The sequence below is a fragment of the Lactobacillus sp. YT155 genome, assembly GCF_030504545.1.
GTDB lineage: Bacteria > Bacillota > Bacilli > Lactobacillales > Lactobacillaceae > BQUT01.
The window spans coordinates 1-115,343 of sequence record NZ_JAUKWP010000002.1 but is presented as its reverse complement, the minus strand read 5'-3'; the positions used below and the strand labels follow the sequence as shown (position 1 = coordinate 115,343).

The 115,343-nt window shown below is 34.6% G+C and carries 124 protein-coding genes, 3 tRNA genes and 1 other RNA gene (1 of these 128 running past the window's edge); 102 read left to right on the top strand and 26 right to left on the bottom strand.

The annotated features are described in order from the left end of the window. Positions 1–1,207, top strand: the 3' portion of a protein-coding gene (gene dltD / locus Q2T76_RS03415) for a D-alanyl-lipoteichoic acid biosynthesis protein DltD (protein ID WP_302084116.1). It extends 56 nt beyond the left edge of the window; 1,207 of the gene's 1,263 nt are visible here — the last part of the coding sequence; its start codon lies off the left edge, out of view; it ends in the stop codon at positions 1,205–1,207. Positions 1,208–1,234: 27 nt separating this feature from the next. Here dltD and Q2T76_RS03410 read toward each other — a convergent pair whose 3' ends face one another. From Q2T76_RS03410 to Q2T76_RS03400, 3 genes are read right to left on the bottom strand one after another with little or no spacing between them, the layout of a single operon-like run. Beyond that, positions 1,235–1,885: a TetR/AcrR family transcriptional regulator gene (locus tag Q2T76_RS03410; RefSeq protein WP_302084115.1), complete on the bottom strand. Its 651-nt coding sequence runs from the start codon at positions 1,883–1,885 to the stop codon at positions 1,235–1,237. 8 nt (positions 1,886–1,893) lie between these two features. Then, a complete protein-coding gene (locus Q2T76_RS03405; RefSeq protein ID WP_302084114.1) occupies positions 1,894–3,042 on the bottom strand; it encodes an ABC transporter permease in 1,149 nt (382 codons plus the stop codon). Then, positions 3,039–3,767 (bottom strand): ABC transporter ATP-binding protein, encoded by a 729-nt coding sequence (locus Q2T76_RS03400; protein WP_302084113.1) that lies wholly within the window; start codon positions 3,765–3,767, stop codon positions 3,039–3,041. Before Q2T76_RS03400 ends, Q2T76_RS03405 begins: the two co-directional genes overlap by 4 nt. Before the next feature lie 177 nt (positions 3,768–3,944). On the opposite strand from Q2T76_RS03400, the gene Q2T76_RS03395 reads away from it, so the two are divergent. Continuing rightward, positions 3,945–4,505, top strand: a complete 561-nt coding sequence (locus Q2T76_RS03395; RefSeq protein ID WP_302084112.1) for a PhzF family phenazine biosynthesis protein — start codon at positions 3,945–3,947, stop codon at positions 4,503–4,505. A 38-nt stretch (positions 4,506–4,543) separates the two neighbouring features. Here Q2T76_RS03395 and Q2T76_RS03390 read toward each other — a convergent pair whose 3' ends face one another. Further along, positions 4,544–4,888 (bottom strand): helix-turn-helix domain-containing protein, encoded by a 345-nt coding sequence (locus tag Q2T76_RS03390; RefSeq protein WP_302084111.1) that lies wholly within the window; start codon positions 4,886–4,888, stop codon positions 4,544–4,546. Positions 4,889–5,022: 134 nt separating this feature from the next. On the opposite strand from Q2T76_RS03390, the gene Q2T76_RS03385 reads away from it, so the two are divergent. From Q2T76_RS03385 to Q2T76_RS03365, 5 genes are all read left to right on the top strand, one after another. Then, positions 5,023–10,173 carry an InlB B-repeat-containing protein gene (locus tag Q2T76_RS03385; protein WP_302084110.1) on the top strand — a complete coding sequence of 1,717 codons (5,151 nt, stop codon included), beginning with the start codon at positions 5,023–5,025 and terminating at the stop codon, positions 10,171–10,173. Between the two features lie 74 nt (positions 10,174–10,247). Next, positions 10,248–10,643: a type II toxin-antitoxin system HicB family antitoxin gene (locus tag Q2T76_RS03380; RefSeq protein ID WP_302084109.1), complete on the top strand. Its 396-nt coding sequence runs from the start codon at positions 10,248–10,250 to the stop codon at positions 10,641–10,643. A 198-nt stretch (positions 10,644–10,841) separates the two neighbouring features. Then, positions 10,842–11,393, top strand: coding sequence for a Pycsar system effector family protein (locus Q2T76_RS03375; protein WP_302084108.1), 552 nt, complete (start codon positions 10,842–10,844; stop codon positions 11,391–11,393). Between the two features lie 10 nt (positions 11,394–11,403). Then, positions 11,404–12,132, top strand: a complete 729-nt coding sequence (locus tag Q2T76_RS03370) for a hypothetical protein (RefSeq protein WP_302084107.1) — start codon at positions 11,404–11,406, stop codon at positions 12,130–12,132. A gap of 101 nt (positions 12,133–12,233) precedes the next feature. Further along, on the top strand, positions 12,234–13,925 hold the full coding sequence (locus Q2T76_RS03365) for a hypothetical protein (protein ID WP_302084106.1): 1,692 nt from the start codon (positions 12,234–12,236) through the stop codon (positions 13,923–13,925). Between the two features lie 48 nt (positions 13,926–13,973). Here Q2T76_RS03365 and Q2T76_RS03360 read toward each other — a convergent pair. Further along, a tRNA-Arg gene (locus tag Q2T76_RS03360) sits at positions 13,974–14,045 on the bottom strand. Between the two features lie 203 nt (positions 14,046–14,248). Between Q2T76_RS03360 and Q2T76_RS03355 the strand changes: the two genes are divergently transcribed. From Q2T76_RS03355 to adhP, 14 genes are all read left to right on the top strand, one after another. Then, positions 14,249–15,283 (top strand): sugar-binding transcriptional regulator, encoded by a 1,035-nt coding sequence (locus tag Q2T76_RS03355; protein ID WP_302084105.1) that lies wholly within the window; start codon positions 14,249–14,251, stop codon positions 15,281–15,283. A gap of 32 nt (positions 15,284–15,315) precedes the next feature. Then, positions 15,316–16,332 (top strand): type I glyceraldehyde-3-phosphate dehydrogenase, encoded by a 1,017-nt coding sequence (gap, locus tag Q2T76_RS03350; RefSeq protein WP_302084104.1) that lies wholly within the window; start codon positions 15,316–15,318, stop codon positions 16,330–16,332. 109 nt (positions 16,333–16,441) lie between these two features. Continuing rightward, positions 16,442–17,653, top strand: coding sequence for a phosphoglycerate kinase (pgk, locus tag Q2T76_RS03345; protein WP_302084103.1), 1,212 nt, complete (start codon positions 16,442–16,444; stop codon positions 17,651–17,653). 14 nt (positions 17,654–17,667) lie between these two features. Continuing rightward, positions 17,668–18,423, top strand: a complete 756-nt coding sequence (gene tpiA, locus Q2T76_RS03340) for a triose-phosphate isomerase (protein WP_302084102.1) — start codon at positions 17,668–17,670, stop codon at positions 18,421–18,423. Positions 18,424–18,449: 26 nt separating this feature from the next. Beyond that, positions 18,450–19,745, top strand: coding sequence for a phosphopyruvate hydratase (gene eno / locus Q2T76_RS03335; RefSeq protein ID WP_302084101.1), 1,296 nt, complete (start codon positions 18,450–18,452; stop codon positions 19,743–19,745). 629 nt (positions 19,746–20,374) lie between these two features. Further along, entirely contained in the window at positions 20,375–20,611 is a 237-nt protein-coding gene (gene secG, locus Q2T76_RS03330) for a preprotein translocase subunit SecG (RefSeq protein ID WP_302084100.1), read from the top strand. Between the two features lie 60 nt (positions 20,612–20,671). Continuing rightward, positions 20,672–21,430, top strand: coding sequence for a carboxylesterase (locus tag Q2T76_RS03325; RefSeq protein ID WP_302084099.1), 759 nt, complete (start codon positions 20,672–20,674; stop codon positions 21,428–21,430). A gap of 10 nt (positions 21,431–21,440) precedes the next feature. Further along, positions 21,441–23,714 carry a ribonuclease R gene (rnr, locus tag Q2T76_RS03320; protein ID WP_302084098.1) on the top strand — a complete coding sequence of 758 codons (2,274 nt, stop codon included), beginning with the start codon at positions 21,441–21,443 and terminating at the stop codon, positions 23,712–23,714. 15 nt (positions 23,715–23,729) lie between these two features. Beyond that, complete coding sequence (gene smpB, locus Q2T76_RS03315) at positions 23,730–24,203, top strand: SsrA-binding protein SmpB (protein WP_302084097.1); 474 nt, start codon at positions 23,730–23,732, stop codon at positions 24,201–24,203. Between the two features lie 70 nt (positions 24,204–24,273). Beyond that, the gene (locus Q2T76_RS03310) at positions 24,274–24,786 is read left to right on the top strand and encodes a TetR/AcrR family transcriptional regulator (RefSeq protein WP_302084096.1); all 513 of its coding nucleotides are present in this window, start codon (positions 24,274–24,276) and stop codon (positions 24,784–24,786) included. A 36-nt stretch (positions 24,787–24,822) separates the two neighbouring features. Next, positions 24,823–25,401: a GNAT family N-acetyltransferase gene (locus tag Q2T76_RS03305; protein ID WP_302084095.1), complete on the top strand. Its 579-nt coding sequence runs from the start codon at positions 24,823–24,825 to the stop codon at positions 25,399–25,401. A 12-nt stretch (positions 25,402–25,413) separates the two neighbouring features. Beyond that, complete coding sequence (locus Q2T76_RS03300) at positions 25,414–26,673, top strand: methionine gamma-lyase family protein (protein ID WP_302084094.1); 1,260 nt, start codon at positions 25,414–25,416, stop codon at positions 26,671–26,673. Positions 26,674–26,817: 144 nt separating this feature from the next. Beyond that, a complete protein-coding gene (gene glnA / locus Q2T76_RS03295; protein ID WP_302084093.1) occupies positions 26,818–28,158 on the top strand; it encodes a type I glutamate--ammonia ligase in 1,341 nt (446 codons plus the stop codon). Positions 28,159–28,323: 165 nt separating this feature from the next. Continuing rightward, positions 28,324–29,337, top strand: coding sequence for an alcohol dehydrogenase AdhP (gene adhP / locus Q2T76_RS03290; RefSeq protein WP_302084092.1), 1,014 nt, complete (start codon positions 28,324–28,326; stop codon positions 29,335–29,337). 21 nt (positions 29,338–29,358) lie between these two features. Here adhP and Q2T76_RS03285 read toward each other — a convergent pair whose 3' ends face one another. Both Q2T76_RS03285 and Q2T76_RS03280 read right to left on the bottom strand, forming a co-directional pair. Then, complete coding sequence (locus Q2T76_RS03285) at positions 29,359–29,883, bottom strand: hypothetical protein (RefSeq protein ID WP_302084091.1); 525 nt, start codon at positions 29,881–29,883, stop codon at positions 29,359–29,361. A gap of 15 nt (positions 29,884–29,898) precedes the next feature. After that, positions 29,899–30,768 (bottom strand): Cof-type HAD-IIB family hydrolase, encoded by an 870-nt coding sequence (locus tag Q2T76_RS03280; protein ID WP_302084090.1) that lies wholly within the window; start codon positions 30,766–30,768, stop codon positions 29,899–29,901. Positions 30,769–30,843: 75 nt separating this feature from the next. On the opposite strand from Q2T76_RS03280, the gene Q2T76_RS03275 reads away from it, so the two are divergent. From Q2T76_RS03275 to Q2T76_RS03260, 4 genes are read left to right on the top strand one after another with little or no spacing between them, the layout of a single operon-like run. Beyond that, a complete protein-coding gene (locus Q2T76_RS03275; RefSeq protein WP_302084089.1) occupies positions 30,844–31,521 on the top strand; it encodes a uracil-DNA glycosylase in 678 nt (225 codons plus the stop codon). 13 nt (positions 31,522–31,534) lie between these two features. Continuing rightward, positions 31,535–32,506 carry a phosphate acetyltransferase gene (pta, locus tag Q2T76_RS03270; protein ID WP_302084088.1) on the top strand — a complete coding sequence of 324 codons (972 nt, stop codon included), beginning with the start codon at positions 31,535–31,537 and terminating at the stop codon, positions 32,504–32,506. A gap of 9 nt (positions 32,507–32,515) precedes the next feature. Then, on the top strand, positions 32,516–32,977 hold the full coding sequence (gene tsaE / locus Q2T76_RS03265) for a tRNA (adenosine(37)-N6)-threonylcarbamoyltransferase complex ATPase subunit type 1 TsaE (RefSeq protein ID WP_367881609.1): 462 nt from the start codon (positions 32,516–32,518) through the stop codon (positions 32,975–32,977). Next, positions 32,970–33,422 (top strand): GNAT family N-acetyltransferase, encoded by a 453-nt coding sequence (locus Q2T76_RS03260; protein WP_302084087.1) that lies wholly within the window; start codon positions 32,970–32,972, stop codon positions 33,420–33,422. The genes tsaE and Q2T76_RS03260 overlap by 8 nt, the downstream gene beginning before the upstream one ends. Here the strand turns inward: Q2T76_RS03260 and Q2T76_RS03255 are convergent. Together Q2T76_RS03255 and Q2T76_RS03250 are read right to left on the bottom strand one after the other, a co-directional pair. Next, on the bottom strand, positions 33,419–33,952 hold the full coding sequence (locus Q2T76_RS03255; RefSeq protein ID WP_302084086.1) for a 3'-5' exonuclease: 534 nt from the start codon (positions 33,950–33,952) through the stop codon (positions 33,419–33,421). The two genes, Q2T76_RS03260 and Q2T76_RS03255, sit on opposite strands and share 4 nt — an antisense overlap. Positions 33,953–33,964: 12 nt before the next feature. Beyond that, positions 33,965–35,146 (bottom strand): MalY/PatB family protein, encoded by a 1,182-nt coding sequence (locus Q2T76_RS03250; RefSeq protein WP_302084085.1) that lies wholly within the window; start codon positions 35,144–35,146, stop codon positions 33,965–33,967. Positions 35,147–35,281: 135 nt separating this feature from the next. On the opposite strand from Q2T76_RS03250, the gene murB reads away from it, so the two are divergent. The 22 genes from murB (at position 35,282) to ssrA (ending at position 56,180) form a co-directional block, all read left to right on the top strand. Beyond that, the gene (murB, locus tag Q2T76_RS03245) at positions 35,282–36,175 is read left to right on the top strand and encodes a UDP-N-acetylmuramate dehydrogenase (protein WP_302084084.1); all 894 of its coding nucleotides are present in this window, start codon (positions 35,282–35,284) and stop codon (positions 36,173–36,175) included. Positions 36,176–36,200: 25 nt separating this feature from the next. Beyond that, a complete protein-coding gene (locus tag Q2T76_RS03240) occupies positions 36,201–38,261 on the top strand; it encodes a sodium:proton antiporter (protein WP_302084083.1) in 2,061 nt (686 codons plus the stop codon). 2 nt (positions 38,262–38,263) lie between these two features. Then, positions 38,264–39,343, top strand: a complete 1,080-nt coding sequence (locus tag Q2T76_RS03235; RefSeq protein WP_302084082.1) for an ABC transporter ATP-binding protein — start codon at positions 38,264–38,266, stop codon at positions 39,341–39,343. Positions 39,344–39,346: 3 nt separating this feature from the next. Continuing rightward, a complete protein-coding gene (locus Q2T76_RS03230) occupies positions 39,347–40,162 on the top strand; it encodes an ABC transporter permease (RefSeq protein ID WP_302084081.1) in 816 nt (271 codons plus the stop codon). Next, positions 40,155–40,958, top strand: coding sequence for an ABC transporter permease (locus tag Q2T76_RS03225; RefSeq protein WP_302084080.1), 804 nt, complete (start codon positions 40,155–40,157; stop codon positions 40,956–40,958). Before Q2T76_RS03230 ends, Q2T76_RS03225 begins: the two co-directional genes overlap by 8 nt. Further along, complete coding sequence (locus Q2T76_RS03220) at positions 40,958–42,028, top strand: PotD/PotF family extracellular solute-binding protein (protein WP_302084079.1); 1,071 nt, start codon at positions 40,958–40,960, stop codon at positions 42,026–42,028. The genes Q2T76_RS03225 and Q2T76_RS03220 overlap by 1 nt, the downstream gene beginning before the upstream one ends. 52 nt (positions 42,029–42,080) lie before the next feature. After that, complete coding sequence (gene cdaA / locus Q2T76_RS03215; protein ID WP_302084078.1) at positions 42,081–42,920, top strand: diadenylate cyclase CdaA; 840 nt, start codon at positions 42,081–42,083, stop codon at positions 42,918–42,920. Further along, positions 42,920–43,984, top strand: a complete 1,065-nt coding sequence (locus Q2T76_RS03210; protein ID WP_302084077.1) for a YbbR-like domain-containing protein — start codon at positions 42,920–42,922, stop codon at positions 43,982–43,984. Before cdaA ends, Q2T76_RS03210 begins: the two co-directional genes overlap by 1 nt. A 5-nt stretch (positions 43,985–43,989) precedes the next feature. After that, a complete protein-coding gene (glmM, locus tag Q2T76_RS03205) occupies positions 43,990–45,339 on the top strand; it encodes a phosphoglucosamine mutase (RefSeq protein ID WP_302084076.1) in 1,350 nt (449 codons plus the stop codon). Between the two features lie 182 nt (positions 45,340–45,521). Then, complete coding sequence (gene glmS, locus Q2T76_RS03200; RefSeq protein WP_302084075.1) at positions 45,522–47,327, top strand: glutamine--fructose-6-phosphate transaminase (isomerizing); 1,806 nt, start codon at positions 45,522–45,524, stop codon at positions 47,325–47,327. Positions 47,328–47,380: 53 nt separating this feature from the next. After that, on the top strand, positions 47,381–47,890 hold the full coding sequence (locus Q2T76_RS03195; RefSeq protein ID WP_302084074.1) for a VanZ family protein: 510 nt from the start codon (positions 47,381–47,383) through the stop codon (positions 47,888–47,890). 72 nt (positions 47,891–47,962) lie between these two features. Then, on the top strand, positions 47,963–48,694 hold the full coding sequence (locus Q2T76_RS03190; protein ID WP_302084073.1) for a YebC/PmpR family DNA-binding transcriptional regulator: 732 nt from the start codon (positions 47,963–47,965) through the stop codon (positions 48,692–48,694). Between the two features lie 125 nt (positions 48,695–48,819). Beyond that, positions 48,820–49,941 (top strand): UDP-galactopyranose mutase, encoded by a 1,122-nt coding sequence (glf, locus tag Q2T76_RS03185; RefSeq protein ID WP_302084072.1) that lies wholly within the window; start codon positions 48,820–48,822, stop codon positions 49,939–49,941. 64 nt (positions 49,942–50,005) lie between these two features. Then, positions 50,006–50,944, top strand: a complete 939-nt coding sequence (gene comGA, locus Q2T76_RS03180; RefSeq protein WP_302084071.1) for a competence type IV pilus ATPase ComGA — start codon at positions 50,006–50,008, stop codon at positions 50,942–50,944. 31 nt (positions 50,945–50,975) lie between these two features. Further along, positions 50,976–51,920 carry a type II secretion system F family protein gene (locus Q2T76_RS03175; protein ID WP_302084070.1) on the top strand — a complete coding sequence of 315 codons (945 nt, stop codon included), beginning with the start codon at positions 50,976–50,978 and terminating at the stop codon, positions 51,918–51,920. A gap of 3 nt (positions 51,921–51,923) precedes the next feature. Further along, positions 51,924–52,229, top strand: coding sequence for a competence type IV pilus major pilin ComGC (gene comGC / locus Q2T76_RS03170; protein WP_302084069.1), 306 nt, complete (start codon positions 51,924–51,926; stop codon positions 52,227–52,229). Next, a complete protein-coding gene (locus Q2T76_RS03165) occupies positions 52,183–52,635 on the top strand; it encodes a hypothetical protein (protein ID WP_302084068.1) in 453 nt (150 codons plus the stop codon). The genes comGC and Q2T76_RS03165 overlap by 47 nt, the downstream gene beginning before the upstream one ends. Continuing rightward, positions 52,625–52,906 (top strand): hypothetical protein, encoded by a 282-nt coding sequence (locus tag Q2T76_RS03160; RefSeq protein WP_302084067.1) that lies wholly within the window; start codon positions 52,625–52,627, stop codon positions 52,904–52,906. The genes Q2T76_RS03165 and Q2T76_RS03160 overlap by 11 nt, the downstream gene beginning before the upstream one ends. Next, on the top strand, positions 52,893–53,327 hold the full coding sequence (locus Q2T76_RS03155) for a ComGF family competence protein (protein WP_302084066.1): 435 nt from the start codon (positions 52,893–52,895) through the stop codon (positions 53,325–53,327). Before Q2T76_RS03160 ends, Q2T76_RS03155 begins: the two co-directional genes overlap by 14 nt. A 210-nt stretch (positions 53,328–53,537) precedes the next feature. Further along, complete coding sequence (locus tag Q2T76_RS03150) at positions 53,538–54,551, top strand: class I SAM-dependent methyltransferase (RefSeq protein ID WP_302084065.1); 1,014 nt, start codon at positions 53,538–53,540, stop codon at positions 54,549–54,551. Between the two features lie 11 nt (positions 54,552–54,562). Then, positions 54,563–55,750 carry an acetate/propionate family kinase gene (locus Q2T76_RS03145; RefSeq protein ID WP_302084064.1) on the top strand — a complete coding sequence of 396 codons (1,188 nt, stop codon included), beginning with the start codon at positions 54,563–54,565 and terminating at the stop codon, positions 55,748–55,750. A gap of 67 nt (positions 55,751–55,817) precedes the next feature. After that, positions 55,818–56,180: a transfer-messenger RNA gene (ssrA, locus tag Q2T76_RS03140) on the top strand. A 37-nt stretch (positions 56,181–56,217) separates the two neighbouring features. Here ssrA and Q2T76_RS03135 read toward each other — a convergent pair. Beyond that, positions 56,218–56,634, bottom strand: a complete 417-nt coding sequence (locus Q2T76_RS03135) for a GNAT family N-acetyltransferase (protein WP_302084062.1) — start codon at positions 56,632–56,634, stop codon at positions 56,218–56,220. Positions 56,635–56,652: 18 nt separating this feature from the next. Continuing rightward, positions 56,653–57,432, bottom strand: coding sequence for an alpha/beta fold hydrolase (locus Q2T76_RS03130; RefSeq protein WP_302084060.1), 780 nt, complete (start codon positions 57,430–57,432; stop codon positions 56,653–56,655). A gap of 135 nt (positions 57,433–57,567) precedes the next feature. Between Q2T76_RS03130 and Q2T76_RS03125 the strand changes: the two genes are divergently transcribed. Further along, positions 57,568–58,638 (top strand): S66 peptidase family protein, encoded by a 1,071-nt coding sequence (locus Q2T76_RS03125; RefSeq protein WP_302084058.1) that lies wholly within the window; start codon positions 57,568–57,570, stop codon positions 58,636–58,638. A 33-nt stretch (positions 58,639–58,671) separates the two neighbouring features. Here Q2T76_RS03125 and Q2T76_RS03120 read toward each other — a convergent pair whose 3' ends face one another. Beyond that, positions 58,672–59,223 carry an NADPH-dependent FMN reductase gene (locus tag Q2T76_RS03120; protein ID WP_302084056.1) on the bottom strand — a complete coding sequence of 184 codons (552 nt, stop codon included), beginning with the start codon at positions 59,221–59,223 and terminating at the stop codon, positions 58,672–58,674. Between the two features lie 357 nt (positions 59,224–59,580). Here Q2T76_RS03120 and nhaC point away from each other — a divergent pair, with 357 nt between their 5' ends. Together nhaC and Q2T76_RS03110 are read left to right on the top strand one after the other, a co-directional pair. Further along, positions 59,581–60,954: a Na+/H+ antiporter NhaC gene (nhaC, locus tag Q2T76_RS03115; RefSeq protein WP_302084054.1), complete on the top strand. Its 1,374-nt coding sequence runs from the start codon at positions 59,581–59,583 to the stop codon at positions 60,952–60,954. Beyond that, positions 60,954–61,943, top strand: coding sequence for a zinc-binding alcohol dehydrogenase family protein (locus tag Q2T76_RS03110; protein WP_302084052.1), 990 nt, complete (start codon positions 60,954–60,956; stop codon positions 61,941–61,943). Before nhaC ends, Q2T76_RS03110 begins: the two co-directional genes overlap by 1 nt. A gap of 21 nt (positions 61,944–61,964) precedes the next feature. Here Q2T76_RS03110 and Q2T76_RS03105 read toward each other — a convergent pair whose 3' ends face one another. Further along, positions 61,965–62,750, bottom strand: a complete 786-nt coding sequence (locus Q2T76_RS03105; RefSeq protein WP_302084050.1) for a Cof-type HAD-IIB family hydrolase — start codon at positions 62,748–62,750, stop codon at positions 61,965–61,967. Positions 62,751–62,844: 94 nt separating this feature from the next. Between Q2T76_RS03105 and Q2T76_RS03100 the strand changes: the two genes are divergently transcribed. Continuing rightward, entirely contained in the window at positions 62,845–63,573 is a 729-nt protein-coding gene (locus Q2T76_RS03100) for a response regulator transcription factor (RefSeq protein WP_302084048.1), read from the top strand. 6 nt (positions 63,574–63,579) lie between these two features. Further along, positions 63,580–65,025, top strand: coding sequence for a HAMP domain-containing sensor histidine kinase (locus Q2T76_RS03095; RefSeq protein WP_302084046.1), 1,446 nt, complete (start codon positions 63,580–63,582; stop codon positions 65,023–65,025). A 12-nt stretch (positions 65,026–65,037) separates the two neighbouring features. Here Q2T76_RS03095 and Q2T76_RS03090 read toward each other — a convergent pair whose 3' ends face one another. Beyond that, complete coding sequence (locus Q2T76_RS03090) at positions 65,038–67,182, bottom strand: LTA synthase family protein (protein ID WP_302084044.1); 2,145 nt, start codon at positions 67,180–67,182, stop codon at positions 65,038–65,040. 85 nt (positions 67,183–67,267) lie between these two features. On the opposite strand from Q2T76_RS03090, the gene Q2T76_RS03085 reads away from it, so the two are divergent. The 9 genes from Q2T76_RS03085 to Q2T76_RS03045 all read left to right on the top strand — a co-directional run bounded on the left by Q2T76_RS03085 (position 67,268) and on the right by Q2T76_RS03045 (position 75,099). After that, positions 67,268–67,885 carry a VanZ family protein gene (locus Q2T76_RS03085; RefSeq protein ID WP_302084042.1) on the top strand — a complete coding sequence of 206 codons (618 nt, stop codon included), beginning with the start codon at positions 67,268–67,270 and terminating at the stop codon, positions 67,883–67,885. 63 nt (positions 67,886–67,948) lie between these two features. Then, complete coding sequence (locus Q2T76_RS03080) at positions 67,949–69,289, top strand: glucose-6-phosphate isomerase (RefSeq protein WP_302084040.1); 1,341 nt, start codon at positions 67,949–67,951, stop codon at positions 69,287–69,289. 106 nt (positions 69,290–69,395) lie between these two features. Next, complete coding sequence (locus tag Q2T76_RS03075) at positions 69,396–71,063, top strand: Hsp70 family protein (protein WP_302084038.1); 1,668 nt, start codon at positions 69,396–69,398, stop codon at positions 71,061–71,063. Between the two features lie 9 nt (positions 71,064–71,072). Continuing rightward, positions 71,073–72,461, top strand: a complete 1,389-nt coding sequence (locus tag Q2T76_RS03070) for a hypothetical protein (RefSeq protein ID WP_302084036.1) — start codon at positions 71,073–71,075, stop codon at positions 72,459–72,461. A gap of 70 nt (positions 72,462–72,531) precedes the next feature. Continuing rightward, positions 72,532–72,711, top strand: a complete 180-nt coding sequence (locus Q2T76_RS03065) for a nuclear transport factor 2 family protein (RefSeq protein ID WP_302084034.1) — start codon at positions 72,532–72,534, stop codon at positions 72,709–72,711. A 208-nt stretch (positions 72,712–72,919) separates the two neighbouring features. After that, positions 72,920–73,651: a DNA/RNA non-specific endonuclease gene (locus tag Q2T76_RS03060; RefSeq protein ID WP_302084031.1), complete on the top strand. Its 732-nt coding sequence runs from the start codon at positions 72,920–72,922 to the stop codon at positions 73,649–73,651. Between the two features lie 62 nt (positions 73,652–73,713). Continuing rightward, complete coding sequence (locus Q2T76_RS03055) at positions 73,714–73,842, top strand: hypothetical protein (protein WP_302084029.1); 129 nt, start codon at positions 73,714–73,716, stop codon at positions 73,840–73,842. Between the two features lie 155 nt (positions 73,843–73,997). Continuing rightward, a complete protein-coding gene (locus Q2T76_RS03050) occupies positions 73,998–74,204 on the top strand; it encodes a cold-shock protein (RefSeq protein ID WP_302084027.1) in 207 nt (68 codons plus the stop codon). Between the two features lie 160 nt (positions 74,205–74,364). Next, entirely contained in the window at positions 74,365–75,099 is a 735-nt protein-coding gene (locus Q2T76_RS03045) for a bifunctional 2-polyprenyl-6-hydroxyphenol methylase/3-demethylubiquinol 3-O-methyltransferase UbiG (protein ID WP_302084025.1), read from the top strand. 29 nt (positions 75,100–75,128) lie between these two features. Here Q2T76_RS03045 and Q2T76_RS03040 read toward each other — a convergent pair whose 3' ends face one another. Then, entirely contained in the window at positions 75,129–75,317 is a 189-nt protein-coding gene (locus Q2T76_RS03040; RefSeq protein WP_302084023.1) for a PspC domain-containing protein, read from the bottom strand. A gap of 75 nt (positions 75,318–75,392) precedes the next feature. Next, positions 75,393–75,761: a MerR family transcriptional regulator gene (locus tag Q2T76_RS03035; RefSeq protein WP_302084021.1), complete on the bottom strand. Its 369-nt coding sequence runs from the start codon at positions 75,759–75,761 to the stop codon at positions 75,393–75,395. 137 nt (positions 75,762–75,898) lie between these two features. Between Q2T76_RS03035 and Q2T76_RS03030 the strand changes: the two genes are divergently transcribed. The 9 genes from Q2T76_RS03030 to Q2T76_RS02990 all read left to right on the top strand — a co-directional run bounded on the left by Q2T76_RS03030 (position 75,899) and on the right by Q2T76_RS02990 (position 80,885). Continuing rightward, on the top strand, positions 75,899–76,282 hold the full coding sequence (locus Q2T76_RS03030) for a carboxymuconolactone decarboxylase family protein (RefSeq protein WP_302084254.1): 384 nt from the start codon (positions 75,899–75,901) through the stop codon (positions 76,280–76,282). Positions 76,283–76,592: 310 nt separating this feature from the next. Then, positions 76,593–77,147, top strand: a complete 555-nt coding sequence (locus Q2T76_RS03025) for an ankyrin repeat domain-containing protein (RefSeq protein ID WP_302084019.1) — start codon at positions 76,593–76,595, stop codon at positions 77,145–77,147. A 59-nt stretch (positions 77,148–77,206) separates the two neighbouring features. Further along, complete coding sequence (locus Q2T76_RS03020; protein WP_302084017.1) at positions 77,207–77,650, top strand: hypothetical protein; 444 nt, start codon at positions 77,207–77,209, stop codon at positions 77,648–77,650. Between the two features lie 71 nt (positions 77,651–77,721). Further along, positions 77,722–78,117 carry a hypothetical protein gene (locus Q2T76_RS03015; protein ID WP_302084015.1) on the top strand — a complete coding sequence of 132 codons (396 nt, stop codon included), beginning with the start codon at positions 77,722–77,724 and terminating at the stop codon, positions 78,115–78,117. A gap of 34 nt (positions 78,118–78,151) precedes the next feature. Beyond that, on the top strand, positions 78,152–78,637 hold the full coding sequence (locus Q2T76_RS03010) for a hypothetical protein (RefSeq protein ID WP_302084013.1): 486 nt from the start codon (positions 78,152–78,154) through the stop codon (positions 78,635–78,637). Positions 78,638–78,730: 93 nt separating this feature from the next. Next, a complete protein-coding gene (locus Q2T76_RS03005) occupies positions 78,731–79,144 on the top strand; it encodes a hypothetical protein (protein ID WP_302084012.1) in 414 nt (137 codons plus the stop codon). Between the two features lie 109 nt (positions 79,145–79,253). Further along, positions 79,254–79,820 carry a hypothetical protein gene (locus Q2T76_RS03000; protein ID WP_302084010.1) on the top strand — a complete coding sequence of 189 codons (567 nt, stop codon included), beginning with the start codon at positions 79,254–79,256 and terminating at the stop codon, positions 79,818–79,820. 186 nt (positions 79,821–80,006) lie between these two features. Further along, positions 80,007–80,333, top strand: coding sequence for a hypothetical protein (locus Q2T76_RS02995; RefSeq protein WP_302084008.1), 327 nt, complete (start codon positions 80,007–80,009; stop codon positions 80,331–80,333). Between the two features lie 165 nt (positions 80,334–80,498). After that, a complete protein-coding gene (locus Q2T76_RS02990) occupies positions 80,499–80,885 on the top strand; it encodes a hypothetical protein (RefSeq protein WP_302084006.1) in 387 nt (128 codons plus the stop codon). Between the two features lie 95 nt (positions 80,886–80,980). On the opposite strand, the gene Q2T76_RS02985 is transcribed toward Q2T76_RS02990, so the two are convergent. Further along, positions 80,981–81,051, bottom strand: a tRNA-Gln gene (locus Q2T76_RS02985). 179 nt (positions 81,052–81,230) lie between these two features. On the opposite strand from Q2T76_RS02985, the gene Q2T76_RS02980 reads away from it, so the two are divergent. Continuing rightward, entirely contained in the window at positions 81,231–82,655 is a 1,425-nt protein-coding gene (locus Q2T76_RS02980) for a C69 family dipeptidase (RefSeq protein WP_302084004.1), read from the top strand. A 12-nt stretch (positions 82,656–82,667) separates the two neighbouring features. Then, positions 82,668–84,182 carry a glutamate/gamma-aminobutyrate family transporter YjeM gene (gene yjeM, locus Q2T76_RS02975; protein ID WP_302084003.1) on the top strand — a complete coding sequence of 505 codons (1,515 nt, stop codon included), beginning with the start codon at positions 82,668–82,670 and terminating at the stop codon, positions 84,180–84,182. A gap of 34 nt (positions 84,183–84,216) precedes the next feature. Here the strand turns inward: yjeM and glyA are convergent, their stop codons facing one another. The 4 genes from glyA to Q2T76_RS02955 form a co-directional block, all read right to left on the bottom strand. Further along, positions 84,217–85,428 carry a serine hydroxymethyltransferase gene (glyA, locus tag Q2T76_RS02970; RefSeq protein WP_302084000.1) on the bottom strand — a complete coding sequence of 404 codons (1,212 nt, stop codon included), beginning with the start codon at positions 85,426–85,428 and terminating at the stop codon, positions 84,217–84,219. 49 nt (positions 85,429–85,477) lie between these two features. After that, positions 85,478–85,861, bottom strand: coding sequence for a VOC family protein (locus Q2T76_RS02965; RefSeq protein WP_302083998.1), 384 nt, complete (start codon positions 85,859–85,861; stop codon positions 85,478–85,480). A gap of 34 nt (positions 85,862–85,895) precedes the next feature. Then, a complete protein-coding gene (locus Q2T76_RS02960; protein WP_302083996.1) occupies positions 85,896–86,531 on the bottom strand; it encodes a DUF1307 domain-containing protein in 636 nt (211 codons plus the stop codon). An 88-nt stretch (positions 86,532–86,619) separates the two neighbouring features. Continuing rightward, positions 86,620–87,078 carry a DUF1307 domain-containing protein gene (locus Q2T76_RS02955; RefSeq protein ID WP_302083995.1) on the bottom strand — a complete coding sequence of 153 codons (459 nt, stop codon included), beginning with the start codon at positions 87,076–87,078 and terminating at the stop codon, positions 86,620–86,622. A gap of 214 nt (positions 87,079–87,292) precedes the next feature. On the opposite strand from Q2T76_RS02955, the gene Q2T76_RS02950 reads away from it, so the two are divergent. After that, positions 87,293–87,691, top strand: coding sequence for a DUF805 domain-containing protein (locus Q2T76_RS02950; RefSeq protein WP_302083993.1), 399 nt, complete (start codon positions 87,293–87,295; stop codon positions 87,689–87,691). Positions 87,692–87,740: 49 nt separating this feature from the next. On the opposite strand, the gene Q2T76_RS02945 is transcribed toward Q2T76_RS02950, so the two are convergent. After that, positions 87,741–87,813, bottom strand: a tRNA-Glu gene (locus tag Q2T76_RS02945). A gap of 222 nt (positions 87,814–88,035) precedes the next feature. Next, a complete protein-coding gene (locus Q2T76_RS02940; protein WP_302083991.1) occupies positions 88,036–88,353 on the bottom strand; it encodes a hypothetical protein in 318 nt (105 codons plus the stop codon). A 99-nt stretch (positions 88,354–88,452) separates the two neighbouring features. Between Q2T76_RS02940 and ndk the strand changes: the two genes are divergently transcribed. After that, positions 88,453–88,866: a nucleoside-diphosphate kinase gene (ndk, locus tag Q2T76_RS02935; RefSeq protein ID WP_302083989.1), complete on the top strand. Its 414-nt coding sequence runs from the start codon at positions 88,453–88,455 to the stop codon at positions 88,864–88,866. Positions 88,867–88,897: 31 nt separating this feature from the next. Here the strand turns inward: ndk and Q2T76_RS02930 are convergent, their stop codons facing one another. After that, positions 88,898–89,524 (bottom strand): CPBP family intramembrane glutamic endopeptidase, encoded by a 627-nt coding sequence (locus Q2T76_RS02930; protein WP_302083987.1) that lies wholly within the window; start codon positions 89,522–89,524, stop codon positions 88,898–88,900. 55 nt (positions 89,525–89,579) lie between these two features. Here Q2T76_RS02930 and Q2T76_RS02925 point away from each other — a divergent pair, with 55 nt between their 5' ends. Both Q2T76_RS02925 and Q2T76_RS02920 read left to right on the top strand, forming a co-directional pair. Continuing rightward, the gene (locus Q2T76_RS02925) at positions 89,580–90,551 is read left to right on the top strand and encodes a serine hydrolase (protein WP_302083985.1); all 972 of its coding nucleotides are present in this window, start codon (positions 89,580–89,582) and stop codon (positions 90,549–90,551) included. Next, a complete protein-coding gene (locus Q2T76_RS02920; protein WP_302083983.1) occupies positions 90,548–91,315 on the top strand; it encodes a M15 family metallopeptidase in 768 nt (255 codons plus the stop codon). The genes Q2T76_RS02925 and Q2T76_RS02920 overlap by 4 nt, the downstream gene beginning before the upstream one ends. Positions 91,316–91,342: 27 nt before the next feature. On the opposite strand, the gene Q2T76_RS02915 is transcribed toward Q2T76_RS02920, so the two are convergent. Beyond that, a complete protein-coding gene (locus Q2T76_RS02915) occupies positions 91,343–92,680 on the bottom strand; it encodes a Mur ligase family protein (protein ID WP_302083981.1) in 1,338 nt (445 codons plus the stop codon). A 129-nt stretch (positions 92,681–92,809) separates the two neighbouring features. On the opposite strand from Q2T76_RS02915, the gene Q2T76_RS02910 reads away from it, so the two are divergent. From Q2T76_RS02910 to Q2T76_RS02790, 25 genes are all read left to right on the top strand, one after another. Continuing rightward, positions 92,810–93,388 carry a thymidine kinase gene (locus Q2T76_RS02910; protein WP_302083979.1) on the top strand — a complete coding sequence of 193 codons (579 nt, stop codon included), beginning with the start codon at positions 92,810–92,812 and terminating at the stop codon, positions 93,386–93,388. Between the two features lie 15 nt (positions 93,389–93,403). Next, positions 93,404–94,501 (top strand): peptide chain release factor 1, encoded by a 1,098-nt coding sequence (gene prfA, locus Q2T76_RS02905; RefSeq protein ID WP_302083978.1) that lies wholly within the window; start codon positions 93,404–93,406, stop codon positions 94,499–94,501. Continuing rightward, positions 94,479–95,324: a peptide chain release factor N(5)-glutamine methyltransferase gene (prmC, locus tag Q2T76_RS02900; protein ID WP_302083976.1), complete on the top strand. Its 846-nt coding sequence runs from the start codon at positions 94,479–94,481 to the stop codon at positions 95,322–95,324. Before prfA ends, prmC begins: the two co-directional genes overlap by 23 nt. Position 95,325: 1 nt before the next feature. Further along, positions 95,326–96,348 (top strand): L-threonylcarbamoyladenylate synthase, encoded by a 1,023-nt coding sequence (locus Q2T76_RS02895; protein ID WP_302083974.1) that lies wholly within the window; start codon positions 95,326–95,328, stop codon positions 96,346–96,348. Next, positions 96,348–96,977 (top strand): uracil phosphoribosyltransferase, encoded by a 630-nt coding sequence (upp, locus tag Q2T76_RS02890; protein ID WP_302083972.1) that lies wholly within the window; start codon positions 96,348–96,350, stop codon positions 96,975–96,977. The genes Q2T76_RS02895 and upp overlap by 1 nt, the downstream gene beginning before the upstream one ends. A gap of 165 nt (positions 96,978–97,142) precedes the next feature. Next, positions 97,143–97,853: a F0F1 ATP synthase subunit A gene (gene atpB / locus Q2T76_RS02885; RefSeq protein WP_302083970.1), complete on the top strand. Its 711-nt coding sequence runs from the start codon at positions 97,143–97,145 to the stop codon at positions 97,851–97,853. 24 nt (positions 97,854–97,877) lie between these two features. Continuing rightward, positions 97,878–98,090 carry a F0F1 ATP synthase subunit C gene (gene atpE, locus Q2T76_RS02880; RefSeq protein ID WP_302083968.1) on the top strand — a complete coding sequence of 71 codons (213 nt, stop codon included), beginning with the start codon at positions 97,878–97,880 and terminating at the stop codon, positions 98,088–98,090. 38 nt (positions 98,091–98,128) lie between these two features. Further along, a complete protein-coding gene (gene atpF / locus Q2T76_RS02875; protein ID WP_302083965.1) occupies positions 98,129–98,647 on the top strand; it encodes a F0F1 ATP synthase subunit B in 519 nt (172 codons plus the stop codon). Continuing rightward, positions 98,634–99,179: an ATP synthase F1 subunit delta gene (gene atpH, locus Q2T76_RS02870; protein ID WP_302083963.1), complete on the top strand. Its 546-nt coding sequence runs from the start codon at positions 98,634–98,636 to the stop codon at positions 99,177–99,179. Before atpF ends, atpH begins: the two co-directional genes overlap by 14 nt. A gap of 18 nt (positions 99,180–99,197) precedes the next feature. Then, on the top strand, positions 99,198–100,715 hold the full coding sequence (atpA, locus tag Q2T76_RS02865; protein ID WP_302083961.1) for a F0F1 ATP synthase subunit alpha: 1,518 nt from the start codon (positions 99,198–99,200) through the stop codon (positions 100,713–100,715). Between the two features lie 18 nt (positions 100,716–100,733). After that, positions 100,734–101,660 carry a F0F1 ATP synthase subunit gamma gene (locus Q2T76_RS02860; RefSeq protein WP_302083958.1) on the top strand — a complete coding sequence of 309 codons (927 nt, stop codon included), beginning with the start codon at positions 100,734–100,736 and terminating at the stop codon, positions 101,658–101,660. Positions 101,661–101,677: 17 nt separating this feature from the next. Continuing rightward, positions 101,678–103,123, top strand: a complete 1,446-nt coding sequence (gene atpD, locus Q2T76_RS02855) for a F0F1 ATP synthase subunit beta (protein ID WP_302083956.1) — start codon at positions 101,678–101,680, stop codon at positions 103,121–103,123. Between the two features lie 11 nt (positions 103,124–103,134). Next, positions 103,135–103,569: a F0F1 ATP synthase subunit epsilon gene (locus tag Q2T76_RS02850; protein ID WP_302083954.1), complete on the top strand. Its 435-nt coding sequence runs from the start codon at positions 103,135–103,137 to the stop codon at positions 103,567–103,569. 109 nt (positions 103,570–103,678) lie between these two features. After that, positions 103,679–103,909, top strand: a complete 231-nt coding sequence (locus tag Q2T76_RS02845) for a DUF1146 family protein (protein ID WP_302083952.1) — start codon at positions 103,679–103,681, stop codon at positions 103,907–103,909. A 13-nt stretch (positions 103,910–103,922) separates the two neighbouring features. Beyond that, positions 103,923–105,248: a UDP-N-acetylglucosamine 1-carboxyvinyltransferase gene (gene murA, locus Q2T76_RS02840; RefSeq protein ID WP_302083951.1), complete on the top strand. Its 1,326-nt coding sequence runs from the start codon at positions 103,923–103,925 to the stop codon at positions 105,246–105,248. A gap of 16 nt (positions 105,249–105,264) precedes the next feature. Further along, the gene (locus Q2T76_RS02835; protein WP_302083949.1) at positions 105,265–105,606 is read left to right on the top strand and encodes a DUF2200 family protein; all 342 of its coding nucleotides are present in this window, start codon (positions 105,265–105,267) and stop codon (positions 105,604–105,606) included. A gap of 63 nt (positions 105,607–105,669) precedes the next feature. Beyond that, entirely contained in the window at positions 105,670–106,650 is a 981-nt protein-coding gene (locus tag Q2T76_RS02830) for a rod shape-determining protein (protein WP_302083947.1), read from the top strand. Between the two features lies 1 nt (position 106,651). Beyond that, complete coding sequence (gene yidD / locus Q2T76_RS02825; protein WP_302083945.1) at positions 106,652–106,903, top strand: membrane protein insertion efficiency factor YidD; 252 nt, start codon at positions 106,652–106,654, stop codon at positions 106,901–106,903. Between the two features lie 12 nt (positions 106,904–106,915). Beyond that, entirely contained in the window at positions 106,916–107,134 is a 219-nt protein-coding gene (locus tag Q2T76_RS02820) for a DUF2969 family protein (protein ID WP_302083943.1), read from the top strand. Positions 107,135–107,147: 13 nt separating this feature from the next. Next, positions 107,148–108,359 (top strand): FtsW/RodA/SpoVE family cell cycle protein, encoded by a 1,212-nt coding sequence (locus Q2T76_RS02815; protein ID WP_302083941.1) that lies wholly within the window; start codon positions 107,148–107,150, stop codon positions 108,357–108,359. 188 nt (positions 108,360–108,547) lie between these two features. After that, positions 108,548–108,832, top strand: coding sequence for a glycine cleavage system protein H (locus Q2T76_RS02810; RefSeq protein ID WP_302083939.1), 285 nt, complete (start codon positions 108,548–108,550; stop codon positions 108,830–108,832). 126 nt (positions 108,833–108,958) lie between these two features. After that, a complete protein-coding gene (locus Q2T76_RS02805) occupies positions 108,959–109,810 on the top strand; it encodes a helix-turn-helix domain-containing protein (RefSeq protein ID WP_302083937.1) in 852 nt (283 codons plus the stop codon). Between the two features lie 87 nt (positions 109,811–109,897). Next, positions 109,898–110,368: a DUF1307 domain-containing protein gene (locus tag Q2T76_RS02800; protein WP_302083935.1), complete on the top strand. Its 471-nt coding sequence runs from the start codon at positions 109,898–109,900 to the stop codon at positions 110,366–110,368. Positions 110,369–110,607: 239 nt separating this feature from the next. Continuing rightward, positions 110,608–113,058 (top strand): MucBP domain-containing protein, encoded by a 2,451-nt coding sequence (locus tag Q2T76_RS02795; protein ID WP_302083933.1) that lies wholly within the window; start codon positions 110,608–110,610, stop codon positions 113,056–113,058. 58 nt (positions 113,059–113,116) lie between these two features. After that, the gene (locus tag Q2T76_RS02790; protein WP_302083931.1) at positions 113,117–113,575 is read left to right on the top strand and encodes a DUF1307 domain-containing protein; all 459 of its coding nucleotides are present in this window, start codon (positions 113,117–113,119) and stop codon (positions 113,573–113,575) included. Positions 113,576–113,602: 27 nt separating this feature from the next. Here Q2T76_RS02790 and Q2T76_RS02785 read toward each other — a convergent pair whose 3' ends face one another. Then, the gene (locus Q2T76_RS02785; RefSeq protein ID WP_302083929.1) at positions 113,603–113,935 is read right to left on the bottom strand and encodes a helix-turn-helix domain-containing protein; all 333 of its coding nucleotides are present in this window, start codon (positions 113,933–113,935) and stop codon (positions 113,603–113,605) included. Between the two features lie 242 nt (positions 113,936–114,177). On the opposite strand from Q2T76_RS02785, the gene Q2T76_RS02780 reads away from it, so the two are divergent. Next, on the top strand, positions 114,178–115,343 hold a 1,166-nt coding region (locus Q2T76_RS02780), incomplete at its 3' end, for a hypothetical protein (protein ID WP_302083928.1).

Sequence of the window (115,343 nt, the reverse complement as noted above, 5' to 3'; positions counted from 1 at the left end):
CGCAATTATTTTCGTAACTCCATTTCAATTTCATTTCGGTAACTTAGATAAGGATGCATCAGCAATGTCCTCCGATATTATTCGTGGGGATGCTATTAAGAATGCTGCCATGAAAAAGAAGAAATTTGTGCCATTTTTTGGATCATCCGAACTAAATCGGTTTGATGCTTTTCATCCGTCAGTTCTAGCCCAGAAGTACGATCGTAGTTATCGTCCTTTCTTGTTAGGGGCGCCAGGGACGCAATCAATTTCTCAAGCTATGATGGTCACTTCAATGCAGTCAGCAATTAAGAATAAAAAAGCTGTCTTCATTATTTCACCACAGTGGTTTGTCAAAAAAGGAATTAAGCCCGATTATTTCAATGCTTACTTCTCTGAGTTACAAACACTAGATTGGGTTTTGTCATTGAAGAAAATTTCAAAGACTGATAAATACCTTGCCAATCGATTGTTGAGTTTTAAAGCTGTGCAAAGTAACTCGAATTTAGTCGAAGCTTTGAATCGAGTTGCTCATAAACAACAACTGACTAAGAAACAAAGACAAACTTTGAGTTTTAGACATCAAGAATTGCAGCGAGAAGATCAAATTTTTAGTGGTTTAGGTTCGATTACTCAACAACCAAAAATTGATGCGGCAAAGAAAGACTTGCCTGATAAATACGATATGTATGAGATGTCTCAGTTGGCTGAGGACTTGGGTGAGGCTAACACTAACAATAATGAATTTAAAATCGACAATAAGTTTTTTGATAAGAAGTTAAGAAAACGTCTACCGAAGTTCCGTAATTTCCAACATGGTTTAGATTATCGATATTCACCGGAATATGCCGATTTTCAGGTGGTATTAAATCAATTTGCTAAAGAAAAAGTTGATGTCTTATTCATCATTCCACCAGTCAATCAACGTTGGCAAGCATATACTGGTTTACCACCACGAATGCTTCGTGATTTTGACAAGCGAATTACTTATCAATTGAGAAGCCAAGGGTTTAATAATATCGCCGACTTTTCTGATCAAGGTTCAACTGATTATTTCATGGCCGATACGATTCATTTAGGTTGGTATGGATGGCTTCAAGCCGATCAATATATCAATAAGTTCTTGAGTTCCAAGGAACGAAATGAACCCACCTATACAATCAATGACGAATTCCTAACCAATGCCTGGACCCATGGTACGGGTAAATGGAGTGGGTTACCACAATAAAAAAACACATCGCTATGGATGTGTTTTTTATTTTTTTATCGCTTGATAAATATTTGTTTCAATGACAGATAAATCATGATCAGTTGCTTGTTCATTTTCTGGTTGCAAGAGTTTGTAATTTTGTATGAAAAGAAAGGCTATCTGACCGGCAACCAATCTCATAATATCAAATATCTGCAAGTCTTCTCTAACTTCATTTGTACTGAAGAAAAACTTTTTAAAAATAGTTTGTAGGTCATTGGCGCGACTCATAAATAAAGTGACAATCTTATTTTTAATTTCTTCATTAGTCATTAACTCTGAAATCAAAATCAAGGCTGCTTCTTTATTGCTGACAAGGAAGTCATATCTATTTCTAACGATGAAATGAATTCTTTTTTCAATCGAGTCCTCGGCAGAATTTAATTGAGTGGTGAAATCTTCAATATAGTTGGGAATGATATTCTCAATCACTGGAGCTAAAATATATTTCAATAATTCATCTTTATTGGCAAAATATTTAAAAATAGTTGCTTCACTCATTCCCGATTTTTGAGCGATTTGTTTAGTTGAAGTTCCGTTAAAACCTTGTGTTGAGAAAAGATCTAAACTTGCTTCAACAACTTTCTTTTTTCCGTTAGGAATTGGTTCATTTTGCAGCCAATCACGATAATCTTCAAAAATTTGTTTTCCAGCCATAGTTACCTCTATACTTTACGATATCTTTTTAAACCAACAATGTTCAAGTAAGTTAAGACTACTAAGAATCCTAGTAATACTAACAAATCAACAGCAATCGCCGAGAAGTTTACGCCACTCAAGACGATTCCTGAAAGGGCATCACCAGCGTATTTCAATGGAAGAATGTAAGAAATGTATTGAATCCAATCAGCCATCGTATCTAAAGGAATGATTCCTGAGAAGAAGACTTGAGGAATGATAATTAATGGAATGAACTGCATCATTTGGAATTCTGATTTGGCAAAAGTGGACATGAGAATTCCAAAGGCTAGGGCGACCATTGCCAGAAGTACGTTAACTAAGATCATTAATAAAATACTTCCGGTTACTTGAACATCTAACGCCCAAACAGTGTACAACACGATAATTAAGGTCTGGATAACTGCTAGAAGACCGTAGCTAATCATGTAACCATAAACGATGTCAGAACGTTTTACAGGAGTTGATAACAAACGATCCAGCGTTCCGGTTGTTCTTTCTTTTAATAATGCCATTCCCGAGATTAGAAAGACAAAGAAGAAAACGAAAAATCCCATCAAGATAGGTAACATTTTATCAAAGAAATTGGTATCACTGTCACCATATAAATACTTGTTATGAATTTTAGGAGCTTTTTGTGCTTGATTCTTATTGTCGCTAGGGCGATTCATTTGAGCTTGAGCAGCTGGTGGTAGACTAGCTTGTATTTTAGTGAGGGTATCTTTTAATTGGGTAACGGTATCTTTTAAATTGTTAATATTTGTCGTTACCATAGCCGATTGTAGGGCCATTTTTGTGGCTGATGTTTTGCTGGCATCGGTGTTGGCGTATGTAACGTAATAGTTGTTATCTTTGAAGTTGATAATAGCATCGACCTTGCGGTCTTTGATTGCTTTATCAGCTTTTTTCTTTGTATCGTATTTTTTGACTGATACATGCTTAGTGTCATCTAGTTGTTGGGCAATTTTGGAATCGACAGAAACTGTAGCAACATTCAAGTTGACTGTAGAATTTGCTGTGAAGACGATTTTCATCAAAGTTAAAACCAAAATTGGGGCAACAAACATTAAAGCAAGTGTTCGTTTATCTCGAAGTAATTCGATTAAAACTCGTTTAGCAATAGCAACAATTCTCATTGGTTTTCCTCCTCAGCTTTCAAAAAGACATCTTCAATCGTATTAACCTTATAAGTGGTCTTCAAATTATTTGGCTCGTCAAAGGCAATGATTTTTCCATTTAATAAAAGAGCTACATCATCAACTAGTTCAGCTTCATCCATTACGTGAGTTGTAATGAGAATGGATTTTCCTTGGTCACGCAAATTCTTTAGTTCTTTCCAAATTTGTCTTCGCAAAGCTGGATCAATTCCAACGGTTGGCTCGTCTAAGATTAATAATTCACTTTGACCTAAAAGTGCGATTGCTAGTGATAGTCGACGTTGCATACCGCCAGAATAATCCGCAACCCGCTTGTCTAAGTCTTCAAAAAGGCCGACAACTTTTGCCTCATGATCAATTTCTTCTTTTGTTTGACTAGCACTAAGGCCTTTCATATCAGCATAGAACTTGAGATTTTCTCTAGCTGAAAGAGAATCATATAAGGCATCGGTTTGAGCCATGTAACCAATTCGTGAAAGTAATTGCCGATTAGGCATCGTTTGGTCGAAGACAGTAGCTTGACCACCATCAGCAACTTCCATTCCCAAAAGAGTTTTGATAATAGTGGTTTTACCAGCACCAGAAGGACCAATTAAACCGACAATGGAACCTGTATTGACTACAAGGTCGATATCATCTAGAACTGTGTCGTTACCGAATTTTTTAACGACATGACTAAGTTTGATAACACTATTTTCTGTCATTGTTATTCTCCGTTATAATTTTTGGTAAGTGAGTATTTACTCACTTATTGGAATCAGTGTAATTCCAAGTTGAAAATTTGTCAACAAAAAGTGAGAAAGGCGAACCATTTAAATTGCTTTTTTAATTATTAATTACTAACATAGACACCACTATAACTATGTTAAGAGGTGCTTACTTTGAGAGAATTTCATTATGAATTGATCGATGTATTTACCAAAGAACCATTTGGTGGCAATCAATTGGCGGTCTTTGAAGATGCAGCAGGATTGACGGATGTAGAAATGCAAAAAATCACTCGAGAACTAAATTTGTCAGAAGCAGTCTTTGTCACTAAAATAACTGACCAGCGAGCAACGATTCGCATTTTCACACCAAGTCGTGAAGTTCCGATAGCTGGTCACCCAACAATTGGGACCGGCTATATTTTTGCTTTCAGTTCAGAAACTATCGACACTCAAGCAACCATTCATAGTCGAATGTTTGGCCCAACAATGGGTATTTCTGAAGATCCAGCCACAGGTGCTGCTAGCGGTCCCTTGGGTGCGTATTTAACTCGTTATAAATTAGTTGCTCCGCAGAGTTCTGGTGAATATCAGATCCTAAGTGAACAAGGGATGGAAATTAACCGACCAAGTCAAATAACTATTAATGTAAAATACAACGACGAGAAAATAAGTTTCGTTAGTATTGCAGGCCCATCGGCAGATGTGGGAAGAGGAGTAATTTTACTGGATTGAAAAAAACACGAATATTTTCGTGTTTTTTTATTTAGCTATTATTTTAATTCCTTCGATACTTCAATTAGTTGGAGTATTTGTTTACTCAAGTTATTAGCGGTTTTAGTGTCTAATTCAGAAAGCAAAGAAATTAAATTTTCAGTATAAAAGCCTTTTTCAAAATCTGAAGTATCAAGCGATAGGAGTTCTAGAGGACTCACTTCTAAGGCGTTAGAAATTTGAAATAGACTTTTTACACTGACGTTTTGGTCACTTAGTCGTTCAATTTTTGAAATATAGTTAATGGAAAGATTACTCAACTCGGCTAGAGATTCTTGAGTAATCTTTTTTTGCTTGCGGATTTTTTGAATATTTTTACCTATATTTAGTTGATTATTTTCCATAGAATACCTCATCGTACTTTTATTTATGACAATATAGGTTTTTTAAGTAATAAATAACTGAATATAATAACTATTTACTTATTACTATAGTAATGATAAAATAACTTTAATCTAAAAATGGAGGAACTAAGGATATGAAAAAAAGAGCGCGAGTTTCGGCTTTTGGCGTATTAGTTTTGCTGTCTTCAACTGTCGCAATGTCAGTTGAACCAGCAATGGCTATTTCAGACGAAAAAGCACCTCAAACAAACGCCCAAAAGATTCAAAACCCCCTAGCAACAAAATTAAATAGAGGAGTAAAAGCTGCAAATTCTGTAATTGTTGGTGTAAATGCTCCGGCAACGTTTCAGACGTATGTTGATCCAACGACAGGTGTTGGACCTACTGAAATTAATATTGCCTTGGCAGTTTCAATTAAAGACAATATTTCTGACAAGACTGTGATTGAAGTACCTTATGGATTTTATCCTAATTCAAGTGATCCGGTCTTTAAGAACTTCTCAACAACTGACCCAATCTTTAGCTTGGTACAACCCGACGCACCAGATGCTAAATCAATTGTGTCATCATATGAAAATGATACAGCTAACAAAAAACTTATCATTCATTTGAAAGAATCAACCCCTACTGTTGAAACCCTAAACTTAAGATTTAAATTCAATACTCAATACAGTGCCAAAATTCCTGCAAACCAAATTATTTGGAATAATTTGCAAGCCACTGTAAAAGACACAAGTGACAATAGTGTCATTAGTGAGTCAGCTGCCAAGACAATCAAATCAAGTGCCGTTGATGGAATGAGTACAGAATTAAATTATGCTTTACCAAGTAGTTCAAAGTATATTGATGGACAGATCCAAATGGGTGTAGTTTATTTTAACAATAAAAATTTATGGTCTTTACTGGATACATCAAAAGATAATCGCTTGTTTATTGAAGTCCCAACTGGAACTTCATTTACAGGGGACAATAACTACTATAGTAAGAATGGAGTTACGTCAGCTGAAGACACCAATGTTCCTGTTGGATATACCAGATATTATCGTACTCTTACCGATGATAAATCTACTTTCAAAAATTGGAATTATGCTAATAGTAAAGATAACAACTATACAATGTTTAATCTAACTTTTACGATGCCAAGTACAATTAAAAATGGTGATAATTTCCATATTAAATCTGGAATGATTTATACAAAAGTAAATGGTGAAGAAAAAGTGGCTTATAGATCAAGGGACTTCACTAAAGAAGAACGTTCTGACTTTGATGTAGATCCTGGACTTGATAATCATGGAACTGGGGATGGAAATACCTACTCCGTTGTAGATACTAATGATACTGCAAGTTTTAGTACATTGGTTCGCGCTTTTGGAGCCTACAACTATCAAAATAGAACTACTTTTAAAAATGTTGGGAAAAAAGATGTTAAAAATAGTGACTTTGTTGTTTATCAAAAGAGTACAGGCTCAGAAAAACTTAATTACAATAAATTTACAGTTTACGGTCTTACTGAATCCGATGAAGTAACGCCAACTTATTGGAAAGTTAAATTTGAAATTAAGAATGCTCTAACAGGCGTTACTCGTACAGTTGAGAATGCTCCTCAAACGGGTACTTTTGATGCAAGTTTGCCTAGCTTAACTGCAAATGAGTATATTGATAAGGTTCATACAATTCCAATGGGAACTGATGGGAAAACTGAAGGAAATCTGTCCTCATTAAATGGTTTATATGTATCTTACAGGGCCAAGAATTGGAGTGGCAATAAGTGGCCAGATGGAACAACTATTGATAAAGATAGAAGTTACAAGCTTCCAATGGGTGCTACTAAGTATTATGATGACGAGACTGATTCAAGCAAAGTAATACCTACCGTCATTGAACAGCCTGAGTACACCACTTATTATGCTCCTAACCACGCAACTCGAGCACGTGCGCAATTCGTCAGTGGAAATGCAACTGACAAAAAACCTGGTGAAATAGTTGATTATCAGATTCAAGGATACAATACGAGCGGTGCTATTGGTGATTGGACTAATCCAGAAGTAGTAGTAGCAGTTCCTAAAGTTCTTGAGCTCCAAGATCCTTCTGCATATAAAGACTTTGTAGATGAGAAAAATGGCCATACTTATCCTGGGTCCGTTAAAGTCACACAAATTTCTGCAGATGCTGATTATAATTATTACAAGTTTAATGCAAGTAGTATTGGATATAAGAATGCCTTGTCTCGTTCATTTACTATTCCAGTTAAATTTAAAGTTAAGGCTGGAGCTCCAGTAGGAACATATCCAATTAAAGCAGTAACTTCTAGTCATAATATTCCATCATTTGTTCAGTTACTTGAAGAAACGAATAATTTAGACGATTCTTTAGCTCAAAAAATGGGATATGACAATTCTAAGATTAATTCATATTATGGTCGTACGGTTGGTAATACACCTGTGAGCATTGTATATGCAAGTAAGTTGAATGGATCCAGTGCGGGTCGTAAAAACAGTAGTGAAGCCTGGTCAAATCTAACCAACTTTGCAGTTGACAAAGGCGGTTCGCCACAAATGAAGGCTACCATCACTAATGAAGGTAATACTAGCTTCAAGAGTGCTCGTTTATATAATATTCTTCCTTCAACAAGTGATGGCCGTGGATCAACTGGTCAAGTTGCTTTTGATGGATTAGACAGTGCTCCTGCAGGTGCAAAAGTTTACTACACTACTAAGGCAGTTTCATCATTACCTGATTACGATACTGATTTGCAAGGATGGACAGCTGCTCAACTTGCTTCTTATGGCTTTACAACAACTAAGCCAGCTGATATGTCTAAAGTAACAGCAGTTTTCATTGATTTTGGAAGCAAGGTCGTTGGACCAAATGAAACTCTTGATACAATTTTGAATTTCTTAATTCCAAATGCTGATAATCAAAAAGCAATTAATCAATTCCAATACTCAGCTAAAGAAGCGGGATCGGGAACAACTTTGAATGCTAAGAGTGAGTCAATTACATTTAGTACCGAAGTTGCTCAAGTAAACTATGAAGAGAATCTTCCAAGTTTCCTACCTGCTGGAACTGAACATGCAGCTAATATTCCGGCAGCTCAAAGTGATTTATTAGATATTTTTGGTAACGGACAAATCAAGCTATCTGATGAAATTCCAACATTACCTGGATATACATTCAAAGGTTGGCAAGATAAAGCTAATACTTCTAAGACCTATCAACCAGGTGAAACTATTCTCTTTGTAGGTAGTGCAAATTCAAAAGTTAACTTACAAGCTGTATGGGAAGCTAAAAGTGTCAATGTTACTTATGATGATAACAATACCGTCACATCTAATAAGACTGTTAAGAGTTACAAGTTTGGTGAAACAGTGAACTTAGCTGCTATAACTAAACCAACAAAAACTGGTTATGAGTTCTTAGGTTGGAGTACTTCAGACTTTGCTACTACTCCTAACTTCAGCGACGGGTCAAAAATTGACTTTATTACTGATAAGACAGTGTATGCTGTTTGGAAGAATCATCCTTATAAAATCACTTTTGATGCTAACGGTGGAACCGGAACCATGGCTGATCAAGCTATGACATATGACGTTCTATATGATTTAAACGAGAATAAATTTACACGTTCCGGCTATATCTTCCAAGGTTGGGCAACAACACCTACTGGAAGTGTAAAATATAAAGACAAAGAAGAAGTGATTAATTTAACATCAGTCAAAGATGGTCAATTCAAGCTTTACGCAGTTTGGAAAGCTGACTTAACAGAAATCAAAGCAAAAGATTCAACAATTTATGTTGGTGACAAATGGGATCCAAAAGATAACTTTGTTTCTGCTAAAGATCAAGATGGTAACAATGTCACAGTTGATAAAGTTACCTTGCCAGCTAACAATGCTGTTGATACAACTAAAGCCGGCAGTTATAGTGTCACATATTCATATGGTGGTAAATCAACAACAGTTACTGTAAAAGTTCTACCTGATTTAAGAACTATCGAAGGCAGTGACTTCACAATGTATGTTGGCGACACAATACCAACAGCAAGTGATTTCAAAGCCAAAGCAACTGATATTGATGGTAAGACAATTACTGTAACACCAGGTTTCACAGTAGTGAACTTTGACAAAGCTGGTACTTACGACGTAACTCTTAAGGCTAGCGATGGACAAACTAAGACAGTTAAATTAACAGTTTTAGAAAACAAACAAACAATCTCTGCTAAAGACTATACAATGTACAATACTGATGCAGCCCCAACTGTAGACAGTTTCCAACCTAGCGCAACTGATAAGACTGGTAAAGCAATCTCTGTAACTGCAGACTTTACTGGAATTGACTTTAAGAAACCAGGTACTTACAATGTTGTCCTTAAAGCAAGTGATGGTCAATCTAAGACAGTTAAATTGACTATCAAAGAAGATAAGACAGGTATTAAAGGTAGTGACTTCTCAATGTATGTTGGCGATGCTAAACCTACAGTAGCTAGTTTCGGTGGAAGTGCTACTGACAGAGATGGTAAAGCCTTAACAGTTTCAGCCGACTTATCAGCTGCTGACCTTGGAACACCAGGTGTCTACAATGTAGTTCTTAAGGCAACTGATGGACAGACTAAGACTGTTAAACTAACTGTGAAAGCTATCAATTATGAAATTGCCTTTGATGCCAATGGTGGAGAAGGAACAATGGCTAACTTACCAGTTATTGATAACGGTAAAGTTAATCTAACAACTAATACCTTTACTAAGGAAAACTACACATTTGCTGGTTGGAGCACAACTGCCGACGGCAAAGTTGAATATCAAGATGGTCAAGAAGTTTCTGAATTGACTAAGAAGAATAATGATACTGTTACTCTTTACGCAGTATGGGAAAAGACACCAGCCGCTGATGTAACAATTCAACACGTAGATGAAAAAGGTAATAAGATTGCTGATGATATTGTATTAAGTGGTTTCATGGGCGAAACCTTTGTAACTCCAGAACCAATGGCAATTAAGGGATATACCTTTAAACAGGGTCTAATTAAGACAGTTCTAACAGGTATATTCACTTCAAAACCACAGACAATTAGTTTTAACTACGTTAAAAATCCAGACCCAGCAGTTAAAGATCCAACTAAGCCTGGAACTAAGACAACGGTAACAACTAAGACTGTGAAAAAAGGTAAAAAAGCATTACCACAAACTGGTGATGAAAGAATTCTAGGGAATATGTTTAGTATTCTTGGGGTCGGACTACTTTCAATATTTGGATTATCAAAATTGAATCGTAGAAAAGAAGACTAAGTAACAATATAAAACGTCGTAATTTTACGGCGTTTTTATATTATAAGATCAAAGAACACTTGGAGATTATTTTTATGAAGACAAGAGATACTATAATCTATCCAGTAATTATCGCTAAGATTCTTGATGACGAAGTTTATTACGTGGTAACTTCTCCCAATATTGAAAATATGATTACTCGAGGAGAAACTTTCTCAGATGCAGCCTATAAAGCTGAGGATGCAATAGCTAGGATTCTGAATGAGGAGAGTGCTTATCCAGAGGTTCAAGATCCAACAACTTGGGAAATTAAAGATAATGAAAAGATAGTTTATATAAATGTTAATATGACCAAATGGCGTACGCGAAATATAAAAACCATTCGGACAACAATAACCATGCCTGAATATTTGAGTGTCCTTGCTAGAGAAAAAAATATTAATGTTTCTAGAGTTGCCACTGAAGCGCTTAAGAAAAAACTTGAGATATAAAAAAAACCATTCACCTGATTGTGAATGGTTTTTTGAATGGATATTTAGATCATGAGTTAATAAACGTTCGAACGTTGTATTATAATGGTAAATAGATAAAGTTATTAGTAAAAGTTGCTGCACTATTTTGGCTTGTCTTTTATTAAGTGAGTATATTTTTAAATGTAATGCGAAAACTATTAAGTAGGGAGAAAGTAAATGATGTCTAATGTGGAGAGAAAAAAAGATTTGCTAAACAGATTAGATAGAATTCTAGAATGGATTAAGTCTTGTGATGATAAAAGTGCAATACTATTATCTGGTTCTGGATTATTGCTTACAATTATTACATTTGGTATTTCGAAAAAACAATTTATAGAACTGTATGCTTCTATAAGTTCTATAAATGAAGTTTATAGTTACATATTGGGAATAATTCTTCTGATAGTTTTATTATCTTTTTTAGGGGGAATTGTTTGCTTTGTTGTGGAGCTCAATCCACGATTGGAGAGAAGAAATGGACAAAAAAAGGCTAAAAAATCTTTGTACTATTTCAATTCCATTTCAAATTATGAATTCAGTGAATTTAGTAAGATGGTGAAGAAGTCAACAGTTAAAAACGATATTGATGATGTCCTTATACAAATATATGAAAACTCAAAGATTTGCACATTAAAATATCGACTGACTAAATGGGGTACAGCACTATTTATATGCAGTTTTGTGTCTGTGGTAGTACTTATGGGAATTTTATATTTTACTAAAATTTAAGGAGAAAACGATGATGTATGATTATAAAGCCGGGCTTGATAGACTAAAGGAAATTTTGGACAACACCAATCACGTACAAGAAGTAAAGAAGTTACCCGTGGATGACGAATTCACATATGATAATGGATATAAATCATGGACAGGTGCAATATTCGTAGATTTAAGAAACTCTACAGAAATATTTAGTGAGCAAGATGATGTAGATGTTGCAAAAATGATACGTGGCTTTACGTCGGAAATTATTGATATTATTAAGAATGATACTAGTAAAAAATCACTTAAAGAAATTGGAATTAGAGGCGACTGCGTATATGGAATTTACTCTTGTCCGTTAAAAGAGGATCTATATGACATATATTTTCGTGCGGCCTACATAAATACTTATATGAGAATGCTAAATAAATGTCTGGAGGAGAGAGATTTGCCACCTGTTAAAGCAGGAATTGGTTTGGGATGTAGTAAAACATTAGCTGTAAAGGCTGGAAGAAAAGGTACTGGAATTAATAATTTAGTTTGGATAGGGAATGGAGTCGCTGATGCTGCAAATTTGGCGAATATTGCAAATAAAAACGGAGTAGAAGAAATTGCAGTAAGTAGTTTGTTCTATTCAAATATTAAAGATATCGGTGTTAAAGATAATTCTGAATTCAAGAATTGGTGGAATTATAATGCGACAAATGATTTTTATCATGGAAATGTATTTGTGACTACCTTTGATAATTTTATTAAAAATTTGTAGAGAGTTATTAAAATAAATATTGTTAAGGTCAAAGCTAAAGTGGCGATGAACCTGGAAACTAGCATAACGTTTTAAACTTTTAATGAATGTGGAGATGATTTATGAATTATTATCAATTGGCTTTTTATATAGTTGTTGTAATTTTGATATTGTCGATAATTGAATGGACAAGTAATAAATTTGTTTTTAAATATTATTTAAGAGCGATAAAAAACCGAAAATCAAAATTGATAAAAATAGTGTCAAATATATTTTTTTCGATTTTATTTGTGGGAGTATTTGCAGTATTTCAATCTTGCAGTTTTTTTTCAAAAATTCCAAGTATAAAAGAACTTTATAGTTTGGTTTTTGGGCTTTTATCATCATATACAATTGTTTTCGTTTTAGCTCAAATATTTATGAAAACAAGTAGTAATAGAGAGGGAAGCGAAACTTATTTTGGATATCCATTAAGTGTTGAACCACCACGAATAACTGTGCTTAATACTTTTTCAAAAACAAGTTTTTTTAGAGGCAATCTTATTGTTACTGTTTTTGGGCCACTAATTTATATATATTTTAAGACAGGTTTTCTTTTAAATTTGTGGCTTTCTTCTTTCTTTATTGTTTTATCATACACAGTTTTAAACATAATATGGGGATATGATGAGATAAGAGAAGACAGTAAGGAACGTAGAATTATTATAGAAAGAACAAATCAAATTGCTATATGGATTGCAATCAAACATCAATATTTGAACTACTTACATAGATACTTATACTTTGATAATAATGATTATTTTAAATATTTATCTGCAAAGATTGATTCTCTGAACAAAAGTGAGAAAAAAGAGTTTTTAGAAAAATTAAATATTGGTATTTTTTCTATGCTTGATGATTGGATAATACCTGGTTATTATAAACTGAGTTTCTATAAAAAAATTTTTTATAGAATAAAAAATCATTTTTTTAAAAATTATCTCCATCGATTTTATCTTTTCTTAATAAATTTTTGGGATAATTTATATAAACAAGGAGATTTATCAAGTGAAAATTTATATATAACCTATAAGGAGTCATTAATTATCATTGCAGAACTATCAAAAAAGGATTCTTTTTTAGAAGAACTGAAAGAAAAAGGATTTTCAGATAGATCTTCACATGGGATAATTAACGAAAGTATATTATTACCTAGTGTTATTTTTGATAAAAAAATAGATGATTATAGTTTTTGGAGAGATGTAAATTGGACAATTCAACCAAAATTTCAAGAAATATTTACTTCAATGAGTGTGGATAATGAAAAAATTGAATTTGAAAGAAATAACATTTTTTTAAGATTTGATGGTAATATAAATAACGATACTAAAAGATTTTTAGCTAATCTAGTTGAAAAAGAATTAAAACAAATTGATAATGAAAAGAATCCAGACTTTTTGCTTGCTTCTTTATTTAATATTTATCCAAAATTTACAGTTCCTTATGCCGAATATTTTAATATGACCTGCACGAGTGACGATAGCCTAAGAGAATATATTGACACAAAAATACAAAGTTTTATCACAAATATTCATATTGAATATAGAAATGCAGCCACTAATGAGAAAATAGAAGAGGATGTAGAGATTAAAAATTATGATGTATATAACGAGCGTTCAATAATAGAAAAGTCTCAAGTTAAAGAACTAAATGGCTACATCTATAAAGAATCTAAATCTAGAGGAATCAAATTTGGAACTAATCACAAGAAAAATTCTGAAAGCAATTATATTTTCTTTTATGAGAAACTAGATAAGAACTCCAAGCATTATTAAAATAGACAATAAAAACACCTCTGGAATTAATTGGGGGTGTCTTTTTTATGCGTCACGCGGGAGTCGAACCCGCATTTCAAGAACCGGAATCTTGCGTGCGATCCATTACACTAGCGACGCAGAAAAAACTATCTTTATTATATACAAGTTCGCTTGAAAAATAAGACAAAATTTAAAATAAAGTTAGTTGCATTTAAAAATGGGTATTGTTATAATTTGTTTGTTCATGAGAGAGATAAAAGTTTCCACCATGAATATTTATTTTTAACTTGATGGGTCGCAAAACGTCATACGTGGACGAAAGTTGTCCCAGAGGTAGAAAAATGAAAGAAAGTCTTGAATGGATTGAGGCAATAGCGCCTGACTTTTTTAAGACATTATCACGAAGATACAAAATTCTTCAACAGATTCTCTGGATGGAGCCTGTAGGAAGAAGGATGCTAGCTTCGGAATTAGATATGAGTGAGAGAACTTTGCGAACCGAGACGGATGTCTTGAAGAGCTCAGGAGTTATCACTAGTTCTAAATCCGGGATGATGTTAACTAAAAAAGGACAAGAGCTATTAAATACCTTAGAATTTCTAGTTACGAATGTACTGGAAGTTTCTGAGGATGAGAGCAAATTGACAAAATTACTTAGAATTCAAAGGGTTATTATTGTGCCCGGTGATTATGACCAACAAGCTCGTGTTATTGATGCTCTGGGAAGAGCTTTGAACGAGTCGCTTGACTCGACACTTCCTAATGGTGGCGTTACAATTTCAGTTACAGGTGGAATTACTATGAACAAAGTAGCTGATGAGTTAACACCTGTCATTTCCAAGAAGCGAGACTTAACTTTTGTGCCAGCACGTGGTGGTGTAGGTGACTCTGTTGAGATTCAAGCCAACACCATTTGTGCCAAGATGGCAAAGAATACCAATGGAAAGCACAAAACGTTATATGTTCCTGAGGATGTCAGTGAACGGAGCTTTGAAACATTGCTTTCCGAACCATCTGTCAGTTCAGTCATTCGAATGATTGAAAAAAGTGATGTTGTTTTACATAGTGTTGGTAAAGCAAGTATCATGGCTAAAAGAAGAAATTTACCGGCCGAAGTTCAACAGCTTTTACTTAGAAAAAATGCTGTAGCTGAAGCCTTCGGAGATTTCTTCGATAGTGATGGCAATGTGGTTTATAAGATACCTAGAATTGGATTACATATTCGGGATCTTTTGAAGATTAAGTATGTGTTTGCAATTGCTGGTGGTGCTACTAAGGCCAAGGCAATTCAGGCATATATGAAAAACGCTCCCGCTCAGACGATTTTAATCACTGACGAGGGAGCCTCAAATGCGATTTTAAGGGATAACCCTTAAATAATTTTTATTTCCTTAAGGAGGAAGTTTCTATGACTACAAAAGTAGGTATTAATGGTTTTGGACGTATTGGTCGTTTGGCTCTACGTCGTATATATGATGTTGCAAGTGGTGATTTGGAAGTTGTTGCTATCAATGACTTAACATCACCAGATATGTTGGCTCATTTACTAAAATATGATACAGCTCATGGTCAATTCAATCATGAAGTTTCAGCTACAGACAACGCTTTAGTTATTGATGGAAAAACAATTCCTGTATATGCTGAGGCAGACGCAAGCGTTATTCCTTGGGTTAATAATGATGGTGTTCAATTAGTTCTTGAAAGTACTGGTTTCTACACATCACCAGAAAAAGCACAAGCACATATCAAAGCTGGTGCTAAAAAAGTTCTTGTCTCAGCTCCTGCTGGCGACATGAAAACAGTTGTTTATGGTGTTAATGATGACATCATCACAGCTGATGACCAAATCATCTCAGCTGGTTCATGTACAACAAACTGTCTTGCACCATTAGCACAAGCTATGGAAAATGAATTCGGTATCCAAGTTGGTACAATGACAACAGTTCATGCTTACACAGCTACACAAAAACTACAAGATGGTCCAGATCGTGGTGGAAACAAACGCGCTGCACGTGCTGCTGCTTCAAACACAATTCCTCATTCAACTGGTGCTGCTAAAGCTATCAGTAAAGTTATCCCTTCTCTTGAAGGAAAACTTGACGGACATGCACAACGTGTTCCAGTTATCACAGGTTCACTTACAGAATTAGACACAATCCTTAACAAAAAAGTTACTGCTGATGAAGTAAATGCTGCTGTTAAGAAATATACAGAAAACAATGCTTCATTTGGTTACAACGCTGACGAAATCGTTTCATCAGATATCATTGGTACAGAATTCGGTTCAGTTTTCGACCCAACTCAAACACAAGTTGTTACAGCTGGTGACGCACAAATCGTTAAGACTGTTGCTTGGTACGACAACGAATCAGGTTTCACAGCTCAAATGATCCGTACATTGCAAAAATTTGCAAGCATGATGTAATCTCTGATTACTAAATGATTGTTTAAGAATTTAAGCATATACGTTTTAAACTAAGAAGGCGGAGGGAGATTTCTCCTTCTGCCTTTTTTGATTTTACTCGGAGGCAAAAATGGCAAAATTAATCGTTTCAGATGTAGACGTAAAAGACAAAAAAGTACTTATGCGTGTTGACTTTAATGTTCCTATTAAAGGCGGCGTGATTGGTAACGATAACCGTATCGTTGCTGCTATTCCAACTATTAAATACGTATCAGAAAATGGTGGAAAAGTTATCTTACTATCTCACTTAGGCCGTATTAAGAGTGATGATGACAAGAAAGAATTAACACTTGCACCAGTTGCTAAGAAACTTTCTGAATTGATGGGCAAAGAAGTTGTCTTTGTTCCTGAAAATGAAGGAAAAGAATTAGAATCAGCTATCGATGCAATGAAAGATGGCGACATCTTATTGATGGAAAACACTCGTTTCCAAGATATCGATAATGATTTCGGTAAACGTGAAAGCAAGAACGATCCTAAGCTTGGTGAATACTGGGCATCATTAGGTGACGTATTCGTAAACGATGCTTTCGGTACAGCTCACCGTGCTCATGCTTCAAACGTTGGTATCTCAACAGCAATGAAAGCTGCTAACAAGCCAGTTGCTGCTGGATACTTAATGGAAAAAGAAATTAAGTTCTTGGGTGATGCAGTTGACAATCCTGTACATCCATTCGTAACAATTCTTGGTGGAGCAAAAGTTTCTGACAAGATTGGTGTTATCGAAAACTTAATTCCAAAATCAGACCATATTATTATCGGTGGGGGAATGGCATACACATTCCTTGCTGCTCAAGGTCACAAGATTGGTAAATCACTATTTGAAGAAGACAAGCTTGATTTAGCTAAAGAACTTCTACAAAAAGCTGGTGACAAAATTGTCCTACCAGTTGATCACGTGATTGCTAAAGAATTCTCAAATGATGCTGACTTCGAAGTTTCAGGAATTGATATTCCTGATGACTACATGGGTCTAGATATTGGTCCTAAATCAATTGAATTATTTGTAAGTAAACTAAATGATGCAAAAACAGTAGTTTGGAATGGACCTATGGGTGCCTTTGAAATGAGTAACTTTGCTAAAGGAACTCTTGAAATTGGTAAGACTCTTGGTAAATTACAAGGTGCTACAACTATTATTGGTGGTGGTGATTCAGCCGCAGCTGCTCAAGATCTTGGCGTTGCAGACCAAATCACACATATTTCTACCGGTGGTGGAGCATCACTAGAATATCTTGAAGGTAAAGTATTACCTGGTATTGATTCAATTTCTGATAAATAAAAAGGAGAAAAGATATGCGTACACCTATTATTGCGGGTAACTGGAAGATGAATAAGAACCCACAAGAAACACAAGATTTCTTGGACAGTATTGCGGGTAAACTTCCAGACTCATCAAAAGTAGAATCAGTTATCGCTGCTCCTGCTATTGATTTGAATGCACTTGTTTGGTTCTCAAAAGACGAACCATTAAAAACAGCTGCTGAAAATTGTTATTTTGAGGACGAAGGTGCCTTCACTGGTGAAACATCACCAAAAGCTCTTTCTGAAATGGGCTTAGACTATGTTGTTATTGGACATTCAGAACGTCGTGACTATTTCCACGAAACTGATGAAGATATCAACAAAAAAGCAAAAGCTATTTTTAGAAACAACATGCTACCAATCATTTGCTGTGGTGAATCATTGGAAACACGTGAAGCTGGTAAGGAAGTTCAATGGGTTGTTGATCAAATCAAAGCAGCTCTTGATGGACTAACTGCTGAACAAGTTTCAAAATCTGTTATTGCTTATGAACCAATCTGGGCTATCGGTACTGGTAAAACTGCCACTGCTGATCAAGCTCAAGAAATGTGTCATGAAATTCGTATGGCTGTTAAAGACTTATACGATGGCGACACAGCTGACAACGTTCGTATTCAATACGGTGGTTCAGTAAAACCAGCTAACGTCCAAGAATTAATGTCAAAAGAAGACATTGATGGTGGTTTAGTTGGTGGTGCAAGTATGGATCCTGAATCATTCTTGCAACTAGTAAATTTTAATAAATAATTTGGCTAAATAAAGGAGATTTTACAATGTCTGTAATTATTGATGTTTTAGGACGTGAAGTTTTAGACTCACGTGGTAACCCAACTGTTGAAGTTGAAGTTTATACAGAATTAGGTGCCTTTGGACGTGCAATCGTTCCTTCAGGTGCTTCAACTGGTGAACACGAAGCTGTTGAAATGCGTGACGGCGACAAATCACGTTTTGGTGGTAAAGGTGTTCTTAAGGCTGTTGAACATGTAAACAACGAATTAAAAAATGCCGTTATTGGTTTAGAAGTAACTGACCAAAGAGAAATCGACCAAACAATGATCGAACTTGATGGAACAGAAAACAAAGGTAAGATGGGTGCTAACGCTATCCTTGGAATTTCTTTAGCTGCTGCACGTGCTGCTGCTGACGAATTAGGATTACCATTGTACGAATACCTTGGTGGACCAAACGCTCACGTACTTCCAACACCTATGATGAACGTTATCAACGGTGGTGCTCACTCAGATAACAAAGTTGACTTCCAAGAATTCATGATTATGCCTGTTGGTGCAACATCAGTTCGTGAAGCAATCCGTATGGGTTCAGAAACTTTCCAAGCTCTTAAGAGTTTACTATCAGCTGACGGAAAAGTTACATCAGTTGGTGACGAAGGTGGATTTGCTCCTGACTTCGCTAACAACGAAGAACCATTACAATATTTGATGAAAGCTATCGAAAAAGCTGGTTACAAACCAGGTGACGATATTGCTATCGCTATCGACGTTGCTTCTTCAGAATTATGGGACAACGAAAAGAAGACTTACACATTACGTTGGTCAACTGGTGAAGAATACGATACAGCAAGTTTCATCAAATACATCGAAGGTTTAGTTGCTAAATACCCAATCGTTTCTGTTGAAGATCCTATCGACGAAAACAACTGGGAAGACTGGGCAGAAATCACTAAAGAACTTGGTGAAAAAGTTCAACTTGTTGGTGATGACTTCTTCGTTACAAACACAGATTACCTACAAAAAGGTATCGACATGGGTGCTGCAAACTCAATCCTTGTTAAAGTTAACCAAATCGGTACATTGACAGAATCATTAGATGCTATCGAAATGGCTAAAGAAGCAGGATACACAGCCGTTGTTTCTCACCGTTCAGGTGAAACAGAAGATACAACAATTGCTGACCTTGTTGTTGCTACAAATGCTGGTCAAATCAAGACAGGTTCAATGAGTAGAACTGACCGTTTGGCTAAATACAACCAATTGATGAGAATCGAAGATCAATTAGGTGCACAAGCACAATACAAAGGTATTAAGAGTTTCTATAACATTAAAAAATAAGAGCGCGACTGTTTGCGTTTAGAATATGAGTACTAAGAAAAATAAGACTAGAGTCTAATGACTCTAGTCTTATTTTATTTAGACGGAATATTTTGCAAACAGGAGCGCGTTTCAAGAAGTTGGCTCGTTTTTTGCTTAGGCGGAGACTTTTGTTTCTTGGAGCGCGTTTCAAAAATTTAGACGGAATATTTTGCAAACAGGTTTGCAATCCAAAATTTTTGCGTAATTTCTTTTTGGTAATAGTTTTGCGTTCCACCGTCCCTCGTCTTAAAAACGAAATGGAGATGGTCGAATGCAAAAAACGTTTAAGGGAATAGCTGATGGGTGATTTATTAATACTCATTATGATTGATTATGTTATCAAACATATCGCAAATGACTTGTTGGATTTAATTGATCGAATAAAAAAAGACTACTTTAAGAAGTAGTCCAACCAATAAACGCAATTCTATTACCAAGGACGCGGTGTGCTATCACCGTGTCTTTTTGATTGCTGAATTAATTATAACACAAAAAATTGTTTTGAACTGAAGCTTACTTGTCAGAAAAAATGGCAATTATCCTTAATTTATGGTAAAGTTGTTTATGTGATTTTGGGAGATATCTCTCCAACGCTGGAGGAAATAAAATTGTATAACATCATACAAACTATTTTAATAATCGATGCTATTTTAATAATCATTGCAGTTATGATGCAACCATCTAAACAACAAGACGCACTTAACGCTTTATCAGGTGGTGGTGGAGACTTATTCAGCCAACAAAAGAAGCGTGGTTTTGAAGCATTCATGGAAAAAGTTACCGTTGTTTTAGGAATTATTTTCTTTGTATGTGCATTGGTACTTGTTTATTTATCATCACATTAATGATTAAATTCTCCTGTTCTGTTTTTTAGCACAGGAGTTTTTTTATACTGAGGAAGAATAATGAAGTCAATTAAACCAAAGACATTTTATTTTGATCATGGTGAAAATTCAGTAATCTTATTGCATTCATACACAGGAACTCCTAACGACATGCGATTATTAGCTCGCCGCTTAGAAGATTTTGATTACTCAGTTTATGCTCCGATGTTTGCGGGGCACGGAACGTCAAATCCACAGAACATTATCGACGAGGGCCATCCAGATGTTTGGTGGCAACAAACGATTGAAGCTATCCAGTTTATGCAGCAACAAGGCAAAAAGAAGATTGCCATCTTCGGTTTATCATTAGGTTCAATCTTTGCAACCAAAGCTTTGGAAAACTTCAACGATGAATTAATTTGTGGTGGTGTGTTTGGATCACCAATGTTTAATGATGACTATACTAACGTTCACAAAGGATTTGTGACGTACTCTCAAAAAGTCAAAGAACACTATGATGGTGAGGCAAGTTCGGATTTTCTTGAATCAATGAGAACTGAATCTGCGGTAGCATTAGATGAAATTGAACAGGCTACAGAAGAAGTAATAAATGAACTTCAACAACTTAAAAAACCATTTTTCATTGGTCAAGGTTCCGCTGATGAACTTGTTAATCCTAATGGAGCCAAAGAATTGAATCAGACTTTAACTAATAATCATGTTGAGACAAGTTTTCACTGGTATGAAAATGCAGGACATGTTTTAACTGTTAATTCGGCACATCATCAATTAGAAGAAGATGTCATTCAATTTTTAAATCAACAAATGAATAACAATTAAGAGGTAAGAAATGTCCGTAGACGATAAATTAATTTCGGAAACGCTCGAAATTTTTCGAAGTAATCCCGAAAAAAAATATGAACCACAACAAATAAACGATATCTTGAGAATGCATGGTTCTCAGGCTTTTAAGCGAATTGTCAAGAGTTTGGCAATTCTTGAAGGTGAAGGAAAAATCAACGTAAATTCTAGTGGTCGCTTCAAGTTGGCACCAGTAGATCAAATCGTTGAAGGTGAATTTAGAGCCAATGAAAAAGGATTTGGATTCGTTCGTTATGATGAAACTGATCCTGACATTTTCGTGGCGAAACCTAACGTAATGCACGCGATTAATAGCGATGAAGTCAAAGTGAAAATCACTAAACCTGCTAATCCATGGGCTAATAAAGGTCCAGAGGGTGAAATTGTTGAGATTATTAATCATCAACTAACTGATTTAGTAGGAGAGTTTCAACCATATAGTGATATTCAGGCTGAAAAGACTGGAAAAATTGGTTATGTTCAAAGCCATGAAAAACGCTTTGCTGACTATCGAATCTATATCTCTAATACCGGTCTTAAACCACAAACTGGTGACATGGTAAAAGTTGAAATCACCAGATATCCTAATAGTGATTTTCCACAAAGTATGGACGGTATTGCTAAGAAAGTTCTTGGGAATAAGAATGACCCTGGAGTCGATATTTTAACTATCGTTTATGACAACGACATTCATGTTGATTTCCCAGAAGAAGCAATTGAACAGTCACAAGAAATTCCTGATGAAGTAACAGCTGAGGAAAGAGTTGGCCGTGAAGACATTACCGATCAAGTAATGATTACAATTGACGGTGATGATTCAAAAGACTTTGATGATGCGGTTACTCTTTGGAAATTAGACAATGGGAACTTCCATCTCGGCGTTTCAATTGCCGATGTTAGTCACTATGTAGTTGAAGGTTCACCATTAGATCATGAAGCTTATAATCGTGGAACTAGTACTTATTTGACTGACCGAGTTATCCCAATGATTCCTTTCCGCTTGTCAAATGGAATTTGTTCCTTAAATCCAGGTGTTGATCGATTAACTTTAACTTGTGATATGGAAATTGATGCCAGTGGACATGTGGTTAATCATCGAATTTATCCAAGTATAATTCAGTCCCATGCACGACTAACCTATAACAACGTTAATAAAATTTTAGCCGGTGACCAAGACTTAATTCAAGAGAATCAAGCTCTAGTACCTATGTTAAAAGATATGGCAGAATTGCATGAAATTCTTTATGAACAACGTCATGAACGTGGGGCTATTGACTTTGAGGAGCCAGAAGCAAAAATCATTGTTGATGAAAATGGTAAGGCTGTAGATATCCAACTTCGTGAAAGAGGAACTTCTGAGAAGATGATTGAGTCTTTCATGTTAGCTGCAAATGAAACGGTAGCTGAACATTATAAGAAGAAGCACTTACCATTCTTATATCGTGTCCATGAAAAGCCTGATGAAGAACGAGTTAAGAGTTTCTTTGAAGTGGCAAGTACCTTTGGAGTAACGGTTCAAGGTTCAATCAAAGATGTTACACCTAAGATGTTACAAGGTGTGATTGCTAAGACTCAAGGAACACCTGAAGAATTAGTTACGACAACAATGTTACTTAGAACTATGCAACAAGCTAGATATTCACCTGATCCATTAGGACATTTCGGATTAGCTGCTGAATTCTATACTCACTTCACTTCACCAATCAGGCGTTATCCTGATTTGGTTGTTCATCGAATGATTCATCAATATGATCAAGATACTAGCGACTCTCTGAAAGAGAAGTGGGCGGAAGAATTACCAGAAATTGGTCAACATTCTTCTGGACGTGAACGTCATTCCATTGATGCTGAACGTGCTGTTAATGACTTGAAGAAAACTGAATACATGGAAGAAAATGTTGGCGATATTTTTGAAGGTGTTGTCGGATCAGTAACAAGCTTTGGAATCTTTGTCACATTAGAAAACACTGTTGAAGGTTTGGTTCATATTTCTAACATGCAAGATGATTTCTACGAATATGACGAGAAACAACTGGCATTGATTGGAAAGAGAAATCATAAGGTGTACAAGATTGGTCAACCAATCAAAGTGAAATTAATTCGAGCTGATGTAGAACAAAGAAAGATTGACTTTGAAGTTGTTCTATCAAAAGAAGAACAGAAAAAAGTCTATGAACTAAAGAAGAAAAATGCTGCTCGCCGTCATGGTGGCAATAAGAATAAGAAATATCGTGGCGACAAGAAACCTTTCAATAAACATTAAAAGGGGATGTAAAAAATGAAAAAGCATCCAAAAAAAAGTGATAATGAAATTGCTACAAACAAAAAAGCTCGTCATGACTATCTGATTGAAGAGACTTTTGAGGCAGGAATTTCATTAACTGGTACGGAGATAAAATCGGTCCGTAATCGACGTGTTAATTTAAAAGATGGATATGTTCAGATTAGAAATGATGAAGCGTGGTTGATGAATGTTCACATTAATGAATATGAACAAGGAAATAGATTTAACCATGATCCATTGAGAAATCGTAAATTGCTATTGCACAAAAAACAAATTCATAAATTGGCCGGTGTGGTTCAAGAAAAAGGAATCACAATTGTTCCATTGAAGATGTACTTCAAAAATGGGTTTGCGAAAGTGTTAATCGGCATTGGTCGTGGTAAGAAACAATACGACAAACGAGAAACAATTAAATGTCGTGAACAGGACCGAGAAGTTAAACGAACGATAAAATTAAATATGCGCTAAGTTTTTTGTAAAAAACAACTTTTCTGACGTAATTTATTCTGAGGGAATATTATATTAGGAGAGAATGTACATGACTGCCCAAACAAAAAAATATATTCTTGATGTTATTTTACAAGAGCTTAGAAATGAACAACTGGGAAAACTGACTGTTAAACGGGTGTCGAAGTTAGCCAATATGGCACGCAGTACGATGTATTTTCAATTTTCATCAATTGATGATATTTATATTCATTTAGTAAATAGAGAACTTTTCAATGAAGCATTCGAACATGAACATTTTATGGATTCAATCGAATGTTTACTACTTAAGTTTGAAATGAATCGAAAAATATACACGAATATTTTTTATCAAACTAAGGAAAGCAAACGCAGAAAGTTCTTATACGAAAGACTCTACGACTACTTAATCAATCATTGTCAGACTTTTGAAAGAGAGGAATTTGAAGAGTTTGAAACTGAGATGAAATTGTTGACCAGGTATGTTGTTTTTCATGTTGAATTGTTAGTTCGAAATGAATTGAATTTTAGTAACGAAGATTTCAAAAAGCAAGTTAATAACTATGTTTCTTACTTAAAGAGTTAGACATTTATTGGGGAATTTAAAAAAAGGACGAAATAAATGATAAGACAAGCTAGACCAGAAGATGCAGCTGAAGTAGTACCGATATTGAAACAAATTCTTGATGATATGGAAATACCAATTTTCCAAGTGATTAGTGAAGATAAGTTTGTGGAGTTAGTAGAGAAAGCCTTTGTGCTTCCTGACTATCGTTACAGTTATCAAAACATTTTGGTAGAAGAAGTAGATGGGAAAATTGTTTCTATGATGGCGGGATATCCTGCTGAGATTGAAGAAAATATTGATGCACCTCTGTTCAAATTGATAGACGAAGAAGGTATCGATATTAGTCAATTTGATCATATGGCAGATACAGAATCTTGGCCTGGTGAATGGTATATTGATTCACTTGCAGTCCATCCATTAATGCATGGCAAAGGATATGGGAAACACATGTTAGAATTTTTACCTGACTTTGTGAGAGCAAAAGGTGAAAAGATCCTAAGTCTAAATGTTGATGTTAATAATGAATCTGCACAGAAGCTTTACGACAAAATGGGTTATAAAAAAGTCGGTGAATTATATATTGGTAGTCATTTATATAATCACATGCAACTTGATTTAGACAATATTAATTAGAGGTTAAATAAGATGGGTTATCGCGATAATTTCGATTCTAAATTGATGACAATTGTTGATCAAGTGGATAAAAAAATTCAACCTAAATTAGCAGAACTTGATGAACAGATTTTAGAAAATCAAGATAAAGTGCTTCGAGCTTTTCAAGAAAATCATGTTTCAGAAAGTCATTTGAATGGTTCAAATGGTTATGGACATAGCGATGAGGGTCGTGATGTCTTAGAACAAGTTTATGCTCAAGCGTTTGGTGGTGAAGATGCTTTAGTGCGTCCTCAATTAATTTCGGGAACACATGCCATTGGAGTAGCGTTATTAGGGTTAGTGCGCCCGGGAGATGAGATTCTCTATATCACTGGAGAGCCATATGATACGCTACAAGAAGTTTTGGGAATGGCTGGTAACAAGATAGGTAGCCCAGTCGAATACGGCATTAAAGTGGGTTATCTTGACTTACTTGAGTCTGGTGAAGCAGACTTAGAAACAATCAAGCAAGAGGTTGCTACTAGAAAACCAAAAGTAATTGCGATTCAAAGATCTCGTGGTTATGCTACTCGTGAATCATTTACAATTGCCAAAATAGAAGAAATGATTACAGCGGTTCGAAGTGTCTTTCCTGAGGCATGGATTTTCGTTGATAATGCCTATGGGGAATTTTCTGAAACAAGAGAACCTCTCAATGTAGGAGCTGATCTGATTGCAGGGTCACTTTATAAGAACGCTGGTGGTGGTATTGTGCCTACTGGTGGTTATATCGTGGGTAAAAAAGATTTAGTTGAAATGGTCAGCTATCGCTTTACTGTTCCTGGCTTAGGTGGCGATGAAGGTGCAACTGGTTCATTATTGTCACAAATGTTCCAAGGGTTCTTCATGGCTCCTCAAGTAACGGGTGAAGCTATTAAAGGAGCTGTTTTTGAGGCTGCCTTGTTAGAAGAACTTGGTTGTGAAGTCATGCCAAAATGGAACGATGACCGTACAGATATTGTGCAAACCGTTAATTTTGGTGAAAAAGAAGCAATGATTAAGTTCATTGAGTCGATTCAACACAATTCACCGGTGGATTCTTTTGTAACGCCAATTCCAGAAGTTATGGCTGGTTATGAAGATGAAGTAATTATGGCGAGTGGAACTTTTGTACAAGGCTCAACAATTGAATTTTCTGCTGATGGTCCGATTCGTCCGCCGTTTGCAGCATATATTCAGGGTGGTCTTACATACGCACATATTAAACTAGCAATTATGGGTGCTGCTCAAAGCACATTTTTTGCGGACTAAAAAACCTTTTTCTAAGGTTTTTTTTTATATTATTGACACATTTTAATAAAATTGGTATTGTTTTAATAATTATTTCAAAGCCTTTGAATACAAGCTTTGAAATATATTGGTATAGTCTAAAAGGGATGAAAGGAAGAGAAAAACATGTCGAAAGCAAAAATTACTGCTGAAGAAATAAAGAGAATTGTAAAAGAGGAAAACGTTCAGTTTCTTCGCCTAATGTTCGCCGATATTAATGGCATTATTAAAAATGTTGAGGTTCCAATTAGTCAACTTGATAAAGCGCTAGATAATAAGATTTCATTTGATGGTTCATCAATTGAAGGTTTCGCTAGAATTGAAGAGAGTGACATGTTTTTGTATCCAGATTTTGATACTTGGTTAATCTTTCCATGGGGAAATGATCATGGCAAAATTGCCCGTTTGATTTGTTCTATTCATAACTTCGACGGCACACCTTTTTCAGGTGACCCTAGAAATTGTCTGATTGATACAGTAGAACAAATGAAATCAATGGGCTTTGAGAGTTTCAACATAGGTCCAGAACCAGAATTCTTCTTGTTCCAATTAGATGAAGATGGACACCCAACGATGACCTTGAACGATCAAGGAACTTATTTTGATTTTGCACCGTTAGATTTAGGTGAAAATTGTCGTCGTGATATTGTTTTGGAACTAGAAAAAATGGGCTTTGAAATTGAAGCTTCACATCATGAGGTGGCTACTGGTCAACATGAAATTGATTTTAAATATGCTGATGCTCTAAAGGCAGCTGATCAAATTCAAACTTTTAAATTAGTAGTAAAAACAATTGCTAGAAAACATGGATTGTTTGCTACATTCATGCCAAAACCAATTACCGGAATTAATGGTAGTGGAATGCATATCAATATGAGTTTGTTTGATAAAAACGGCAATGCCTTTTTCGAAGAACAACAAGAGGAAAAACTTAACAAGACAGCTCTAAACTTCTTGGGTGGAGTTTTAGAACATGCTAAAGCTTTAACCGCAATTAATAATCCAACCGTTAATTCGTATAAACGATTGGTGCCCGGTTATGAAGCTCCTGTTTATGTGGCTTGGTCCGGTAAGAATAGGACACCTTTAGTTAGAGTTCCTCAAGCAAGAGGGTTAGGAACTCGATTGGAGCTGAGAAGTGTTGATCCTTCTGCTAATCCATACTTGGCAATTTCATCAATTCTTACAGCTGGCTTAGACGGAATTAAAAATAATATCAAACCCGAAGAAGCAGTTAATGAGAATATTTTTGGAATGAAAGATGAACAAAGAGTTGCCAATCACATTCACAATTTGCCATCCACATTGCATAATGCACTTAAAGAATTAGATCAGGATGAATTATTGAAGAATAATTTGGGTCAACAGCTATACAGTAGTTTTAAAAAGTCAAAAGATATGGAATGGGATCGTTATCGTCAGCAAGTTTCTGATTGGGAACGTGATGAATATCTTGAATTATATTAATCAAAAAAATCCTTGAGAATATTCTCAAGGATTTTTTATTATGTCAAGTTGATAAGAAAATATTTTTATTCTAATAATAATGAAAGCGTTTTACAAACTGTTGTTATCAGGATTTTGTAGTGCTATGATTTGGTTGTAAAATTAAAAAAAGTCGAGGTGGAGTGAATGAAAGCAGCAGTTGTAACAAAAGATCATACAGTTGATATTGTTGATAAGGATTTGCGTGCTATTAAGTCAACAGAAGCCAAGGTTAAAATGGAATATTGTGGTGTCTGTCATACTGACTTACACGTAAAAAATGGTGACTTTGGTGAAGTTCCAGGTCGTGTTTTAGGACATGAGGGAATTGGTCGTGTTGTCGAAATTGGTGACGATGTAACTTCATTAAAAGTTGGCGATAGAGTTAGTGTTGCCTGGTTCTTTAAAGGCTGTGGACACTGTGAATATTGTGTTAATGGACAAGAAACATTTTGTCGTTCAGTTGAAAATGCTGGATATACTGTCGATGGAGCAATGGCCGAAGAGTGTATCGTATCAGCAGATTATGCGGTTAAAGTACCAGAGAATTTGGATCCAGTTAAGGCAAGTAGCATTACTTGTGCTGGTGTCACAACTTACAAAGCCATCAAAGTTTCAGATATTAAACCGGGTCAGTGGATCGCCATCTTTGGGTTAGGTGGATTAGGTAACTTGGCACTACAATATGCTAAGAATGTTTTCAATGCAAAAGTTATCGCGATTGATATCAATGATGAGAAATTGAAAGTAGCTAAGGATTTAGGAGCAGATGTAGTAATTAATTCTAAGAACGAAGATGCAGTTAAGAAAGTTAAGGAAGTAACTGGTGAAGGAGTTCAAGCAACCGTGATCACCGCTGTTTCCAAAGTAGCCTTTAATCAAGCTGTTGATATTGTAAAAGCAGCCGGAAAAGTTGTCGCAGTTGGATTACCTGTTGAAACAATGGACCTATCAATTCCAAGATTAGTTCTAGATGGAATTACGGTGGAAGGTTCACTTGTTGGTACCAGAGAAGACTTAAGAGAAGCGTTTGAATTTGCAGCAGAAAAAGCTGTTGATCCAATTGTTCAAACTCGTCCAATTGAAGACATCAATGACATCTTCCAAGAAATGCAAGATGGTAAAATCACTGGTCGTATGGTAATTGACTTAGCATTATAATCAAAATAAAAAAGCGAATTATTATTCGCTTTTTTTGTTGGAAAAATTATTGAAGGCAATTTTTGATTTACCTTTTTTATTTCTGACTCTTTTACTATCATGGTCGTTAATGTAGCCAATTTGATTAAATAGTTCAATTAACAAAATAACTAGGTGGACACTGTTATTGTCTTTAATTTTAACGGAAATATGAGGGCCATTTTTTAGATAGATAGGAGATGTTGTGGCAATTTTTTTCGTTCCTTTTCGAATTGAGAAAGTGAACTTCTTAGTATTACCACCGATTAGCATTTGAAGTTTAGGAATATAAATGAAGTTGCTAGCAAAATAAGAAAGCACTACGAAATGACCGGAATAGCTGCCTGGAATTTGAAATTCATAAGTGTCTAAAACTGAATCTAGCCCTTTGATTGTTCCCAGTACGTTTTTTTCTAAATCGGTTAATATGAGCGCATTTTTATTCTTATGGATGATATATTTTGCTTGATATTTGTTATCATAAACAACCTTCGCAGTTGCACTACTGAACTCCAAATAATATTCCATACTTAACCTTCTTTATTAAAGTCCATCAATTGCACGATAAATGATACTTGCAACTCCGTTTTCAAGATTGGTGCCAGTTTGTTCGTTAGCGATAGCTTTGATTTCTGGAATAGCGTTAGCCATTGCTACACCAACACCAGCCATTTCAATCATTGAGTAGTCATTAAGGTTATCGCCAATCGACATGACTTCGTTCTTGTCATAACCTTGTTCTTTTGCGTAATTCAATAAGGCAATTCCTTTTTGAGCTTTACGATCATTGATTTCAATATTATTAACTGAAGATGAAGTAATAACGACTGGACTGTCGGCGTTGCTGTACTTACCGATTACATCAGTTAAATATTCACGACCTTTGTCATCAAAAGCAATCATTTTTAGAACTGTATATGAATCATCATTAAGTATTTGATCGTATGAATCAATATACTTAGTGGTCATGATTTTGAGTTTTTCTTCTGAAGTTTTAAGAGCTTCTTCAGCTGATAGATCAGGGTTCAAAATTTTCATCAATTCACTAACACCATTAAGGCGTTTTTGATAGTTATTGGAATAGATTCCCTTATTAGTAACAAGTTCATAATAAATGTTTTGATCGTCAAAAATTCCAGAAATATCTTTAACAAGTTCGATGTCGATATTGTATGTATCGACAACTTCTAAATCAGTATTGTAAACTTCTGCTCCGTTAAGAGTGATAAAACCAGTTTTGATATTGCCTTTATCAAGGAAAGGCTTAGCTTCTACAAGTCCTCGACCAGTGGCAATTAGAAATTCAATGCCAGCTTCTTGAGCTTTTTTGATTGCTTGAACGTTTTCTTGTGAGACCTCCATTTGATCGTTTAGTAAAGTTCCGTCCATATCTGATGCAATTAATTTAATCAAAAAAAATTCCTCCAAATGCGTTATTCTATATATGAAGAATTCTATCATAGTTATGAAGAATAGGTGGTAAAGAAGTTGCATAAATTCATTAAAAATGACTGGCAAGAGATTCTAGAACCTGAGTTTAAGAAAGAATATTACCAAAAACTACGTGAATTTTTAAAAGAAGAATATCAGACCAAAATTATTCATCCTGACATGAATAATATTTATAATGCTTTTCAACTAACTCCGTTCAAGGACACTAAGGTAGTTATTTTGGGACAAGATCCATATCATGGAGAAAATCAAGCTATCGGATTGAGTTTTGCTGTGGCACCAGGCTGTAAGGTGCCACCATCATTAAAAAATATTTATAAGGAATTACAAGATGATTTAAGAATTGAACCAGTTAATCATGGCTACTTGGTTCCTTGGGCTGAGCAAGGCGTATTGCTGTTGAATACAGTTTTGACAGTCAGAGATCATCAACCTAACTCTCATCAAAATAAAGGCTGGGAGAATTTGACCGATGCGGCGATTAAGAGTTTGTCAGATCGTGGCAATGTTATTTTCGTACTATGGGGGAATTCTGCGAAGGCCAAGGTTGAATTAATCGACCAGAGCAAGAACAAAATTATTAGTTCAGTTCATCCGAGTCCCTTCTCTGCATATCATGGTTTCTTTGGTTCGAAACCGTTTTCCAAAATTAACGAAATACTGGTAGAATATAATCGTGAGCCAATTAATTGGCAATTACCAAAAAATGTATAGTCGGAGGCAACAAATGGATTTATTCGATACTTTAAAAACAAAAATTACCGGTAAAAACTTTAAGATTGTTTTACCAGAGGGTGATGATCCAAGAATTATTGAAGCCACAACTCGTTTACATCAAGAAAATATTGTTACACCTATCTTGTTAGGTAATCCCGATAAGATTCATCAAGCAGCTCGTGAGTTGATGTTTGATTTAGATGGTGTAGAAATCATTGATCCTAACAACTATCCAGATTTTGATAAGATGGTTGCTGCTTTTGTCGAAAGACGTAAAGGCAAGAATACCGAAGAACAAGCCCGCGAAATGTTAGTTAATGCAAACTACTTCGGAACAATGATGGTTTATATGGATTTGGCTGACGGACTTGTTTCTGGTGCTGCTCATCCAACTGGCGATACTGTTAGACCTGCTTTACAAATCATCAAAACTAAACCAGGTGTTTCTAGAACAGCTGGTGCATTCATTATGCAAAAAGGTGAGGAACGTTACTTATTTGCTGATTGTGCTATTAACATCAATCCTAATGCACAAGAATTGGCAGAAATTGCGGTTGAAGCTGCTAACACCGCAAAACTATTCGATATTGAGCCTAAAGTGGCAATGTTAAGTTTTTCAACTAAAGGCTCAGCTAAATCACCGGAAGTTGACAAAGTTGCTGAAGCAACTCGTCTTGCTAAAGAAATGGCACCTGATTTAGATATTGATGGAGAATTACAATTTGATGCTGCCTTTGTACCAAGTGTTGCTAAGTCAAAAGCTCCAGATTCAAAAGTTGCCGGAAATGCCAAAATTTTTGTTTTCCCTGAATTAGAGGCTGGAAACATTGGTTACAAGATTGCTCAAAGAATGGGTGATTTTGAAGGAATTGGTCCTGTGCTTCAAGGAATGAATAAACCAGTTTCTGACTTATCAAGAGGGGCTAATGCTGAAGATGTCTATAAAGTGTCAATTTTGACAGCAGCTCAAGCCTTGATTTAAAATACAATTATGAAAATTAACGTTAAGAACACTGAAGAAACAATTGAATTAGGTAAAAAAATTGCAACATCTCTAAAAGCTGGAGATGTTGTTTTGCTTGATGGTGAACTAGGTGCTGGTAAAACTACTCTCACTAAGGGAATTGCCAAGGGACTCGATATTGATGGCAACATCAAAAGTCCCACCTTTACTCTGGTTAGAGAATACCGAAACGGTCGAATTCCACTATTTCATATGGATATGTATCGGCTGGAAAATTCTGATCCTTTTGAAGTGGGAATAGATGAATATCTATCTGAATCAGGAATCTGTGTGATTGAGTGGTCTGAATTCATTACTGAATTACTACCAGCAGATTTCCTACGAATTGAAATCAAAAAAATTGGCGATGAGTCACGAGAAATTAATCTTTCTGGAGTTGGTGACCACTATCAGAAGATTGTTGAAGAAATGGGTAAGGGCGATGAGTGATGAATTAATTATTCGACAAGCAACTCCTGAAGATGCCGAGAAGTTATCTCAGTTTTATCAACTAATAAAAGACTATCCCAATATTGAAGCACCGGATAAGAATGTGCCATTAGCCGACTTAGAATTGTCGTTAGCACGAATATATGATTCGTTGTTTGATAATTTAGTTGTCGCAATTAATGACGATCAAATTATTGGCTTCTGTAGTGTTGACCATGGCGAATTAGGAATTGTGGTCGATAAGGAGTTTTGGCGATTCGGTGTCGGTAGTGAATTGATGATTGATACAATTGACTGGTTTCAACGATTGTCGAGCTTAGAAGCGTTATGGCTTGAAGTTGTATCAATAAATAAAGCGGCAATTAAGCTGTATGAGAAATTTGATTTTGAAGTAATTGAGCAAAATGAAAAGACAATTAAGATGGAATTAAAAAAAGATGATTAAGTTAACTTAATCATCTTTTTTATATTGTTATAGCCAACATCATTAGTTGTTTTAAGAAGAATTTCTGCACAAGCAACACTGTCGTACAGAGCGTTATGGTGTTGCTCCAAATTAATATTTAACATTTCGGAAACGGTGTTTAATTTATGATTTGGAAATTGTGGATAGAAGGCCTTACTTGTTCTTAAAGTATCAATTGTTAAAAAGTGTGGCACTGTGATTTCATAAGCAGCTAATGATGATTTTAAAACACTATTGTCAAAACTGGCATTATGAGCAGCCACTAAATGATTAGCATCAAATAGTGGATAGATGTGTTGCCATACCTGATCAAAGGTGGGAGCACCTTGAACATCTTCAGGGTGAATTCCATGTATTTGAATATTACGGTAATCAAATTGATCTTTTGGATTAATAAGTGAGTAAAAGCTGTCAACAATTTGATTGTTTCGCACCATTACTAAAGCGATTGAACACGCACTTGAACGGTAACGATTGGCAGTTTCAAAATCCATTGAAATAAAATCCATTGTTTCTCCTTACTAGCTTAAAGCTGTCTTTAAACGGGTTAATCCTAATTCTAAGGTGTCTCTTGAGGTTGCAATGTTGATTCTGATGAAGAGGCGTTTAGGCGTTGTTATTCCAAATTCTGATGAGGTTTCAACCCCGATTCCGGCATCATCAAGTTTTTGCTGAAGCTCTTCTTCATTGATATTAAGATATGATACATCAATCCAACTCAAATATGTTGCTTCAAGATTGGCTACTCGTGCTTTAGGAAGCTCTTCTTTTAGAAATGAACATAAGTAATTGTAGTTCTTTTCAATATACGAAATTAATTCCTCTAACCAACGCTCACCGAATGTATAAGCAGCAACTAAACTGCTAGTTGCGAAAGAATTAAGAAGTTCAGGTTGGAAACTTTCTGCACGAATGGTGTTCATCTTTTCAAGAATATCTTGGTTAGTAGTGATGTAATAAGCAATTTGAAGTCCAGCCAAATTAAAAGTCTTAGAAACGGACTTAAAAGTAATGATGTGATCGCTATATTCGGGATATATTTTTGCCAGTGGTTGATAATTATAACCTGGCATAATTAGATCACTATGGATGTCGTCGGATAAAATATAAACATCATGTTTTTGACAAATTTTGGCTAACTGAATTAATTCATTCTCGCTCCATACTCGACCAGTGGGATTGTGGGGATTGCAAAGAATGAATGCCTTGACGTTGTTGTCGATAATTTGTTGTTCAAAATCGTCGAAGTCTAACTCGTACCCAAATTCGTCTTCGTGTAGAAAATTATTAACAAGTTTACGATGAGCATCATCAATCAAGATTTTGAAGTGTCCGTAAAAAGGTGTTTGCAAGATCACGGAATCATTTTCGTTAGTTACAGCTTTTAAGGCAAGTGATAAAGCAGGGATAACTCCATCAGCAAAACCTAGATTTTCTTTAGAAATCTTCCATTCATTGCGTCTTTTTAGCCAAGTCTGAATAGATTTTGTGAGTTCCTCATTTTGTAAGGGTGGTAATGGATAGCCAAAAATTTCTGTTTCAGCAGTAGTCTTCAGTGCTTCAACAATTTCCTTGGGTGGAACAAAATCCATGTCAGCAACCCACATTGGCAAGACATCGGGATTTTTATAACGGTCTTTAGCTCCCATCCATTTAACTGAATTAGTATTTTTACGATTAACTACTTGATCAAAATCATACATAGCATTCTCTTCTTTTCGTATTATTTTCTACCAAAATTCTAACATATTTGCTAAGGTACAAAGCTACCAAATGACGAATTGATTTTAAATATGTTAAAATTGTATTTAATACGTATAGGGTTAGGGGCTTTGAAGTTGTCAAAAATTGATATTTCACAAATTAAAATTTTAGAGAATGAGCCATTGAGTAATTATACTTTTACTGAAACTGGTGGACCAGCAGACTTATTGGCTTTTCCGCAGAATCGTGGAGAGTTAATTACCTTAACCGAATACTGTGAAACTGAGAATATTCCGGTAACTGTAATTGGTAACGCTAGTAATTTGATTATTAAAGATGGTGGAATTACTGGAATGGTGATTATTCTTCGTCAATTCGAAGAAATTTCGGTCAATGGTAACCAAGTTACTGCTGAAGCTGGAGCAACTATCATTGAAACAACCAAGGTTGCTAGTAAGCACAGTTTGTCCGGATTAGAATTCGCAGCAGGGATTCCGGGTAGTGTCGGCGGGGCTGTCTTTATGAACGCTGGCGCATACGGTGGTGAAGTGTCTGAATGTTTCGCCTCGGCTGAAGTTCTCATGCCCAATGGAAAAATTGAAACTTTCAACAAAGAAGATATGAATTTTTCTTACCGGATGAGTTCAATTCAATCAAATGATGGAATTGTAATTAGTGCTACTTTTGATTTACAACCGGGTGATCATGAAGTTATTCAAGCTAAAATGGATGAACTAAATGAGTTGCGTAGTTCAAAACAACCACTGGAATATCCTTCTTGTGGAAGTGTCTTCAAACGACCAAAAGGACATTTTACTGGTCCTTTAATTATTGAAGCAGGATTGCAGGGACATTTTGTCGGTGGGGCACAAGTCTCAACGAAACACGCGGGATTTATTGTTAACAAGAATCATACGGCGACTGCAACTGATTATTTAGAGTTAATTAAATTGATTCAAAAAACTATCAAAGAAAAGTTTGGTGTTGAATTAGAGACAGAAGTTAGAATTATTGGTAAAGACAAATAATTTTTTAAGAGATGGGAGTGATTAGATGGCAATAATGGAAGTGATTTTGCTTATGGTCACTCTTGTTGTTTTATCGAACGTTTTTTCACATTACCTGGTGTCAATTCCGGGGAGTTTGATTCAAATTACTTTAGGAATTGTTGTGGCACTATTATTTAATGTCAAAATTGAAGTTCAAACAGATTGGTTCATGCTGTTATTTATTGCGCCAATTTTGTTCTATGATGGCTCAAGATTTCCTAAAAAAGAATTATGGGCGATGAAGAAACCAATCATTGGTAACGCAATTTTCTTAGTAATTATCTCAACTGTATTGGTAGGAATGATTGTTCATATGATTGTGCCGGGAATTCCTTGGGCAACAAGTTTTGCTTTGGCAGCAATCTTAGCTCCAACTGACCCCATTGCGGTGCAATCAATTTCTAAGAAAGTTAAGTTGCCTAGTAACTTGATGCATCTGGTTAGTGGAGAAAGTCTCATTAATGATGCGTCTGGTTTGATATGTTTCAAGTACGGAGTGGCAGCTACAGTTTCAGGGATGTTCTCCTTACAAGATGCCACTGTTGATTTCTTCTACATGGTTATTGTCGGAACAATCGTCGGAATGATTTTGATGTGGTTGATTGATGTTCTAGAATTATTCATTTATCAACAAGGTATCGACGATATAACGCTACATACAATCATTAGAATTGTTACGCCTTTTATTATCTATTTTATTGCTGAAGAAGTTTTTCACGCTTCAGGAGTGGTCGCCGTTGTAGTCGGGGGAATTTTGAAAATTGGTTCCGATAATAAACGAATTAAAATTTATTCATCTGAATTGCAAGTTGTTTCTAACAAGACTTGGGATTTATTAGTCTATGTCTTGAACGGAATTGTCTTCGTTATTTTAGGTGTCGAGCTACCTTCTGCAATGCGCAGTATTATTATTTCCGAGCACAGTACCTTTGTAGCCTTCATGTACGCTGTCGGGGTCTGGTTGGCAATCTTAGGTGTTAGAACTGCTTGGTCATATCTTTATGACTTATTCTCTCGAAAGAAACGAGCTAGCTTTAAAATGGCTCTCTTGAGTGGACTTTCTGGAGTTCGTGGTGCGGTTACTATGATTGGTGTTTTGTCGATTCCATTAGTGGTTGATTCGGGTAAAGAATTCCCTAAACGAATGTTAGTGCTATTTATTGCTAGTGTAGTAATTATCTTGAGTTTACTGGCGGCGACAATTTTTATTCCAATCTTGTCAAAAAATGCTTCTCCAGTTCATTATCGTGGAAGTTCATTAGACGAGTCTGAAGACGATGGCGATAACAATTTAGCAAGTCAGTCACAGACAGAAATTTTTATTATCAAAGTGGCTATTCAATACTTAGAAGCAAATCATCGTCAGGAAAATCAACAGGCGGCCTTAGATTTGATTGCTGAATATGAACAAAGCTTGACTGCACGTCAGTTGAGTAGTCAGGAAATTAATTCAACTCCTGATATTTTACGTCAAAATGTCGAATTACATTCGGTAACTATTAACGCCGAGTTGGCTAAACTTGATGAAATGAAAGCCAGTGGAGAAATATCGGAGCGAATCTATCGTTTCCAAAGTAGAAGATTGCGAAATGTTCTTAATCAACTTCATGCTAATAAGAATACCAATTCAATTAGCCTGACAAGTTTGATTATTAATTCAATTGGGATTAATTTACGACGTTTAAGACGATATTTACTTAATAGTAAATTGTCACGAAAGAAGTTAGTTTTGGAATCCAAAAAATGTGAAGAAGAACTGGCTAAGTGTGCAATTAATGCCTTAACTAATCATGTTGATGAGAGTCCGAAAAAGTATAGTCAAAATGTTGTTTATCAGTTAGTATCTATCTATCGTCGCAAGCTGGAGTCGTTGAAGTCTGAAAAGGCTCCAGCTGATGATTATGATGAACAGCTTGATTTGTTGCGAGTTGCGGTTTTATCTGAGCAAAGAGCTGCTTTGCAGAGTTTATTAGAGCAAGGGAAGATTTCTCGAGAAACGGCCTCAACAATCAGAACCAAGATAAATTACACAGAAAATTCGATAAATATTGAACTAGAGGAATAGCTATGTCTTTGTTGCAATTAAAGAATGTTACACAAGTTTTTGATGATGAAGTCGTCTTAAAAGACATTGATATTGATATTGAAAAAGGAAAATTTTATTCAATCTTAGGTCCATCGGGATCTGGAAAAACAACGATGTTACGAATTATTTCTGGATTCAGTAAACCAACTAGTGGCCAAGTAATTTTTGAAGGGAAAGATATTTCTAATTTTCCTGCCAACAAACGCAACATGAATACAGTTTTTCAAAACTATTCATTATTTCCCCATTTGAATGTCTACGAAAATGTTGCTTTTGGTTTAGCTTTAAAAAAGGTTGATGAAAAAACTATTTCCAAAAAAGTTGCCAAGGTTTTGCAATTAGTTCAGCTAGAGCATTTTGAAGGTCGAATGATTGATGAATTATCTGGTGGACAACAACAACGTGTAGCCATTGCTCGAGCTATTGTGAATGAGCCAGAAATTCTATTGCTTGACGAACCGTTGTCGGCGCTTGATATGAAGCTTAGAAAAAATATGCAATATGAATTACGACAATTACAACAGGAATTGGGTATTACGTTTATTTTTGTTACTCACGATCAAGAAGAAGCCTTGGCAATGAGTGATGAAATTATTGTTATGAACGATGGAATTGTCCAACAATCTGGAAGTCCGGTTGATATTTATGATGAACCGGTCAATCATTTTGTCGCTAACTTTATCGGTGAAAGTAATATCGTCGATGGTCAAATGTTAGACGATTATCAAGTTAAATTTGTTGGTAAAGAGTTCGAATGTGCCGATGCGGGAATTCCTCAAAATGAACGTGTGGAAGTAGTCATCAGACCTGAAGATTTGGATATTACAACTAAGGATAATGGGAAATTAATTGTAAATGTCGATAGTCAATCATTTCGTGGCGACCATTTTGAAATAATGGCTCATGATGAAGATGATAACAACTGGTTGATTCATTCAACCAATCCAGCCAAAGAGTCAATGGGCATTGGCTTATTTTTCGAGCCCGAAGATATTCATGTCATGCGTTTGAACGAATCCGAGGAAGACTTCGACGCTCGATTGGAAAGTTACGAGGAATAAAATATGAGAAAAAGATTATTTTATGTTCCTTACTTCCTATGGATTGTCCTTTTTGTAGTAATTCCACTAATTTTAATTTTTATGCAATCATTGACGTTCGATAATGGCAAGTCAATTTTTAGTAATTATCAGGCTTTCTTTTCTTCTGGTGTTTATCTAAAAATGACCTTTAACTCATTTCTATTTGCTTTTTTAATTACTTTTTTTAGTTTAATTATTAGTTATCCAGCAGCGTATTTTATCGCCAATTCAAAGTACGATACTTTTTTAATTCTATTGATAATTTTACCAACCTGGATTAATTTGCTTTTGAAAGCTTATGCTTTTATTGGTATTTTTAGTCACGATGGTTCGATTAATTATTTCTTAGGTTTGCTGGGAATTGCTCCTCAGCAATTGTTATTTACCAACTTCAGTTTTATTTTTGTTGCTACTTATATTGAAATTCCATTTATGATTTTGCCTATCTATAATTCAATCAAAGCGCTGGATAAAACCTATATTCAGGCTAGTGAAGATTTAGGCGCAAATAAGATTCAAACGTTTACTAAAGTTGTCTTTCCGTTGACCATGAATGGTGTCAAAACTGGAATTCAGACGGTCTTTATCCCTGCATTATCGTTATTTATGTTAACCAGACTAATTGGCGGAAACCGAGTTATTACTTTAGGAACAGCCATTGAAGAACATTTCTTGACGACAATGAATTGGTCGATGGGATCTACTGTAGGGGTAATTCTGGTATTCATTATGATTGCCATAATTCTCTTTACATCTAAAACTAAAAAGAACAAGGTAGGTGTGAAAAATCATGAATAAATTATTTTCTCGCATTTATCTAACTATATTGATTATTCTGTTATATTTACCAATCTTCTATCTCATTCTTTTTGCCTTTAATAAGGGTAATAATATGGGAGTCTTTCAAGGATTTACCCTAAGTCATTTTCAAGAATTATTTGCTGATAAAAGATTAATTAGTATCGTGATTAATACATTTTTGATTGCCATTTTATCATCACTATTTGCCACCATTATTGGTTTGGGTGGGGCATTATTAATTGATAGTTTAAAGTCAAAAAAAGCCGTAAACACATACTTATCATTGAACAATATTTTGATGGTTTCACCTGATGTTATTATTGGTTCTAGTTTTCTAATTTTATTTACGGTGCTAGGCTTTAGCTTAGGATTCATGTCAGTTTTGCTCAGTCATATCGCATTTAGTATTCCGATTGTTGTGTTAATGATTATTCCTCGCTTAAAAGAGATGAATCGAACAATGATTGACGCAGCTCAAGACCTTGGGGCAACTAATTTTCAAGTGTTTAGTAAAGTAACCTTGCCTTACTTGATGCCAAGTATTTTGAGTGGATTTTTCATGGCATTCACGTATTCTTTAGATGATTTTGCTGTGACATTTTTTGTAACTGGTAATGGATTCGAAACCTTATCAGTTGAGGTTTACTCTCGAGCCCGTCAAGGAGTGAGTTTGGAAATTAACGCCTTATCGGCATTGATTTTCATCTTCTCATTAATCATGATTGTTATTTATTATTTACTAAGTGTTCGTAGTAAGAAAATGATAAAAAATGGGAAAGGTAGAGTGGTGTAATGAAAAAAATACTAATCTATATTTCCTTATTGTTGATGGTTTGTGGCGGTTTATTTTATGGTAACTATCAATTGAATAAAAGTGCACACCATACCCAAAAAACCTTGGTTATTTATAATTGGGGAGATTATTTAGACCCTAAACTAATAAAAAAGTTTGAACATGAATATGGATACAAAGTTGTTTATGAGACCTTTGATAGTAATGAAGCAATGTTTTCGAAGGTGAAGCAAGGCGGAACAAGCTATGATATTGCTATTCCTAGTGATTATATGATTCAAAAGATGACCGCTGCTAATTTGTTGAAAAAGTTAGATCATAAAAAAATTAAAGGATTATCCAATATTGATCCTACTTTTTTGAATTTGGATTTTGATAAAAACAATCAATATTCTATTCCTTATTTCTGGGGGACTCTGGGAATTGTATATGACAAACGACTTCCTCAAGATGAGCAACCTAAAGAATGGTCTGACCTGTGGAATCCCAAGCTAAAGAAGAAAATTTTAATTGTTGATTCCGCACGGGATATTTTAGGAATGTCATTGATTGACTTAGGCTATTCAGTTAATTCAAAAGATAATCAACAATTGCTGGCAGCTAAAGACCATTTAGACAAATTGTCTCCAAATGTTAAAGCGATTGTGGCTGATGAAATTAAAATGTATATGGCAGATAACGAGGCACAAGTGGCAGTTACTTGGTCAGGTGAAGCTAATGAAATTATGAGTCGCAATAAGAACATGACTTATGTTGTTCCTAAAAAAGGTAGTAATATTTGGTTTGATAATATCGTTATTCCTAAGACTAGCAAGAATCCAGAAGGGGCCTATGACTTTATTAACTTCATGTTAAAACCTGAAAATGCTGCACAAAATGCCAATTATATTGGCTATGCTACTCCCAATAAAAAGGCTAAAAAAGATTTGGATCAAGAACAATTAAAGAACAAAGAGTTATATCCCGATGAAAAATTACTTAAGAAATTGCAGGTCTATAATGACTTAGGTATGAAGTATATTCAAAGATATAATGACTTATTCTTAGAGTTTAAAATGATAACAAATTAATCAAATATGGTGTGATTTGTTATAATGTAACCTATAGATTAGGAGAGCGCGTATGACCATATTTAATTACAATATTTTTAGCTGGTCGACACTGACAAATATCATTGATATTTTGGTGGTGTGGTTTGCTGTTTATAAGTTATTGATGCTCATTAGAGGAACCAAGGCGATTCAATTACTCAAGGGAATCTTTTTTATCTTGATAATTAAGGGACTTAGTTGGGTCTTGAATCTGCATACAGTTTCTTACATGATGGATCAAGTTTTAAGCTGGGCAATTATTGCTAGTATTGTTATCTTCCAGCCGGAAATCAGACGTGGTCTTGAACATATCGGAAGGGCACCATTTTGGGAGCTGGGTGGTTACGAAGAAGAAAATGCTTCAGCCAAGAATCTTATCAATTCAATTGATGATGCTGTTCAATATATGTCGAAGAGAAGAATTGGTGCTTTGATTACTATCCAAATGAATACTGGTTTAGAGGAATATATTGAAACTGGAATTCCTTTAGATTCTGATATCACGAGTGCTTTACTAATCAATATCTTCATTCCGAATACGCCACTACATGACGGGGCGGTAATTATTCAAGACAATAAAGTTGCGGTAGCCGCTGCATACTTGCCTTTGTCAGAAAGTACGACTATTCCAAAGGAATATGGAACTAGACATCGTGCTGCGGTAGGAATCAGTGAAGTAACTGATGCGTTAACGATTGTTGTGTCTGAGGAAACCGGTGGTGTCATGATCACTAGAAATGGACAAATGATGAATGATCTTTCTCGAGAAGATTATTTGAAATATTTAAATGCTCAACTTAATAATGAGAGCGAGAAAAAAGGTTTCTTAGCTTCGTTCACCAAAAATATGAGAAACGGAGGTGAACAATAATGAAAAATTTCTTTAATAGTAAATATACTTATGGACTAGTTTCATTAATAATTGCTATCTGGTTATTCATTAGTGTTAGTGCTCCGAGTGCTCTTTCTACCCGAGATTCTGCCAAGAAACAGATTCAACAAACCGCTACGAAAGTAGTTACTGTTAAGAATGTTCAAGTGCAAGTTAATGTTGATGACTATCAATATTTTGTTACTGGGTATCCAACAACTGTGGATGTGAAATTATCAGGACCTTCGGCCTTAATTGAAACTACTAAGAAGACTCGAAACTTCAATGTTTCCTTAGATCTAACTAAGTTAGGACCAGGAAAACATAAGGTTAAATTTAATGTTACGGGGCTAAACAAAGAAATAAAAGCAACTACTAGTCCTGAAACTGTTAATGTCAAAATCTCGAAGAAAGTTTCGCAAGTCTTCCCAATCCAGATTGCTCTGGAGAAGAATTCACTGAAGTCTGGATATAAGATTGGTACACCTTATGCTAATCCTGCCACAGCTACAGTTTCTGGACCAAAGTCCGAAATTAAAAAAGTAGTACAAGTGGTTGCTTCGGTGGATATTCCGCGAAATGTGAAAACAAGTGTTGAAAAAGAAGTCCTGTTACAAGCATTAGATGCTGATGGTAAAATTGTGAATGTTATTTTAAGTCCACAAACAACTCATATTTCAATTCCGATCACGGTACCAAGTAAGCAGGTTAATTTAAAAACTGAACAGACTGGTAAGCCTGTCGATGGATATGAATATAGTTTTAAACTTAATACCGATTCAGCCAAGGTCTATGGAGATCAAAACAACTTAGATGAACTATCTGAGTTAAGTATTCCAGTTGATGTTTCCGACTTGAAAACAAGTACCAAGAAGACCTATACTTTAGCAGATGTTTTCAAAAACAAAATTTGGAGTTCTGAGCCTAATAGTGTCACTGTTGAGATTACTGTGAAAAAATCTTCAGATCCAGATGACGACAAGAAGACTAGCAAGGCTAAAACAAAGAAAAACAGTAAAAAGAAAGTCAGCAAGAAGCAGACTAGGACTGTAAGGAGAGTATAAAAACAATGGGTAAATATTTTGGAACTGATGGTGTTAGAGGAGTAGCCAATAGCGGCCTAAAACCAGAATTTGCTTTTAAATTAGGACGTGCCGGAGGCTATGTTTTAACAAAGCACTCAGATAAAAAACAACCTAGAGTTTTGGTTGCAAGAGATACTAGAATTTCAGGAGAGATGCTTCAATATGCGTTGATTTCAGGACTACTTTCTGTTGGAATTGAAGTTTTGAACTTAGATGTTATCACCACTCCAGCGGTTGCTTTCTTGGTGAAAGCTCAAAATGCTGATGCAGGTATTATGATCTCTGCATCTCACAATCCCGCACAAGATAATGGAATCAAATTCTTTGGTTCAGATGGCTATAAATTAGCCGACGAAACAGAATTAGAAATTGAAAAATTCTTGGACGAAGCCGAAGATACTTTGCCACGTCCTGCAGCTCTTGGATTGGGAACTATTGAAGATTATCCAGAAGGCTCACTAAAATACATTGAGTTCCTTAAACAAACTATTCCCGGTGACTTGGCAGGAATAAAATTAGTGGCTGATACAGCTAATGGGTCAACCTCAAAGATTGCGGGCAATCTTTTTGCCGACTTAGATGTTGATTTTGATATTATTGCTAGCAATCCTGATGGCGTTAATATTAACGATGGTGTCGGCTCAACTCATCCCGAGAAATTGGCCGAAGAAGTTGTAAAACAAGGTGCACAACTAGGCCTAGCTTTTGATGGTGATGGTGATCGTTGTATCGCAATTGATGAAAAAGGAAATATTGTGGACGGAGATAAAATTATGTTTATCCTCGGAAACTATTTCAAGGACAATGGTACTTTGAAAAAAGATACTATTGTCACGACTGTTATGAGTAATATTGGCCTTTATAAGGCTATCGAAGAAAATGGCATGAAGTCAGTTCAAACAGATGTTGGTGACCGACATGTTGTTGAAGAAATCCGTAAAGATGGTTATTCACTTGGTGGTGAACAATCAGGACATATTGTTTTATTCGAATATCACAATACTGGTGATGGTATGTTAACTGGAATTCAGTTAATGAAAGTTATGAAGCAAACCGGTAAATCGTTATCTGAGCTTGCTGCACCGGTGAAGACTTACCCACAAAAACTGGTAAACATTCCAGTTGTTGATAAGAAAGCTTGGGAAGAATCCGCAGCTATTACTGAAGCAATTAAGTTAGTGGAAGACAAAATGGCCGGCGATGGTCGTGTCCTAGTTCGTCCTAGTGGTACAGAAGACTTATTACGAGTAATGGTGGAAGCTGCTACTGAAGAAAAAGTGAACGAATACTGTGACAGCATTTGCGATGTTGTGAAAAAAGAAATTGGTAAATAGACCTTCAAGGTCTTTTTTTTTGACGTCAATTCCAAATCTATATATACCAATTTAGATAAATTTAAATAAAAATTAATTATCATTGACTTATTTCCTTTGTTTTTGTAGAGTTATCTGTGTTGAAAAATGAATGTTTTTTCAAAAATTCATCTATACCAATTTCGAAAATAAAGGATATAAATATGTGTGGAATAGTTGGTGTTATTGGCACCGTAAATACAAAAGAAATGTTAATTGATGGTCTAAAAAAACTAGAATACCGTGGCTATGATTCGGCTGGTGTCTTTATTAATGGCAACCAAGGTAGTCATTTAGTAAAAGAAGTAGGCAAAATTGCTAAGTTAGAGGATGCAATTTCTAATGAAGTTGGAGGAACTATGGGGATAGGTCATACCCGATGGGCAACTCATGGTAAACCAACAGTAGAAAATGCGCATCCTCATTTCAGTAGTGATGAACGCTTTTATTTGGTTCATAATGGGGTAATCACAAATTATGAACAATTAAAAGAAACTTATTTATCTGGGATTGAATTCGCTAGTCAAACCGATACTGAAGTTGTAGTCCAATTAGTTTCATATTTTGCTAATCAAGGGATGACAACTTTAGAAGCTTTCAAACAAACGATTAGTTTACTAGAAGGCTCATATGCATTTGCATTAGCTGATAAAGAAAATCCTGAGCAAATTTTCGTTGCTAAAAATAAAAGTCCTCTTTTGCTGGGAATAGGCGAAGATTTTAATGCTTTGTGTTCTGATGCAATGGCAATGATCAACTATACGAATCAATTTGTTGAATTACACGATGGCGAAATTGTTATCTTAGAAGCAGATAACTATGAAATTTATGATCAAAGTGGAGTTGCTATTGAACGCTCACCTTATGAAGTTGACTTAGACCCTAAGGAAATTTCTAAAGGGACTTACGATTATTACATGCTCAAAGAAATTGATGAGCAACCCGGAGTAATCAGAAGAATAAGTGAATTTTATTTGAGTGATGAACAAGTAAACCTTGATGAAGACTTGTTAAATAAAATGGCGACTGCTAAACAAATTTATATTGTGGCCGCTGGAACAAGTTATCATGCTGGCTTAGTTGGTAAGAGAATTATTGAGGAATTAACTGATATTCCTGTTAATGTTGAACTTGCTAGTGAATTTGGTTATCACTTACCAAAATTAATTGATGAGAGTTTCTTTATTTTCTTATCTCAAAGTGGTGAAACTGCCGATAGTCGCCAAGTCTTGGTAAAGATTAACGAAATGAATTTGCCAAGTTTAACAGTAACCAATGTGAAAGATTCGACTCTTTGGCGTGAAGCAACTTATCAGATGCAACTTCTTGCCGGTCCTGAAATTGCGGTAGCTTCTACAAAAGCTTATGTAGCTCAAATTGCCGTGCAAGCTGTAATTGCCAAAGTTTTAGGAGACCATTTGAATAATGCTACTGCTAAGCAACTAGACTTAAGAGAAGAACTTTCGTTGGCGGCTAACGGAATTCAAGCTATTGTTGATCAAAAAGATGATATTGAGAAATTATCATATGAGTTCTTCACTAATCAAAATCACGCGTTTTATATTGGACGTGGAATGGATTACGCTTTATGTTTGGAAGCTGCTTTGAAATTAAAAGAAATTTCCTACATTCATACCGAAGGATTTGCTGCGGGAGAATTAAAACACGGAACAATTTCATTAATTGAAGACAAAACTCCGGTAATAGCTTACTTAAATGATCAAAATACAACTGGTTTAACTCGCGGAAATATTGAAGAAGTTCAAGCTCGTGGGGCTCATGTACTGGTTATTTCCAATCAAGATGATGCTCAAAGTGACGACCAAATTGTGTGCTTTACGATTAATGAGTTGTTACAACCTTTAATTAGTGTGGTACCGGCCCAATTGTTAGCTTATTATGCCAGTCTTCAACGTGGTAATGATGTTGATCAACCAAGAAGTTTGGCTAAGAGCGTTACCGTAGAGTAATGGCGTCTATCTTGTGATATGATATTTTTGAAATATTACAAGTGAGAAATAATATGTCGAAAAAAGTAGAAAGAATTGCTGCTGTTATTTTTTTCTTGATGATCTTAATAATTTTTATAAGTTCATCAATGACTTATAAACAGCAAACCATGGTACCAGCTTTTAGCAAATATCTAACCAATAAACCTTTTTATCATTTATTGAGTCAGCTTCACTTTACCTATGGTGGACAAGCTCATTCGATTGATAATATGGGTTATTACAAGTTAGCAGAATTTTTTATCAGAAAATTTGCTCATTTTGGTAGTTATTTAGTTATTGGTACATTTTTATGGTTAGCCATTTACAACAAAATAAATTCCAAAGTTATGTTGTTTTTCATGGCTTGGTTAATGACTACTGGCTTAGCTGCTTTAGATGAATTTCATCAAGAAATTACTACTGGTAGAACACCATTAATTGATGATGTAATGCTTGATAGTGCAGGAGCTTTGGTAGGGATTTTAGTAGTTTGGCTAATTTATCTGATATATTTACACATAAGAACGAAAAAAGCTATTTAAAAATAGCTTTTTTTTTGATAAAATTAACTAGATTTTGTGACACAAAATAAATTAAAGAAAGAAGGACGCAAGATGTCAGGACATTCAAAATGGCATAACATTCAAGGTCGTAAAAACGCCCAAGATGCAAAACGTGGAAAAATTTTCCAAAAAATCTCACGTGAATTATTCATGGCTGCAAAAGGTGGTGATCCTGACCCTGCGAACAACGCCGCACTTCGTATGGTAATGGATAAAGCTCGTGCTGCTAATATGCCTAAAGATAACATTAAACGTGCTATCGACAAGGCTGTTGGTGGAGCTGCTGATAACTATGAAGAAATCACCTATGAAGGATATGCACCAGGTGGTGTTGCTGTCCTAATCGAAACACTTACAGATAACAAGAATAGAACTGCTTCATCAGTGCGTGTAGCTGTAACTAGAAATGGTGGAAGTATGGGAGCCGCTGGTTCAGTTGCTTATATGTTCGACCGTAAAGGTTACATTGCTATTGACCGGACAACTACTGATGCTGACGAAGATCAAATGCTAGAAGATGTAATGGAAGCAGGAGCTGACGATTTACAAACTAGTGATGAAGTATTTGAAATCTATACTGAAGCAAAAGAATTCACTTCAGTTCGCGATTATTTGGAAGAAAAAGGTTATGAATTAGCTAATGCTGAATTGACCATGATTCCACAAAATACTACTCCAATTCCTGAAGATAAAAAAGAACAATTCCAACACATGATTGATCAGCTAGAAGATGATGATGATGTTTCAAATGTTTACACTGCTGCAGAGGATTTTGAAGATTAATTAAGAAGCTTGCCTTAATATGAGGTAGGCTTTTTTAATAATTGCTTAAAATAAAAATTAAATTAAACTGTATTTTTAGTTTTGCGATACACTGGTAATAATGTAATTGAAATAAGGAGAAAATGATGACTAATTATTTAGTAGTAGGTTCAGGTCTTTTTGGATCAACATTTGCATACGAGGCAGCCAAACGTGGACATCATGTTAAGGTAATTGAAAGAAGAGACCATATTGCTGGAAATATTTATACCAAAGAAGTTGATGGCATTCAGGTACATGAATATGGAGCTCATATTTTTCATACCAGTAATAAGAAAATCTGGGACTATGTTCACCAATTTGCGGAATTCAATCGTTATACTAATAGCCCAATCGCCAACTACAAAGGCGAAATCTATAATATGCCATTCAATATGAATACCTTTAATAAACTTTGGGGCGTGGTTACTCCTGAAGAGGCTCAAGCTAAAATTGATGAACAAAAAGCAATTCTTAATGGTAAGAAGCCAGAAAACCTTGAAGAACAAGCAATCTCTCTAATTGGAACCGACATTTATGAGAAATTAGTTAAAGGTTACACTGAGAAGCAATGGGGACAAAAAGCTACTGATTTACCGGCATTTATTATCCGTCGTTTGCCAGTTAGATTGACCTACGACAATAACTATTTCAATGATACTTATCAAGGAATTCCAATTGGTGGATATACGCAAATTGTTGAAAAAATGTTAGCTAGTGATTTGATTGAAGTTGAAACAGGAGTTGATTTCTTTGATCACAAGCAAGAATATATCGATCAGTATGATAAAGTCATTTTTACTGGAATGATTGATCAATTTTTTGACTATCAATTAGGTGAATTAGAATATCGTAGTTTACGTTTTGAAACCGAAGAACTTGATGAAGATAATCACCAAGGAAATGCAGTTGTGAACTACACTGATGCTGAAACTCCTTACACAAGAATTATTGAACATAAGCATTTTGAATTTGGTCAAGGTAATAAGCATAAGACCATTATTACCAAGGAATATCCTGCTAAATGGTCGCGTGGTGATGAACCATATTATCCAGTGAATAATAAGCAAAATAACCATCTTTACACAAAATATAATGAGTTAGCTAAATCAGAACCAAAAGTGATTTTTGGTGGTCGTTTAGGACAATACCGGTATTACGATATGCATCAAGTAATTCAGGCATCATTGCAACTTGTTGGCCAAGAATTTGGTGAAAAAATAATTTAAAAAGAACTTCCTAACAGGAAGTTCTTTTTTTTTGCGTAATTAAGTTCAAGACGGAGGTGATCTTTTGAATATTAAACAAGAAATAGATGAGATGTTCAAATCAGCAATTAAGAAAAAAGTTTCTGATATCTTCTTTATTCCAAGTCAAAAGAAGGTGCAGATACTTTTTAAATTGATAAATCGGCGACAAAATTTTAAAGACTTAGAAGAAAGCGTTGCTGGAGGAATAATTAATTTTTTGAAATTTCAAAGTGGCATGGATATTAGCGAAAAGAGACGGCCACAACTGGGTTCTTACCAGTATCAAGGAGTTAATTTGCGACTCTCTTCAGTGGGGAATTATTTGAATCAAGAAATATTAGTAATTCGACTCATCTATCCTAATATCGAAGAACAGGCGTTGCCAGAAAAATTGACTGAACTTGTCGATAGAAAAGGTTTGATTCTATTCAGTGGTCCTATGGGCTCAGGTAAAACTAGCTTAATGTATCGCTTAGCACAACTGTTTTTACCTAGTAAAACAGTTATGTGTATCGAAGATCCGACAGAAATTCATGTTGATGGCTTTCTGCAATTACAAGTAAATGATGAAGCCAAAATGAGCTATGAAGAACTGATTAAAACAAGTTTGCGGCAACGTCCAGACATATTGATTGTTGGCGAAATCAGAGACCAAATGACGGCCCAACTGGTTGTTAAAGCGGCATTAAGTGGATATACAGTTTTATCAACTATTCATGCCAAATCAAAATACTCAGTAATCAAACGAATGATTGAATTTGGCGTTGATGAATTTTCTTTGAAGTCGGTTTTAAATGCCGCGATTTACCAACGTTTAATCCCTAGTATTAATCAAAAACTATTATGTGTAATCGATATTTTATTGGACTTTGATTTACCAGAGAAGATTAACGAACTGAAAGATTGGCAGAATAAATTGAAAAAATATTATGAAAGAGGGGTGATTAATCATCAAGTCTATCAAAAATATTTTTACGGATAAAAAATTTAACAAATCAGTGCAGGCGGATATTTTGTTTACCTTAGGAAAGCTCTTAGAAAATGGCTTTTCACTAGCTGATTCGTTATTTTGTTTGAAATTAAAGTATCAATCATTTCGAGATGTTTTTAATCGGTTTGAAAAGCGATTGGATAACGGAGAAGGTTTAGCCAAAAGTTTTACAGCTTTTAGACTGTCTAATTTGATGATTTCTCAATTAGAAATCGCTGAGAAAAATGGCTTGATGAAACAGTCTATCAAACAAATTGGTGAATTATTAAAGATGCAAGTTAAGCAACTAAAGAAATTACAACTATTGATGCTTTACCCAGCCTTTGTTTTTGTATTTTTGTTAGTCATTATGGCACTGATAAAAGTCTTTTTCCGTTTCGATTATGAATTAACCCAAGCCACTATTTATTTGGAAATCTTTGATTGGGCCTTGATAGGTGCTTTGATAATACTAATTTTGCTGTCAATGTATAAACTAGTTAAATTTAAAAAACTAAATGACTATCAGGCAGTTCAACAAAGAATTAATTTGCCAATAGTTGGCTCGGTATTTCAAAAATATTATGAGTATAATCTGTTATTTGCCATTGGATTAATGATAAAAAGCGGCTTAAGAATTTCAGATATTGTTAAGTTAGATCTAACTGGAAATTTAGTGTATCAAGTTTTACGAGATAAATTAGTAGCGATGTTACAAAAAGGGCAGAGCTTATCACAATTTATTAAACAGAGTAACTTAATTGCTAACGAACTTGATGTTTTGGTAGCGGCGGGCTTAAGTCACGACCAATTAGGTGATGAAATTTTGATTTTATCGCAATTAAAATATGATGAGACACTAGAAAAAATGCAAAAATTAATTGTGAAAATTCAACCACTTGTCTTTATTATTATTGCGATTTTGATCATTAATACGTATCTAAAAATTCTACTTCCAGTTTATGGAATGATGAAAGGGATGTACTAAAAAATGAAACTATGGAGAAAGAAAAGAAAGGCTTTCACACTATTAGAAATGGTAGTCGTAATTTTTATTATCTCGATTTTATTATTGATAATTATTCCTAATATTGCCACTCAAAAGTCGCATGCTGAAAGTAAAACTGACGAAGCATTTATTACCACAATTCAAAGTCAGGTCGATTTGTATGATGGGAATTCCAGTTCAGTAACTTTAGAACAATTAGAAAAAGACCATTATATTTCTAGCAAGCAATTAGAACACGCTAATGACAAAGGAATTACCATCAAAAATGGCATTGTTCAAAAGAGTTAAACCAGCTTTTACACTATTAGAAACAACATTGGCGTTATTTGTTTTGACGATTGTTTTAGCAATTCCGATCGCCAGTTTTTCACAGTTCAATAGTGAGTTAACTAAGACGACATTCTTAAAGCGTTGCAAGGTTGATTGGTACAGTGCACTCTTACAAGCAAGAATTTCTCAAAAACCAATTTATGTTAAGTTCTTGAGTTACGAACAACGAATTGAATTTAGTTCCAGTGTTTATCATGAGAGCCTACAGGTACCTAGTAGATTACATTTGGAGACCAAAGAGGGTGTAACTATTTCGAGAACAGGGACAGTTAAACCATTTACGATTGCTTTTACCGATGTTCAGACACATAAAAAAATTAGTTATAAAATTCAATTTAATTGGGGTGAAGTAATTGAAAAATAAACCTGCCTTTATAGCTGTAGAAGCATTAGTTGGCTTTGCCATTACCGTAACTAGTTGTTTAGTATTGGCGATATCTTTTGATAATATGAATCATTTTTTGAATCGTAGGATTGATGAAATTAATGCATATCAAGCTTTCATTAAGTTAACCGAAATAGGACAAACACACATCAAAATAAATAATTGTGAGTATCAATTAGTTCGAAATGGAGAAAAGATATCGATTGAAAACCAAGATGAGGGAACGATTTATCAAATTGAAAAGAAGTAGAGAAGGATTTATTTTCTATGAAATGGTCATTTATTTGTTAATAACCGCAATCTGTTTTTCGGTTATTTATAATGAATTATTTTTGACCAAGAAAGTAATGAATCATGGTGTAGTTGAACAAGTTAATTGGCATAGTTCGACTATGGAATTAGATCGCCTGTTCGAGAACACCAAAGTCTCTAATGCTACTGATAGTAGTATAAGTTTCTCTAAAACATTGGATTCTGGCGAGAAAACTAAAACTTACACTTTGGAACGCTATCAAAAAATGCTTCGGGTTCGTGGTGCATCTCAAGGACATATGCCAATTCTTTTAGATGTTCATTTCGCTCGATTCAACTATAAAGATGGGCTCTTAAAAATAAAAATTACGAGAAGGAATAAAAAAATCTATGAGTACGTTCATAAATTTGAAGAGTAAAGCATCAGTTTTATTAGTTTCAGTTGTGGCACTGCAAATAACGACGGTTTGTTTATTAGTAAAAGTCGAATCATTTAAAAATCAGGTAAAAATTTGTCAACGAATCAAAAATAATTACCAGAATAAAATCAATAAAATCTTAAAGTGAGTTGCTTGTAAAAGGTTTTATTTACTGTAAAATTGATTTTAAGAAAACAAAAGGAAGTCAATATGGCAGAAGATAGAATCGAGGAACTATTTCAACAACTTACTACAACGACAACGATTTTGAGAGATGATCTCCAGACATCTGCTCATGATGCTTTAGCCGAAAATATCCATAATATTTTAACCAAAGAAGTTTTTGTCGAAAATGGTGCTCCTGCTCAAGAAACAGTCAAAAGTCTTGAGAGTATGTATAAAGATATTGGTCTGAACAACTTAACGACAGAAGAACTTTTTAAGCTGATGCAGTTATTAATTCTCAAGGCTGAAAAAGATGATCAGACTGAAGTTAATAAGTTGATGACTCCCAATCCAATTGCAGTGATTACAAGTTTGATTATTCATGAATTAATTACGGTTATGAAAAAAGACAATTTGTCGATTGCCGATCCGACAGTTGGGACTGGGAATTTATTATTACAAATTATTTCTAATCTCAAAGAAACCAATAAAGTACAGTTAAGTGGAATTGGAATTGATAATGACGATGTTCTATTGAGCTTAGCTGATTCATATTCGCAATTGTTAAATCTTAACGTTGACCTTTATCATCAAGATGCGGTTAAACCGTGGGCTGTCAATGAACTTGATTTAGTAATTGCTGACTTGCCTGTAGGTTATTATCCTATTGAAGATGACTTGGATAGTTTTGAAACGAAAGCTGAACAAGGAAAATCGTTCGCACATCATTTGTTAATTGAAAATTCAATGACGCACCTAAAATCAGGCGGTTGGGGAGTTTTTGTAGTCCCTGCTGAAATATTTACTACTGACCAATCAAAAGGTCTAGCCAAATGGATGGTATCAAATGTATACTTACAAGGTGTATTGAATTTTGCAAGCGATTTATTCTCGTCAGATGAAGCTCAAAAATCCCTTGTTTTATTGCAGAAACATGGTGATGGAGCTCAACAATTCAAAGATGTAATGATGGGTGAAATTCCATCATTAAAGAAGATGGATTCGTTTAAAAAATTCCAAGCAGAACTTAACAAGTGGTTAAAAAATAATTGTGATTAGAGGTTATTATTATGAGTATGATTTTAGCAATTAACACAGGTAGCTCAACTTTGAAATGGAAGTTGTATGAAGTTCCTAGTGAAAATGTCATTGCTGAAGGAATGGTTGATCGTTTAGGTTTACCAGGTTCAGAGTTTTCAAGTAAATATAACGGTAACAAGGAAAAAATCAAAAAAGATATTAACACTCACGAAGAAGCAGTAACTATGTTACTTAATTTCCTTACCGAAAAAGGAATTGTTACCGACATGAATGAAATTGTTGGTGTTGGACATCGTGTTGTTGCTGGTGGAAGTGAATATAAAGATTCTGTTGTAGTAGATGACAGTGTTCTACAAGGCATCGAAGACCTAGCAGATTTTGCTCCATTACATAATCCAGCTGAACTTGCTGGAATTAAATCATTCATGAAAATTTTGCCAAACGCTAAGCAAGTAGCTGTTTTTGATACATCATTTCATACAACAATGGCACCAGAAAACTACTTGTACAGTGTTCCTTATGAATACTATGAAAAATACGGTGTGAGAAAATTCGGTGCTCACGGAACTTCACATAAGTATGTTTCCCGAAAAGCTGCTGAAGTCTTAGGCAAACCAATTGAAGACTTGAAGATGATTACCTTACATATTGGTAGCGGTGTTTCTATTACTGCAATTGATGGTGGTAAATCAGTTGATACTTCAATGGGATTCACACCGCTCGCTGGGGTAACTATGAGTTCACGTTCTGGTGATATTGATCCCTCATTGATGGCTTATTTAATGGAAAAAGAACATATCAATAATCCTGAAGACATGATTGATATTTTGAATCATAAATCAGGATTACTAGGAATATCTGGTGTTTCACCAGATATGCGTGATTTGATTGAAGCAAAGGATGAGAATCCTAAAGCCCAATTAGCAATTGATATTTTTGTAAATCGAATTGTTAAATATGTTGGTTCATATGTAGCGCTATTAGGTGGAGTCGATGCCATGGTCTTTACCGCTGGTATGGGTGAAAACAACGCTCAAATTAGAGCAGCAATTACCGATAACTTTAACTTTATCGGTGCAAAAATTGATAAAGACAGAAATGAAAATGGCAAGGGAGCTCGTTTAATTAGTTCTGACGATTCAAAAGTTGACGTGATGATGGTACCAACTGATGAAGAATTAATGATTGTGCGAGACGTTGTTAGATTAACTAAGTAAAAAGCTGAGAAATCAGCTTTTTTATTTGCTTCAAGGGATGTTTCCAGTTACAATGTTAAAGGAATCTGGGGTCGTTCTGGATTCGACATGTGTAATAGCGTGTGGGCCGCACTCCGTAGCGTCAACTACGTTAAAAGGGCACAGTTTAATTATAACTGCAAAAAATAATAACACTTACGCTGTAGCTGCTTAATACCAGTTTAGCGTGATCCACCTGGATTAGTCCCGAGTTCAGTCGTGGGTCCAAAATTGAGGGACTACGTTTAACTATGCATTCTGAATAGTTAAAAAGAGATAATCAGGATAGTCACTATGATTAACCTGGTTGTGTGGTGCACATAGTGGCGAAATTTAAGTAGCACAACTATGAGTGTAGAAGTTTACATTGCGTTATGCTTGGACGCGGGTTCGACTCCCGCCGACTCCATTGTGAATAAAAAAAGACCTACATTTTTGTAGGTCTTTTTTTATAGCTTTTTCTTTAAATAATATTTCGTTGTTCCAATAAAAGGAGTATCTTTAATACTTCCAAAAACCTCAAATCCGAAGTGTTCATAAAATTCACGAGCTTGATAGTCTTGAGTATTTACTGTGAGATACAGGCATTTATTCTCAATGGATAATTGTTCAATTTTTTTCATCAGAGCGGTACCTACTCCCTGATGTCTGCATTCGATGTTTATGCCTAATAAAGATAAATGCATTGTATTTCCATATAGTTTGGCGATAGCGCCACCACGCCACTCATCATTTTCAAATGCACCAATAGAAAAAAGACGTTCATTTGCTTGAACTACATCTGAGAATAGCTCTTGTTGTTGAGTGTTTAAGATTGCAATAATGTTTTCTTTGTTTTCTTCTAGTTCTAGCTTTTCTAATTTCATATTTTTCTCCAAATTATTTTATTGAATAAATTCCAAGAAGTATTTCTTTAATGAGTCTTTATCATCGATGGGTAAATTATGACCGCTTGTCTTTAGAAGAATAGTTTCAAAATTATCTGCATGTTCAAAAAATGTTTCCTGATTCTTATAGCCAACAACATTATCAAATTTGCCTAGCAAAACAATACTTTTTCCTTCTGAAATTGGTTTTAAAGATTTTTCAAACGAAAATTGATAATTTCTATCAGAGAGATTTTCCCAAAAAGGGAGTGATTTAATGACTCCAGGAAGAATCGATTTTTGATATTGTGTCCAAGTTTTTTCATTTATTCGGGTGTTAATACCTAAGTAATCTTCATAATATTCTTGGTTTGTAGTGGGGATGACTTCTTGTTCAAGGATATTCTTATTTTCTACAAGTAGGCGGTCTTTTTGACGCGCCTTTACAACTGGACAAGTTATAAACATAGCGATAATTTTATTTTTAAAAATTTGAGATAGTCCTAAGGCAAGATATCCGCCATAAGAATGACCACAAAGTAAAAAATCTTGATTAATAGAAGTTTCTTGAATGAAGTCAGCAATTTCAGTTAAAACATCATCTGAATTTTTGATGTCATCATTAATAGGAGATTTTCCCATGCCTGGAATATCAAGATAAATTCGTTTATAAGAATTGCTTTCACTGAAATATGATTCATACCAGTTAACCATACTTGTCGAGTCTAAATGATTGCCATGAAGGAAATAAATGGGAGTTCCTTCACCATATGTTTGATAGTAAATTTTGCTTGTCATAATCAACATCCTTTCAAACGGTCAGAGGTATTTTATCGTTATTATAAAGATAAATAATTATTAAGTCATTAAGAAATAGCTTTTGAATTACTTTCTTGATATCATTAATAAAATCAAGAAAATGAGGTTTAACTTATGATAAAACCTAAAAAATTACAAAAAGGTGATAAAGTTGCCATCGTAAGTCTGTCCAGTGGGATTCTTGGTGGAAGTGAGTTCCAATTAAAACTAGGAATTGATGCTCTGAAATCTTTTGATTTAGAACCGGTGCTTATGAAGAACGCTACTAAGGGAATTGACTATTTGTGGAATCATCCCGAAGCTAGAGCTCAAGACTTAAAAGCGGCTTTTTTGAATGACAGTATTAAAGGAATAATTTGTGCAATTGGGGGGATTGACACTTACAAGACGGTTCCATTTTTACTTGAAGATGATGAATTCGTGAACGCTGTTAAAACTCATCCGAAATTGTTTACCGGGTTTTCCGATACGACAATTAATCATTTGATGTTTTATAAATTAGGCATGAAAACTTTTTATGGTCCCAACTTCTTAAACGACCTTGCTGAATTGCCGGAAAATATTTTGTCGTATACAAAATTAAATTTCGAAAATTACTTCTCTGATGCAAATTCATTTGAAATTAAATCAAGTGATACTTGGTTTGAAGAGCGAATTGAATTTGATCAAGCAAGTCTTGAGACTCCTAGAGTTAAACATAAAGAAGAGCATGGATATCTGGTTTTGCGTGGCCAAGGAAAGGCTCAGGGAGAACTGATCGGCGGTTGTTTAGAAAGTTTATATAGTCTGGTTTCACCAATTGATTTTCCTAATGAATCAGCCGTCAGCAACAAGTATGAGTTGTTTCCGTCTGCTGATAAGTGGCAGGATAAAATCTTGTTCATTGAAACCAGTGAAGATAAGCCTGATGCGGCAGAATATCGGAAAATGTTGCGTGGATTGTTCGCGACTGGAATACTAGAAAAGATTTCTGGTATTTTGGTAGGAAAACCACAGAATGAAATTGGTTTTGATGAATATCAAAAAATTTTAGTTGAAGAAACCAAAGAGACCAACACACCGATTTTATATAACGTGAACTTTGGACATGCCTATCCGCACGCAGTAATCCCTTATGGTGCAAAAGCAGAGATTGATTTTGATAATAGAAAAGTTAAAATAGTTGAATCGTTTTTCGACAAATAAAAAAGACTTGAGATTATTCTCAAGTCCTTTTTATTAATATCTATTTACTAAATCTACAAATGCATCGACGATTGATTGGAAGAAGCCAAGAGTACCTTCATTGGTTACTTGTCCGTTGTCGTTTAACATATCTGTCACGCCACCTAAGTATGCTTCTGGTTGTTGAACAACTGGCATATTTAGAAATACTAGTGATTGACGTAGGTGATGGTTGGCACCGAATCCACTAATTGCACCTGTTGATGCTGAAACGATTACGGCTGGCATTTTGTCCCAAACGCTGGCTCCATATGGACGAGATCCAACATCTAGAGCGTTTTTCAATACGGCAGGAACTGAACGATTATATTCTGGTGTAAAGAACATTACGGCGTCCATTTTTTCCATTGTTGCTCTAAATTCTGTATATTCTGCAGGAACGTTTCCTTCATCATCGAAATCTTGATTATATAGGGGTAGATTACCAATTTCAACGAATGTTGGTTCGAATCCTTCTGGCAATAACTTAACAAAGTTATTGGCGATTTGCTTTGTGAAAGAACCATTACGAAGGCTTCCTACAAGTACTGCGATATTTTTTGTCATATTCTTTCTCCTTTGATATTTGTCGACAATTATTAAGTTATCATGAAACAAAAATATCTCAAAATGATTGTTCTCGTAAATCAAATATTTTTTTATTTCTTGAGATTTTTTTATTGACTTAGGATTTAATTATCTGTATGGTTATCCTCAATAAGTACTTAAGTAGTGATTTATCTGGGTGTCAGAAAGCCAGTGGTTGATGCGAACTGGTCAGGGTAAACTCATGAACTATTGCAATTAAATATTTCTTAGAGGCATCTTTTTTGATGTGAATAAGGGTGGTACCACGAAATTTTCGTCCCTGTTGCTAAATTAGCAGCAGGGATTTTTTTTATTTTTAATTTAGGAGAAAGTATTATGAAAAAGAAAATATCAGTTACTGAGGCAATTATTGTCTTGCTCATTATGTTTGTTTTATTAGGCGTGAGTGTTATTAAATTAGGGCTCATGCCACAAGTGCCAATTCTATTTATCATTGCGTTGTTAATCACTTGGGCGTTAATTCGAGGTTTTAACTGGAGTGATATAAATGCTGGAATCGAAAAGGGAATCAGCGGGGGAATTATTCCAATTGTAATTTTTGTATTGATTGGGGCTTTAATTGGCTCATGGATTGCTGCTGGAGTAATTCCAGCCTTGATGTTAGTTGGTTTCAAAATTATCAGCGTTCAATTCTTTGTTCCCTCGGTCTTTATTGTTTGTGCCATTATTGGAACATCGATTGGCTCGGCATTTACCATTATTTCAACAATTGGAATCGCGTTATTAGGAATGGGAAACGCTTTGGGAATTGATCCAGTTTTAACTAGTGGAGCAATAATTTCTGGAGCAATTTTTGGTGATAAAACTTCACCTTTGTCCGACTCAACTAATTTAGCTTCAGCCATTGCTGGTTCGGATTTATTCGATCACATCAAGCATTTAATGTGGACTACAATTCCTGCTTTTATCATTTCACTGGGATTTTTCTCTTTCTTGAATCCGCAGGCTTCAAGTACACATGCAACAACTATTTTGAATCTGGAACAGCAGATTAACAGTCACTTTACTATTGGCTGGTGGCAAGCAATTCCAATCATCTTAATGTTTGCTTGTGCTTTGTTAAAAGTTCCTGCTATTGGAACTTTATTATTAAATATCACGGTTTCAGTTGGCTTGATTTTTATTCAAAATCCCCATACAAGTTTGTTAAAAATCACTAACATTCTAAACAACGGTTACGTAATGCATTCTAGTAACGAGAATCTAAATAGTTTACTTACACGTGGTGGAATTATGAGTATGATGCCAACAGTAGCGTTGATTATCATAACATTGTCTTTAGGTGGATTATTAATTAAATTCAACATTATTCAAACCGTGATCGACTTAGCAACGAAGAATATTAAAAAAACGGGAAACTTAGTCTTAGTAACTATTCTTTCGGGAATTGGTGTTAACATATTTGTAGGAGAGCAATACTTATCAGTAATTTTACCTGGTAATGCTTTTAGAAAAGTCTACGACAGCAAAGGGTTTAAACCAGTGGTTCTAAGTCGAATATTGGAAGATGGTGGAACTGTAATTAACTACCTAATTCCTTGGGGTGTAGCAGGGTCATTTGCAGCTACTACGCTAGGAATTTCAACTCAAGCATACTTACCATTCGTATTATTTAGTTGGATTTCACCAATCTTATCAATCATAAGTGGATACACTGGTTTAGGCATTAGTAAAAAGGAGCAAAAATAATGCGAGCATTTGGATTTAAAAATAATGAACTAGATGGCTTAGTCGAATTTAATGCAGCAAAACCGGAATTACGTGCTAATGACATTCTGGTGGAAATACAAGCAGTCGCGTTGAATCCGGTTGATACGATAACCAGAAAACAAATTAAAGGAGATTTGGTTGAGCCTTTGATTGTTGGTTATGACGGTTATGGTGAAATTGTTGAACTTGGCAGTAATGCTGATAAGTTTTCTATTGGTGATAAAGTCTTCTTTGCCGGTGATCACACTCGTTCGGGTTCTTATGCAGAATTAATGGCTGTTGATGAACGAACGGCAGCTTTGGCTCCTAAGAATGTTGATGCAGAACATGCGGTTGCCATACCATTAACAGGGTTGACTGCTTATGAGTCCCTAGTTGATAAAATAGGAATTGATTTTCAAGCTGACAATAGTGATAAAAAGGTTCTAATTATCAATGGTTCAGGTGGAGTTGGATCAATTGCAATTCAGTTAGCAAAAATTGCAGGTTTGCAAGTGATTGCTACAGCTTCTCCAAAAAACCAGCAGTGGGTCCAGGAACTTGGTGCAGATATTGTTGTTGATCATCATCAAGATCTTGTCGCTCAATTGAATGATAAGAAAATTTCTGAAGTTGATGATATTTTAGTCTTTAGTGCGGTGGATCCTCACTGGCAAGAAATTGTGAAACTAATTAAACCTTTTGGACGAATTGTTTCAATCACTAGTATCACTAGTAATTTGAATGACTTAAAAACTAAAGCTGCTAGTTTTGAATGGGAGTACATGTTTGCCAAAACAATGTATCAAACTCCTAATTTAGCGACGCAAGGTCAATATTTACAAGAAATCGCAGATTGGTTGACTAAAGGCAAGCTAGAATCCACTGTCACTAAAGTCTATCAAGGAATAAATGTTGAGAATATTAAAGAGGCCACAGAATTATTAGATGCCGGTCATATGATTGGAAAAATAGTGATAAAAAAATAATCGCCTATCAGGCGATTATTTTTAAATTAAATCAAAATGTTTCAAACCGTTCACGATTCCATGGTCGGTGTTTTTAGTAGTGATAAATTCGGCATATTGGAAGATATCTTCGCCGGCATTTCCCATTACCACTGGATGGTCGACATAACCAAGCATTTCAACATCATTAGGTCCATCGCCAAAAGCATATGTGGGGATGTCGGTTAATTGTAGTTCTTTCAACAAATGTTGAATCCCAGTTTTCTTAGTTTCATTTTTCATGACACAATCAATTGAATAGGCACCAGTTTTGTAAAAAGTCATATCTGTGCCAAATTGTTCAGTGTACACATCGGCAGATTCTTTTGTGTAAACAACGAGCATACTAATATCGTGATCTTTGTAGAAATCGGGATTAACTTCTGGAATTGGTTCAGCGATTAGTTTGTGAGACTCAATGATTTCATTGGTTGAGTCAGTTGTCGAATAAATTTGCTTATCGTTATACATTGATACTGCCGTATTTGATGAATTTGCAAAACCGATAACTTGATCTAATAAAGCCGTAGGAATAACTCGTTGATAGACTATTTCATCGGAATTTTTTACTAGACTTCCATTTAAGGTAATGACTGTTTCGATAGAAGTCATTTCTTGGGCATGTTGAATTTCCTGTGGAGAGCGACCAGTACAAATGACTGGAAGAATTTGGTTTTCTTTTAATTGAGTAATAGCTTGAGCTACTTCGTCATCAATTCGTGATCTATCGTTTAAAAGTGTGCCGTCTAAGTCGAAAAATACAGCACCTTTGATGTTTGTTAAGTTCATAAAATACTCCTTATTGTTGCGAAGATTTTTATAACAGTTATAATTTATAGGATAACAGATTAACTGTATTAATAGTTATTATTGGAGTAGTGTTATGAGAATATTAATGATTGAAGATAATAAATCAGTTTCAGAAATGATGAATATGTTTTTTCAAAAAGAGGGGTGGGAAGCCACCTTTGCTTATGATGGAGCTGATGCCTTAAAAATATTTAATGCTGATCCGAACGGATGGGACATTATCACTTTGGATTTGAATTTACCTGAAGTAGATGGAATGAAAGTCGCCCAAGAAATCCGGAACGGCTCTACTACTGTGCCAATAATTATGCTAACAGCTCGCGATACTGAAAGTGATCAAGTGCTCGGATTAGAATTAGGCGCAGATGATTACGTTACCAAACCATTCAGTCCAATTACTTTAATTGCACGAATCAAAGCTTTATATCGACGTAGTAAAATTAGTAATGAAGAAACAGAAACAACTACGGTGGAAGTGAGCGATGATTCGTCCAGTGATGACATTGATACCGGCATTTTTAAATTAAATATCAAAACACATGAAGCTTCAATCAATAATAAAGAAATACCTGATTTAACTCCCAAAGAATTTGATCTACTCAAGGTTTTAGCTAATAAACCACGTCAAGTGTTTTCTCGAGAACAATTGTTAGAACAAGTTTGGGGTTATGATTTCTTTGGTGATGAGCGAACCGTGGATGCTCACATTAAAAAATTACGTCAAAAAATTGAACTAGTTGGACCACAAGTAATAAGTACAGTTTGGGGTGTAGGATATAAATTTGATGATACGGGTGTATAGTCTAAGATGAAATTAATCTACCAGCAAATGATCGGATTCTTCGTTGTTATCTTTACAACGCTGAGCATTCTGACATTATCGATTCAAAAAAGTAATGAAAACTTAGAATATGAACAGACTTGGAATCGTTTGGAAAGTTATGGTAACAGTTTGGGTAAGATGGCCTTGCAACAAAATCCCCAAACTCACCAAATAAAGAACGTTACTAGTGAATTTATTGATGACTTAGAGAACGTTCTTCAAGACCAATCAGTTCAGTTTGCTGTGTTTAATTCTGCTAATGAGCAAGTTTATCCCGAAAATAGTACCGATATCCATCTTAAATCGGATATTTGGCGACAAATTCAAAGTCGTAAAGTTGTTCGCAAACAGACAAATAATGGAATAGGTTCACCCAAATTCGCCAACAAGAGTGGTGAAATGACCTTTGTTATTGTTCCTTGGTATATGGATGGTAAGTTAGTTGGAGCTGTTTGGGTAGGTTCGCAAGTTGCTAATTTGAAGAGTAACTTACAAGATATGGAAAAAAATCTATACACCACCATTGCTATCGTATTGGTCATATCCATTTTTATTAGTTATATTTTGTCGAAATATTATATTTCTAGAATTAATCGACTCCGATACGCTACCAAGAAAGTCGCTCAAAATGATTTTGATGTCAAAATTAAATTCAAGAATCATGATGAAATCGATGACTTAGCTAAAGACTTCAATGTCATGGTCAGGTCGTTAAAAGAGTCGAGTGACGAAATTGAGCATCAAGAACAACGCTTGAAAGACTTTATGGATAATGCTTCTCATGAAATGAAAACACCGTTAACGACAATTAATGGGATTCTAGAAGGGTTGCAATATGATGCAATTCCCGAAGAGTCAAAAGATAAAAGTATTAATCTGATGCGTAATGAAACTAATCGTTTGATACGTCTGGTATCTGATAATTTGGATTACGAAAAAATTCGCACGAATCAAATTGTCTTAAATAAAACTAGTTTCAACGCTGTTAAACCACTGAATAACATTGTCTCACAATTGAAAAATGAACTGAAAGAAGCTCATGATACTATCAAAATAGTCGCAGATGAAAAAGATGTTGAAGTTTATGTTGATTACGATCGATTTGTTCAGATTTTCTTTAACATTATCAAAAATGCAATTCAGTTTACTGAAAATGGTGAGATAAAGATTGCTATCAATAAGATTAACCGTGGAGTAATGATTTCAGTATCCGATACTGGAATTGGATTAACTGATGAACAAATAGAAAATATTTGGGATCGTTATTATAAAGTTGATCCTTCTAGAAAAGTTACTAAAGGTGAGTCTGGTTTAGGGCTTTCCATTGTTCATCAACTAATTGAAATGCATCAAGGATCAATTGAAGTTGAAAGTGAGTTAGGCAAGGGGACATCATTTGTTGTGAAGTTCTATGATAAACAATATCTATAAAAAAAGAAGCCACTATTGGGCTTCTTTTTTTTGCTTCTTAGATAAAATATCAATTGATGAACGAGAACCATTTAATTCAACTGCATCAGTCTGATAATCAGAAGTGGTTGATTTATCATTATTTCGAGAAAAGACACTCGTCGATTTTAGTTTCAAGCGATTGCGAATTTTTTCCATCTGTTGCACTTGATTGAAGTAATCATAATTCTCAGGATTAACCGGTGTGAATCCGTTTGGTGTGTAGAACCTTAACAAGTTCATATTATTAACTTTGTCAGATAATGTTAAAGCTTGTTCTTTATCTTTTTGAATTTTTTCAATTCGTTTCAACAATTTTTTACTTGGTTTTTCGATTAATAAACCAGTACGGTTGTCATAGATATTAAGACTACCACTCTTATTATTAATAATAGTGAAATCTTTGTTGATAATATCTTTATTTCTAAAAATAACATTGCCGTTATGTTGACTAGACATTAAGTCAGTTCCGAATTGAACATATCCTTGAGTATCAATTCCGGCTAAATGTAAGACGGTAGGTAGGACATCGATTTCTCCACCGTATTGACTTTGGATACCACCTTTTAGTCCTTTCATATTAATCATAAAAGGAACTCTTTGCATTTGAGTATTGTCGAATTCATTCCAAGGAGTATCGTTTTTCTTGTCGATGATAGTAGAAAGAGCCTTGTTATCTGAATCAGATAAACCATAGTGATCACCATATAGGACAATCATCGAATTATCATAGATACCTGATTTTTTTAGATAATCAAAGAATTCTTTAATCGAGTTATCAAGATAGTGAGCAGTTGCAAAGTAATTATTTACTACCTGGTTATCCGTATCTGGTCTGACGAATCCATCATTATCTTCTTCATCAAGTGGGAAAGGATAGTGGTTAGTAACAGTGATGAATTTGGTATAGAAAGGTTGTTGCATTTGTTCGAGATACTTGGCACTTTGTGACAACATCAATTTATCTTTTAGACCATATTCTGTGCCGGATTTTTCCATCGAAGTATCGTAGTAACTTTGGTCAAAGAAATAATTATAACCGAAGTTTTTATAAACATTATTTCGACTCCAAAAACTGGCCACATTCCCATGGAAGACTGCTGATGAATAATCTTTTTGTTGTTTAAGAATAGCTGGTGCTGCTTGGAAGGTATTATCTGGTCCTAATTTTGTAAAGACTGAACCTTCAGGAAGACCATAAAGGCTAGTTTCTAACATTGTCTCAGCGTCACTAGTTTTCCCTTGACCAACTTGATGGAAGAAATTCTTGAAGGCTAGGGTGTCATTACTGTGATATAAGGAATTAAGGAAGGGTGTGACTTCTTGGCCATTGACTTTGTAATCAATTAAGAATTGTTGGAAACTTTCTAGATGCAATACGATGATGTTTTTACCGTTAGCAACGCCATAGTATTTCGCATTGACAGGAGCGTAGTGATCATTTACATAGTCCAATACTGGGGAAATATCAGTTCCATCGGCTGTTGATCTGACGGCATCATTTTGCGCAGTTTTAACAGTGTCATAAACTAAAAACGAATTAAGACCTAAGTATTTAACTACGTACGAACGGTCAAAGGTACGTCCAAGAAGTTGGGGACGATTCGATTCGGCTAGGGTTAGATTGACTGCAAATAAAGCAATTGCAAAGACACTGGTAGCAATTGCTGTTAGTCGTTTGATTGGTCGTTGATCGATTTTGATGATTCCATATATTAAGAGACCAATAACAATTACTAAATCTAACCAGTAAAAAATATCGTGAAATTGCATTAAGTTAAAGGTACTAGAACCTAGACCTTTGGAAACTTTGCCTGCCGAAGCAATAGTATTGAAGGAAAGAAAATCGGTAAATTGACGATAATAAATAATATTTCCATACAAAATAAGCGTTTGAAGAGCATAAACGATTAAAGTGACAATGTAAGCCAATTTAGATTTTTTAATATATAGTCCAATACCTAACATCAAAATAGTTGTGGCAAATGGATTAATAACCGCGATAAAATGTTGAATTGGATCAGCGATTCCTAAATTGAATTCATAGTAATAAGCAAAGATAGTTTTGAGCGCCATTAAAACTGTCAGTAAAAAAATAAATCCAAAGCGAGTTGTTAATAGCTTTTCTTTTTTATTCATTAAATTAATATCCTTAAATCTTTAATTACTACAATATTACTGCTAATATTATTAATGTTAACATTTTATTAGAAAGAAAGTCTTTATGCTATTTTTAAATCCGGTATATCAACAAGTTGAGCAGCTATATGCAGATAAAATCAATCACTTTCCGTTAATTCGATTGATCTTTTTAAGCTTGGATAAAACAATATTTTATTTGATTGTTTATATCATTTTACGTTTTTTGTATTTGAAATTCAAAAAAAGAAAAACGAAGGCTCTAAAAGAGTTGAAACTGGGCATCTTTGTTACCTATTTATTGTTACTCTTTTTCCTAACAGTTTTTCGAGCTCCGTATTTCCCTTGGGAAATTCACTTGGTCTTGAATCGCCCACTATCGGACATCAACATGATTCCATTAGTGGAAACCTTCAAACTGATACGAGGCAGTTCGATAATCGACTTCTTGTATAATTTTTATGGAAATATCTTGTGGTTTATTCCCATGGGAATTTTAATACCGTCGCTGACGAGAAAACGAATTAGTCTGACGAAAGTGGCACTAATTGGAGCAGTGATTTCAATTAGTATCGAGTTACTTCAATTTATATTAATGTCTGGAATCAGTGACATTGATGATGTGATTTTTAATACTTTAGGCGTGATAATCGGTTATTGCCTCTATCAAATTGGCAAATCAATCAAAAAGTTGTTTAAATAATAGAATTTTGTAACTAAATGAACTAAAATTAAAAAGTATCTTTGAACAGAAAGGGAATTAACCATGACACATATAAAATTCGATGATTCAAAATTAACACCTTTTGTTAATTCAAATGAATTAGATGAAATTCAAGCACTAGTAAACGCCGCTGACGAACAACTTCGTCAAGGAACTGGTGCAGGTAGTGATTTCAGAGGATTCATTGACTTACCAGTTGACTACGACAAGCAAGAATTTGCTCGTATTAAAGAAGCTGCTAAGAAAATCCAAAACGATTCAGAAGTATTTATTGGAATCGGAATTGGTGGATCTTATTTAGGAGCACGTGCAGCCATTGACTTCTTGAGCTCAAGTTTTTATAACGTTCATAATGATAAGAAAGTTCCCGAAGTTTATTTCGCTGGTAACTCAATTTCACCAAATTACTTAGCTGATTTGATGGAAGTAATTGGTGATCGTGACTTCAGTATCAACGTAATTTCTAAGTCAGGAACAACTACTGAACCTTCAATTGCTTTCAGAATTTTAAAAGCTAAATTGATTGAAAAATATGGTGAAGCAGAAGCTAAAGGGCGTATTTACGCAACAACTGACCGTGCAAAAGGAGCTTTGAAGCAAGAATCTGATGCTCAAGGTTATGAAGAATTTGTAGTTCCTGATGATATTGGTGGAAGATTCTCAGTTCTTTCAGCTGTTGGTTTGTTACCAATTGCCGTAGCTGGAATTGATATTGATAAGTTAATGGAAGGTGCTGCTGCAGCTCGCACAGATTACACCGATACCGACTTAAACAAAAACGAAGCATACCGTTATGCAGCCTTGAGAAATATTTTATATCGTAAAGGTTACACAACTGAATTACTTGAAAACTATGAACCAAACTTGCAATACTTTGGTGAATGGTGGAAACAATTAATGGGTGAATCAGAAGGTAAAGATCAAAAAGGAATCTATCCTTCAAGTGCCAACTTCTCAACTGACTTGCATTCATTAGGTCAATATATTCAAGAAGGTCGTCGTAACTTGATGGAAACAGTAGTTATGATCGACAAGCCTCGTCATGATTTAGAAATTCCTAAATATGATGAAGATTTAGATGGCTTAGGATATCTTGAAGGCAAGACAATGGACTTCGCTAACAAACGCGCTTATGAAGGTGTGGTGCTTGCTCACACTGACGGTGGCGTTCCAGTTATGTCAGTTCATGTTCCTGAACAAGATGCCTTTAGTTTAGGATATCTAATTTACTTCTTCGAAATCGTTGTTGGTATTTCAGGTTACTTGAATGGTATTAATCCATTCAACCAACCAGGTGTGGAAGCATACAAGAAGAATATGTTTGCTCTACTTGGAAAACCAGGATTTGAAGAATTAGGAAAAGAATTAAGTGATAGATTATAAGAATAAAAAGACTAGCCTTGCGGTTAGTCTTTTTGTTTCCTATAATTAAATTACGAATAATAAAATATTTGAAAGCGATATAAAATTAGAAAAGTGGAGTATGTATATGACAAATGTGGGGATTGACTTAGGAACATCAAATAGCTTGATAAGTTTTTGGGATATTAATAAAAGAGAGGCCGTGTTAATCAAAAATAGCAAAGGGAAAACACTTACTCCTTCTGCGATTAGTATTGATAATGAAAATAACATTTTAATTGGTCAAGATGCATATGATCGTATTATTGAATATCCTGAGCAAACAGTACAGCATTTTAAGAGATTCATGGGTACTGATAAGAGATGGGAAATTAATAAGAAATATTATACACCGATTGATTTTTCAGCATTGTTATTAAAACAATTGAAAACTGACGCAGAACTATATTTAAACGAAGAAATCACTGATGCAATTATTAGTGTGCCTGCTTACTTTAATAATGACCAACGTGAAGCAACTATCAAAGCTGGAAAATTAGCAGGCTTTTTAAAAGTTGATTTAATTAGTGAGCCGACGGCCGCTGCAATTGCTTATGGAATTAATCGAGAAGAAGACAGTCATTTTTTGATTTGTGATTTAGGCGGAGGGACATATGATATTTCACTCCTTGAATACTTTGAAGGGACTTTAAATGTTCAAGCTATTTCTGGAGACAATCATTTAGGTGGAGTTGATTTTACAAACGCTATGGTGGATGATTTTTTAAATACTGAAGGGTACCTTTTAAAAATCGACCATTTAGAAAAAATTCAACTTAAACAAATAATGAATCAAGCAAAGGAAAATTTTGACGAAAAAGAAGGAGTTAAGATTGAAATTTCAATTGCTAATCAAGAATTTACGTATCAAAGAACTGAAGAGCAGTTAAATGAAATTTTTAGTGAGCTATATAATCGTTTAAAAACTCCTATTTTAAGGGTCTTAACAGATGCAAAAATAGAAATTAGTGATTTAAATCAAATTATTTTGGTAGGTGGCACGACAAAATTCAGATTAATTAGTTATCAATTTGGAAAATTATTCGAACGTCCTCCATATGTAGGTGTTAATCCTGATGAAAGTATTGCTGTGGGTGCAGGAATCAGGAGTGGAATGGATACAGACATCGACTTAGTTGATGAGATGATTTTAACCGATGTCAGTCCTTTTAGTATGGGAATTGAGATGGTTAGTGATGAGAATAGTGACGAACTAATATTTTCACCTATTATTGAAAGAAATACCCCTTTACCAGCAAGTAGAGTACAAATATATGAACCCGTATCCAAATTGAGCCGTTCAGTAGAGATTAAAATATATCAAGGTGAAAGTATGTTAGTGAATGATAATTTGCTAATTGGTAAATTTGAAATGCCAGTTGCTATGAAAGAGCGTGCTTTTGAAGTTCGTTTTACTTATGATAAAAACGGAGTTTTGGAAGTGAAAGCAATTAACGGTAAGAAAAAAGAAAAAACTTTACTGATAAATAGCGGTAACACCGAACTAAGTGATGCACAAATGAGATTGCAGATGGAAAAACTTGAAAGCCTGAAAGTTAATCCAAAGGATAAACCAGAAAATAGAAAAATTATTGACCGTATCAATAGGTTATTTGAAGATAGCATAGGCGAAGATCGTGCTCGCTTGGAAGAAGTTTATATGTATTTTGTAGGAGTTTTAAGTAATCAGAATTCAAGTGAAATAAAGCATGCTAGAGCAGAAGTTACTAAAATTCTCGATGATTTTGAAGCATAGGAGAAAACTATGAAATACTTTGAGATTTTAGGCGTTTCTAAAAAAGCTAGTGAGCAAGAAATAAAAAAAGCTTATGCTAATAAATTAAAAAAATTGAAGCGTGCTGAATTTGAAAGAGAAGTTGCAACTTCGGAATATGAGGAATTACGAGAAGCTTTAGAGAATACTTTGGCCGGTAATGGTAATTTTGATGCAGATGATGAATATATTAACGACTATAATAACAATTTTTCCAGTTTGTTGACTGGTGGTACACAGCAACAATTTTCTGACGAAGAAGATTTTAGTGAAGAAGAATTTCAAGTTGATGAATTTGATGAGAATAGATTTAATCATGAAGTGAATGACGAAGATTTAATGGAAAATGAACTTGATGAAAATAGATTTGTATTTTCAAAAGATGACTTTGAAGAAGATAATGACGAATTAAAAAAAGAACATATTGAAAATCAGAGAGCTCAGTCACAAAAATTAACAGGAACAATTCTAAACTGGATAAAAAATGATTGGGATAGTTTGTCTAATATCGATAAGTGGCAGGAATTGATTGATCTGACATCGAACTGGAATCTTACTGAACTATATGAAAGCCAAAGGTTTATGATAAGACTATTAAATAATTATTACTATCTTTTACCTGGTACAGTGATTCAGAATATTATTGGAACATTTGCGTTGGAGAAAAAAAGATTAAGTATTGAAGATATTGAGGACGCACCAAATTTTAACTTGAGTAATTGGAGAAGCATTCCCGAAATAGACCGTCGCGATTATTATATGAAAAGATTCATTTTTTATATGGAAGTGAGCCATTATAAGTTCGACTCTTCAATTGAAGTTTTATACGAAGAATTTGTAGAAGAATATCAACCTGACTGGTCTCTTATTACTAAAGATGAAGATTTTTGCAATGTCTTTTTGATATATTATTTAGTTTATAGAATGGAAAATCATTTTGGCAAAGAAGATATTGATGATATTCACTTCTTTTTAGACGTGGATAATAAGTCAATTGAAACCACTTATCTAGCTCAAGGGTTGGAAATGATTCTTCAACAAGATGAAGTCGATGAAATTTATGCTGAGAACGAAAAATATACCTTTGAGGAACTTCGTAAGAATCGAAGAAACATTCCTCAATTTGTAGTTGATTATTTATCTGGATTTGAGGCTTTTTATCACGATGACATTGAATTGACTGCTAAAAGATGGATTTTTTTAAACTTCGAGTGTCTAAGGACACAAGTGCCTTATATCGGAAAAAAAGTTCGAAAGATTAATAGTGCTACTTTGAAACAAACAGCAAAAAGTGCGAGAAAAGAAACAATTCCATACATTATATTCATTTGGATAGCGGCTCTTATTTTGATTAGATTGGTTAGGTTCTTCCTGAGATAAAACGTAATTCTTTCTAAGAGAACAAAAAAGTGAACTATATTCTAAGCTAATATTTACCTGAGGTGTAATTATGACTAATCAAGAAATTATCATGCGATTCTTCAATTCTTGGATAACTAAAGATTTTTCAAGATTGGATGATTATTTCAATCAAAATGCAATCTATGTCGAGAGCTACGGACCCTGGTATCAAGGATTAGATGAAATAAAGGCCTGGATTAATCATAAAAAGAAAATGCAGACTGTTTAATCAATGGGACATCAAGAGAATTCTTGATTGTGGAAACAACACTTATACTGTTGAGTGGTATTTCAATGCTGATGAAAATGGTCATACGGAATTTGATGGTGTTTCAATTATCGAATTCAAAAATGGTAAAATTGAAAAACTATCTGAATTTGGAGCGAAACACGAATTGTATCGACCTTATGAAAAAATATAGTTAAAAAGGGAATTTATGAAAAAGAAAACCGTTAGAAATATTATTTATTTAGTAGCATCAATAACTATTATCATTACTGGAGCCATTAATCTACCTGATAACGGTTCAACAAACAGTAATGATAAAAAAAATGAGAATACTGAAAAAGTAATTAATGTTAAAAATAGTGAATTAGCAAATCTAAAGTATGAGGACGTAAAAGAAGTAACGGTTAATAACAACAATCCTAACTTTTCAACAGCTGACTTAACCACCGACAAAGGAAGTTGGCAGAGCTATTCTAATTTGGATAACTTGAATCGTGCAGGAGCAGCTAATGCCTTACTGAATAAGGAAATGATGCCGACAGCTAAACGAGAAGGTCTAACTTGGAATCCAACTGGTTGGCATAATAAACGAATTAAAGGTGGTTGGCTATACAATCGTAGTCATTTAATTGGCTACCAACTTTCCGGGCAAAACAATAATCCTAAGAATCTGATTACTGGGACTCGTCAGTTGAATTCTCCAGAAATGTTGGCACATGAAATGGATATTGCTTATTTTTTGAAGAATAATCCTAATAAATTTGTTCGTTATCGAGTAACTCCAATTTTTAGAGGCAACGAATTACTAGCTCGTGGAGTGCAGATGGAAGCACAATCAAGTGGTTCTGATGATATAAAATTCAATGTCTACATCTTTAATGTTCAAGACAATGTCAATATAAATTATGCCGATGGAACTAGTGTGGTTGATAATAGTTAGGAACTGTCTTACTTTAAAAAAAGTAATAGAATGAATTTATCAATTATTTGGAGGAATTTATCTTGAAAGAATTAATTAATTTTTTATGGACAGCACCTTGGTGGCAAGCATTGCTTGCTAGTGCAGGGATTTTGGCGATTACATGTGGAATAATTGGATCCGCTTTTGGCTTTCATCGTCGCCATTATTAAGCAGAAATTGATTGATTTTCGGCGCCAGGAGTGTTATTGTTACTGAAGTGATCAATTTTGAAACGTAGTTTGGGTTTTGTAACAAGATTCAACCGTACTTATCAACATTAATTGCGAAAAAATACATACATTGATATGTAATGGAGGATTCTTAGATGCAAAACGGAACAGTTAAATGGTTTAATGCCGATAAAGGTTTTGGTTTCATTACTGGAGAAGATGGAAAAGATGTATTTGCACATTTTTCAGCTATCCAATCTGATGGATACAAATCATTAGAAGACGGCGAAGCCGTAACATTTGACGTTGAAGATAGCGATCGTGGACCACAAGCAGTAAACATCGTTAAAGTAAACGGATAATTATTTTAAATCAATTAGTGATTTAAATTCTGAAAGTTTTGAGTGAATGCTCAAAGCTTTTTTTGTATACTGAAATAAAAAAGAGGTGGAATTATGATAGCTCATAAGAGGGTAGCAATCCATACAATCTAAAACAATGAATTGTATGGAGGAAATTAAAATGACAAATAATAATTATGATAATGAAGATTTTTTTGAAAAATATTCAGAAATGAGTCGAAGCAGATTAGGACTATCAGGAGCCGGTGAGTGGCCCACTCTTGAAAAAATTATGCCTGATCTAAAGGGAAAAGATTTTCTAGATTTAGGATGTGGATATGGATGGCATTGTTTTTATGCTGCTGAACATGGCGCTAACAAAATTGTTGGCGTCGACTTATCAAAGAAAATGTTAGAAGTGGCAAATAAGAAAAATACATCAAAAAAAATTGAGTTTATCAATGCTGATATATCCAACATTGAATTTCCCGAAAATAGTTTTGATATAGTTTTTAGTTCATTAACATTTCATTATCTTGAATCTTATGAAGAAATGATTTTGAATATTAAAAAGTACCTTAAACCTGAAGGACAATTAATATTTTCGGTTGAACATCCAATTTTCACTGCACAAGGAACACAAGATTGGAACTATGATGAACGTGGTGAAATCAAAGATTTTCCAGTAGATAATTACTTCTATGAGGGAAAGAGAGATGCGATTTTCTTAGGTGAACATGTGACCAAATATCACCGTACGCTGACAACATATCTAGAAGACTTGTTGAAAAATGACTTCAAAGTTGAACATATTATTGAACCAATGCCACCACAAAGCATGATGGATGAACCAGGAATGAAAGATGAAATGCGCAGACCAATGATGTTAATCATTTCTGCGAAAAATTCAAAATAAAAAGCAGCGAGCTTATGCTCACTGCTTTTTTAATCTTCTTCTTCCATTAATAACCAAAGAATTAGATATACTGGAATGCCTGCAAACCAAGAAGTTGGAGTAAGGATAACGTAAATTATTCTTAGTAGGTTGGAATTCCAGCCAAAATGTTTGGCAAGTCCACCAAGAACGCCCGCAAATACGCGGTCATTTCTTGAGCGTTTAATAGGTAAGTGCATTTTAGTGCCTCCTGAATTGATTACTATAAGTAATTATATCATTTATCAAGTTATGAGTAGAATAATCGAGATTTATTAGGACAAGTCTTGTTTCATCTTTTGATATATCTGAATCTTATTTTCTAAAAATGTTAAATGCCTGTCAATTTTATCTTGCTCATCATGTAATAAATCTAACTGACTAGTCAATAACTTCATACGTTGATCAATAGTTGAATCACCTTGATATCTTAACCTTGCGTATTCTTTCATGTTTTTGATAGACATGCCAGTTTCTTTTAAACGCAGAATAAACTTGACCCATTCGATATCTGATTCCTCGTAATAACGACGATTGTTATCTAGTCGATGAGAAAACACAAGTTGTTCTTTTTCATAATATCTTAAAGTATCAATTGATAATCCGGTAATTTTTGAAAATTCGCCAATAGAATATTGTGCCATATTACTCCCCAATCTTATAGATGTATTCTAGTAGTTTATTTCTACTATGTCGAATTGAAAAAATACTTGACCTGGAGTTAACTCCATTATTTAAAGTGAAGATATTAAAAGGATTAGGAGAACAAAAAATGAAAGAAATGAATGAGAGATATGTTAAAGGTATTGCGAATCTTCAAGAAATTGACGGTTCTGCCGGAAAAGATGTTATCGAATCACTGTCAGGTATTACAGCAGACATTGGGAAGTACATTATCGAATTTGCATTTGGTGATGTTTATGACCGTGGAACACTTGATTTGAAACAACGTGAAATGATTACGATTACCAGTTTGTTAACTCAAGGTGATACTGAACCGCAATTAGTTGTTCACATTAATGGGGCTTTAAACGTAGGATTGACCGAGGAAGAAATTATTGAAACATTTATTCAATGTATTCCTTATGTCGGATTTCCAAGAGTATTAAATGCAGTGAGTGTTGCAAAGAAAGTATTTGAAAAGAGAAACGCTGAATTATATTAGAAAAAAACCACATGCATAATCGTATGTGGTTTTTATTATTATCCAATGATTTTAGAAAGACGCTTATTCTCTTAAAAAAGTATTTGTGGTACAAGTTTTGGGAAAATCTTTCCATCAATATATAAATATTGTATTATTAAATTAATAAACGAAATCTTTTTTGATTGGAGAAAGTCCTCTTTCTGCTCTAGGGAATTTTAGTCCCAACGCTGTAAGGAAAACCCAAAGAATTTCAGTCTAATCTCAAAAATTTTGTATCAGAGATACCATCGACGAATAGAGGAAGAAATTTTTAAACGAGGTAAGTTAAATGGCAAATGTGGATATATATGATGCAGCCATGAAAGGTGATTTAAAAGATCTAAAAAAATTTTATAAAAAAACATTTTTAAAAAAAGATATAAATTCATTTCAATCAAGTGGAGTAAATTTACTGTGTTACTCTATGTACGATATTAGTGATGAAAATAAAATTGAAAAAATTAGACTAATTGAATATCTGATTGAAGAAGGCATTGATGTCAACTTTCAAACAAGGAAAAGTAGAAGAAATGCTTTGCATTTCTTTTACTTCAATGAATTTCAACCACCTGTAGATTTTGAAAATTGGATAACTGAATTGCTAATAAAAAAGGGAATTGATGTTAATTGTGAAGATGAGTACGAAGCAATTCCAATGAAGTACGCAATTACAAACAATAATTTATCAATGGAAGATAATGAATTGATGTATAAGATGTTGTTAGATGCTGGTTCCGACTATACACACAAAGATAAGTTTGGAAAGTCATGCATAGATTATGCGAAGGAATATAGCTGGAGAAGTGGAGTCTTGGAATTAATTAAAGAAGCCAATGATAAATAACGGTGAATTTGAATGAGAAAGGAAGGATTCACGAGTATGCAGTACCGTGAGATAAAATTATGTTAAGAACACCAATTGTAACGCCACTTGGCAAAGTTGAATTGAAGTTAAATGGACAATCTCTTGATTACTCCAGTGATGAATTAAAAATTGCTGATATATACAAAGAACAAATGAAATCAAGAATGATAGGCATTAAATATCTTAAGGATATTAAAAAAACAGACAAAATTGTTTTAACTCTTGATCAAAGCGTAGGAAATTTTGAGTTTGACGGTGATGAAGGGTACTACGGATCCATAAGTGTTAAAAATGGTGTTAAATTAGGCTTATCATTATTGTTTGATTGGGACAGTTATGACGATGACTTTGGAATTGATTATTTTGATGATGGAATAATAATTAATCCATTTAGAGATTTTTCAGCTCAAATTACTTTTTTTGCTGTTTGGGGCGATGAGAACATCAGTGATATTGATATATCTGAATCAATGTATGTTTAATTTTTCTAGGAAAAAATGGAAAAATATAGACTATTTTGAAAAAGTTATTTTAATTTTAAAGGAGAGAATATATGGATTCTAAAGAAATTAAAAGAGAAATACTTAAAATTAATAACTACTTAAAAGAATGTTTATGGATGGATTTTGAAATTGTCAGAATGGATGGAAATCATATTTTGGTTTCTGGAAGAATTGATAGATCATATAATGATTTTGCAATTGATATTGATTTTGGTATGCCTTATTTTGTTTCAAGCTTAATGTATTGGGAGTTAAATGATACTAAACCTTTTATTAGTTTAGTAAAGGGCAAGAATGAAGAATATTTTATTGACAAATACAGAGTTGAAGAAGGTAATTATATTTTTCAAATAAATGCTGAAGATTTTGAAAATCCACCAATATTGATTATCAGCAATGAAATTCATTGTAAAATATTAGATTCCAAACCTTTTGGTGACAGTTAAATTTTTAAAAGACAAATTCGGGAGTAGGAGAAAAATGAATGAAGAACTTGTGAAAATTTATAGTAGTTTTGATATTGAAAATATGGCTTCTTTTCTCGATAAGTTAGTTTTATTCGTTAAAAAAAACCATTCCATTTTTCTAAAGTATACTTTGCCAGATTTCTTAGAAGGAATGGAGAAAATTAAGTCTAATGAAATGGTTTTTGGACATACTGATGAGAATTTGGAAGGTATTATCAATCATAAAAAAGAATTATTTGAACAAGGAATGAATAAGAGAGATTTGTGCGAAAGCGTGCTAACAAATGCTTGGGATGTATGTATCTACAAAACAGAAAAAGTTTGCCCAGCTTGTGGCGATGAAAATTTAAGCGTAACAGTTACTAGTAATCAGAATCAAACAGTTCTTTTTTGTGAGGAATGCCTGTTTACAGAAATAGATGGATTTAGTGTAGAGGTAAAAGAAGATCTTATTCCTGCAAATAAAAAACAGGTTGAGAATTATTTGCAACAAATATAAAAAGGAATAACTATGACAAGATTAATACTCCCAGTAATATATTTTGCATTTCGTGTAACTATCCTAATTAGAGACAGTAAAAAGGTGAAGATAATGTATTACAAAGTTAAAAAACGAGAAGTGGATAATATATTTGAGACTTTTTTGGATTTAGAAAATGTGAAAACAAAAACATTGGAGAAGGATGTTTTTGACGACTCAGTTACAGATGAAAAAACGGGTTTTTCTTTTATGGAAGTTAATGAAGTCTATGATTGTAAAATACTTTTGTCGCTTTATACACTGAATGAAAATGGTGAAAAATATACGTTATTACATAGTATTAAGATAGCGAATCAAGAGTTATATGAAATTGAAAATACTAGTGGAGATCAGTATTATATTAGGCCAAACGATGATGACGGTAAGACTGTAGTTTTTAAGGAAGGCAACGCGGTTACCATATCTAAAGATAGTTATAGAAAAGATTTAATACAAGTTGATGGAGTTCTACATCCAGACTTTTAGCTAATGAACAAAAAAAGTAAACTATGACAAGATTAATACTCCCAGTAATATATTTTGCATTTCGTGTAACTATACCGTTTTACGCTACGAAAGGTTTAGTAAGAATAATATGATATACACGGCAGGAATGATACTAAAAATAAAAATTATGTCGATAGGTTCTTCTGAGAAAGGACTGTCTAATGATGAGTTAAATAGAGCTGAAAGTGTGTATAATGTAAAATTCCCCCGTGAACTAAGAAGAGTTCTCAAAGTTTTGCCAAGAGATTCAGGCATTTTTTATGATTGGGGAGACTTTTCTGAAGAAAATGTAGATAATTTAAAGAAAATCATTTTTGAAAATAAAAATTATTTCTTAGAAAATTTTTCAGAAATATATTGGCCTGATAGTTATGTAGCTATGGACTTGGGCAAGAATAAAGAAGAATTCAAAAAAAGGCTTGCAGCTGCTCCAGACCTAATTCCACTGTTTGGATCTAGATGCATGGCCTCGGGAATTGATAATGGCCCAGTTTTTTCCCTTGTAGGAACGGATATAATTTATTATGGGGAGAATCTTAACAGTGGTATTAGAAACGAATTTTCATCAATAGAGTGGCTAAGAAGAGCAAATGATATTTACTATGAACAAGTGAAGGTGAAAGTTCCTTTTTGGAGCGACATGACGGAGATATAAAAAAAGAAAGATAAATGGAGATATTTTATCATTTGGTAAAGCTTAAAAAATTAGAGGTGAAATTATGTTAGTACACTATTTAACAATAATTCCTGATAAGGAATTAGATAAAAATAAAATGAAATTAATTTTAGATAATCCTACTTCATATAAAAAGACAAAAAATATTCTTCTATAGAAGATGACTTGATTTTGTATATCCATGACACTTTGGTGTGGATTCAGTCAACTGGACCTCAGCTAGAAAAAATCGATGGTCTACCATATCATAATGAATCTATTATCGATGCTGACAATGTAGTTGAGCTAAAAGAAATTTTTATTGGTTGGAAGAATTTATTTCAAAAAGCGCCTCTTAAGATTAAAGTACTGGATTTTTATTATGAGGAAGATCATGTAAACCACTATAAATACTTGGATAGAGCAAGAATTATTTTAGAACTTGGAGAAGCAATAAAATTAATGGAGCAAGCAATTGAAAATAAAAATTGCGTTCTTTATGAGGGAGTTTGATTAGCAGTTTTAACGTTAGTGTTTTTAGCTACTTAAATTGTAATATATTGTATGGCAACAGATTCATTGAAAAGGAATTTATTCTTCAATTAAAAATTAACTCACTATAAACATCTATGTTCATTAATTCAAATAAGTAATATAAAAAAGAAAGTAGAGAAGGATATGTTTGAAGTTCATGATAATATTGTCAAAAGTTATTTTATAGATTTAGAAAAAATGGAGATACAGTTGAATCTAGCAAATGAAGACGAAGATTCAAAGCAACAAGTTTTTTTTAATAAGGTTTTTGCGTATTATTTTTATAACGAATTATCGGGCAGCATTCTGTACGATATTGAAAAAGAAAAGGATATAGATTTTTTCTTAGAAAGAAATAGAGAAATTCTTTCTAACCAACAAGGAACAGGTTGGCCAATGATTTATGAAAAAGAAGACGAGTTATTTGATTATATCAAGGAAAATAATTATGAATGTTACTTAATAGAGCCTTCCTACGGATTACGTGGCTGGGTAGTTTGCCAAGATGTAGTGGTCAGAAAGTGTATGTAATAAGTGACTTCAAGAAAAATTGAGATTATCTTGATAAAGGAACGATAAATAAAAAAGACAACCTAATGGTTGTCTTTTTATTGTCACTATAATAATTGGGTATACTGGGTTCGAACCAGTGATCACGGATTCAGAGTCCGTAGCCTTACCGCTTGGCCAATACCCATTAATGCAATAATTATATTATAGAATTGTATAAAAAGTTGTCAAACAAATATTTCGGAAGAATAAGTAAATTCTAAAAAATTAGTGTTCATTTTTTCACATTTTTTATACCGTTTTCATATGAATTGTGCAATAATAGCAACAACGATTAGTAACGAACTATAATAATGAGGTGAAATCATGGAGTACAATAAGTCCGAACTGAGTGCATGTACTAGTATTTTGATTGGTAAAAAAGCTACTATCGATGGTTCAACAATCATCGGTAGAAATGAAGATTCAATGCCTTCTTGGCCTAAACATTTCGTAGTCCACGAACGACGAAGTTCTTCATCAGCTGACAAGTTTGTGTCAAAAGCCAATAAGTTCCAGTTGGAATTACCTAAAGTTCGTTTCAAGTATACAGCCACGCCAGAATGGACCACCAAAGAAGGTCTATTCGAAGAAGATGGTTTCAATGAATATGGAGTGGCAATGAGTGCCACTGAGAGTGCTTATTCTAACGAATTAGTTTTGGGAGTCGATCCACTAGTTGAAGATGGTATTGGCGAGGAAGCAATGGTAACGGTCGTTCTCCCTTATGTTAAAACTGCTCGTGAAGGGGTTTTACGTCTTGGTAAAATCATCGAAGAATATGGAACTTGTGAAACTAACGGAATTTTGTTCTCAGATCAAGATGAAGTTTGGTATCTGGAGAGTGGTTCAGGACATCATTGGGTAGCTCAACGAATTCCTGATGACAGCTATGCAGTTGTCGCTAATCAGTTAGCTATTCAAGAAATTGATTTCAAAGACAAGAATAATTTCATGTTTTCTGATGATATTGAAGCATTTGTTAAAGATAACAACTTGAATCCTAATCCAGGAACTTTTAACTTCCGTAAAATCTTCGGAACACAAACACTTTCTGATGAGCATTACAGTACACCACGTGTTTGGTGGGGACAGCAACAATTCTCAGGTCCTAGTGATGAATCACCAATGAGTGAAGAACTTAGTTTTATCAAAAAAGCTAACCGCTTATTGAGTATTGAAGATGCGAAGATGTATCTCAGCTCACATTATGAAAAAACTGAGTATGATCCATTAAACAAATCAGAAAATAACAACATTTTCCGGCCAATTAGTTTGGCTAAGACTCAAGAGTCACACTTGTTACAGATTAGACCAGACATGCCAGCAGATATTGCTTGTGTGCAATGGTTAGCCATGGGTGTGGCTGCACAGAGCGTTTATGTGCCATTTTATTTAGGAATTAATGAAACGCCAAGAGAGTATCGAATTGGTAAATTACCTTATGATGAAAAATCAGCTTATTGGACCTATAAATTAGCCAGTGTTTTGGTTGATGGTCATTACCAAGAGTTTGGTAAGAAGCTTCAAGATACTAGAAAAAATCTTACTATCACTTTGGCAAAACGTCTTCGCGATTCAGACAAAAGGGCGCTTGAATTATCAGGTGATGAATTGACAAAATATCTTACTGAACAAAGTAATGAATCAGCTAAGATTGCGTTAACAGAATACAAAAAAATGATTGCAGATATAATTACGCAATCGACAGACTTTTCAAAATTGAATTTTAAAACTGACTTAAACTTATAGGGGGATTTTCTAATGTCAGACGACACTACATATACACCGAAGAAGACCATTCAATTAACAACCTTAATTATGATGATCTTCTCGACTATCTTTGGATTTGGTAATACACCTGTTGCGTTCATGCAAATGGGTTACGCAAGTATCATTTGGTACATTTTTGCTGCTATCTTCTTCTTTCTACCTAGTGGTTTCATGATGGCTGAATATGGTTCAGCCTTTAATGAAGCAAAAGGTGGAATTTATTCTTGGATTGACGGTGCTGTCGGTCCTAAAACTGCTTTTATTGGAACCTTTATGTGGCTAGCTTCATGGGAAACCTGGTTGGTTGCCACGGCTTCAAAAATCTGGATTCCATTGTCAGTCTTCATCAGTGGATCTGATAAGACCCAAACTTGGTCATTTGCTGGATTAAGTTCCAATCAAATTATCGGTATCTTAGCTGTTCTATGGATTGTATTAGTAACATTCTTTGCCAGCAAAGGTATTGATTGGATTTCAAAAGTTTCATCATTTGGTGGAACAATGATGATTATCATCAACGTCGCATTCTTTATTTTAAGTATTTTCATTTTAGTTGCTTCTGGATTTAAGACTGCTGAACCAGTACATGGTGTACAAACTTTCGTTCACAGTGCTAACCCTGATTTCACCGCACCAATTGCAATGATTAGTTTCATTGTTTATGCGATCTTTGCTTATGCTGGTATGGAATCAATGGGTGGAATTACGGATAGTATGAAGAATCCTAAACGTGACTTCCCACGTGGTGTTTTGATTTCTACTTTGGTTATTGCCGTGCTTTATGCTCTATCAATCTTCTTATGGGGTGTTAGTGCTAACTGGCAAGACTTGTTCAGTAGTGGAAAAGTAAACTTAGGTAATGTTACTTATGCAATGATGAACAACTTAGGTATTACTTTTGGTCATCAAATTGGCTTAAGCACTGCCGCCTCAGCTACGATGGGTGAATGGTTCGCTCGATTAGCTGGATTAGACATGTTCATTGTTTATACTGGTTCATTCTTCGTCTTAATCTACTCACCAATTAAGTCATTTATCTTGGGAACTCCTAAAGATTTCTGGCCTAAGAATGTTACAAAAGTTAATAAAGCGGGAATGCCTTCGAATGCTATGTGGTATCAAGCCATTTTCGTTATCGTTATTATCTTTGCAGTTGCCTTTGGTGGATCTACTGCAAAAGCCTTCTATAATATTCTTACCTTGATGGGAAATGTTTCAACTGCTTTACCATACTTGTTCTTAATTGGAGCATACCCATTCTTCAATATGAATAAGAATATTGATAAACCATATGTCTTCTTTAAAAATAAGACGACGATGTGGATTGTTTCATCAATCTCGTTTGTAGTGTTAACACTAAGTATTCTCTTTACTTGTGTACAACCAATTCTTGATCATCAATGGAATGATGCTATCTGGACAATTGCTGGTCCAATCATCTTTACTATCATTGCTATAATCTTGTACAAACGTTATGAAATTAAACATAATAAACCATTAAGCTAATAAAAAAAGCTCTTACCAAAAGGTAAGGGCTTTTTTAGTTGATTGGATGTTTAGCAGTTATTGCTAAAGCTTGTTGAGCTAGTTCATCAAGTTTTGCTTGGTCATCATGATACTTAATTACATCTAAGATGATTTGAGCTACTTCTTGACAGTCACTTTCATTGAATCCACGGCTAGTAACAGCAGGAGTACCAATTCTTAATCCTGAAGTTAGTTTTGGAGGCAATGGATCGTTTGGGATTGTTTCTTTATTGGTAGTGATGTGGATACTATCTAAGAGATTTTGTAATTCATTACCATTCAAGTCAGTTTTAGTTAATTCAAGATTCAAGAGATGATTATCTGTTCCACCGGTTAAAACTGTAACTGAATCTGAGTTTTCAAAAACATCTGACATTGCTTGTGCATTCTTGATAACTTGTTTTGAATATTCGGTGAAACTAGGTTGTAAATCTTCACCAAACGCTACGGCTTTAGCAGCAATAACATGTTCCAAAGGTCCACCTTGAGTTCCAGGGAAGACTGCAGAATTAAGTTTTTTACCATATTCAGCTTTGGCCAAAATCATTCCGCCACGAGGTCCACGAAGTGTCTTGTGAGTTGTGGTAGTAACAACATCAGCGATGCCAACTGGTGAGGGATGTAATCCCGTAGCAACTAATCCAGCAATGTGAGCCATATCAATCATCAACTTGGCACCAACTGAATCAGCAATTTCTCTAAACTTATCAAAGTCAATAATACGGCTGTAGGCTGAAGCACCAGCAACGATTAATTTCGGCTGAACCTCGGTAGCAATCTTTTGGACTTCTTCATAATCAATCCAACCTTCATCATTGACACCGTATGAATAGAAATCATAGGTCTTACCTGAGAAGTTAACTTTTGAACCATGGGTTAAATGTCCACCAGCGTCAAGTGCCATTCCTAAGACTTTATCGCCAGGTTCAACTAGAACTTTATAAGCGGCTTCGTTAGCTTGTGAACCTGAGTGGGGTTGAACATTTGCATACTCCGCGTTAAATAACTTCTTAGCGCGTTCAATTGCTAATGACTCAACTTCATCAATAAATTCACAACCACCGTAATAACGAGCTCCAGGATATCCTTCAGCATATTTGTTAGTTAAAATTGATCCTTGGGCAGCACGAACCTCATCAGAGACAATATTCTCCGACGCGATTAGTTCAATATTATTTTCTTGTCGTTTTGCTTCTTTATCAATTATGTCAAAAATTTCATCCATATAAGTCACCTCCATGTTTAAATTTTATTATAGCTTATCTTGCAAAAAATTATTCATGTAATTCAATTGGTAGATTATCCGGATCGTAGAAAAAGACCATCTTCTCACCAGTAAAGTCATCAGTTCTCAGTCCTTCTACCTTAATATCATGTTCTTTTAAATAATTAATATTTTCCTCGATATTGTTAGTTTTGAACGCCAAGTGACGAAGCCCAGCTGCTTCTGGATAGGATAAACGAGCAGGGGAGGTTGATTTAACAAATATTTCTAACTGAGTTGTTTCGTTGATTTTTAAATCTAATTTAGCATCATTTTGCTCCGCACGCTTGTGCTCGGCAATAATTTCAAACCCTAAAATATCAACATAGAAACGGCGGCTTGCTTCATAGTCTGTAGTAATTATTGCAATGTGATGAATCATATCAAGTTTCATAGCTACCTCCAAAAAAGAAATAATCCCATTGGGATTATTTCTTTTTGTCTTTCTCTTCTTGAGCTTTTTTGTCATCCTCAGCTTTTTTCTTATCTGCTTCGGATTGTTTTTTCTTGTCGTCTTCCGTTTTCTTATCTTGGTCAGACTTTTTGTTTTCTTTTTTGTTCTTGGTTGGTTTAACTTCCTTGAAACCAGCTTTCTTCAAAAGCTTAACAGTTTTTTTGAGACTGATTTTTTTGGTAGATTTAACATCACCAATCATTCCTGGTAAGCTTTGTAATTTTTTCTTATCAACCTTACGATAGTCTATTTGACTAGATTCAAGAATCAGTTGATTTTTGTCATCAATTTCAATCTTTTCTTTCAAACCATCGATTCCTTGATACTTGTCAGAAGCTTTTTGAATTTGATCTTTCAAGGATTTTTTTGTAGCATCATTGAAACGTTTTAAGTCAACGACGTTAGTTGAGTTTTGCTTATAAATTTCGTTGTCTTTGGCATGAAGTGTAATTTCAATTTTGATACCATTTTTTTCTTGGACAAAAGTTCTGTGAGTATAAACGGGAGCAGGTTTAGGTTCAGATTTTTTGTGAGTGAGGCTCACGCCTAGGCTAATTATGATAATAGCAACCAGAACAATAGGGACGATTATTTTAAGATTTTTTTTCATTAATTTTCCTCCTTAACGCACTGCTTCCCATTATACCATGGAAAAACAACAATAAAAAAGATTGACCTAATAGGTCAATCTTTAATAACTATTTCTTCTCTTCAAAACCAGCTTTTTTAAGTAATTTTTCTGATTTCTTCAAGCTAACTTTCTTACCACTTTCGAAATCACCAAGCATACCTGGGATTCCTTTAAGTTTTGATTTGTCTACTTTTTCGTAGTCGATAGTCAAAGTTTCTTTGGCTGTCTTTTTCTTATCATCGTATGTGATCTTCTCTTTCAAGCCTTTGATTCCTTGATACTTCTTCGAAGCTGCATCTAATTGAGTTTTGAAAGCATCAATTGTAGAGTCATCAAGTGATGAGTAGTCGATGGTGTTTTGTGCTGTTTGTTTGAATACATCGTCGCCGTGGGCATAGTATGTCAATTCAACTTTCACATTGTTTTGTTCGTTGGTATATGTTTTTTTAGTAACATTGTTACCACAACCAACAAGCACACCGACTACCAATAATAATGGCAGTACTAATTTCAAAAACTTCTTCATAAAGATATTCCTCCAAAATATAATTAATACTATTTAAGTATAGCAAGCGTTTCAAGAAATAGGAAGCTCTTTTTTATTTTGAATATAAATAAGTAATTATACTTGGGTAATATTTGAAAAGGGAAACTGTTAACTGTGTTACCTATATTTTTATTCTTATGGGTACGATTATATGCTAAGATATTATTTGTATTATTTATAAAGGAGAGTAAGCATGATTGAAGCTTATAAGAAATTTTGGAAAAACTATGTAGTTTTTGAAGGGAAATCTACAAGAAGTGACTATTGGTACACAGTTTTAATGAACGGACTGATAATACTTGGATTTTTCATACTGTTGATAGTATCTGGAGGTTTGACTGGTTTAATTGCCTATGCCGGTGGAGACTCTATGACTGGTGGTGCTGTTGGTTTCGGTATTCTAACTTTTATTATTTATTTCGCAATGATTATTTTTGGAATAGCAGTCTTTATTCCAAACCTTTCATTAACCATTAGAAGATTAAGAGATGCTGGACAACCTTGGGGATTTATCTTTTTCACATTTATCCCGTTCTTTGGTCCAATCGTACTTCTAGTTTTTATGTGCATGCCTTCAAAAGAAAATAGCTAAAATAAAAAAACACAAGATTAATATCTTGTGTTTTTTGTTTACTTTAAAATCACCCGTACGGGACTCGAACCCGTAATTCTACCTTGAGAGGGTAGCGTCTTAACCAGTTTGACCAACGGGCAAAATACAATAAATATAATACCGTTGTAAGTAGCTTAGGTCAACATTATTTCGAACTTTTCAAGAATGAATAAATTAGGGTTACAAATAAAATGAGACAATAAAAAATACAAGCTACTAAACAAAAAATTAAAAATGTCATACCAGTCATTCGATACATAACATCAATTAGAACAGCCAGAATGACGAATTTGAATAGCTTGATAACTAACTCAGAATTTTCATTATTCAAAAGATATTTCCACCAAAGCTAGACGACGGTCTGTGATGTTAGAAGTAGTTAGCCAAACATTCTTAAAATTTTGGTCTTCAGTTGATAAGTGACTAGTAAATAACTGGAGTTGATCACGTAGTTTACTTAAAGTCTCGTTATCAATTCTTTCAACATGCAGACGCATCTCAGGAAAGATTAATTGGAGTTTATCTGGAATTAGAGCATTGGCAAAAGCAATGGTTAATTGATTACTATAAACTTGTGGTTCAAAAACTAGTTTGTCTTGTTCTTGATTCAAAAAATCTATCAATTCAACTTGTTGATTCATAAGCTAACCTCCGAATTAATTATATCAAATATTGATGTAGTTTCTAAATAAACAATGTTATGATAATTGTATTATCAAAATCATAAGCGGAGGTCCGGTATGGAGGAAAGAACTTTAGTTTTGATTAAGCCTGATGGTGTCAGATCTGGACACATTGGTGAAATCATTTCTCGTTTTGAAAATAAGAATTTTACGATTGAGCAACTCAAGGTCACTAATGTTACTGATGAAAAATTAAAGCAACATTATTTTGATAAAGTAAATGAACCTTATTTTCCTACGATGTCCAACTACATGAAAGAAGGACCAATCGTTGCCATGGTGATTAAAGGAACCAGTGTAATTTCTTGCGTTCGAAAGATTTCTGGTTCAACTTCACCAGCTGAGGCTGCACCCGGAACAATTCGCGGGGACTTTGGTCGTCTTTGGGAAGATGGAACTGTCAGAAATGTGATGCATAGTTCTGACAGCGTAGAATCAGCTGAAAGAGAAATAAAAATCTGGTTTGAATAAATAAAAAGACCTCACATTAGTGAGGTCTTTTTCAATAGAACCAAGCTAGGACATTATTCAAAATGTGAACCAAGATATTAGCTCTAATATTTCTGGTTTTTAGATAGACAAATCCAAGTATGAAGCCAAGTAATATTTTAGAAATGAGATAAATTGGATCAGCGGCAGTGTGTAATAGTCCAAATATAATACTAGAAACAACTAATCCCCAATATGGACTATCCTTGAAGAAAAGATTCATAAATAATCCTCTAAAGAATAATTCTTCCATGACTGGAGCAACAATAACTGAATAAAGTAGCATCAAGTAAGGCAATCCCTGCATCATTTCTGTTAAAGCATCAACGTTAGCGTTGCCAGTTGCTTTCATAAAGGGTAGGGTTGCTAGATTAATGACAATTATTAGAACTGTTCCGGCAATGATCATTAATAACGCATTTAAATTAAGTGGCGTTTGATAGTTATGATTAATTTTCTTATAATAAAGTCCCATACCTACAGGAGCAATAATCATTGATAATCCAGCAATTATTAGGTAGATGGTTTGTTGAGACTGAGGCAGTTTGCCACTCATCATTAGAGCTCGCATTGCAGTTATTGGCAGCTGAAATAGAAGAAAGAAACCAATATAAATTAAGATATTTCGTAAAGTTTTCAAGAGTAGCTCCTTAATTTTAATAAACTGATTTTACCACAGAAAGAAGTGAGTTTAAGTGGATAACTTTTTACAAACCAAAGCATTAATTCAAAACCTTTATAACAAAAAAATAGTTCCTAATGCTTCTTTCGCGTTGATTAAAGATGGACAAGTGCAAACTAATTATCTGGGTAACACTACCTGGCAATCGCATCAGCCAGTGAATAAGAATAATCTCTATGATATTGCTTCTTTGACCAAAGTTGTTGCAACTACTATGTTGGTTTTGAAATTAGTCAAAGAAAAAAAGCTTAGTTTGGATGATACAGTCCACCAGTGGTTGCCAGAGTTCAGCGATAATCGAGTGACTTTAAGACATTTATTGACCCACACTTCAGGTATTGAAGGATATATTGAAAATCGGAATCAACTTAATCCTGATCAATTGAAGTCAGCATTGATTCATTTACCTGTCACCGATAATTTCGATAAAGTCGTTAAGTATACTGATACTGGGTTGATATATTTAGGCTTTATTTTTGAAAAAAATTATCAAAAACCAGCTCAACAAGTTTTGATGGAAGAAACAATTTTGCCATTGAAGTTAAATCATACAACTTTTAATCCTGATAAATCATTATGTATTCCTACCGAAAATGATTTGCAGGGAATCGTTCACGATCCTAAGGCTCAAATTCTGGGAATCCATTGTGCTTCAGCAGGATTATTTAGTAACTTGAATGATTTAGTGAAATTTTCTCAGTATATTTTAACCAGCAATGATGAATTGCTTAATAACTTATTTCAACCGTGGACTGATGTGGTGCCACAACGGTCAATCGGCTGGGATTTACGCCATGATCCCATAGATAATCACTGCCTGATTTATCATACAGGGTTCACTGGAACTTTTATGTTACTTGATAAACAGAATCAATCAGGTATGATTGTTTTGACTAATCGAGTAAATCCACGTAAGGATAACGAACTGTTTTTAGTTCATCGTGACTATATCGTGGATAGCTTTTTAAGAGAGAATAATGGATGAAGAATAAGCAAAAATATGGTTTTGGGGCGATTATTTTAGCAATTGTAATAAGTATAGGTTTGATGACCACATATTTATTGAATCAAGATGACAGTCATTACTATCATCCACTACCACAACAAGAAATTAAGACTAAGAAAAAAGTAAGTAAGAAAAAGACACAAACTACTCCCAAGTTGCTAGTAGTGAATAAGAAACACCCGCTACCCAAAAACTATAATCCTTACAATGGTGAAAAGATGAGTAGTAATGAAGGTGGTAGGGGCTTAGCTCCAGAAGTTCAAGTTGCCAAAGATAAATTGATTAAGGCAATGCAAAAAGAGAACTTGCCAATTTCTAATCAAGTTTCGGGTTATCGTGATTATGATTATCAAAAGAAATTATATGATGAATACGTTGCTGAGGCAGGTAAACAAGCCGCTGACACCTTTTCTGCACGTCCGGGTTATTCGGAACATCAAAGTGGATTGGCTTTTGATTTAATCGGCAAAGATGGTGAATTACCAACCAACGATAAGTTATATAAGTGGTTGGAAAATAACGCCTATAAATATGGTTTCATTATTCGTTTTCCTCGTGAAAAAACCAGCATTACTGGGTACATGGGAGAGGAATGGCATTTACGTTATGTCGGTGTGAAAGATGCCACGCAAATGTTTAATAAAAAAATCAAAACTCTAGAGGAATATACTCGTGTTTCGGGTGGAGATTATAATGCTGATGTCAAAAAAGATGTCAGTGCCTTAGATGAATATAAAAAATAAAACCACTTTCATGGCGAAAGTGGTTTTTTATTTGATGTATTTTTGTTCTTGCAGACTCTTTCTTAATTGCAACATAGCGGTGTAGGTTGCTAGTACATAGACAGTTTTAGTTTGAATATTTTGGACTTCATCTATGAAATCATTGATGGTTTCTTTTTCAATCAAACGATTTTCTTCGACACCAGAAACGGTGAAACGGAAACTAATATCTTTGCGACGTTCACCGGCAGTGATAACTTGCGGAATTTTTGCATAAGGAAGACTTTCAAATTCAGCATCCCAGATCCAACTAGTATCAATACCGTCAGCATAGTTGGCATTTAATAGAAACGCCAAACTGTAATCTTGAGTATCAGTAGTAATCGTGTCGAAGACTTGATTAAGTCCAACGGGATTTTTCACCAAGATAATATTCAAATCATGTTTACCAACACGGACCACTTCTTGGCGACCAAAGACTTGTTCATCGTAGTTGAAGGCATCATTGATTTGTTCTTGAGTAATTCCCATTTCGCGTCCAAGTGCGTACGCTGCTAGGGCATTATAGATGTTATATAAGCCACCAATATTGATTGAATAATGGAAGTCATCAATATTAAAGACTGACTTATTAGGTTTCAAATTAATAACATCAGTTACTTGATACTTAAGTTCGGGACGTTTGAAACCACAGTTAGGACAGAAGTAACTTCCTAAGTTAGCATAAGAAATATAGTGATAGTGAAGAATCTTTTGACACTTAGGACATAAAACACCGTCGGTATTGACGGGAGCTTTGAAGTCTTCTTTTTCGTGACCTAAGTCAGAAAAACCGTAGTAGACAAATTTGTTTGGCAAATCAATTGAGTTAAAAATTGCGGCGTCACCGTTAGCGATAATTGTTGCCTCTGGAGCTAGCTTAATTCCATCAATAATTTTTTGATAGGTAGTATAAATTTCTCCATAGCGATCCATTTGATCACGGAAGATATTTGTTAATAGGAAATATTTTGGTTTAATGTATTTACAGATAGTAGCGACATTAGCTTCATCGACTTCCAGCAATGCCAAAGGTTTTTGATCTTTTTTTCCTTTATGAGTGATAAAAGAAGTTACAATTCCTTGAATCATATTTGATCCAGTTGGATTAGTTAGAATATTATCGTATTCTTGACTGAGTATTTTATTGGATAAAGCAGTGGTCAAAGTTTTACCATTGGTTCCAGTAACGATAACTAGTTCATAGTTTTTACCTAAATCGCTTAGAATATCGTGGTCAATACTATAGGCGATTTTTCCTGGATAAGAACTACCACCGCCAATTTTGGTTAGGATAAAATGAGAACTTTTACCCACAAATTTTGCTAACTCAGTTTTTATTGTCATGTTTAACTCCTAATAAAGATCTTACAAAAGATATTAGCACAGAAAAAAATTCAATTAAATAAAGTTTTATTATATTTAATCTTTCATTTTTAGGTATAATGAATAAAGAGTTTTGAAGGAGATTAAATTATGGCGCAATTATTTTTTAAATATGGGGCAATGAACAGTGGTAAATCCATTGAAATTTTAAAAGTTGCACACAATTATGAAGAACAAGGTAAGAAAGTTATCTTAATGACAAGTGTCATTGATAATCGTGATGAAGTGGGATATATTTCTAGCCGTATTGGATTAAAAAGACAAGCAGAAATAGTAGACAAAAACACTGATATTTATGAATCAGTGAAGAACAGAACTGAAGGACCAATTGCTTGTATCTTAGTCGATGAAGCTCAATTCTTAAGTAAGGAACAAATTCTGCAATTAACTAAGATTGTTGATGAATTAAATGTTCCCGTGATGGCCTTTGGTTTGAAGAATGACTTCCAAAACGAACTTTTTGAAGGTACAAAATATTTGCTATTACTTGCAGACAAATTAGAAGAAATGAAAACTATTTGTTGGTTCTGCACCAAAAAAGCCAGTATGAATATGCGAATGGTTGATGGGAAACCGGTGTATAATGGTGAACAAATCGCAATTGGTGGTAACGATATGTATTATCCCGTATGTCGTAAACACTACTTCAATCCACCAGAAAAAATATAATAAGGAGTGCTGAGATTGGACAAAATTTTTGATCAGCTAGAAGGTATTCTTGATCGCTACAGTGAACTACAAGAGCTAATGAGTGATCCTGAAGTAATTAATGACACTAAGCGCTACATGGAGCTTTCAAAAGAAGAAGCTGACATGCGTGAAATTGTCGCAAAATATAAAGAATACAAAAAACTAAAACAAGATATTGCTGATAATGAAGAACTTCTTCGCGATACCAATGATGATGAAATGTCAGAAATGGTGAAAGAAGAACTTACTAGTGATAAGAAGAACCTTGAAGAGGTCGAAGAACGTATCAAAATTTTGATGCTTCCTCAAGATCCTAATGATGATAAGAATATCATCATGGAAATTCGTGGTGCTGCTGGTGGTGATGAATCCAGTTTATTTGCGGGTGACTTGTTAAATATGTATGAACGCTACGCAGAAAAACAAGGCTGGACCACCGAAATTATCGATGAAACTGCTACCGAAGTTGGTGGATATAAAGAAGTTTCCATTATGATTACTGGGAATAATGTCTATTCCAAATTGAAGTACGAAAATGGTGCTCATCGTGTGCAACGAATCCCACAAACCGAATCTCAAGGACGTGTTCATACTTCAACAGCAACCGTGGCAGTTATGCCTGAATATGACGAAGTAGAATTGGATATTGATCCAAAAGATATTCGTGTCGACGTTTATCGTTCAAGTGGTGCTGGCGGACAACATATTAATAAGACCTCATCAGCTGTTCGTATGACTCATTTGCCAACAGGAATTGTGGTTGCAATGCAGGACCAAAGATCTCAACAACAAAACCGTGAAAAAGCGATGCAGATTTTACGTTCGCGTATTTACGACTATTATGAATCACAAAATCAAAGTGAGTATGATGAGAATCGTAAATCAGCTGTCGGTACTGGAGATCGTTCAGAAAGAATTAGAACTTATAACTATCCTCAAAACCGTGTAACTGATCATCGAATTGGGTTGTCACTTAATAAGTTAGACCGAATTATGACTGGTGAAATTGGTGAGATTATTGATGCCTTAATTTTATGGGATCAAACAAATAAACTGGAGCAAATTCAAAATGGAGAAGCACAGTTATTCTAATGCCCTTAGTAGGGCTTTTTTAATACTAGAAGACCATAATGTGGATTCCGAAGTAGCTAATTACTTGATGTGTGAACTGCTTAATTGGAGTCCATCGAAGTTATCAATTCATAAAAATGACTTAATGGATGATTCTTCCTACAACCAATTTATGAAAATGATTGAGCAGGCGAAAGAAAATATTCCTCCACAATATATTTTAGGAAAAGCTTGGTTTTATGGACGTGAATTCAAAGTAACTACAAAAACCTTAATTCCTCGTCAAGAAACCGAAGAACTAGTTAATAAAGTTATTTCCGATTTGGAAGACGCCAAGGACTTATCAATTCTAGATATTGGTACTGGGTCAGGAAACATTGCGGTCACTCTAGCTCTAGAAACTAATCAAGAAGTCACGGCAATTGATATTGACGCCGATACTTTAGAAATCGCTAAAGAAAATGCTACTAATTTAGATGCTAAGGTAGAGTTCCTTAAAAGTGACTTATTTGATAACGTAGATCAGAAGTTTGATGTAATTGTTTCTAATCCTCCTTATATATCAGAAGAAGAGATTAAAGACATGGACAAAAGTGTGCTTGAATACGAGCCACTGAAGGCACTTTTTGCTGACGACAATGGCTTAGCGGTATATAAAAAGATATTTACTCAAATTAGTGATTACTTGAATCCGTCAGGAGTTGCTTATTTCGAATATGGATTCCAACAAAAAGAAGTACTGAGCGAGTACATAAGTAAACATTTGCCAGAATTTGCAGTAGAATTCTATCGAGATATGTCAGGTAATTGGCGTTATTTAAAAATGTATAGAAAGAATGATTAAAATGAATTCAGAGTTGATTTCAAAAGATAACTTAGATTTAGCTATTAAGTTTTTAGATGAAGGGCAGTTAGTTGCTTTTCCTACAGAAACTGTTTATGGATTAGGAGCCGATGCTACTAATGTAGAAGCCGTGAAGAAGGTTTATCAAGCTAAAGGTCGTCCTAGTGATAATCCATTGATTAGCCATGTCAGCAGTCCGGAAATGGTTTGGAACTATGCTGATCCGAGTTATAAAGAACAGGCCACAAAATTAATGAAAAAATTTTGGCCGGCACCACTAACAATAATTTTACCAATTCAAAAAGATGCACTATCAAAAAATGTCACCGGTGGATTAAGTACAGCCGCTTTTCGAATGCCTGATAATCAAGCCACTTTAGACTTGATAGCTAAGTTTAAAAAACCTTTAGTTGGTCCTTCGGCTAATACTTCTGGAAAACCAAGTCCGACAACTCCACAACATGTACTGCATGATTTGCAGGGGAAAATAGCTGGAGTAATTGATGATGGTCCATGTAAAATTGGGGTGGAATCAACAGTTATTGATTTATCAGTGGATATTCCTACTATTCTAAGACCGGGATTTATTACTTATGGTGATTTGGTAGAGGTTCTTGGACAAGTAAGTAGTGATCATCATAAAGTGAGTCAAGATGAAGTTCCAAAGGCACCAGGAATGAAGTACAAACACTATGCTCCTAATGCCCAAGTAATTATTATTGACGACGTTGCTGATTTTGATGAAGCGTATGCTGAATTTTCTAAAAAAGGGACCACAGGATTGTTAGCAACAGATTCAGTTTTGAAGAACTTTTCATTGGCTGATGAATTGAAATATTCATTGGGAAAAAATTTAGCAACTTCTTTAAAAGAATTGTTTTCTGGACTGCGATATTTTGATAATATGGAAGCAGTGAAGTTTATTCTGGCACAAGGATATTCTGGTGACGGAATTGCTGGAGCTTATATGAATAGATTGAACAAGTCTGCCGGACAGGTGCATTACAAAAAAGGAGAGAAATAATGTCAAAATTTACTGTTATTGACCATCCATTAATTCAACATAAATTAACGATGATCCGTGATCAAAAAGCAGGAACCAAAGATTTTCGTGAAATCGCAAATGAAATTGCCGGATTGATGGTTTATGAAATCACTCGTGATTTACCACTTGAGGATGTTGAAATTCAAACACCAATGGGTCCAACAGTACAAAAGCGTTTGGCTGGAAAGAAATTGGCAGTTATTCCAATTTTAAGAGCTGGATTAGGAATGGTTGATGGAGTTTTGCAATTAATCCCCGCTGCTAAAGTAGGACACGTAGGGATGTATCGTGATGAAGTTACATTGAAGCCTCATGAATATTTTGTAAAACTTCCAAGTGATATTGACCAACGTGAACTATTCATTGTTGATCCAATGCTTGCTACTGGTGGTTCTGCTAACATGGCAATTGATGCCTTGAAGAAACGTGGTGCCACAAATATGCGCCTAGTTGTCTTAGTTGCAGCTCCAGAAGGTGTCAAAGCAGTGCAAGATGCTCATCCAGATGTTGACATCTTTGCAGCATCATTAGATGAGAAATTAACTGAAAATGGCTACATTTTCCCAGGTCTAGGTGATGCTGGGGATCGATTATTTGGCACAAAATAGAAAATAATAAATAACAAAGTGAGAAAGATTTGATTTACCGCGTTATTTAGCGCTTTCTTTTTTTGAATAAGTCTTTTGAATTTTGTTAGCTTTGGTGCTATGATTTTGTTTATTATGGATCGATAACGAATCCATATTTTACAAAAGATGAAGGGAGGTTAGACTTTGAATGAAAATTATCCAATTATAGAATTTTTGGGCATTAGATTTAATGTTACCAATTGTCTATCTGGATTGTTAGCGGCAATTTTGGTTTTCATACTTGTCTTTATCTTATCTAGAAAAGTCGAGATGAGACCTGGAAAAGCTCAGAACTTTTTGGAATGGATAATAGATTTTACGAATGGAATTGTTAAATCAGCAATGCCCGGAGATGAGGGTCGACCTTTTTATCTTTACGCATTTGTAGTATTTCTATTTATTTTCATGTCCAACCAAATTGGCTTGTTATTACAAGTGACAATTGGTGGACACCCAATCATCAAATCTCCGACAGCTAGTCCAATAGTAACGATGGCAATGGCCTTGATGACAATCTTACTTAGTCACTATTATGGTGTTAAGAAGATGGGAATCGGCGGTTACTTGAAAGATTACATTCGTCCCGTGGGATTCTTGTTACCAATTAACTTAATTGAAGAGTTTACGAACTTTTTAACTCTTTCACTACGTTTGTACGGTAACATCTTTGCTGGTGAAGTTTTACTAGTTTTACTAGGAAAACTAGCCGCAAGCATGGGATTAATCACTTATGTTGGTGTGCTGCCAATCGTGATGATTTGGCAAGGATTCTCAGTATTTATAGGTTCGATTCAAGCGTATGTATTTACCACACTTTCGATGGTTTATATTTCACGTAAAATGGAAGAAGAATAAAAATTTTTTTGGAGGAATTTAGTAATGAAAGAACTTGCAGCAGGAATTGCAGCTGGATTAGCTGCTTTAGCAGCATCATATGGTAACGGACACGTTATTTCTAAAACACTTGAAGGTATGGCTCGCCAACCAGAAGTAGCTAAAGAACTAAGAGGTACTATGTTTATTGGTGTTGGTTTGATTGAAGCTGTTCCGATCTTAGCTATTGCTATTTCATTCCTTATTCTTTTCTCTTAATACCGAATATTATTAGAAAATAAAAGGAGTGATTAAAGATGGCAAAATATTTAGTGCTAGGAGAACAGGCTTCTGCTCTCGGTGACTTTTTATTTTTCTTAATCGCTTTTATCATCCTTACACTCTTAGTAAAACGATTTGCTTGGGGTCCAGTCATGAAAATGATGGATGCCAGGTCGGCTAAGATAACTGGTGATTTAGATTATGCGAATGATGAACGTCAAAGAGCTGAAAAGCTTGCATCTGAAAAAGAAGATGCTTTGAAGAATTCTCGTGCTGAAGCTCTACAAATTGTAGCAACAGCTAAAGAAAATGGTGAAAACCAGAAAAAAGCTCTTTTGGATGAAGCACATGCTAACGCAGAAGCGGTTAGACAAAAAGCAAAAGAAGATGCCAAGAAAGCAAAAGAAGATGCGATGAATGAAGTTCGTGGTGACGTAACTGATCTCTCGGTTTCAATTGCTTCTAAGCTAATTCAAAAAGAATTATCGGCATCCGATCAAGAATCACTGGTCGACTCTTACATTAAGGAGTTGAGTACTGATGAAACAAAGTAAATCCCAAGTAGCTTATAAATATGCTAAGGCACTTTACGAAGTTGCTGATGAAAAAAATGAATTGACAGTTATTACTGAAGAAATTAAAGCTTTAGATGCTATCTTTAAGGACAATCCAAGTTTGGTAATTGCCCTAGCTGGAAACAATCTTCCAATGAAAGATAGAAAAGAATTGTTAAGTATTTTGAAGAAGCAATTTAGTCAGACTATGCAGGATTTCTTGAGTTTGCTATCAGATTATAGTCGTTTAGATACTGTGCCAATCATCACAGAAGATTACATTAAATTTTATGATGAAAAGCAAGGTATTGCTGAAGCTAACGTTACGACGACTTATAAATTGAAGGAAGACCAACTAGAGGCTTTGAAACAATCTCTTAAGAAACGTTTCAAAGTTAATGAAATTGAAGTTGAGAATACTATCGATGAATCAATCATTGGTGGAGCGATTATTCGTGTCGGTGATCAAATAATTGATGGTAGTGTTCAACAAAAGTTGGTCAACATCAAAAAATTGTTATTAGAAAAATAAAACGTTGAGGTGAAATAAATGAGCATAAAAGCTGAAGAGATCAGTTCTCTTATCAAAGAACAGCTTAATAAATATCATGAAGACCTCTCAGTTGAAGAAGTGGGAACCGTTACTTATGTTGGTGACGGAATCGCTCGTGCACACGGACTAGAAAACGCTATGGCTAACGAATTGTTGGAATTTACCAACGGTTCATATGGTATGGCCTTGAACCTAGAATCCGATGATGTAGGTATCATCATCTTAGGTAAGTATGATGATATTAGAGAGGGCGATACCGTTAAAAGAACTGGTCGTATCATGGAAGTTCCAGTTGGTGAAGAACTAATTGGACGTGTAGTTAATCCATTAGGACAACCTATTGATGGTAATGGCGACATTAAGACTTCAAAAACTAGACCAATTGAATCACCAGCTCCTGGTGTTATGCAAAGAAAATCAGTTTTTGAACCTTTACAAACAGGTTTAAAAGCTATTGATTCACTTGTTCCAATTGGTAGAGGTCAACGTGAACTTATTATTGGTGATAGAAAAACCGGAAAAACTTCGGTAGCCATTGATACTATTTTGAATCAAAAAGATCAAAACATGATTTGTGTTTACGTAGCTATCGGTCAAAAAGATACTACTGTTAGAAATCAAGTTGAAGTCTTGAGAAAATATGGTGCAATGGACTATACAATCGTGGTTGAAGCCGGACCATCATCACCAGCACCATTGTTATACATTGCCCCTTATGCTGGTGCAGCAATGGGGGAAGAATTTATGTATAACGGAAAACATGTTTTGATTGTTTATGATGACTTAAGCAAACAAGCTACAGGTTACCGTGAACTCTCATTACTATTACGTAGACCGCCTGGTCGTGAAGCTTATCCTGGTGACATTTTCTACTTACATTCACGTTTGCTAGAAAGAGCTGCCAAGTTAAGCGATGAGTTGGGTGGAGGTTCAATGACTGCTTTGCCAATTATTGAAACTCAAGCTGGAGATATTTCTGCTTATATTCCAACAAACGTTATTTCTATTACTGATGGACAAATTTTCTTGGAAAGTGATCTATTCTATTCAGGAACTCGTCCTGCTATTGATGCTGGTGCTTCAGTTTCTCGTGTTGGTGGAGATGCTCAAATCAAAGCTATGAAGAAAGTTGCCGGAACATTACGTTTGGACCTTGCTTCATATCGTGAACTAGAATCATTCTCTCAATTTGGATCTGATTTAGATTCTGCAACTCAAGCAAAATTAAATCGTGGTAGAAGAACTGTTGAAGTTTTGAAACAACCTGTTCATTCACCAATTGCGGTTGAAAAACAAGTTATGATTTTGTATGCCTTGAGTCACAGCTTCTTAGATGATGTCGATGTTGACAATATTCTAGACTATGAAACTAAATTATTTGATTATTTAGACAGTAATAACGCTGATTTACTAAAAGAAATTAAAGAAACTGGTAAACTACCAGATACTGACAAAATGGATGCAGCAATTAAAGCATTCACTGATGGTTATGTTTCTGGACAAACCAAAAAATAATGAAATGGAGGTGGCAAAATGGCAGAATCATTAATTGATATCAAACGTAGAATTGCTTCTACTAAAAAAACTGGACAGATTACTAATGCTATGCAAATGGTATCTGGTTCTAAGTTAATGAAGATTGAAAAGCAATCAGCAAACTATCAATTGTATGCTAACAAGATTAAAAGTGTAGTTAGTCATTTAGCCTCCGCTAAGTTATTAGAAAAAGTCAGTTCCTCTGGTTTAGTTGGTAGTCCTTCTAGTTCTGATGCATTATTGTCACTAAATAATTTGCTATTAGAAAGACCAGTTAAGAAGTCCGCTTATATGGTTATTACGAGTGATCGTGGACTTGTAGGTGGATATAACAGTAATATCTTGAAGGCTATGATGGATATCTTTAAAAAGAAACATCATAACAATAAAGATGAATTTGTTATTATCGCCATTGGTTCAACTGGAGCAGAATTTTTCAAAAACCGAGGATATAACGTTGCGTATGAATATCGCGGTGTTAAAGACATTCCCGTAATCGAGGATGTTAAGCCAATCGTTGATACCTTACTTCAACTTTATATTTCTGAAGTTTTTGATGAACTATTCGTGTGTCATAATCATCATGTCAATTCATTAACTTCTGATTTTGAGTCAGAAAGATTACTACCTATCGTTAAAGATGATAGTGATGAAAATGAATTGGTTGGAGATTATATAACTGATCCAACACCGGAAGAAGTTTTACAAACTATCTTGCCACAATATGTTGACAGTTTGGTCTTTGGAGCTATGTTAGATGCTAAAACTTCTGAACATGCTGCTTCAATGACCGCAATGAAGAGCTCAACTGATAATGCTAATAATTTAATTTCAACACTAACTACTAAATTTAACCGTGCTCGCCAAGCTCAAATCACCACTGAGATTACTGAAATCGTCGGTGGGGCTGCAGCACTTGAATAATAGAAAGGAGTAACGTAATGCAAGAAGGAAAAGTTGTACAAGTCATCGGACCAGTTGTTGACGTTGAGTTTTCACTTGATGGAGAACTTCCTGATATTAATAACGCTTTAATTGTCAACAAAAGTGATGACACAACAGTTACTCTTGAAGTTGCTCTAGAACTTGGTGATGGTATCTTAAGAACCATTTCAATGGGTTCTACAGACGGTCTTCAAAGAGGAATGAAGGTTATTGACACTGGTGCATCAATCAAAGTACCAGTTGGTAAAGAAACCTTAGGTCGTGTGTTTAACGTCTTAGGTGAAACTATTGACGGCGGAGAAGAGTTTGATAAAGACTTTCCAAGAGATAGTATTCACAAAGAAGCTCCTGCCTACGATCAATTAAGTAATACAAAAGAAGTTTTGGAAACAGGTATCAAAGTTATTGACTTACTTGCCCCATATTTACGAGGTGGTAAAGTTGGATTGTTCGGTGGTGCCGGTGTTGGTAAAACTGTTTTAATTCAAGAGTTAATTCATAATATCGCTGATGAACATGGTGGAATTTCTGTGTTTACTGGTGTTGGTGAAAGAACTCGTGAAGGTAATGACTTGTATTACGAAATGAAAGAGTCGGGAACACTTGAAAAGACCGCCATGGTTTTCGGTCAAATGAACGAATCACCTGGTGCTCGTATGCGTGTTGCTCTAACAGGCCTTACTATTGCTGAATATTTCCGTGATGTTGCTGGACAAGATGTTTTGTTATTTATCGACAACATCTTCCGTTTCACTCAAGCTGGTTCAGAAGTTTCTGCCTTGCTTGGACGTATGCCATCTGCCGTTGGTTATCAACCAACCTTGGCTACAGAAATGGGACAACTTCAAGAAAGAATTACTTCAACAAACAAAGGATCAATCACTTCAATTCAAGCCATCTACGTTCCAGCCGATGACTATACTGATCCTGCTCCTGCAACTACTTTTGCTCATTTGGATGCTACAACTAACCTTGAACGTTGGTTAACAGAACAAGGTATCTACCCAGCTGTTGACCCATTGGCTTCAACATCTAGTGCGCTTGATCCTGAAATTGTTGGTCAAGAACATTATGAAGTTGCGGTTGAAGTTCAAAGAGTTCTTCAAAGATATCGTGAATTGCAAGATATTATCTCAATTCTTGGTATGGATGAACTTTCTGATGAAGAAAAAACAATTGTTGCTAGAGCTAGAAGAATTCAATTCTTCTTATCACAAAACTTCCACGTTGCCGAAACATTTACTGGACAACCAGGTTCATATGTTTCAGTTGAAGATACTGTTAAAGGTTTCAAACAAATCTTAGACGGTAAATTTGATGATTATCCAGAAGATGCATTCCGTCTTGTGGGTGGAATTGACGATGTGATTAAAAAAGCTAAAGAAATGGGATATGATTCCGAACAAACTGATGACGCTACTTCAAAAGCTGCCAATGAATAGGAGGGACAAAAATGGCTGAAGAAAAACAAGTTTTAACAGTCAATGTTGTTACTCCTGATGGTCTAGTATATAGTCATCATGCTACTTTGATTGTCGCTAAAGCAGTTGATGGTGATGTTGGTATCATGGCAAACCATGAGCCAATAATTGCTCCTTTGAAAATTTCTGAATTACGTCTAAAACGAATTGATAATCCTCATCATGAAGATGCAATCGCTATAAACGGTGGTTTCTTGGAATTCAGTAATAACACAGTGACAATCGTCGCTGATAGTGCTGAGCGTGCCAGAGACATCGACTTACGACGTGCTGAATATGCTAAACAAAAAGCTGAAGAAACACTTCAAAAAACAACTGAAGAACAAAGTGATGATAATGCCAAAGAAAAAGCACGTATTGCTCTACTTAGAGCTATAAATCGAATCAATGTTTCTAATCATAAATAAAAAATCACTCTGAACTATTAGAGTGATTTTTTATTTTCTTTTAAATATCGGTTGACTTATAAAAATACCGTGGGTTTTATGTTAAACTTTTTGAGGAAGGTGAGCACCTATGCAAAGTATCGGTTTACAGGGGATTTTAACAATACTCAGTCATCTATTTTTTATTTGGATTAGTTTCAATGCATTACAATCCGTTGACTTGAATAAGTTTTTTAAAAAAGGTGATCCTAGAAAAGCACAAATCGTGTATTTATTTTTGGGAATAGCATTAGGGTATACCGTAAGTTCATTTTTTATTAGTTTAATTACAGCATCACAAAATTTACAGTTTCTGTTTTAGTGAGGAAATATAGATGGAACAAATTGTTATAAATGGAGTTAATCAATTATCTGGAGAAGTAGAAATTGAAGGAGCAAAGAATGCTGTTTTGCCAATTTTAGCATCGACTATTTTGGCTTCTTCTGGTATTACAACTTTAGATAATGTCCCACCATTGTCAGATGTCTTTATTATGAATAAAGTCTTAGAAGAATTTAATATTAAAATTGAATTCAATCAAGTTCAAAAGACAATCTCTGTTGATGCATCGGGTGAATTAACTTCAATCGCCCCTAAAGAATTGGTTGAAAAAATGCGTGCTTCAATTGTTGTCTTAGGTCCTTTAGTCGCTAGATTAGGACATGCTAAAGTGGCAATGCCTGGTGGATGTGCTATTGGTAGTCGGCCAATTGATTTACATCTTAAGGGACTAGAAAAATTGGGAGTCAAAATCGATCAACATGATGGATTTATTGAAGCAACTGCCGATCAACTTCACGGTGCTGATATTTATTTAGATTTCCCTAGTGTTGGTGCAACTCAAAACATTATGATGGCAGCTACTTTAGCAAAAGGTAATACTGTGATTGAAAATGTTGCTAGAGAACCCGAAATCGTTGACTTAGCTAATGTTTTGAATAAGATGGGTGCCAAGATTACCGGTGCCGGAACTGATAGCTTAAAAATAAAAGGTGTTGATCAATTACATGGTTGTGACCATTCAGTCGTTCAAGATCGAATTGAAGCTGGTACGTATATGATTGCCGCAGCGGTGTCTAACGGTAATGTTTTAATTAAGGATGCAATTTATGAACATAATCGTCCTTTATTATCAAAACTCGCTGAAATGGGCGTTAAGGTGAATGTTAGTGATGATGGTGTTCGTATTATTGGACCAAAGGTTTTGGCTCCAGCCGACGTACAAACACTTCCTCACCCAGGTTTTCCGACTGATATGCAAGCTCAAATGACTGTTGCTCAGCTAAAAGCTGATGGTATCAGTACAATGAATGAAACAGTCTTTGAAAATCGTTTTATGCATCTAGATGAACTTAACAAGATGGGTGCTAGCTATAAGGTTGAAGGAAATTTTGCAACATTAATGGGACCAACTGACTTTCAGGGTGCTGAAGTAAGTGCAACTGATTTAAGAGCGGCAGCAGCTTTAGTAATCGCTGGATTAATTGCTAAAGGTGAAACTAGAGTTTCACATCTTGAATACATGGACCGTGGTTATTATCACCTGGTCAGCAAATTTAAACAACTTGGTGCCAATATCAAGCGTGTTAGAATCGATGCTGCTGGTCGTGAAACATTAGTTACTGACGATCAAGTAATTAGTGAGGAAAGTTTGGCTTAAAATCAGAGGTTAATTGATGAAAAAACTAGCAGATTTGAAGTTTTCGGAGATTTATCCATTATATTTAAAAAAAGTAACTAAGAAGAATCGTAGTGAAGATGAATTGTTGCAAATAATTTCTTGGCTAACGAATTATAGTTTTGATCAAATAAAAGAATTATCAGAGAGTGAAGTAACATTCGCTGAATTCTTTGACGGATGCCAACTAACCCCTGATGCAAGCAAGATTACGGGTGTGATTTGTGGAGTTAGGGTTGAAGAAATTCAAGATCCTTTGACACAAAAAATCCGTTACTTGGATAAAGTGGTTGACGAATTGGCAAAAAACAAAAGTATTGAAAAAATTATGAGAAGTTAAGACAGGTGAAACTGTCTTTTTATGTGATATAATTTTGGAGTTAGAAACAATAGGAGGCTTATAATGGCAAAAGATATTGGGATTGATTTAGGTACCGCAAATGTTTTGATTAATGTCAAAGGTGAAGGAATTGTTTTGAATGAGCCTTCAGTTGTGGCAGTAGATACTTCAAACAATGAAGTAGTAGCAGTTGGAACAGAAGCTTATGAAATGGTGGGAAGAACTCCTGGTAATATTCAAGTAATCCGTCCTCTTGAAGACGGGGTTATTTCTGATTTCAAGACAACTGAAAGCATGTTGAATTATTTCCTTGGAAAATTAAATCTTGGAACGAGATTTTCAAAACCTAATATCATGATCTGTTGCCCCGCAGATGTTACTTCTGTTGAACAACGCGCAATCATTGAAGCAGCAGAAAAAGCTGGTGCAAAGAAAGTTTATCTTGAATTTGAACCTAAGGTTGCTGCAGTTGGTGCAGGAATGGACATTTTTAAGCCTCAAGGTAACTTAGTTATTGATATTGGTGGTGGTACTAGTGATATTGCTGTATTATCAATGGGATCAATTGTTACTAGCAATTCATTGCGCTTAGCTGGTGATAAATTGAACGCCGATATTCAAAACTATATTAAACAAAAATATAACTTGATGATTGGTGAAAGAACTGCTGAAATTATCAAAATGCAAGTAGGAACAGCCTACGATCCAGATCCAAATGCCAAGCTTTCACTTAGTGGACGTGATTTGATGACAGGATTACCTAGAGAAATTCAAATCAGCGAAGTAGAAGTTGAAGAAGCATTACATGAATCACTTTATGCAATTATTGATGCTACTAAGGGAGTTCTAGAAGTAACACCTCCAGAATTAGCAGCTGACATTATTGATCGCGGAGTGATGCTAACTGGTGGTGGTTCACTTCTAAAAGGAATTGATAAGTTATTTTCAAAAGAACTTCAAATTCCTGTTTTCTTAGCTGATCAACCACTAGACTCAGTTGCTCTAGGAACTGGAATATTATTGGATCATGTCGTAAATAAATAATATGTTAAAAAAATTCTTTATTTCACTAGTTGTATTTTATCAACGAAATATTAGTATTTTATTCCCACCACGTTGTCGGTTTAAACCGACTTGCTCCAATTACATGATTGACGCCATTAAAATACATGGTGTAATTTTAGGAATCATTATGGGGATTGCACGAATTATTCGGTGCAATCCTTTTAACAAAACTGGATTCGATCCGGTGGGAGATAAATTCACTATTTTTAGAAATAAACATCCGTATGAATAATAGGAGAACATTTTGTCAAAAAAGAATAAGCCTAAAGAAGTTGAATTGAAAGAAATCGTCGCTGATACCGAATACGAACTTTGGGAATCCAAATATCTCATTGGTCGCATCAACAAGAAAGACGACAAGTTTGAGTACGTGCTTAATGGCAAGGACACTGTGAAGAACACAAAGTTATTAAATGATGCCATTAATGAGTTACTAATGCAGTATAATTTATATACACATTAATTAAGGATTAAACATGTTAAATAATATTAGAAACAGACGACAAACAAGAGATGCAGATTCTCGAATAGATTATGGGATTATCTTGTCAGTAATGTTACTTGGATTAATTGGATTACTTTCAATTTATGTTGCTGCAAGTCATGATCCTAACGGCGGATCGCCAGTTCGTCAAGTACTGATGCAACTGGTTTGGTTCGCAATCGGGGCAGGACTAATTGCCTTTATTATGCAATTTGATGCCGAGGATCTTTGGAAAATTGCGCCGTACGCGTATGCAATTGGAATAGTTCTACTGATTCTAGTGCTGTTTTTGTATAGTAAAGCCTACTATCTCAAATCAGGTGCGAAGAGTTGGTTTGCAATTGGACCTTTAACTTTTCAGCCGTCTGAGGTAATGAAGCCAGCGTTTATCTTGATGCTGGGAAAAGTTGTTTCTAATCATAACAACGAATATCCAACCCACAGCTTCTCAAGCGACTTCCGTTTAATAGGAAAGATGATTGGTTGGACACTGCCGGTAATTATTTTATTGAAACTACAAAATGACTTTGGAACCATGCTAGTATTTATAGCTATTCTAGGTGGGGTATTCATTGTTTCAGGGATTGATTGGCGAATTGTCGCAACTACTGTTGGTTCAATTCTAATACTGGGCGGTGGAGCCCTGGCAATGGTTACCACCCAGTTTGGTCGGGGAATATTGTCGAAACTGGGATTTGCTTCTTATCAATTCTCACGTGTGGATAACTGGTTGAATCCATCTCAAGATACTTCTAATACTGGGTACCAATTATGGCAAAATATGAAAGCCATTGGTTCAGGACAGTTATTAGGAAAAGGTTTTAATCATGTTGATGTTACAGTTCCAGTTCGTGAATCAGATATGATTTTTTCCGTAATTGGTGAAAACTTCGGCTTCATTGGTGCGTGTGTCTTAATATTTATTTACTTCTTACTCATTTATCAAATGGTTCGTGTAACCTTCGATACTAAGAATGAATTTTATGCCTATGTATCAACTGGTGTTATCATGATGATACTATTCCACGTATTTGAAAATATTGGAATGAGCATCGGATTATTACCATTGACCGGTATTCCGTTGCCATTTATTTCACAAGGTGGTTCGGCGTTATTAGGAAACATGATTGGAATAGGTCTGATAATGTCGATGCGATATCATCATAAGAGTTATATGTTTGGTGATACGGATACATTTAATTAAAACATTAAGATAAAAGCCATGATAAATTGACGTTTATCGTGGCTTTTTATTGTGAAGAAAAACAAAAGTTCTAACTTTATCAATTATGTAATTATGGTGTACAATGAAGGCCTAAGTACGATATTAATAATATTTATATATAGATTTTAGAAAGAATAATAACTTTTGATTAGGAGAAGACAAATCTAATGAATGATTATTTAAAGATTATAGAAAATGACAAAAATATTACTATTGGGTTAAAAAAAGATGCCGAGGAAGAACTTGGAGAAGTTAAGTTTGTGGATTTTTTAACAAATAACGGCGATGTAAAGAAGGGTGAAACCTTCGCTTCAATCGAGGCGAAAAAGGCTGTAATAGAGCTAGAAGCACCATTTTCTGGGGCGATTACATCCGTTAATACCGAGGTTGAAGATAAGCCGGAAACAATTTATGAGGACAATACTTGGTTGATTAAAATGGTTAAGGCTTAATTTGTATATCAAATAACGTTTTGATATTATAAAAGGTATTGAAACGCTTCTATCAACTAAAAATTATGGTAGAATAAATCAAGTTGGTTAAAAGCGCGCTATTACGGCTAATTTGGAGGAATCATAATGAAGATTTCAGGGAAGACAATCAAAGCTCGTCGCAAATCGTTGGGGTTATCACAAAGTGAATTGGCGGATGAGATTTGTACACAAGCGACAATCAGTCTGATTGAAAAAAAAGACAAAGTGCCAAGTATGGCAATACTAATAAGTATTTGTGACCGATTAGAAATTAATGTCGACACGGTAATTCGTGAAGACGAAGATTTGGCAAGTACTATTTTTAAGAAGGCTGAGAAGTGTGTCTTTAATAAAGATGCACAAGGAATTCAAGATTTAATTGCGAAAATCGATGAAAAGAAATTAACTAATTCACAACAAATTAAGCAACTATACTTTTACCAAGCTTATGTAGAATTAAAACTTCACAAGAATTACGACAAAGCTATCTTCATCTACACTCGCGCTTATAATGTTGACACTCATATGAATGACTTCTTAGATTCATTGATCAACCTCTATATCAGTCAAGCTTATATTGGTAAGAATGCTACTGAAGAAGCAGAAATATACGCTGAACAAACTCGTGAAATAATTGAATCGAAGAGTTTCCAAAGCAATGACAACTCTAAGAACAAATTACTTATTTTTAGTAGTATTGCTGAAGTATATGAAGATCTTAAACAGAGAGATCAAGCAGTTGCTTACCTCAAAATGGGAATTAACGAATCAAAAACAAGTAAGAACTATTTCTTGTTAGATTATTTCTATCTTGAGTTAGCTAAGTTGGAAGATGATGAGTTCGGATTGTTAGCTGCTTATGTGATTGGCGATATTATCGATAATCAAAATACAGTTCAAGAAGCATTAAAATTAGCTAAAAAGAAAAAAATTAATTTACCTAAGAGCAAATTCTAAAGAGAATTCTTTAGAATTTTTTATTTGCACTTTAAGTTAACATTGTTATCCTGAAGATATAGTAATAAATATTCTGGAGGATTTTTTATGAAAAAGGTTTTGGGGATAGTATTGCCATTAATATTAGTTGTTGCTGTCTTGGCGGGATGCAGTAAAAACGTTACTAAAAAAACTTTTGCTAACAGTTTTGGACGCGCTAAGACTGAGATAACATATTATGCTCATGGCGATGACGTATTTAAGCAGACAACCAAAGATACTATTGGTTATTCGGGACTTGGGGATTCAGAAATTAAGACTTTCAAAAAAGAGCTAAGAAGTGATAGCGATAAACTCAACAAAATCAAGGGTGTGAAAGAAACTATTAGTTTTGATGACGATGAGCAACTATTGATTGAAACAATTACAGTCGACTACGAAAAAATCGACAAGAAAAAACTCAAAGAAGTTCCAGGATTTTCGGAAGAGGCTAAAAAGAAAAAGATTAGTCTAAAGGAATCTGAAAAAGAGCTTAAAAAGGGTGGTTATAAAGAAATAAAAGTTAATAAAAAAGACTGATTGATATCAGTCTTTTTTATTTGTCGTTTTTAGCAGTTTTGGTTATGGTGTATAGATTTTGACAAACTATATATAACCCAAACGCAAATTATTTTAAAAATTAGTGCGTTAACGCAAAAATTATGATAGAATAATTTTCGTAAGTATTTACTTATGCAAATAATACGCTTTTGAATGGGGATATAAGGTTTATAAAATAGACAGATGCTAAAAGCGGTTATATTTTGGAGGAGTATTTTATGAAAAAAATTAAGTATGGTTTGATTATGCTGTTTTCTTTATTTGCGATAACAGCGATATCAAAAAATGTAGATGCGGAAGATATAGGAACTCCGGTTTCTCAATTTCCGGCTAACCAGCTACTTATTAAGGATAAAGATGGTGGACTAGCGTTACCCTTAGAATACCAAAATAAGTTTTTTGAACCTAAAGATAGAAAATCAGATACTTTTAAATATAACGGAGGATCAACTGATAACGCGGCACCTGGATTCATATCGGTATTTAAATCTAAGTATTTTAATATCGGCGATGTATTGTCGTATACATCAGTAACTGGACACGAGATAAAAATCACCACAAAAACCCCTGTTCCAGACTTCGTTATATATGACGAAAAAAATCCTAGTCTTGCGAACGCAGTCGTTTCAATCTGTAGTGTGTTTTCAAATTCAAACGACTTGCTATATCCAAAATCTCTGTTAAATATCACATCCTCAACACCAAAAAAGGGTTATATAACTATCAGAGATTTAGACTATAGTGAATCTGTATCTATTAGTAAGAAAGCTTTAAAATATATTGCAGTCAGTCAGAACAGTAAGATAACATTTGTAGATGAGGGTGATAAAATCACATTTCATGGGAAGCAAGGTTCTGCTGGTATAAACAACGACAATATTGATTATTGGGTTACTTTTGTTGTTGATAGCAATAATTTTGATTTAGACATAAAATCATCCGGTGGAACCTTAGTAGAATTGGGATCAGAAGAAATCAAGCAAACCGGAACAGTAAATGTGAAATACGTTGACGAAGACGGTAATGAATTAGCTACATCAGATATTTTGAGTGGTAGCGTCGATGATCCATACTCAACAAAAGCCAAAAGTATTCCTGGCTGGATGCTTAAGGAAACACCAGCAAATGCTAGTGGTAAGTTCACAGACACAGAACAAACAGTAACTTATGTTTATACCAGAGCACCTGGCGCAGCAGTTACCGTTAATTATGTTGATGAAGCTGGTAATAAATTAGCTCCATCAGAAGTGTTAAATGGTAAGGTTGATGATCCATACACAACTAAGGCTAAAGATATTACGAATTGGGAGCTCAAAACAACACCTGCCAATGCCAACGGTAAATTCACATCAACTCCTCAATCGGTAACTTATGTTTATACAAAGAAAGCTGGTGCAGCAGTTAACGTTAATTATGTTGATGAAGAAGGTAATAAGTTAGCAACTTCAGATGTGTTGAATGGTAAAATTGATGACCCATACACAACTAAGGCTAAAGATATTACGAATTGGGAGCTCAAAACAACACCTGCCAATGCCAACGGTAAATTCACGTCAGAAGAACAAACAGTAACTTATGTTTATACTAAAAAAGCTGGTGCAGCAGTTAACGTTAACTACGTTGATGAAGCTGGTAATAAGTTAGCAACTTCAGATGTGTTGAATGGTAAAATTGATGATCCATATTCAACAAAAGCCAAAGATATCTCTGGTTGGGTACTTAAGACTACACCTGCCAATGCTAACGGTAAATTCACAACAACTGCTCAAACAGTAACTTATGTTTATACTAGAGCCGCTGGTGGAGCAGTCACAGTTAACTATGTTGATGAAGAAGGTAACAAGTTAGCAACTTCAGATACGTTAAATGGTAAGATTGATGAATCATACTCAACTAAGCCTAAAAACATTACAGATTGGGAACTAATAACAACTCCTGCTAATGCCAATGGTAAGTTCACATCAGAAGAACAAACAGTAACTTATATTTATACTAAAAAAGCTGGTGCAGAAATCTTAGTTAGATATGTCGATGAAGAGGGAAATGAATTAGCACCTTCAAACACATTGAACGGTAAGCTTGATGAAGCTTATAATACAATTCCTAAAGATATTACTGATTGGACTCTAATTACTACTCCAGACAATGCCAGTGGCGTATTTACTCACAGTCCTCAAACAGTTACTTACGTATATAGTAAGAATGATGGAGCCACTGTAACAGTTAAGTACGTTGATGAAGAAGGAAATGAATTGGCTACTTCAGATACTTTGAATGGTAAAATTCATGCTCCATATACAACAAACGCTAAGAAGATTGATGGTTGGAACTTAAAAGAAGTATTCACAACTACTGAAGTGGTAGAAAAAGCAACATTTGCTACAACTACAGATAGCAAGGGATCTTCAGCTAAGAAGGAAACACATGCTGCTGGAGTTGATTCAACAACAGGTGCTTTCACTTATGAACCACAAACAGTAACTTATGTTTATAAAAAAATTGCTGTTGCAAAACCAGTAGTAACTAAGCCAACGACTAAGAAGGTAGATCCTAAGAAATTACCAAAAACTGGAGAGTCAGATAACACAGTTATTGGTACAGTAATTGGTGGAATGGTATTAGCAACTACAGCTGTATATGTATCAAGCAAAAAATATAAAAATATTTAATGCTACGCAATAATAGCTACTTTAGATTTATATTAAAAAAATTACGGAGGGTTATTTTATGAAAAAGTTTTTGAAATTAGTGTTGCCACTATTATTAATTGTTGGAGTACTCGTGGGGTGTGGTAACAGTGTTACCAAAAAAAAATTTACTAGCGAGCAAAATAATACGAAGAGTGAATTGACATACTACGCTCATGGAGACGACGTATTCAAGCAAACTGCAAAAAATACAGTTGACTATTCTTCTGTTGATGAATCACAAATTGATGCTTTTAAGACTCAATTAAAAGCTGCTGCAGATAAGTATCAAGGAATCAAAGGAGTGAAAGAAAAACTTAGCTTTGATGATAAAAAGAAAGTTTTAACTGAAACTTTGACTGTTGATTACGAAAAAGTTGATAAGAAAAAACTAAAAGGAATTCCAGGTATGATCGGTGACTTCAAAGAAGGTAAGAAGATTAGTTTGAAGGAATCAGAAAAATTACTTAAAAAATCAGGATTTAAAGAAAAGAAATAGTAAATAAAAAGACTGATATTAAAGATATCAGTCTTTTTTATTTGTTGTTTTTAGTAATTCTAATAGTAACTGCGATGTATGTTCTCTTTGCTCTGGAGCTAGTGAATCTAACCAATCAATTAGTTCCTCGGTATTCTTACCACGATAAATACTTGCTTTTTCAGGACCATATAAATCGGCCATGCTTATGTCTAAAGCTGATGCCAAGGCTTCTAAGTGTTCCGCACTGATGCTCTTGAATACTCCACGTTCAAAACGAGAGAGCGAACTGTCGCTTATACCTGCTGCTTCGGCAGTTTTTGAGATAGACATGCTTAATGCTACTCTTCTTTTTTTTAAACGTTTAGATAGTTCAGACATCTTCGGTATACCGCCTTATATATATAATTCTAATACAATTACGATATATAGAATTAATGAAATTCAAAAGAACTCAAACGCAGAAGTTTTAAAAAAATAGTGCGTTAACGCAAAGATTATGCTAGAATAATTTTGTAAGTATTTGCTTATAAAAATAATACGCTTTAATATCGAAGTATAAGAGTTGGTAAATAATGAAAATTAGGTACAACTCAAAAAAGCGGTTATATGGAGGAAAAAGAATGAAACTCAGAAAAAGAATTGCTCAATTCATTATGACATTGGGAGTTTTTGTTCTTGGATTGGGGAGTGTTTCGGGAGTAAGCAGAGCTGTTACTCAAACAGAAACACCTAATTATCCAATCGCAAAAACAGCCACTGATAATGGGGATGGCACTTATGGTATTAACTTTAAGTTGCCAGAAGATGGTACAGTTCAAAAAGTAAAAATTGATATCGTCTTTGCTGTAGATACTACAACTATTAAGAACTATGCGAATGTTAAAGCTCAGCTTGAAGCATTCACTACAGAACTTAATAGTAACCCTAATATCGAAGCAAAAATTGGTATTGTTACAATCCAAAGAGACGCTACTGACAAGTTAAATGGTCTCGTACCATTGAATGATGATAGTCTTGCAACCATCAATAAAGGTTTTGCTGCTTCATATACTGCAGGATCCAACCTTCATGGTGGGTTGCTAAAATCACAAAAATTATTAGATAGTGATACAGAAGTTGAAGCTGATCATAAGTATTTGATTGTAGCTTCTGATATGGCTGGCTGGCTTGTTGATAATGGTAGTGGTACCGGTTCATCGATTGCTTATCGTGATGGACAGTATATTGGTAATGCAGTAAGTACTGGTAACCAAGATTTCTTTGGTAGATACTACAAGAATCCGCTAGAGAATATTACTGTCGCTGATATTGATAATCTTGTTAACAATATGACTATGTTTAATGGCCAAACACCAGCTGGTGACTACGTGAAATATATGCAACAATATGGTACATCAATTGGTGAATATCCATACAACTGGTTGAAATATGGATCACTATTCCATCCAACGTGGACTGATGAAGAAAAAGCAACTATGCCTCCATCGTTTGCTTTTGTTAACAGTCCACAGTTCCCACCTTACTTTGAAAAGAGTATGTACTTGAGTGGGCGTTTGTTCAAAGATATGAAGGCTGCTGGTTATAACATTAGTGAGTTAACAACACCTTATCAAGCAGGCGATCCAACATATGCTAACTTACATAATACTAACCAACGTTTCCAAGAATGGCTTGAACAAAATATTGGTAAACGTTTCGATTCAACAAGAAACGAATCAATGACTGAAATTCTTGCTGACTTGAAGGCTAAGATTTATTACCAAGTTGGTAAAGGTCAAATCACTGA

What these genes read in the sequence shown, in the direction of transcription:
- Q2T76_RS03070 (WP_302084036.1), top strand. Translation starts at nt 71,073, where the DNA reads ATGAAATACTTTGAGATTTTAGGCGTTTCTAAAAAAGCTAGTGAGCAA.
- Q2T76_RS03260 (WP_302084087.1), top strand. Translation starts at nt 32,970, where the DNA reads ATGAGTGATGAATTAATTATTCGACAAGCAACTCCTGAAGATGCCGAG.
- Q2T76_RS03030 (WP_302084254.1), top strand. Translation starts at nt 75,899, where the DNA reads ATGAATGAGAGATATGTTAAAGGTATTGCGAATCTTCAAGAAATTGAC.
- Q2T76_RS02910 (WP_302083979.1), top strand. Translation starts at nt 92,810, where the DNA reads ATGGCGCAATTATTTTTTAAATATGGGGCAATGAACAGTGGTAAATCC.
- rnr (WP_302084098.1), top strand. Translation starts at nt 21,441, where the DNA reads ATGTCCGTAGACGATAAATTAATTTCGGAAACGCTCGAAATTTTTCGA.
- Q2T76_RS02845 (WP_302083952.1), top strand. Translation starts at nt 103,679, where the DNA reads ATGCAAAGTATCGGTTTACAGGGGATTTTAACAATACTCAGTCATCTA.
- Q2T76_RS03085 (WP_302084042.1), top strand. Translation starts at nt 67,268, where the DNA reads ATGCTATTTTTAAATCCGGTATATCAACAAGTTGAGCAGCTATATGCA.
- Q2T76_RS03235 (WP_302084082.1), top strand. Translation starts at nt 38,264, where the DNA reads ATGTCTTTGTTGCAATTAAAGAATGTTACACAAGTTTTTGATGATGAA.
- Q2T76_RS03145 (WP_302084064.1), top strand. Translation starts at nt 54,563, where the DNA reads ATGAGTATGATTTTAGCAATTAACACAGGTAGCTCAACTTTGAAATGG.
- glyA (WP_302084000.1), bottom strand. Translation starts at nt 85,428, where the DNA reads ATGGATGAAATTTTTGACATAATTGATAAAGAAGCAAAACGACAAGAA.
- Q2T76_RS02790 (WP_302083931.1), top strand. Translation starts at nt 113,117, where the DNA reads ATGAAAAAGTTTTTGAAATTAGTGTTGCCACTATTATTAATTGTTGGA.
- Q2T76_RS03230 (WP_302084081.1), top strand. Translation starts at nt 39,347, where the DNA reads ATGAGAAAAAGATTATTTTATGTTCCTTACTTCCTATGGATTGTCCTT.
- Q2T76_RS03095 (WP_302084046.1), top strand. Translation starts at nt 63,580, where the DNA reads ATGAAATTAATCTACCAGCAAATGATCGGATTCTTCGTTGTTATCTTT.
- tsaE (WP_367881609.1), top strand. Translation starts at nt 32,516, where the DNA reads ATGAAAATTAACGTTAAGAACACTGAAGAAACAATTGAATTAGGTAAA.
- Q2T76_RS03370 (WP_302084107.1), top strand. Translation starts at nt 11,404, where the DNA reads ATGATGTATGATTATAAAGCCGGGCTTGATAGACTAAAGGAAATTTTG.
- Q2T76_RS03130 (WP_302084060.1), bottom strand. Translation starts at nt 57,432, where the DNA reads ATGACAAGCAAAATTTACTATCAAACATATGGTGAAGGAACTCCCATT.
- Q2T76_RS03255 (WP_302084086.1), bottom strand. Translation starts at nt 33,952, where the DNA reads ATGGATTTTATTTCAATGGATTTTGAAACTGCCAATCGTTACCGTTCA.
- Q2T76_RS03305 (WP_302084095.1), top strand. Translation starts at nt 24,823, where the DNA reads ATGATAAGACAAGCTAGACCAGAAGATGCAGCTGAAGTAGTACCGATA.
- Q2T76_RS02980 (WP_302084004.1), top strand. Translation starts at nt 81,231, where the DNA reads ATGGAGTACAATAAGTCCGAACTGAGTGCATGTACTAGTATTTTGATT.
- comGC (WP_302084069.1), top strand. Translation starts at nt 51,924, where the DNA reads ATGAAACTATGGAGAAAGAAAAGAAAGGCTTTCACACTATTAGAAATG.
- Q2T76_RS03135 (WP_302084062.1), bottom strand. Translation starts at nt 56,634, where the DNA reads ATGAAATTAGAAAAGCTAGAACTAGAAGAAAACAAAGAAAACATTATT.
- Q2T76_RS03210 (WP_302084077.1), top strand. Translation starts at nt 42,920, where the DNA reads ATGAAAAATTTCTTTAATAGTAAATATACTTATGGACTAGTTTCATTA.
- Q2T76_RS02965 (WP_302083998.1), bottom strand. Translation starts at nt 85,861, where the DNA reads ATGAAACTTGATATGATTCATCACATTGCAATAATTACTACAGACTAT.
- gap (WP_302084104.1), top strand. Translation starts at nt 15,316, where the DNA reads ATGACTACAAAAGTAGGTATTAATGGTTTTGGACGTATTGGTCGTTTG.
- pta (WP_302084088.1), top strand. Translation starts at nt 31,535, where the DNA reads ATGGATTTATTCGATACTTTAAAAACAAAAATTACCGGTAAAAACTTT.
- Q2T76_RS02810 (WP_302083939.1), top strand. Translation starts at nt 108,548, where the DNA reads ATGAATGATTATTTAAAGATTATAGAAAATGACAAAAATATTACTATT.
- Q2T76_RS03300 (WP_302084094.1), top strand. Translation starts at nt 25,414, where the DNA reads ATGGGTTATCGCGATAATTTCGATTCTAAATTGATGACAATTGTTGAT.
- Q2T76_RS02830 (WP_302083947.1), top strand. Translation starts at nt 105,670, where the DNA reads ATGGCAAAAGATATTGGGATTGATTTAGGTACCGCAAATGTTTTGATT.
- Q2T76_RS03065 (WP_302084034.1), top strand. Translation starts at nt 72,532, where the DNA reads ATGACTAATCAAGAAATTATCATGCGATTCTTCAATTCTTGGATAACT.
- atpA (WP_302083961.1), top strand. Translation starts at nt 99,198, where the DNA reads ATGAGCATAAAAGCTGAAGAGATCAGTTCTCTTATCAAAGAACAGCTT.
- Q2T76_RS03380 (WP_302084109.1), top strand. Translation starts at nt 10,248, where the DNA reads ATGAAGACAAGAGATACTATAATCTATCCAGTAATTATCGCTAAGATT.
- Q2T76_RS03000 (WP_302084010.1), top strand. Translation starts at nt 79,254, where the DNA reads ATGATATACACGGCAGGAATGATACTAAAAATAAAAATTATGTCGATA.
- Q2T76_RS03035 (WP_302084021.1), bottom strand. Translation starts at nt 75,761, where the DNA reads ATGGCACAATATTCTATTGGCGAATTTTCAAAAATTACCGGATTATCA.
- Q2T76_RS03165 (WP_302084068.1), top strand. Translation starts at nt 52,183, where the DNA reads ATGACAAAGGAATTACCATCAAAAATGGCATTGTTCAAAAGAGTTAAA.
- Q2T76_RS02940 (WP_302083991.1), bottom strand. Translation starts at nt 88,353, where the DNA reads ATGAATCAACAAGTTGAATTGATAGATTTTTTGAATCAAGAACAAGAC.
- Q2T76_RS03410 (WP_302084115.1), bottom strand. Translation starts at nt 1,885, where the DNA reads ATGGCTGGAAAACAAATTTTTGAAGATTATCGTGATTGGCTGCAAAAT.
- yjeM (WP_302084003.1), top strand. Translation starts at nt 82,668, where the DNA reads ATGTCAGACGACACTACATATACACCGAAGAAGACCATTCAATTAACA.
- Q2T76_RS03120 (WP_302084056.1), bottom strand. Translation starts at nt 59,223, where the DNA reads ATGACAAAAAATATCGCAGTACTTGTAGGAAGCCTTCGTAATGGTTCT.
- upp (WP_302083972.1), top strand. Translation starts at nt 96,348, where the DNA reads ATGTCAAAATTTACTGTTATTGACCATCCATTAATTCAACATAAATTA.
- prmC (WP_302083976.1), top strand. Translation starts at nt 94,479, where the DNA reads ATGGAGAAGCACAGTTATTCTAATGCCCTTAGTAGGGCTTTTTTAATA.
- Q2T76_RS03195 (WP_302084074.1), top strand. Translation starts at nt 47,381, where the DNA reads ATGTCGAAAAAAGTAGAAAGAATTGCTGCTGTTATTTTTTTCTTGATG.
- Q2T76_RS02950 (WP_302083993.1), top strand. Translation starts at nt 87,293, where the DNA reads ATGATTGAAGCTTATAAGAAATTTTGGAAAAACTATGTAGTTTTTGAA.
- Q2T76_RS03400 (WP_302084113.1), bottom strand. Translation starts at nt 3,767, where the DNA reads ATGACAGAAAATAGTGTTATCAAACTTAGTCATGTCGTTAAAAAATTC.
- Q2T76_RS02805 (WP_302083937.1), top strand. Translation starts at nt 108,959, where the DNA reads ATGAAGATTTCAGGGAAGACAATCAAAGCTCGTCGCAAATCGTTGGGG.
- Q2T76_RS03010 (WP_302084013.1), top strand. Translation starts at nt 78,152, where the DNA reads ATGAATGAAGAACTTGTGAAAATTTATAGTAGTTTTGATATTGAAAAT.
- Q2T76_RS03285 (WP_302084091.1), bottom strand. Translation starts at nt 29,883, where the DNA reads ATGGAATATTATTTGGAGTTCAGTAGTGCAACTGCGAAGGTTGTTTAT.
- glf (WP_302084072.1), top strand. Translation starts at nt 48,820, where the DNA reads ATGACTAATTATTTAGTAGTAGGTTCAGGTCTTTTTGGATCAACATTT.
- Q2T76_RS03375 (WP_302084108.1), top strand. Translation starts at nt 10,842, where the DNA reads ATGATGTCTAATGTGGAGAGAAAAAAAGATTTGCTAAACAGATTAGAT.
- Q2T76_RS03310 (WP_302084096.1), top strand. Translation starts at nt 24,274, where the DNA reads ATGACTGCCCAAACAAAAAAATATATTCTTGATGTTATTTTACAAGAG.
- cdaA (WP_302084078.1), top strand. Translation starts at nt 42,081, where the DNA reads ATGACCATATTTAATTACAATATTTTTAGCTGGTCGACACTGACAAAT.
- Q2T76_RS03225 (WP_302084080.1), top strand. Translation starts at nt 40,155, where the DNA reads ATGAATAAATTATTTTCTCGCATTTATCTAACTATATTGATTATTCTG.
- glmM (WP_302084076.1), top strand. Translation starts at nt 43,990, where the DNA reads ATGGGTAAATATTTTGGAACTGATGGTGTTAGAGGAGTAGCCAATAGC.
- Q2T76_RS03100 (WP_302084048.1), top strand. Translation starts at nt 62,845, where the DNA reads ATGAGAATATTAATGATTGAAGATAATAAATCAGTTTCAGAAATGATG.
- Q2T76_RS03050 (WP_302084027.1), top strand. Translation starts at nt 73,998, where the DNA reads ATGCAAAACGGAACAGTTAAATGGTTTAATGCCGATAAAGGTTTTGGT.
- Q2T76_RS03355 (WP_302084105.1), top strand. Translation starts at nt 14,249, where the DNA reads ATGAAAGAAAGTCTTGAATGGATTGAGGCAATAGCGCCTGACTTTTTT.
- Q2T76_RS02785 (WP_302083929.1), bottom strand. Translation starts at nt 113,935, where the DNA reads ATGTCTGAACTATCTAAACGTTTAAAAAAAAGAAGAGTAGCATTAAGC.
- Q2T76_RS03325 (WP_302084099.1), top strand. Translation starts at nt 20,672, where the DNA reads ATGAAGTCAATTAAACCAAAGACATTTTATTTTGATCATGGTGAAAAT.
- Q2T76_RS02915 (WP_302083981.1), bottom strand. Translation starts at nt 92,680, where the DNA reads ATGACAATAAAAACTGAGTTAGCAAAATTTGTGGGTAAAAGTTCTCAT.
- Q2T76_RS02920 (WP_302083983.1), top strand. Translation starts at nt 90,548, where the DNA reads ATGAAGAATAAGCAAAAATATGGTTTTGGGGCGATTATTTTAGCAATT.
- Q2T76_RS03060 (WP_302084031.1), top strand. Translation starts at nt 72,920, where the DNA reads ATGAAAAAGAAAACCGTTAGAAATATTATTTATTTAGTAGCATCAATA.
- eno (WP_302084101.1), top strand. Translation starts at nt 18,450, where the DNA reads ATGTCTGTAATTATTGATGTTTTAGGACGTGAAGTTTTAGACTCACGT.
- glmS (WP_302084075.1), top strand. Translation starts at nt 45,522, where the DNA reads ATGTGTGGAATAGTTGGTGTTATTGGCACCGTAAATACAAAAGAAATG.
- Q2T76_RS03105 (WP_302084050.1), bottom strand. Translation starts at nt 62,750, where the DNA reads ATGAACTTAACAAACATCAAAGGTGCTGTATTTTTCGACTTAGACGGC.
- Q2T76_RS03045 (WP_302084025.1), top strand. Translation starts at nt 74,365, where the DNA reads ATGACAAATAATAATTATGATAATGAAGATTTTTTTGAAAAATATTCA.
- adhP (WP_302084092.1), top strand. Translation starts at nt 28,324, where the DNA reads ATGAAAGCAGCAGTTGTAACAAAAGATCATACAGTTGATATTGTTGAT.
- atpF (WP_302083965.1), top strand. Translation starts at nt 98,129, where the DNA reads ATGGCAAAATATTTAGTGCTAGGAGAACAGGCTTCTGCTCTCGGTGAC.
- Q2T76_RS03150 (WP_302084065.1), top strand. Translation starts at nt 53,538, where the DNA reads ATGGCAGAAGATAGAATCGAGGAACTATTTCAACAACTTACTACAACG.
- Q2T76_RS02795 (WP_302083933.1), top strand. Translation starts at nt 110,608, where the DNA reads ATGAAAAAAATTAAGTATGGTTTGATTATGCTGTTTTCTTTATTTGCG.
- nhaC (WP_302084054.1), top strand. Translation starts at nt 59,581, where the DNA reads ATGAAAAAGAAAATATCAGTTACTGAGGCAATTATTGTCTTGCTCATT.
- yidD (WP_302083945.1), top strand. Translation starts at nt 106,652, where the DNA reads ATGTTAAAAAAATTCTTTATTTCACTAGTTGTATTTTATCAACGAAAT.
- Q2T76_RS03080 (WP_302084040.1), top strand. Translation starts at nt 67,949, where the DNA reads ATGACACATATAAAATTCGATGATTCAAAATTAACACCTTTTGTTAAT.
- Q2T76_RS02835 (WP_302083949.1), top strand. Translation starts at nt 105,265, where the DNA reads ATGAAAAAACTAGCAGATTTGAAGTTTTCGGAGATTTATCCATTATAT.
- Q2T76_RS03110 (WP_302084052.1), top strand. Translation starts at nt 60,954, where the DNA reads ATGCGAGCATTTGGATTTAAAAATAATGAACTAGATGGCTTAGTCGAA.
- Q2T76_RS03190 (WP_302084073.1), top strand. Translation starts at nt 47,963, where the DNA reads ATGTCAGGACATTCAAAATGGCATAACATTCAAGGTCGTAAAAACGCC.
- Q2T76_RS03005 (WP_302084012.1), top strand. Translation starts at nt 78,731, where the DNA reads ATGTATTACAAAGTTAAAAAACGAGAAGTGGATAATATATTTGAGACT.
- Q2T76_RS03040 (WP_302084023.1), bottom strand. Translation starts at nt 75,317, where the DNA reads ATGCACTTACCTATTAAACGCTCAAGAAATGACCGCGTATTTGCGGGC.
- pgk (WP_302084103.1), top strand. Translation starts at nt 16,442, where the DNA reads ATGGCAAAATTAATCGTTTCAGATGTAGACGTAAAAGACAAAAAAGTA.
- Q2T76_RS03015 (WP_302084015.1), top strand. Translation starts at nt 77,722, where the DNA reads ATGGATTCTAAAGAAATTAAAAGAGAAATACTTAAAATTAATAACTAC.
- glnA (WP_302084093.1), top strand. Translation starts at nt 26,818, where the DNA reads ATGTCGAAAGCAAAAATTACTGCTGAAGAAATAAAGAGAATTGTAAAA.
- Q2T76_RS03025 (WP_302084019.1), top strand. Translation starts at nt 76,593, where the DNA reads ATGGCAAATGTGGATATATATGATGCAGCCATGAAAGGTGATTTAAAA.
- Q2T76_RS02960 (WP_302083996.1), bottom strand. Translation starts at nt 86,531, where the DNA reads ATGAAAAAAAATCTTAAAATAATCGTCCCTATTGTTCTGGTTGCTATT.
- smpB (WP_302084097.1), top strand. Translation starts at nt 23,730, where the DNA reads ATGAAAAAGCATCCAAAAAAAAGTGATAATGAAATTGCTACAAACAAA.
- Q2T76_RS03075 (WP_302084038.1), top strand. Translation starts at nt 69,396, where the DNA reads ATGACAAATGTGGGGATTGACTTAGGAACATCAAATAGCTTGATAAGT.
- Q2T76_RS03250 (WP_302084085.1), bottom strand. Translation starts at nt 35,146, where the DNA reads ATGTATGATTTTGATCAAGTAGTTAATCGTAAAAATACTAATTCAGTT.
- Q2T76_RS02895 (WP_302083974.1), top strand. Translation starts at nt 95,326, where the DNA reads ATGAATTCAGAGTTGATTTCAAAAGATAACTTAGATTTAGCTATTAAG.
- Q2T76_RS03090 (WP_302084044.1), bottom strand. Translation starts at nt 67,182, where the DNA reads ATGAATAAAAAAGAAAAGCTATTAACAACTCGCTTTGGATTTATTTTT.
- Q2T76_RS02860 (WP_302083958.1), top strand. Translation starts at nt 100,734, where the DNA reads ATGGCAGAATCATTAATTGATATCAAACGTAGAATTGCTTCTACTAAA.
- Q2T76_RS03365 (WP_302084106.1), top strand. Translation starts at nt 12,234, where the DNA reads ATGAATTATTATCAATTGGCTTTTTATATAGTTGTTGTAATTTTGATA.
- atpE (WP_302083968.1), top strand. Translation starts at nt 97,878, where the DNA reads ATGAAAGAACTTGCAGCAGGAATTGCAGCTGGATTAGCTGCTTTAGCA.
- Q2T76_RS03240 (WP_302084083.1), top strand. Translation starts at nt 36,201, where the DNA reads ATGGCAATAATGGAAGTGATTTTGCTTATGGTCACTCTTGTTGTTTTA.
- tpiA (WP_302084102.1), top strand. Translation starts at nt 17,668, where the DNA reads ATGCGTACACCTATTATTGCGGGTAACTGGAAGATGAATAAGAACCCA.
- murA (WP_302083951.1), top strand. Translation starts at nt 103,923, where the DNA reads ATGGAACAAATTGTTATAAATGGAGTTAATCAATTATCTGGAGAAGTA.
- Q2T76_RS03220 (WP_302084079.1), top strand. Translation starts at nt 40,958, where the DNA reads ATGAAAAAAATACTAATCTATATTTCCTTATTGTTGATGGTTTGTGGC.
- Q2T76_RS02815 (WP_302083941.1), top strand. Translation starts at nt 107,148, where the DNA reads ATGTTAAATAATATTAGAAACAGACGACAAACAAGAGATGCAGATTCT.
- Q2T76_RS02990 (WP_302084006.1), top strand. Translation starts at nt 80,499, where the DNA reads ATGTTTGAAGTTCATGATAATATTGTCAAAAGTTATTTTATAGATTTA.
- Q2T76_RS02800 (WP_302083935.1), top strand. Translation starts at nt 109,898, where the DNA reads ATGAAAAAGGTTTTGGGGATAGTATTGCCATTAATATTAGTTGTTGCT.
- atpH (WP_302083963.1), top strand. Translation starts at nt 98,634, where the DNA reads ATGAAACAAAGTAAATCCCAAGTAGCTTATAAATATGCTAAGGCACTT.
- Q2T76_RS02850 (WP_302083954.1), top strand. Translation starts at nt 103,135, where the DNA reads ATGGCTGAAGAAAAACAAGTTTTAACAGTCAATGTTGTTACTCCTGAT.
- Q2T76_RS03125 (WP_302084058.1), top strand. Translation starts at nt 57,568, where the DNA reads ATGATAAAACCTAAAAAATTACAAAAAGGTGATAAAGTTGCCATCGTA.
- Q2T76_RS02955 (WP_302083995.1), bottom strand. Translation starts at nt 87,078, where the DNA reads ATGAAGAAGTTTTTGAAATTAGTACTGCCATTATTATTGGTAGTCGGT.
- ndk (WP_302083989.1), top strand. Translation starts at nt 88,453, where the DNA reads ATGGAGGAAAGAACTTTAGTTTTGATTAAGCCTGATGGTGTCAGATCT.
- Q2T76_RS03390 (WP_302084111.1), bottom strand. Translation starts at nt 4,888, where the DNA reads ATGGAAAATAATCAACTAAATATAGGTAAAAATATTCAAAAAATCCGC.
- atpD (WP_302083956.1), top strand. Translation starts at nt 101,678, where the DNA reads ATGCAAGAAGGAAAAGTTGTACAAGTCATCGGACCAGTTGTTGACGTT.
- Q2T76_RS03405 (WP_302084114.1), bottom strand. Translation starts at nt 3,042, where the DNA reads ATGAGAATTGTTGCTATTGCTAAACGAGTTTTAATCGAATTACTTCGA.
- Q2T76_RS03385 (WP_302084110.1), top strand. Translation starts at nt 5,023, where the DNA reads ATGAAAAAAAGAGCGCGAGTTTCGGCTTTTGGCGTATTAGTTTTGCTG.
- Q2T76_RS03020 (WP_302084017.1), top strand. Translation starts at nt 77,207, where the DNA reads ATGTTAAGAACACCAATTGTAACGCCACTTGGCAAAGTTGAATTGAAG.